The 112271-nt window shown below is 68.8% G+C and carries 104 protein-coding genes and 3 rRNA genes (1 of these 107 only partly in view); 40 read left to right on the top strand and 67 right to left on the bottom strand.

All coding sequences use genetic code 11. The annotated features are described in order from the left end of the window. The 5 genes from AC5DRG_RS30900 to AC5DRG_RS30880 form a co-directional block, all read right to left on the bottom strand. A protein-coding gene (locus AC5DRG_RS30900) for a GNAT family N-acetyltransferase (RefSeq protein WP_491802744.1) crosses the window boundary here: on the bottom strand, positions 1 to 476 show its 5' portion. 223 nt of this gene lie to the left of the window's left edge; only the first 476 of its 699 coding nucleotides appear in the window; its start codon is at positions 474 to 476; its stop codon lies off the left edge, out of view. Then, on the bottom strand, positions 463 to 1884 hold the full coding sequence (locus AC5DRG_RS30895) for a HAMP domain-containing sensor histidine kinase (RefSeq protein WP_491813209.1): 1422 nt from the start codon (positions 1882 to 1884) through the stop codon (positions 463 to 465). The genes AC5DRG_RS30900 and AC5DRG_RS30895 overlap by 14 nt, the downstream gene beginning before the upstream one ends. Positions 1885 to 1908: 24 nt before the next feature. Next, positions 1909 to 2622, bottom strand: a complete 714-nt coding sequence (locus AC5DRG_RS30890; protein ID WP_491813208.1) for a response regulator transcription factor — start codon at positions 2620 to 2622, stop codon at positions 1909 to 1911. Positions 2623 to 2784: 162 nt separating this feature from the next. Further along, positions 2785 to 3393 (bottom strand): FMN reductase, encoded by a 609-nt coding sequence (locus AC5DRG_RS30885; RefSeq protein WP_491813207.1) that lies wholly within the window; start codon positions 3391 to 3393, stop codon positions 2785 to 2787. Positions 3394 to 3398: 5 nt separating this feature from the next. Then, positions 3399 to 4481: an LLM class flavin-dependent oxidoreductase gene (locus tag AC5DRG_RS30880; protein WP_491802743.1), complete on the bottom strand. Its 1083-nt coding sequence runs from the start codon at positions 4479 to 4481 to the stop codon at positions 3399 to 3401. A gap of 104 nt (positions 4482 to 4585) precedes the next feature. On the opposite strand from AC5DRG_RS30880, the gene AC5DRG_RS30875 reads away from it, so the two are divergent. Beyond that, positions 4586 to 5398 carry a DUF6597 domain-containing transcriptional factor gene (locus AC5DRG_RS30875; RefSeq protein WP_491802742.1) on the top strand — a complete coding sequence of 271 codons (813 nt, stop codon included), beginning with the start codon at positions 4586 to 4588 and terminating at the stop codon, positions 5396 to 5398. A 42-nt stretch (positions 5399 to 5440) separates the two neighbouring features. Here the strand turns inward: AC5DRG_RS30875 and AC5DRG_RS30870 are convergent, their stop codons facing one another. Next, positions 5441 to 6349: an NADP-dependent oxidoreductase gene (locus tag AC5DRG_RS30870; RefSeq protein WP_491802741.1), complete on the bottom strand. Its 909-nt coding sequence runs from the start codon at positions 6347 to 6349 to the stop codon at positions 5441 to 5443. 133 nt (positions 6350 to 6482) lie between these two features. On the opposite strand from AC5DRG_RS30870, the gene AC5DRG_RS30865 reads away from it, so the two are divergent. Beyond that, positions 6483 to 6881: a winged helix-turn-helix transcriptional regulator gene (locus AC5DRG_RS30865; protein ID WP_491802740.1), complete on the top strand. Its 399-nt coding sequence runs from the start codon at positions 6483 to 6485 to the stop codon at positions 6879 to 6881. Then, positions 6847 to 8169 carry an MFS transporter gene (locus AC5DRG_RS30860; RefSeq protein WP_491802739.1) on the top strand — a complete coding sequence of 441 codons (1323 nt, stop codon included), beginning with the start codon at positions 6847 to 6849 and terminating at the stop codon, positions 8167 to 8169. The genes AC5DRG_RS30865 and AC5DRG_RS30860 overlap by 35 nt, the downstream gene beginning before the upstream one ends. Here AC5DRG_RS30860 and AC5DRG_RS30855 read toward each other — a convergent pair. Then, a complete protein-coding gene (locus tag AC5DRG_RS30855; RefSeq protein ID WP_491813206.1) occupies positions 8160 to 8630 on the bottom strand; it encodes a hypothetical protein in 471 nt (156 codons plus the stop codon). The two genes, AC5DRG_RS30860 and AC5DRG_RS30855, sit on opposite strands and share 10 nt — an antisense overlap. Before the next feature lie 113 nt (positions 8631 to 8743). On the opposite strand from AC5DRG_RS30855, the gene AC5DRG_RS30850 reads away from it, so the two are divergent. Next, complete coding sequence (locus AC5DRG_RS30850) at positions 8744 to 9079, top strand: YnfA family protein (RefSeq protein ID WP_491802738.1); 336 nt, start codon at positions 8744 to 8746, stop codon at positions 9077 to 9079. 26 nt (positions 9080 to 9105) lie between these two features. On the opposite strand, the gene AC5DRG_RS30845 is transcribed toward AC5DRG_RS30850, so the two are convergent. Continuing rightward, positions 9106 to 9543: an ester cyclase gene (locus tag AC5DRG_RS30845; protein WP_491802737.1), complete on the bottom strand. Its 438-nt coding sequence runs from the start codon at positions 9541 to 9543 to the stop codon at positions 9106 to 9108. Positions 9544 to 9646: 103 nt separating this feature from the next. Here AC5DRG_RS30845 and AC5DRG_RS30840 point away from each other — a divergent pair, with 103 nt between their 5' ends. The 4 genes from AC5DRG_RS30840 (at position 9647) to AC5DRG_RS30825 (ending at position 13676) form a co-directional block, all read left to right on the top strand. Beyond that, positions 9647 to 10423 (top strand): SDR family NAD(P)-dependent oxidoreductase, encoded by a 777-nt coding sequence (locus AC5DRG_RS30840; RefSeq protein WP_491802736.1) that lies wholly within the window; start codon positions 9647 to 9649, stop codon positions 10421 to 10423. Continuing rightward, positions 10423 to 10596, top strand: a complete 174-nt coding sequence (locus tag AC5DRG_RS30835; RefSeq protein WP_491802735.1) for a hypothetical protein — start codon at positions 10423 to 10425, stop codon at positions 10594 to 10596. The genes AC5DRG_RS30840 and AC5DRG_RS30835 overlap by 1 nt, the downstream gene beginning before the upstream one ends. 29 nt (positions 10597 to 10625) lie before the next feature. Further along, positions 10626 to 11891, top strand: coding sequence for a GNAT family N-acetyltransferase (locus AC5DRG_RS30830; RefSeq protein ID WP_491802734.1), 1266 nt, complete (start codon positions 10626 to 10628; stop codon positions 11889 to 11891). 222 nt (positions 11892 to 12113) lie between these two features. Then, a complete protein-coding gene (locus tag AC5DRG_RS30825) occupies positions 12114 to 13676 on the top strand; it encodes a recombinase family protein (RefSeq protein WP_491802732.1) in 1563 nt (520 codons plus the stop codon). Between the two features lie 61 nt (positions 13677 to 13737). Here AC5DRG_RS30825 and AC5DRG_RS30820 read toward each other — a convergent pair whose 3' ends face one another. Next, positions 13738 to 14931, bottom strand: coding sequence for an RtcB family protein (locus AC5DRG_RS30820; protein WP_491802731.1), 1194 nt, complete (start codon positions 14929 to 14931; stop codon positions 13738 to 13740). A 215-nt stretch (positions 14932 to 15146) separates the two neighbouring features. Here AC5DRG_RS30820 and AC5DRG_RS30815 point away from each other — a divergent pair, with 215 nt between their 5' ends. The 3 genes from AC5DRG_RS30815 (at position 15147) to AC5DRG_RS30805 (ending at position 18549) form a co-directional block, all read left to right on the top strand. Then, entirely contained in the window at positions 15147 to 15980 is an 834-nt protein-coding gene (locus AC5DRG_RS30815; protein WP_491813205.1) for a DUF3558 domain-containing protein, read from the top strand. Positions 15981 to 16136: 156 nt separating this feature from the next. After that, entirely contained in the window at positions 16137 to 17003 is an 867-nt protein-coding gene (locus tag AC5DRG_RS30810) for a DUF3558 family protein (RefSeq protein WP_491802730.1), read from the top strand. A 166-nt stretch (positions 17004 to 17169) separates the two neighbouring features. Continuing rightward, complete coding sequence (locus AC5DRG_RS30805; RefSeq protein ID WP_491802729.1) at positions 17170 to 18549, top strand: DUF2637 domain-containing protein; 1380 nt, start codon at positions 17170 to 17172, stop codon at positions 18547 to 18549. Positions 18550 to 18620: 71 nt separating this feature from the next. Here AC5DRG_RS30805 and lysS read toward each other — a convergent pair whose 3' ends face one another. Beyond that, positions 18621 to 20357, bottom strand: a complete 1737-nt coding sequence (lysS, locus tag AC5DRG_RS30800; protein ID WP_491802728.1) for a lysine--tRNA ligase — start codon at positions 20355 to 20357, stop codon at positions 18621 to 18623. A gap of 242 nt (positions 20358 to 20599) precedes the next feature. On the opposite strand from lysS, the gene argS reads away from it, so the two are divergent. Continuing rightward, entirely contained in the window at positions 20600 to 22363 is a 1764-nt protein-coding gene (gene argS / locus AC5DRG_RS30795) for an arginine--tRNA ligase (protein ID WP_491802727.1), read from the top strand. A 28-nt stretch (positions 22364 to 22391) separates the two neighbouring features. Here the strand turns inward: argS and AC5DRG_RS30790 are convergent, their stop codons facing one another. From AC5DRG_RS30790 to AC5DRG_RS30780, 3 genes are all read right to left on the bottom strand, one after another. Then, entirely contained in the window at positions 22392 to 23951 is a 1560-nt protein-coding gene (locus AC5DRG_RS30790) for a serine/threonine-protein kinase (RefSeq protein WP_491802726.1), read from the bottom strand. 53 nt (positions 23952 to 24004) lie between these two features. After that, on the bottom strand, positions 24005 to 25930 hold the full coding sequence (locus AC5DRG_RS30785) for a P-loop ATPase, Sll1717 family (RefSeq protein WP_491802725.1): 1926 nt from the start codon (positions 25928 to 25930) through the stop codon (positions 24005 to 24007). A 95-nt stretch (positions 25931 to 26025) separates the two neighbouring features. Then, a complete protein-coding gene (locus AC5DRG_RS30780) occupies positions 26026 to 26583 on the bottom strand; it encodes a TetR/AcrR family transcriptional regulator (RefSeq protein WP_491802724.1) in 558 nt (185 codons plus the stop codon). Positions 26584 to 26716: 133 nt separating this feature from the next. Between AC5DRG_RS30780 and AC5DRG_RS30775 the strand changes: the two genes are divergently transcribed. Then, positions 26717 to 27553, top strand: a complete 837-nt coding sequence (locus AC5DRG_RS30775; RefSeq protein WP_491802723.1) for an SDR family NAD(P)-dependent oxidoreductase — start codon at positions 26717 to 26719, stop codon at positions 27551 to 27553. A gap of 104 nt (positions 27554 to 27657) precedes the next feature. Here AC5DRG_RS30775 and AC5DRG_RS30770 read toward each other — a convergent pair whose 3' ends face one another. Further along, positions 27658 to 28236 (bottom strand): TetR/AcrR family transcriptional regulator, encoded by a 579-nt coding sequence (locus AC5DRG_RS30770; protein ID WP_491802722.1) that lies wholly within the window; start codon positions 28234 to 28236, stop codon positions 27658 to 27660. Positions 28237 to 28320: 84 nt separating this feature from the next. Between AC5DRG_RS30770 and AC5DRG_RS30765 the strand changes: the two genes are divergently transcribed. Beyond that, on the top strand, positions 28321 to 29202 hold the full coding sequence (locus AC5DRG_RS30765) for an SDR family oxidoreductase (RefSeq protein ID WP_491802721.1): 882 nt from the start codon (positions 28321 to 28323) through the stop codon (positions 29200 to 29202). A 22-nt stretch (positions 29203 to 29224) separates the two neighbouring features. Here AC5DRG_RS30765 and AC5DRG_RS30760 read toward each other — a convergent pair whose 3' ends face one another. Next, the gene (locus AC5DRG_RS30760) at positions 29225 to 29620 is read right to left on the bottom strand and encodes an ATP-binding protein (protein WP_491802720.1); all 396 of its coding nucleotides are present in this window, start codon (positions 29618 to 29620) and stop codon (positions 29225 to 29227) included. A gap of 113 nt (positions 29621 to 29733) precedes the next feature. Between AC5DRG_RS30760 and AC5DRG_RS30755 the strand changes: the two genes are divergently transcribed. Together AC5DRG_RS30755 and AC5DRG_RS30750 are read left to right on the top strand one after the other, a co-directional pair. Then, positions 29734 to 30561 (top strand): helix-turn-helix domain-containing protein, encoded by an 828-nt coding sequence (locus tag AC5DRG_RS30755; RefSeq protein WP_491802718.1) that lies wholly within the window; start codon positions 29734 to 29736, stop codon positions 30559 to 30561. Beyond that, positions 30558 to 30803 carry a DUF397 domain-containing protein gene (locus tag AC5DRG_RS30750; RefSeq protein WP_491802717.1) on the top strand — a complete coding sequence of 82 codons (246 nt, stop codon included), beginning with the start codon at positions 30558 to 30560 and terminating at the stop codon, positions 30801 to 30803. Before AC5DRG_RS30755 ends, AC5DRG_RS30750 begins: the two co-directional genes overlap by 4 nt. 56 nt (positions 30804 to 30859) lie before the next feature. Here AC5DRG_RS30750 and AC5DRG_RS30745 read toward each other — a convergent pair whose 3' ends face one another. After that, a complete protein-coding gene (locus tag AC5DRG_RS30745; protein WP_491802716.1) occupies positions 30860 to 31216 on the bottom strand; it encodes a DUF805 domain-containing protein in 357 nt (118 codons plus the stop codon). Positions 31217 to 31565: 349 nt separating this feature from the next. Here AC5DRG_RS30745 and AC5DRG_RS30740 point away from each other — a divergent pair, with 349 nt between their 5' ends. Further along, entirely contained in the window at positions 31566 to 32360 is a 795-nt protein-coding gene (locus AC5DRG_RS30740; RefSeq protein ID WP_491802715.1) for a DUF4253 domain-containing protein, read from the top strand. A gap of 30 nt (positions 32361 to 32390) precedes the next feature. On the opposite strand, the gene AC5DRG_RS30735 is transcribed toward AC5DRG_RS30740, so the two are convergent. Next, positions 32391 to 33602: an aminotransferase-like domain-containing protein gene (locus tag AC5DRG_RS30735; protein WP_491802714.1), complete on the bottom strand. Its 1212-nt coding sequence runs from the start codon at positions 33600 to 33602 to the stop codon at positions 32391 to 32393. Positions 33603 to 33737: 135 nt separating this feature from the next. On the opposite strand from AC5DRG_RS30735, the gene AC5DRG_RS30730 reads away from it, so the two are divergent. Further along, complete coding sequence (locus AC5DRG_RS30730; RefSeq protein WP_491802713.1) at positions 33738 to 34166, top strand: hypothetical protein; 429 nt, start codon at positions 33738 to 33740, stop codon at positions 34164 to 34166. Between the two features lie 58 nt (positions 34167 to 34224). Here AC5DRG_RS30730 and hemB read toward each other — a convergent pair whose 3' ends face one another. After that, entirely contained in the window at positions 34225 to 35217 is a 993-nt protein-coding gene (gene hemB / locus AC5DRG_RS30725) for a porphobilinogen synthase (RefSeq protein ID WP_491802712.1), read from the bottom strand. A gap of 157 nt (positions 35218 to 35374) precedes the next feature. Here hemB and AC5DRG_RS30720 point away from each other — a divergent pair, with 157 nt between their 5' ends. Then, positions 35375 to 36802: an FAD-binding oxidoreductase gene (locus tag AC5DRG_RS30720; RefSeq protein ID WP_491802711.1), complete on the top strand. Its 1428-nt coding sequence runs from the start codon at positions 35375 to 35377 to the stop codon at positions 36800 to 36802. A 72-nt stretch (positions 36803 to 36874) separates the two neighbouring features. Here the strand turns inward: AC5DRG_RS30720 and AC5DRG_RS30715 are convergent, their stop codons facing one another. The 5 genes from AC5DRG_RS30715 to AC5DRG_RS30695 all read right to left on the bottom strand — a co-directional run bounded on the left by AC5DRG_RS30715 (position 36875) and on the right by AC5DRG_RS30695 (position 42669). Further along, entirely contained in the window at positions 36875 to 38578 is a 1704-nt protein-coding gene (locus tag AC5DRG_RS30715; RefSeq protein WP_491802710.1) for a bifunctional uroporphyrinogen-III C-methyltransferase/uroporphyrinogen-III synthase, read from the bottom strand. Beyond that, a complete protein-coding gene (gene hemC / locus AC5DRG_RS30710; protein ID WP_491802709.1) occupies positions 38575 to 39519 on the bottom strand; it encodes a hydroxymethylbilane synthase in 945 nt (314 codons plus the stop codon). The genes AC5DRG_RS30715 and hemC overlap by 4 nt, the downstream gene beginning before the upstream one ends. Before the next feature lie 131 nt (positions 39520 to 39650). Continuing rightward, positions 39651 to 41384, bottom strand: coding sequence for a glutamyl-tRNA reductase (locus AC5DRG_RS30705; protein ID WP_491802707.1), 1734 nt, complete (start codon positions 41382 to 41384; stop codon positions 39651 to 39653). Beyond that, positions 41381 to 42145: a redox-sensing transcriptional repressor Rex gene (locus AC5DRG_RS30700; RefSeq protein ID WP_491802706.1), complete on the bottom strand. Its 765-nt coding sequence runs from the start codon at positions 42143 to 42145 to the stop codon at positions 41381 to 41383. The genes AC5DRG_RS30705 and AC5DRG_RS30700 overlap by 4 nt, the downstream gene beginning before the upstream one ends. A gap of 236 nt (positions 42146 to 42381) precedes the next feature. Beyond that, a complete protein-coding gene (locus AC5DRG_RS30695) occupies positions 42382 to 42669 on the bottom strand; it encodes a glutaredoxin family protein (RefSeq protein ID WP_491802705.1) in 288 nt (95 codons plus the stop codon). 140 nt (positions 42670 to 42809) lie between these two features. Between AC5DRG_RS30695 and AC5DRG_RS30690 the strand changes: the two genes are divergently transcribed. The 3 genes from AC5DRG_RS30690 (at position 42810) to AC5DRG_RS30680 (ending at position 46332) form a co-directional block, all read left to right on the top strand. Next, positions 42810 to 43772 carry an HAD family hydrolase gene (locus AC5DRG_RS30690; RefSeq protein WP_491802704.1) on the top strand — a complete coding sequence of 321 codons (963 nt, stop codon included), beginning with the start codon at positions 42810 to 42812 and terminating at the stop codon, positions 43770 to 43772. A 315-nt stretch (positions 43773 to 44087) separates the two neighbouring features. After that, positions 44088 to 44864, top strand: coding sequence for an ECF subfamily RNA polymerase sigma factor, BldN family (locus AC5DRG_RS30685; protein WP_491802703.1), 777 nt, complete (start codon positions 44088 to 44090; stop codon positions 44862 to 44864). Between the two features lie 232 nt (positions 44865 to 45096). Beyond that, positions 45097 to 46332 (top strand): DUF5667 domain-containing protein, encoded by a 1236-nt coding sequence (locus AC5DRG_RS30680; RefSeq protein ID WP_491802702.1) that lies wholly within the window; start codon positions 45097 to 45099, stop codon positions 46330 to 46332. A 106-nt stretch (positions 46333 to 46438) separates the two neighbouring features. On the opposite strand, the gene AC5DRG_RS30675 is transcribed toward AC5DRG_RS30680, so the two are convergent. From AC5DRG_RS30675 to AC5DRG_RS30620, 12 genes are all read right to left on the bottom strand, one after another. Continuing rightward, positions 46439 to 47488 (bottom strand): lysophospholipid acyltransferase family protein, encoded by a 1050-nt coding sequence (locus AC5DRG_RS30675; protein ID WP_491802700.1) that lies wholly within the window; start codon positions 47486 to 47488, stop codon positions 46439 to 46441. 14 nt (positions 47489 to 47502) lie between these two features. Continuing rightward, positions 47503 to 48564, bottom strand: coding sequence for an NAD-dependent epimerase/dehydratase family protein (locus tag AC5DRG_RS30670; RefSeq protein WP_491802699.1), 1062 nt, complete (start codon positions 48562 to 48564; stop codon positions 47503 to 47505). A 228-nt stretch (positions 48565 to 48792) separates the two neighbouring features. Further along, entirely contained in the window at positions 48793 to 48891 is a 99-nt protein-coding gene (locus AC5DRG_RS30665; protein WP_003948845.1) for a 30S ribosomal protein bS22, read from the bottom strand. A gap of 131 nt (positions 48892 to 49022) precedes the next feature. After that, positions 49023 to 49235: a helix-turn-helix domain-containing protein gene (locus AC5DRG_RS30660; RefSeq protein WP_004984898.1), complete on the bottom strand. Its 213-nt coding sequence runs from the start codon at positions 49233 to 49235 to the stop codon at positions 49023 to 49025. Positions 49236 to 49364: 129 nt separating this feature from the next. Next, entirely contained in the window at positions 49365 to 50180 is an 816-nt protein-coding gene (locus AC5DRG_RS30655) for a phosphatase (protein ID WP_491802698.1), read from the bottom strand. Between the two features lie 386 nt (positions 50181 to 50566). Beyond that, positions 50567 to 51742, bottom strand: a complete 1176-nt coding sequence (locus tag AC5DRG_RS30650; protein WP_491802697.1) for an acetoin utilization protein AcuC — start codon at positions 51740 to 51742, stop codon at positions 50567 to 50569. Continuing rightward, entirely contained in the window at positions 51693 to 52913 is a 1221-nt protein-coding gene (locus tag AC5DRG_RS30645; RefSeq protein WP_491802696.1) for an MFS transporter, read from the bottom strand. Before AC5DRG_RS30645 ends, AC5DRG_RS30650 begins: the two co-directional genes overlap by 50 nt. Positions 52914 to 52979: 66 nt before the next feature. Next, entirely contained in the window at positions 52980 to 53675 is a 696-nt protein-coding gene (locus AC5DRG_RS30640; protein ID WP_491802695.1) for a VC0807 family protein, read from the bottom strand. A gap of 69 nt (positions 53676 to 53744) precedes the next feature. Then, positions 53745 to 54389, bottom strand: a complete 645-nt coding sequence (locus tag AC5DRG_RS30635) for an HAD family hydrolase (protein WP_491802694.1) — start codon at positions 54387 to 54389, stop codon at positions 53745 to 53747. Positions 54390 to 54450: 61 nt separating this feature from the next. After that, positions 54451 to 54567 (bottom strand): 5S ribosomal RNA (gene rrf, locus AC5DRG_RS30630). A 91-nt stretch (positions 54568 to 54658) separates the two neighbouring features. After that, positions 54659 to 57781, bottom strand: a 23S ribosomal RNA gene (locus tag AC5DRG_RS30625). Positions 57782 to 58089: 308 nt separating this feature from the next. Beyond that, positions 58090 to 59617 (bottom strand): 16S ribosomal RNA (locus tag AC5DRG_RS30620). Together the 16S, 23S and 5S rRNA genes form the textbook arrangement of a ribosomal RNA operon. Positions 59618 to 60386: 769 nt before the next feature. On the opposite strand from AC5DRG_RS30620, the gene trpS reads away from it, so the two are divergent. Continuing rightward, the gene (gene trpS, locus AC5DRG_RS30615) at positions 60387 to 61436 is read left to right on the top strand and encodes a tryptophan--tRNA ligase (RefSeq protein ID WP_491802693.1); all 1050 of its coding nucleotides are present in this window, start codon (positions 60387 to 60389) and stop codon (positions 61434 to 61436) included. On the opposite strand, the gene AC5DRG_RS30610 is transcribed toward trpS, so the two are convergent. After that, positions 61352 to 62374 (bottom strand): GlxA family transcriptional regulator, encoded by a 1023-nt coding sequence (locus AC5DRG_RS30610; RefSeq protein ID WP_491802692.1) that lies wholly within the window; start codon positions 62372 to 62374, stop codon positions 61352 to 61354. The two genes, trpS and AC5DRG_RS30610, sit on opposite strands and share 85 nt — an antisense overlap. Before the next feature lie 75 nt (positions 62375 to 62449). On the opposite strand from AC5DRG_RS30610, the gene AC5DRG_RS30605 reads away from it, so the two are divergent. Beyond that, positions 62450 to 63034: a cysteine hydrolase family protein gene (locus AC5DRG_RS30605; RefSeq protein ID WP_491802691.1), complete on the top strand. Its 585-nt coding sequence runs from the start codon at positions 62450 to 62452 to the stop codon at positions 63032 to 63034. A gap of 21 nt (positions 63035 to 63055) precedes the next feature. Here AC5DRG_RS30605 and proC read toward each other — a convergent pair whose 3' ends face one another. The 3 genes from proC to AC5DRG_RS30590 all read right to left on the bottom strand — a co-directional run bounded on the left by proC (position 63056) and on the right by AC5DRG_RS30590 (position 65512). Then, positions 63056 to 63865 (bottom strand): pyrroline-5-carboxylate reductase, encoded by an 810-nt coding sequence (gene proC / locus AC5DRG_RS30600; protein ID WP_491802690.1) that lies wholly within the window; start codon positions 63863 to 63865, stop codon positions 63056 to 63058. 61 nt (positions 63866 to 63926) lie between these two features. Next, a complete protein-coding gene (locus tag AC5DRG_RS30595; RefSeq protein WP_491802689.1) occupies positions 63927 to 64724 on the bottom strand; it encodes an ABC transporter permease in 798 nt (265 codons plus the stop codon). Then, complete coding sequence (locus AC5DRG_RS30590; protein WP_491802688.1) at positions 64721 to 65512, bottom strand: ABC transporter ATP-binding protein; 792 nt, start codon at positions 65510 to 65512, stop codon at positions 64721 to 64723. Before AC5DRG_RS30590 ends, AC5DRG_RS30595 begins: the two co-directional genes overlap by 4 nt. A gap of 237 nt (positions 65513 to 65749) precedes the next feature. Here AC5DRG_RS30590 and AC5DRG_RS30585 point away from each other — a divergent pair, with 237 nt between their 5' ends. Next, positions 65750 to 67177: a SulP family inorganic anion transporter gene (locus tag AC5DRG_RS30585; RefSeq protein ID WP_491802686.1), complete on the top strand. Its 1428-nt coding sequence runs from the start codon at positions 65750 to 65752 to the stop codon at positions 67175 to 67177. Here AC5DRG_RS30585 and AC5DRG_RS30580 read toward each other — a convergent pair. From AC5DRG_RS30580 to AC5DRG_RS30565, 4 genes are all read right to left on the bottom strand, one after another. Then, positions 67141 to 67911: a class I SAM-dependent methyltransferase gene (locus AC5DRG_RS30580; protein ID WP_491802685.1), complete on the bottom strand. Its 771-nt coding sequence runs from the start codon at positions 67909 to 67911 to the stop codon at positions 67141 to 67143. The two genes, AC5DRG_RS30585 and AC5DRG_RS30580, sit on opposite strands and share 37 nt — an antisense overlap. A 112-nt stretch (positions 67912 to 68023) precedes the next feature. Next, a complete protein-coding gene (locus AC5DRG_RS30575) occupies positions 68024 to 68554 on the bottom strand; it encodes an EamA/RhaT family transporter (protein ID WP_491802683.1) in 531 nt (176 codons plus the stop codon). Between the two features lie 43 nt (positions 68555 to 68597). Continuing rightward, positions 68598 to 68936, bottom strand: coding sequence for an SH3 domain-containing protein (locus AC5DRG_RS30570; protein WP_491802682.1), 339 nt, complete (start codon positions 68934 to 68936; stop codon positions 68598 to 68600). Positions 68937 to 68960: 24 nt separating this feature from the next. Beyond that, a complete protein-coding gene (locus AC5DRG_RS30565) occupies positions 68961 to 69281 on the bottom strand; it encodes an SH3 domain-containing protein (RefSeq protein ID WP_491802681.1) in 321 nt (106 codons plus the stop codon). Positions 69282 to 69463: 182 nt separating this feature from the next. Between AC5DRG_RS30565 and AC5DRG_RS30560 the strand changes: the two genes are divergently transcribed. Then, positions 69464 to 71557 carry a serine/threonine-protein kinase gene (locus AC5DRG_RS30560; RefSeq protein WP_491802680.1) on the top strand — a complete coding sequence of 698 codons (2094 nt, stop codon included), beginning with the start codon at positions 69464 to 69466 and terminating at the stop codon, positions 71555 to 71557. A gap of 76 nt (positions 71558 to 71633) precedes the next feature. Here AC5DRG_RS30560 and ilvD read toward each other — a convergent pair whose 3' ends face one another. The 4 genes from ilvD to AC5DRG_RS30540 form a co-directional block, all read right to left on the bottom strand. Next, positions 71634 to 73487 carry a dihydroxy-acid dehydratase gene (ilvD, locus tag AC5DRG_RS30555; protein ID WP_491802679.1) on the bottom strand — a complete coding sequence of 618 codons (1854 nt, stop codon included), beginning with the start codon at positions 73485 to 73487 and terminating at the stop codon, positions 71634 to 71636. 138 nt (positions 73488 to 73625) lie between these two features. After that, positions 73626 to 74231, bottom strand: a complete 606-nt coding sequence (locus tag AC5DRG_RS30550; RefSeq protein WP_491802678.1) for a TetR/AcrR family transcriptional regulator — start codon at positions 74229 to 74231, stop codon at positions 73626 to 73628. Next, entirely contained in the window at positions 74228 to 75052 is an 825-nt protein-coding gene (locus tag AC5DRG_RS30545) for a sugar phosphate isomerase/epimerase family protein (RefSeq protein WP_491802677.1), read from the bottom strand. The genes AC5DRG_RS30550 and AC5DRG_RS30545 overlap by 4 nt, the downstream gene beginning before the upstream one ends. Positions 75053 to 75200: 148 nt before the next feature. Further along, the gene (locus AC5DRG_RS30540) at positions 75201 to 76133 is read right to left on the bottom strand and encodes a Ppx/GppA family phosphatase (protein ID WP_491802676.1); all 933 of its coding nucleotides are present in this window, start codon (positions 76131 to 76133) and stop codon (positions 75201 to 75203) included. A gap of 83 nt (positions 76134 to 76216) precedes the next feature. Between AC5DRG_RS30540 and AC5DRG_RS30535 the strand changes: the two genes are divergently transcribed. Then, a complete protein-coding gene (locus AC5DRG_RS30535) occupies positions 76217 to 77095 on the top strand; it encodes a DUF3109 family protein (RefSeq protein ID WP_491802675.1) in 879 nt (292 codons plus the stop codon). 37 nt (positions 77096 to 77132) lie between these two features. Here the strand turns inward: AC5DRG_RS30535 and AC5DRG_RS30530 are convergent, their stop codons facing one another. Next, positions 77133 to 78920 (bottom strand): BACON domain-containing protein, encoded by a 1788-nt coding sequence (locus tag AC5DRG_RS30530; RefSeq protein WP_491802674.1) that lies wholly within the window; start codon positions 78918 to 78920, stop codon positions 77133 to 77135. Between the two features lie 196 nt (positions 78921 to 79116). Here AC5DRG_RS30530 and radA point away from each other — a divergent pair, with 196 nt between their 5' ends. Beyond that, complete coding sequence (radA, locus tag AC5DRG_RS30525; RefSeq protein ID WP_491802673.1) at positions 79117 to 80526, top strand: DNA repair protein RadA; 1410 nt, start codon at positions 79117 to 79119, stop codon at positions 80524 to 80526. An 81-nt stretch (positions 80527 to 80607) separates the two neighbouring features. After that, complete coding sequence (disA, locus tag AC5DRG_RS30520) at positions 80608 to 81732, top strand: DNA integrity scanning diadenylate cyclase DisA (RefSeq protein WP_491802672.1); 1125 nt, start codon at positions 80608 to 80610, stop codon at positions 81730 to 81732. Here disA and AC5DRG_RS30515 read toward each other — a convergent pair. Further along, on the bottom strand, positions 81729 to 82538 hold the full coding sequence (locus AC5DRG_RS30515) for a hypothetical protein (RefSeq protein WP_491802671.1): 810 nt from the start codon (positions 82536 to 82538) through the stop codon (positions 81729 to 81731). The genes disA and AC5DRG_RS30515 overlap by 4 nt on opposite strands. 440 nt (positions 82539 to 82978) lie before the next feature. Between AC5DRG_RS30515 and AC5DRG_RS30510 the strand changes: the two genes are divergently transcribed. The 5 genes from AC5DRG_RS30510 to cseC all read left to right on the top strand — a co-directional run bounded on the left by AC5DRG_RS30510 (position 82979) and on the right by cseC (position 87620). Next, positions 82979 to 83890 (top strand): HhH-GPD family protein, encoded by a 912-nt coding sequence (locus tag AC5DRG_RS30510; RefSeq protein WP_491802670.1) that lies wholly within the window; start codon positions 82979 to 82981, stop codon positions 83888 to 83890. 325 nt (positions 83891 to 84215) lie between these two features. Further along, the gene (locus AC5DRG_RS30505; protein ID WP_491802668.1) at positions 84216 to 84764 is read left to right on the top strand and encodes a SigE family RNA polymerase sigma factor; all 549 of its coding nucleotides are present in this window, start codon (positions 84216 to 84218) and stop codon (positions 84762 to 84764) included. Further along, on the top strand, positions 84752 to 85417 hold the full coding sequence (locus tag AC5DRG_RS30500) for a hypothetical protein (RefSeq protein WP_491802667.1): 666 nt from the start codon (positions 84752 to 84754) through the stop codon (positions 85415 to 85417). Before AC5DRG_RS30505 ends, AC5DRG_RS30500 begins: the two co-directional genes overlap by 13 nt. 126 nt (positions 85418 to 85543) lie before the next feature. Beyond that, a complete protein-coding gene (gene cseB / locus AC5DRG_RS30495) occupies positions 85544 to 86248 on the top strand; it encodes a two-component system response regulator CseB (RefSeq protein WP_491802666.1) in 705 nt (234 codons plus the stop codon). Between the two features lie 19 nt (positions 86249 to 86267). Next, a complete protein-coding gene (gene cseC / locus AC5DRG_RS30490; RefSeq protein WP_491802665.1) occupies positions 86268 to 87620 on the top strand; it encodes a two-component system sensor histidine kinase CseC in 1353 nt (450 codons plus the stop codon). A gap of 22 nt (positions 87621 to 87642) precedes the next feature. Here cseC and AC5DRG_RS30485 read toward each other — a convergent pair whose 3' ends face one another. The 3 genes from AC5DRG_RS30485 to AC5DRG_RS30475 form a co-directional block, all read right to left on the bottom strand. Further along, a complete protein-coding gene (locus AC5DRG_RS30485) occupies positions 87643 to 88089 on the bottom strand; it encodes a VOC family protein (protein ID WP_491802663.1) in 447 nt (148 codons plus the stop codon). Between the two features lie 58 nt (positions 88090 to 88147). Further along, positions 88148 to 88579 (bottom strand): helix-turn-helix transcriptional regulator, encoded by a 432-nt coding sequence (locus AC5DRG_RS30480; protein ID WP_491802662.1) that lies wholly within the window; start codon positions 88577 to 88579, stop codon positions 88148 to 88150. 136 nt (positions 88580 to 88715) lie between these two features. Beyond that, positions 88716 to 90326 carry an MDR family MFS transporter gene (locus AC5DRG_RS30475; RefSeq protein ID WP_491802661.1) on the bottom strand — a complete coding sequence of 537 codons (1611 nt, stop codon included), beginning with the start codon at positions 90324 to 90326 and terminating at the stop codon, positions 88716 to 88718. A 122-nt stretch (positions 90327 to 90448) separates the two neighbouring features. On the opposite strand from AC5DRG_RS30475, the gene AC5DRG_RS30470 reads away from it, so the two are divergent. Next, the gene (locus AC5DRG_RS30470; RefSeq protein WP_491802660.1) at positions 90449 to 91060 is read left to right on the top strand and encodes a TetR/AcrR family transcriptional regulator; all 612 of its coding nucleotides are present in this window, start codon (positions 90449 to 90451) and stop codon (positions 91058 to 91060) included. Positions 91061 to 91073: 13 nt separating this feature from the next. Here the strand turns inward: AC5DRG_RS30470 and AC5DRG_RS30465 are convergent, their stop codons facing one another. Both AC5DRG_RS30465 and AC5DRG_RS30460 read right to left on the bottom strand, forming a co-directional pair. Continuing rightward, the gene (locus AC5DRG_RS30465; RefSeq protein ID WP_491802659.1) at positions 91074 to 91673 is read right to left on the bottom strand and encodes a M23 family metallopeptidase; all 600 of its coding nucleotides are present in this window, start codon (positions 91671 to 91673) and stop codon (positions 91074 to 91076) included. A gap of 296 nt (positions 91674 to 91969) precedes the next feature. Beyond that, the gene (locus AC5DRG_RS30460; RefSeq protein ID WP_491802658.1) at positions 91970 to 92455 is read right to left on the bottom strand and encodes a hypothetical protein; all 486 of its coding nucleotides are present in this window, start codon (positions 92453 to 92455) and stop codon (positions 91970 to 91972) included. A gap of 114 nt (positions 92456 to 92569) precedes the next feature. Here AC5DRG_RS30460 and AC5DRG_RS30455 point away from each other — a divergent pair, with 114 nt between their 5' ends. After that, positions 92570 to 95707: an NACHT domain-containing protein gene (locus tag AC5DRG_RS30455; RefSeq protein WP_491802657.1), complete on the top strand. Its 3138-nt coding sequence runs from the start codon at positions 92570 to 92572 to the stop codon at positions 95705 to 95707. A 120-nt stretch (positions 95708 to 95827) separates the two neighbouring features. Continuing rightward, positions 95828 to 96457 carry an HAD family acid phosphatase gene (locus tag AC5DRG_RS30450; protein ID WP_491802656.1) on the top strand — a complete coding sequence of 210 codons (630 nt, stop codon included), beginning with the start codon at positions 95828 to 95830 and terminating at the stop codon, positions 96455 to 96457. 71 nt (positions 96458 to 96528) lie between these two features. Here AC5DRG_RS30450 and AC5DRG_RS30445 read toward each other — a convergent pair whose 3' ends face one another. Then, complete coding sequence (locus AC5DRG_RS30445; RefSeq protein WP_491802655.1) at positions 96529 to 99054, bottom strand: ATP-dependent Clp protease ATP-binding subunit; 2526 nt, start codon at positions 99052 to 99054, stop codon at positions 96529 to 96531. A 432-nt stretch (positions 99055 to 99486) separates the two neighbouring features. Between AC5DRG_RS30445 and AC5DRG_RS30440 the strand changes: the two genes are divergently transcribed. After that, on the top strand, positions 99487 to 100167 hold the full coding sequence (locus AC5DRG_RS30440) for an SCO3374 family protein (protein WP_491802654.1): 681 nt from the start codon (positions 99487 to 99489) through the stop codon (positions 100165 to 100167). Here AC5DRG_RS30440 and AC5DRG_RS30435 read toward each other — a convergent pair. The 10 genes from AC5DRG_RS30435 to AC5DRG_RS30390 all read right to left on the bottom strand — a co-directional run bounded on the left by AC5DRG_RS30435 (position 100146) and on the right by AC5DRG_RS30390 (position 108787). Then, complete coding sequence (locus AC5DRG_RS30435) at positions 100146 to 100481, bottom strand: histone-like nucleoid-structuring protein Lsr2 (protein ID WP_491802653.1); 336 nt, start codon at positions 100479 to 100481, stop codon at positions 100146 to 100148. The genes AC5DRG_RS30440 and AC5DRG_RS30435 overlap by 22 nt on opposite strands. A gap of 240 nt (positions 100482 to 100721) precedes the next feature. Further along, entirely contained in the window at positions 100722 to 101255 is a 534-nt protein-coding gene (locus AC5DRG_RS30430) for an amino-acid N-acetyltransferase (protein WP_491802652.1), read from the bottom strand. A 9-nt stretch (positions 101256 to 101264) separates the two neighbouring features. After that, a complete protein-coding gene (locus tag AC5DRG_RS30425; RefSeq protein WP_491802651.1) occupies positions 101265 to 101717 on the bottom strand; it encodes a BlaI/MecI/CopY family transcriptional regulator in 453 nt (150 codons plus the stop codon). A 94-nt stretch (positions 101718 to 101811) separates the two neighbouring features. Beyond that, entirely contained in the window at positions 101812 to 101991 is a 180-nt protein-coding gene (locus AC5DRG_RS30420; RefSeq protein WP_491802650.1) for a hypothetical protein, read from the bottom strand. Positions 101992 to 102042: 51 nt separating this feature from the next. Continuing rightward, a complete protein-coding gene (locus AC5DRG_RS30415; protein ID WP_491813204.1) occupies positions 102043 to 102672 on the bottom strand; it encodes a hypothetical protein in 630 nt (209 codons plus the stop codon). A gap of 613 nt (positions 102673 to 103285) precedes the next feature. Further along, positions 103286 to 104083 (bottom strand): type III pantothenate kinase, encoded by a 798-nt coding sequence (locus AC5DRG_RS30410; RefSeq protein ID WP_491802649.1) that lies wholly within the window; start codon positions 104081 to 104083, stop codon positions 103286 to 103288. Between the two features lie 15 nt (positions 104084 to 104098). Then, positions 104099 to 105094, bottom strand: coding sequence for a carboxylating nicotinate-nucleotide diphosphorylase (gene nadC, locus AC5DRG_RS30405; RefSeq protein WP_491802648.1), 996 nt, complete (start codon positions 105092 to 105094; stop codon positions 104099 to 104101). Positions 105095 to 105099: 5 nt separating this feature from the next. Continuing rightward, positions 105100 to 106857, bottom strand: a complete 1758-nt coding sequence (locus tag AC5DRG_RS30400; RefSeq protein WP_491813203.1) for an L-aspartate oxidase — start codon at positions 106855 to 106857, stop codon at positions 105100 to 105102. Positions 106858 to 106868: 11 nt separating this feature from the next. Next, entirely contained in the window at positions 106869 to 107870 is a 1002-nt protein-coding gene (gene panC / locus AC5DRG_RS30395; protein WP_491802647.1) for a pantoate--beta-alanine ligase, read from the bottom strand. After that, positions 107867 to 108787 (bottom strand): Rossmann-like and DUF2520 domain-containing protein, encoded by a 921-nt coding sequence (locus AC5DRG_RS30390; protein ID WP_491802646.1) that lies wholly within the window; start codon positions 108785 to 108787, stop codon positions 107867 to 107869. The genes panC and AC5DRG_RS30390 overlap by 4 nt, the downstream gene beginning before the upstream one ends. 184 nt (positions 108788 to 108971) lie before the next feature. On the opposite strand from AC5DRG_RS30390, the gene AC5DRG_RS30385 reads away from it, so the two are divergent. Further along, positions 108972 to 110192 (top strand): threonine aldolase family protein, encoded by a 1221-nt coding sequence (locus tag AC5DRG_RS30385; RefSeq protein WP_491802644.1) that lies wholly within the window; start codon positions 108972 to 108974, stop codon positions 110190 to 110192. Here the strand turns inward: AC5DRG_RS30385 and AC5DRG_RS30380 are convergent. Then, entirely contained in the window at positions 110182 to 110307 is a 126-nt protein-coding gene (locus tag AC5DRG_RS30380) for a hypothetical protein (RefSeq protein ID WP_491802643.1), read from the bottom strand. The two genes, AC5DRG_RS30385 and AC5DRG_RS30380, sit on opposite strands and share 11 nt — an antisense overlap. A 167-nt stretch (positions 110308 to 110474) precedes the next feature. On the opposite strand from AC5DRG_RS30380, the gene AC5DRG_RS30375 reads away from it, so the two are divergent. Further along, positions 110475 to 111581, top strand: coding sequence for a DUF5937 family protein (locus AC5DRG_RS30375; RefSeq protein WP_491802642.1), 1107 nt, complete (start codon positions 110475 to 110477; stop codon positions 111579 to 111581). Positions 111582 to 111593: 12 nt separating this feature from the next. On the opposite strand, the gene AC5DRG_RS30370 is transcribed toward AC5DRG_RS30375, so the two are convergent. Continuing rightward, positions 111594 to 112226, bottom strand: a complete 633-nt coding sequence (locus AC5DRG_RS30370) for an AAA family ATPase (RefSeq protein WP_491802641.1) — start codon at positions 112224 to 112226, stop codon at positions 111594 to 111596. Positions 112227 to 112271: the final 45 nt, after the last annotated feature.

Below are 112271 nucleotides of genomic sequence, written 5' to 3'. Positions count from 1 at the left end.
GCGTCCGCGGCCACCGCGAGCAGCCAGCCCTCATCGTCGTACGTCCCCGCCCAGCGGCGTACTCCCGCGCGGCCGGGCTGGGCGTAGGAGTCGGGGAAGTAGCGGTCGAGCAACCCGGAGGCCTCCTTCTCACCGGCCTCGTCCAGCCACCCCACGTCCATCGTAATCCCGGGGGCGTCCGCCGTCTCCATCCACCAGAACGGCCGCCCGCCCGGCTCCAGCCCGTCGATCTCCCGCACCAGCGCGCCGACCAGTCCCGCCTCCCCGAAGGGGCGATACGTCGGTCCGACTTCCCGCAGTACATCCCGTACGAGGGGAATCGCGTCCCCTTCCTCGCCCGCCACCGCGATCCGGTCCCGGCCGGAGAGCGACGGGCTCGCCACGGCCACGGCGGTCCCGTGGCGGAAGATCCGCACGCCGGCGGCCTGGGCCGCCCAGACCAGATGGCCCTCGGCGGATGCCTCAAGCCCCGTCATGGCCGCCCACCGTGAACCCGATCACCGACCCGCCCCCGTCCCTCCGGAACGCGAACGGGGCCCCGCCGTGCGAGAGGGCCACCTCCCGCACGATGGACAGGCCGAGGCCCGAACCCGGCAGCGAGCGGGCGTCCGCCGCGCGGTAGAAGCGGTCGAAGATGCGGACGAGGTCGGCGTCGGCGATGCCGGGGCCGCGGTCGAGGACCTCGACGCGGACGGTGCCGGTGCGGTTGGAGGCGGTGACCGCGATCTCGATCGGGGTCTTGCCGTCGCGGTCGAACTTCGCGGCGTTCTCCACGAGGTTGGAGAGGGCGCGTTGGAGGAGGCCCGGGCGGCCGTCCGTCGTCGTGTCGCCGGTCGCGCGGACCACGATCTCGCGTCCGGTACGGCGTCGGGCCAGGCCCGCGACGTCCTCGGCGATGTCGGCGATGTCGACGCTCTGCGGAGGCTCGGTGTCGGACTGGCCGGCCGCCAGGTCCACCAACTCGTTGACCAGGTCGGTCAGTTCGCGTGCCTCCTGGCTCAGGTCCGCGACGAGTTCCTCGCGGGTGGCGGGCGGGAGTTCGTCTATACGGCGGAGCAGGGAGATGTTCGTACGCAGTGAGGTCAGCGGGGTGCGGAGTTCGTGGCCCGCGTCCTGGACCAGGCGGCGCTGGTCCTCCTCCGACTGAGCGAGGCGGCCCAGCATGCGGTCGAAGGAGCGGCCGAGGCGGCCCACCTCGTCGTAGCCGGCGACCGGCACCTCGATGCCGAGGCGGCGAGTGCGGGCGACGTCCTCGGCGGCAGAGGTGAGGACGACCAGGCGGCGGGTGATCCGGCGGGCCAGCCACCAGCCGAACAGGCCCGCGGCGGTCACGACGGCGGCCATCAGGATCAGCGTCCGCTGCTGCAGCGCCGTCAGGAGGTCCTCGGTGTCGCTGAACTCCTGCGCCACCTGCACCGCGCCCCGCCCGCTGCCGAGCGCGACCGTGGCGACCCGGTACACGTCCGCGCCGACGCCGACCTCCTTGTGCTCGACCGTCTGCCCGGCCTTCTTCGCGGCCGCCGTCGACCGGTCGGCGTCGGTGACCGGGAGGACGGGGCTGCCATGGTCGACGATCCCACCGTCGGCGCCGAGCACCTGGACGTCGGTACGCGCGGGCCGGACGAGTTCGTGGCCGGGGCGGGAGGAGGAGAAGTCGTCCGGCGTCATCCTGTGCTGCCGCACCTCGTCCTGCACGTCCTGCACGACCTGCGTGAACACCGACTGCTGGTCCACGCGGACGAGCCGTGCGGCGGCGCTGTACGACAGGATGCCGACGAGCACGGTGACCCCGGCCGCGACCGCCGCGAACGACACCGCGAACGTGGTCCGCAGCGACAGCAGCCGCGGCCTGCGTCTCGCCACCAGCCGCGTCACGCGGGCCAGAGGGGTCCGGTGGCCCGGGGCCACTCAGTCCTCCCGCAGCACATAACCCACGCCCCGCACGGTGTGGATCAGCTGCGGCGCGCCCGGCTCGTCGAGCTTGCGGCGCAGGTAGCCGACGTAGACGGCGAGGTTCTTGGAGCCGGGGCCGAAGTCGTAGCCCCAGATACGGTCGTAGATCGTGGAGTGGTCGAGGACGATCCCGGCGTTGCGCACCAGCAGCTCAAGCAGCTCGAACTCGGTGCGGGTCAGCTCAAGCTCGCGCTCGCCCCGCCAGGCGCGCCGCGCCTGGAGGTCCATGCGCATCCCGGCTGCCTCGATCATGCGGTCGGAGAGCTGCTGCTTCGGCGATACGTCGGCGGGGGCGGCGGCGCCCGCGGGCACCGGGCTGGTGCGGCGCAGGAGGGCACGCAGACGGGCGAAGACCTCCTCGACGTCGAACGGCTTCACCACGTAGTCGTCGGCGCCCGCGTCCAGGCCCGCGATCCGGTCCGCGGTCTCCACCAGCGCCGTCAGCATCAGGATCGGCGTGTTGTCGCCCTCGGCACGCAGCACCCGGCAGACCTGGAGGCCGTCGATGCCGGGCATCATCACATCGAGGACCAGCACGTCCGGCGGGGTGCGGTGCGCCTGCGCCAGCGCCTCGACACCGTCGGCGACCGCCGTCACCTCGTAGCCCTCCAGAGTCAGGGCCCGCTCCAGGGCGTGGCGGATGGCGCGGTCGTCTTCGGCGAGCAGCACAGTCGGGGACACGCCCCCCAGTCTGCCAATGCCTCCGGCGGTATGGCCGGGTGAGCGGCGTTTGGGGTCGCCCTTCTTACTTGGCTCACACCGTCACAGGTGCCGCAACGACCTGGGGGCTGCCGCCCCCAGACCCCCGCTTCGGCCTGAACGGCCTCGTCCTCAAACGCCGGACGGGCTGATTGCCGCCAACCGCTCCTCGAACGGCACCACCCGCACCTCGGCGGACACAGGCTTCACCCCCGCCAACCCCGTCATCAGCCCTACCAGCTCCCCCGCCGCCCGCTCGATCCGCTCAGGCAGCCCGTCCGTGCCGCCCCAGTCCTCCGAGGCCGCGTACACAGCCGTAGGGACGATCACGGCCCGCAGATAGGCGAAGAGCGGGCGCAGGGCGTGCTCCAGTACCAGCGAGTGACGCGCGCTGCCGCCAGTCGCGGCGATCAGCACCGGCTTGCCCGCCAGCGCGTCCTTGTCGAGCACATCGAAGAAGGACTTGAACAGCCCGCTGTACGACGCCGAGAACACCGGCGTCACGACGATCAGCCCGTCCGCCTCCGTGACGGAGTCGATCGCGGCGGCGAGGGCCCGCCCCGGAAACCCGCTGGTGAAGTTGTGCGCGATCTCCACGGCGAGCTCGCGCAGCTCCACGACCTGGATGTCGACCGGGACGTCGACCTGGGTCTGCCGTTCCACGGCGGCGGCCAGCCGGTCGGCCAGCAGCCGTGTGGAGGACGGGACACTCAGCCCGGCCGAGACGACCACGAGTTTCATACGGCTCATACGGCGACCTCCCGGGCCTTGAGCAGCGACGCGTGCGTAGGCGCCTCCGGCACGTCCGCCGGGCGCCCCTTCGCGAATTCCTCGCGCAGCACCGGCACGACCTCCTCGCCGAGCATGTCGAGCTGCTCAAGGACGGTCTTCAGCGGCAGCCCGGCGTGGTCGAGGAGGAACAGCTGGCGCTGGTAGTCACCGGCGTAGTCGCGGAAGGCGAGGGTCTTCTCTATGACCTCCTGCGGGGAGCCGACGGTCAGCGGGGTCTGGTCGGTGAAGTCCTCCAGGGAGGGCCCGTGCCCGTAGACCGGCGCGTTGTCGAAGTAGGGGCGGAACTCACGCACCGCGTCCTGCGAGTTCTTCCTCATGAAGACCTGACCGCCAAGGCCGACGATCGCCTGCTCGGCCGTGCCGTGCCCGTAGTGCGCGTACCGCTCCCGGTACAGCTCGACCATCTTCTTGGTGTGGTCGGCCGGCCAGAAGATGTTGTTGTGGAAGAAGCCGTCGCCGTAGTAGGCCGCCTGCTCGGCGATCTCGGGCGAGCGGATGGAGCCGTGCCAGACGAAGGGCGGTACGTCGTCCAGCGGGCGCGGGGTGGAGGTGAACCCCTGCAAGGGCGTCCGGAACTTCCCCTCCCAGTTCACGACGTCCTCGCGCCACAGGCGGTGCAGCAGGGCGTAGTTCTCGATGGCGAGGTTGATGCCCTGCCGGATGTCCTGGCCGAACCAGGGGTACACCGGGCCGGTGTTGCCGCGCCCCATCATCAGGTCGACGCGCCCGTCCGCGAGCTGCTGGAGCATCGCGAAGTCCTCGGCGATCTTCACCGGGTCGTTGGTGGTGATGAGGGTCGTGGAGGTGGAGAGGATCAGCCTCTCCGTCCGCGCCGCGATGTAGCCGAGCATCGTGGTCGGCGACGAGGGCACGAAGGGCGGATTGTGGTGCTCGCCGGTGGCGAACACGTCGAGCCCGACTTCCTCGGCCTTCAGCGCGATGGCGACCATGGCCTTGATGCGCTCACGCTCGGTCGGCGTCCGGCCCGTGGTCGGGTCGGGGGTCACATCGCCGACGCTGAAGATCCCGAACTGCATGGTCGCTCACCCTCCAGGTTGTTGACTGTTCAACTATACCCACAAACGACCTCGCCCTCGACGGTATTCCGCCCACTGTCAGTACCCCGCCCTACGATCCCCACATGGCCGCCCCCAGCCGTGACCCAGGCGACACCCGAGGCATCGTCGGCGCCGCGGAGTTCCTCACCCAGGTGGACTTCCGCCGCCCGCTGCCCGCCGAGCCCCTGCGCCCCTACGTCGAGCACTACTGGCTGATCGACTGGGACCTCACACAGCCCTACGTCTCCCACGTGGTCCCGCACCCGTCGGTCCACATCGTCTTCCAGCGGTTCCAGGGCGAGGAACCCTTCGTCGAGGTCGCCGGCATCCCGCACGCCCTCTTCACCCAGAAACTGGAGGGACGGGGACGGGTCTGCGGCATCAAGTTCCGGCCGGGCGGCTTCCGCGCCTTCGCCCCGGAGACACCGGTGACCGAGTGGACGGGCCGCCGGGTGCGCCGGCCCGAGGTCTACCCGGACACCGACCCCACGACGATCCTCGCCCCGGCCGACGAGAGCGCCCGCCTGGCCGCCATGGACGCCTTCCTCCTGGCCCACGACCCCCGCCCCGACCCCCAGGCGGAACTGGCGGCCACCCTCGTCGACCGCATCCGCACCGACCGCACGATCCGCCGGGTCACCGACTTCGCACGCGCCGAGGGCATGTCCGTACGACTGCTGCAGCGCCTCTTCGCCGGATACGTCGGCGTCGGCCCCAAGTGGGTCATCCTCCGCCACCGCATCCACGAGGCCCTGGAGGCCGCCGAGACCTCGGACGCGGTCGGCTGGGCCGACCTGGCCGCCCGCCTCGGCTACGCCGACCAGGCCCACCTGGTGCGGGACTTCACGGCGACGGTGGGAGTACCGCCCACGGTGTATGCCCATGGCGTGCGCTGAGCCACCGCCGCCGCCACCGTCGCCGCCCCACGGCCACGCAGGTCAGGGGACCAGGACCAGCCGGCCCCGCACCCCGCCCTCCGCGAGCCGGGCGTGCGCCTTGGCCGCGTCGTCCAGGGCGTACGTCCCCGCCACCCGGAGCGTCAGCACACCCTCGTCCACGAGACCGGCCAGCTCCGCCAGGCGGGCGCCATCCGCCGTAACCCCGACCGCCACCGTCCGGATCCCGCGCACCGGCGCCGGTGCCGCCCCCGGGATGACGCCGACGAAGACGCCGCCGTCCCGCACCCACTCCAGGGCCGTCTCGCCGAGGATCGCGGCGTCCAGCACGGCGTCGACGCTGCCCGGCTCGACGGCGCCGGTCACCGCGGGGGTCGCCCCCAGGGAACGTACGAGATCCGTGTCCGCCTCACGGGCGAGTGCGGTCACCGATATCCCCCGGTGGGCGGCGAGTTGGACGGCGTACCCGCCGAGCGCGCCCGCCGCGCCGGTGACCAGGAGGGACTGGCCCGGCGTCAACTCCAGGAGATCCAGGGCCTGTACGGCGGTCAGGGCGTTCAGCGGCAGCGTGGCCGCGTGCACGGCGTCGACGCTCGCCGGCGTCCTGGCCACCGCGTCCGCGTCCACGACGACGTACTCGGCGTGCGTCCCCAGCGGCCGCACCAAGCCGGGGAACAGGGCCACCACCTGGTCGCCGACGCTCCACGGTCCCCCAGAGGGGGCACCCCCACCCTCGCCGTTCGCGTCGACCGTCCCGGCGACGTCCCAGCCGAGCCCGATCCGCTCGCCCGCGCCGCCGAAGACACCGGACCGCACCCCGGCGTCCACCGGGTTCAGCGCGGCCGCCGCCACCTTGATCCGCACCTGCCGCGCACCCGGCTCGGGCACCTCGGTCTCCACGATCTGGACGACCTCGGGCCCGCCGAACTCCGTCACCACAACAGCACGCATGTCAACTCTCCTGATTTCCAAGGCATTTGAGATGCCTGGGGTGTTTCCTCACTTACTCCAACAACCCTAGGAAGAGTTACTATCCGCTGGTAAGTAGTTACCTGAAAGTGCCTAACCCACCCGGAGGAGAGCCATGGCCACCAAGACCGCGGCCCAGCAGCGCGACCATGCGCGCGTCAAGTACGACGCGTTCCTCCGCGGCTGCCCCACCAACGAGCTCCTCGACCGCCTGAGCGACAAGTGGGTCAGCCTCGTCGTCGCCGCCCTCTCCACCGGCCCGATGCGCTACAGCGACCTCGGCCGCAGGATCGCCGGCGTCAGCCCCAAGATGCTCACGCAGACCCTGCGCACCCTCGAACGCGACGGCATCCTCTCCCGTACAGTCACCCCGTCCGTCCCGGTCCGCGTCGACTACGAGCTGACCCTCCTCGGCCAGAGCCTCGCCGTGCTGCTGACCGCCGTGAAGGACTGGGCGGAGCACCACATCGAGGAGGTCCATGCCGCGCGGGAGCACTACGACGCCGACAGCTGAACGCCGAGAACGCCGAGGACTGGGGCGGCCGTTCGGCTGGCTGTGGGCGGCGTACAGCGTCAGTCTGCTCGGCACCTGGCTCGCCTTCGACGCGTTCCCGCTGATCGCGGTCCTCGTCCTGCACTCCGGACCGGCCCAGGTGTCGGCGCTGGCCGCCGCCGGACTCGCGGTGGGAGCGCTGGTGGCGGTGCCACTCGGACCATGGGTGGAGTTCCGCCGCAAACGGCCCGTGATGATCACCATGGACCTCGTCCGCTTCACCGCCCTGCTGACCGTCCCCGCCGCCTACGCCCTCGGCGGCCTCACCTTCACCCAACTCCTGCTGGTGTCGATCGTCGTGGCGGCCGCGGACATCACCTTCAACGCGGCCAGCGGCGCCTACCTGAAATCCCTCGTACCGCCCTCCGACCTGCTCACCGCCAACGGCCGCTTCGAATCCACGATGTGGACCGCGACCATGCTCGGCCCACCCCTCGGCGGCGCCGCCATCGGCATCCTCGGCCCCGTCACGACAGTCCTCGCCAACGCGGCCAGCTTCCTGCTGTCGGCAGCGGGCATCCGCGCGATCGGCGGCGCAAGCGCAGACGCCAAGGAAGCACGTCCCGCACGACGGGACACGCCCCGCCTGCGCCCCGGCGACCTCCTCGACGGCTGGCGCACCATCCTCGCCCACCCCACCCTGCGCCCCCTGTTCCTCAACACCATCCTGGTCAACGGCCTGATCATGGCCACCGCACCCCCGCTCGCCGTCCTCATGCTCGGCCCGCTCGGCTTCGCCCCCTGGCAGTACGGCCTCGCCTTCGCCGTGCCCTGCGCCGGCGGCCTGCTCGGCGCCCGGCTGGCCCGCCCGCTCGTCGCCCGATACGGACAGCACCGGGTCCTGCTCACCGCCGGAAAACTGCGCGCGTGCTGGTCAGTCGGCCTGACCTTCGTCGGCCCCGGCGCCGCCGGACTCGTACTCGTCATGGCCGTGGAATTCGGGCTGATCGCCTGCTCGGGCCTCTTCAGCCCGGTCTCCGCCACCTACCGCCTCGAACACACCCCGCCCGACCGGATCGCCCGCACCCTCTCCGCCTGGTCGGTCACCAGCAAGGCCACCACCGCCGCGCTGACCGCACTGTGGGGCCTGCTGGCCGCCGCCACCGGCCCCCGCACCGCGATCGCCACGGCGGGCGTCCTGCTCCTGGCGACTCCGCTGCTGCTCCCGAGGAACAGAGGCCCCAGAGCGTACGACGTAGAAGGCACCGCCATCGGCCCCGGCGGCAAAACGGACACGGCTCAGAAGTAGTACGCGTCCCCCGTGTCCAGCACCAGCACCCGCTGCCGGTCATTGGCCCGGTTCCGGTCCACCGCGCCGCCGCCCCACACCGTGTCGATCTCCAGCAGCACCTCCGACGGCTCGCCCCGCAGCCGTACCCGCAGCCCGATCCGCTCGCCCAGCCCGTCCGCGGCCAGCGCCCCCGTCCGGCACACCACAACCTGCTTCCCCGAGCGCGCACACCCGCCCGGCAGCTCCTGCCGGTCCGCCAGCGGCACCGACCAGCGCAGCCGGACCGTCGCGTCCGGCACGGCCGACGGCCCGTGATTGCGCGGCGTCATCCGCACGTCGACCTGCCCGCCCGCCATGGCCGCCGACCCGTGATAGGCCAGATCGGCCTCGGGCCCGTCCGCCGCCCGAGCCGCCGAAACGGCACCACCGACCGCCCCCAGCACACCGGCCCACACCGCAAGAACCCGCCACACCCGCATCCGCATGCCACCCACTCCTCGCTCCACCGGCGTCGCAGGGATGTATCCCACGCACGGCGAACGACAGGCGCCCTCCAACAGGTGACAGACCCGCCCGTGAAAAACTTCCCCCCATGCTGATCGCCCGCTCCGCCGTCCTCTTCGTCGTCGCCGCCCTCTTCGAGATCGGCGGCGCCTGGCTGGTCTGGCAGGGCATACGGGAACACCGCGGCTGGCTCTGGATCGCCGGCGGCATCCTCTCCCTCGGCGCCTACGGCTTCGTCGCCACCTTCCAGCCGGACGCCCACTTCGGCCGCATCCTCGCCGCGTACGGCGGCATCTTCGTCGCCGGCTCCATCGCCTGGGGCATGGTCGCCGACGGCTACCGCCCCGACCGCTGGGACGTGACGGGCGCACTGATCTGCCTCGCGGGCATGACCGTGATCATGTACGCGCCGCGAGGAAACTGACGTAGAACACTCAGGCCGTCACGCGCTCAACCGGGCATGTCGTCGGGCAGCAGACCGAGCTGCTCCAGGAAGTCCATCTGGTCGAAGTACAGCCGATAGCTGACGATCCGCCCGTCCCGCGCCGTCGCGAAGTCGACCCCGCGGATCCGGACATCCTTCCCCGTCGCGGGCAACGACTCCCCGGAGGGCAGCAGGATCGGCCCGGTGTTCTTTCCGTTGTAGAACCCCTCGTCGATCGCGGTGTCACCGATCTCGTACGAGAAGACGGGCTCGTACCGGGATTCGGTGATCGCGTCCGTCATCTGCTGCCAGTAGCCGACGATGTTGTCGCGCCCGTGGATCTCTCCGGCGTCCGGCGTGACCGCGACCGCGTCCGCCGCGTACAGCTCGCCGACGACCTTGACGTCCAGCTTCGTGGTCAGCGCCTCGGTGAGCCGGTCCATGACCTCACGCGCCTGTCCCATGATCCACCTCCACTTCGGAGGATCACCCACCTCATTTTCCCACGACTATCCTGGCCGCACACGGTTTCGACCGTCAGCCCCTGCCACGTCCAAGGAGCAGCCCATGGCCACCGCCGCCCCGTCCGCAGCCTCCCGCATCGCCGTCGTCACCGGTGCGAGCAGCGGAATCGGCGCCGCCACGGCCCGGCAGCTCGCCGCGGCCGGCTACCGCGTCGTCCTCACCGCCCGCCGCAAGGACCGCATCGAGACCCTCGCCGAGGAGATCAACGCGGCCGGCCACCAGGCGACGGCGTACCCCCTCGACGTCACCGACCGCGCGGCCGTGGACGAGTTCGCTTCCGCGTTCAAGACGATCGGCGTCCTGGTCAACAACGCCGGCGGCGCCCTGGGCGCCGACCCGGTCGCGACCGGCGACCCGGCCGACTGGCGCCAGATGTACGAGACGAACGTCATCGGCACCCTGAACCTCACCCAGGCCCTCCTCCCCGCCCTGACGGCAAGCGGCGACGGCACGATCGTGGTCGTGTCATCGACGGCCGGCCACGCCACCTACGAGGGCGGCGCGGGCTACGTCGCCGCCAAGCACGGCGCCCACGTCCTCGCCGAGACCCTCCGCCTGGAGATCGTCGGCACCCCCGTCCGCGTCATCGAGATCGCCCCCGGCATGGTGAAGACGGACGAGTTCGCGGTCACCCGCTTCGGCGGCGACGAGGAGAAGGCGGCGAAGGTCTACCAGGGCGTCGCCGAGCCCCTGACGGCCGACGATGTGGCCGACACGATCACCTGGACGGTCACCCGCCCCAGCCACGTCAACATCGACCTGCTGGTAGTCCGCCCCCGCGCACAGGCGTCCAACACCAAGGTCCACAGGGAGCTGTGATGCCGGAACAGCAGCCGGACGACTCCCCGGCCGAGTCTCTCGAAAAGCGCCGCCTGGCCCAGGAGACGAAGAACGAACGCCAAGTCTGGTACTTCCTCGCCTACTTCCTCTTCGGCATCCACATCGTCGCCTTCGTGATGATCTACGCGGTGACACACGCGCCGAAGAAGTAGGCAGAAGCGGGAAGAAGTAAAAAGGGCCAGTGAACAGACACATACCGTTCGAAGGCCTGCACAACTTCCGCGACCTGGGCGGCTACCCAACCCCGGACGGCCACCGCATCCGCCCGGCCCGCCTGTACCGAGCGGACTCCCTGGGCAAGCTGACGGTGAACACGGACGACTGGACCCGCTTCCTGTCCCTGGGCATCGGCACGGTGATCGACCTCCGCCACCCGTGGGAGATCGAGGACAGGGGCCGCGTACCGGAGCACGGTTCCTTCAGCTACCACAACCTGAGCATCGAGCACCGCCCGTACAACCAACCGGCGTTGCCCCCCGACATCGACCCGGGCCCGTACCTGGCCGAGCGCTACATGGAGGTGGCGGAGGACGGCACAAAGGAAATCGGCCAGGCCCTGGAGCTGGTGGCGAAGGCAGCCGAGCGCGACTCCCCCCTGGTCTTCCACTGCGCGTCGGGCAAGGACCGCACGGGCGAACTGGCGGCCCTGATCCTGGGCCTGCTCGGAATCCCGGACACGACGATCATCGAGGACTACAGCCTCACGGAACTGGCCGCACCGGCCTTGCGGTCCGACTGGAGCCGACGAAACGAAGGCCGCCAGCCAACCTGGCTCGGCTTCGCCCGAGCCCCGGAATCGGTGATGCGCCTGTTCCTGTCATCGCTGAGGAAGCGCTACGGCTCGATAGAGGGCTACGTGACAAGGGCCCTGTCGATGGATGCAACGGCCCTCTCAAACACCCTGCGGGACAAGCTACTTGAGCCCCGGCCAACCAATTGGCCGCCGCTGAGTTACCGCAAGGCGGAGAAGGCGGACGCGGAATCACTGGTCCGCCTCCGAGACACGGCAGCGCTGTGGCAACTGGCCCGAGGAATCGACCAATGGAAGCCGGGAGAAAAGGACGAGTCCCACTTCCACAAGCGCATGAAGGAGGGCGAGGTCTGGCTGGCGCACACGGGCGACACACTGTCCGGCGCCTACGAACTCTGGTGGACCGACCCGGCAGCCTGGGGCCCCCGCCCACCCGACGCGGGCTACATCCACCGCCTAATGACAACCCCACACACGTCCCCACCGGGCACGGGCGCCAACCTCCTGACCCACGCGGAGTCCCGCATCGCGAACTCCGGCCGCCCATACGCCCGCCTGGACTGCCTCTCCTCCAACCCCCGCCTCCGCGAGTACTACGAGGCAGCGGGCTACACGGTGGTAGGCGAACAGCGGGCAAAGGACGGCGGGTTGGGCAGCCCGTACGCGGTGACACTGCTGGAGAAGCGGCTCGATTAACTCACACGAGTGAACATCATCGATCACCCGAACGGCCGCTGAACTGGCGATCTAGGCTCACGGCACAACATCAAATCGACGGCCCTCGACCGGGACTGGCATCCCGACCGAGGGCCTGACCAGCAAGGAAGGATCAGCTTCCTCATGGCCGATTGCGAGCCTAGCGCGCATCCGAAAGCACCGATCAAGCGACGCTCAGGGATGCCATCTCCAGCCTCCGACGTGGAACTCCTGCTCAACGGACTTCGCGGCATTCCCGGCAGCACTCCCACGCTGCCGGAGGCGCTGGCACTCCGTGATGCCGGCTGGCGCCTGGTCGTCGCCTACTGCCGAATCTCGACCGACAGGCACAAGAAGGACGGTCATGGCGTCGCAGATCAGGCGAAGCACTGCGCCCGCATTGCAGCTCACAACCGCATGATCGTCGTACACCGGTACGTCGACAACGACAAGTCGGCTTCCAAAGTGCGCGTCGAACGGCCTGAATTCAACGCGATGCTCAGCGCTCTCACGAGCGGGTCCACGGAAGCCGGATACCCGATCGACGGGGTGGTGTGCGTCTCTGACGACCGGCTCTACCGAGACATCCACACCTACCAGCGCTTCCTGGGGTGTTTCACCACACATCCCGCAGGTACGTACGCCGACGGACTCGGGTCGTACGACCTCTACGGCGAGGACGCAACGCAGCGCGGTCTTCTGTGGGCGGCTGCCGCACGCGCTGAGAGCACGAAACAACAGCACCGGGCGAAACTGAACCATCGTGCTCGCGCGGAGCGGGGCGAGCCAGTGGGGACTCGCAGGCCATTGGGCTGGAACGCCGACAAAGTCACGCTGCACCCTGGCGAGTCGGAGATCGTGCGACACGGAGTCAGGAGCCTGCTCGAAGGAAAGACACTGACTGCCGTCACTCAGGACTTCGTCGCCTCCGGCTACACGAGCAGCCTGGGAAACGCCTGGCAGCGCCAGACGGTCAAGCACCTCCTGCGCAATCCCCGCATCTGCGGATACCGGAAACTCGACGGAGCTCTCGTTCTCGATGCCGACGGGACGCCGGTGCTCGGCCAGTGGGAGCCCATCGTGTCGCCCGAGGAGTGGCACGGGGTCACGGAAACCTTGAACAGGCAGCGCCACCCCGGGGGCTGGAAGAGGACCGGTGTCCAGCCTCGCGAAGAGGCAGCGTATCTGCTCACTGGTCTGGTGCGCTGCGGACGACCACTTGCCGACGACGGACAGCGCTGTGGTGCGCCTATGCACGGACACCCCACCACCACGTCGTACGTGTACCGCTGCCGCCCCGCGTTGGACGGAGGCTGTGGTCGAGTGAGCCGCCAGGGCCCCGCAGTCGACGAGTTGGTCAGTCAATGCGCCCTCACGGCGCTGGCCCAGCACGTCACACGCGGCGCTTGGCCCGCCATCGCCTGGCCCGGCACTCGCGAGCTGGAGATCGCCCAGCAAAGCAAGGCTGTCCTGCAAGAGCGGTGGTACGCCGGCGAGATCGACGACTCCGAATACTTCGCACAGCTCAAACACGAGGAGACCGAGATCAAGCGGCTTTTCAATGATCAGCAGAGCTGGCTGGTCAGACACGATCCCGATGCGCATGGGCACGTCGACGCTCAGGCCCGCTGGAAGAGTCTGAGCATCAGCGCAAAGCGCGGAGCTCTCTTCGACTTGCTGGACTCCGTGATCATCCTCCCCGGCACCAAGGGATCCCACCGCTTCGAACCCACGACGGTCATTCCCGTGTGGCGCACGGCAGCCCCGGAGATCGCTGTCGCATAGCCGCAGCAAGGACAGAGGGCCTGGTCACCCCTGACCAGGCCCTCTCCTTCAATCCCGCAGATCACCCCTTCACGCAAATGACCTGCTTGAGCTTCGCCACGACCTCAACCAGATCGCGCTGCTGATCGATGACCTGCTCGATCGGCTTGTACGCACCCGGGATCTCGTCCACGACACCGGAGTCCTTGCGGCACTCCACGCCCCGCGTCTGCTCCTCCAGGTCCTTCGTCGAGAAGCGGCGCCTGGCCGCTGTACGGCTCATACGCCGACCGGCGCCGTGCGAGGCCGAGTTGAAGGACTTCTCGTTGCCGAGGCCCTTCACGATGTACGAACCGGTGCCCATCGAGCCCGGAATGATGCCGTACTCCCCGGACTTGGCGCTGATCGCACCCTTGCGCGTGACGAGCAGGTCCATACCCTCGTAGCGCTCGCGGCTCACGTAGTTGTGATGGCAGCTCACCTCATCTTCGAAGATGACCCTGGCCTTCTTGAACTCCTTGCGGATGACGTCCTTGAAGAGAGCCATCATGATCGCCCGGTTGTACTTCGCATACTCTTGCGCCCAGTACAAGTCGTTCTCGTACGCCGCCATCTGCGGGGTGTCCGCGACGAAGACGGCGAGATCACGGTCGATCAGACCCTGGTTCTGCGGAAGTTTCTGGGCCACACCGATGTGATACTCGGCCAGTTCCTTGCCGATGTTCCGGGAACCGGAGTGGAGCATCAGCCACACCGAATTCTGCATATCTATACAGATTTCCGCAAAATGATTCCCCGAGCCAAGTGTCCCCATCTGCAAACCGGCCCGCCCCCGCCGGAACTTCACCGCCTCCGCAACCCCATCGAACCGCCCCCAGAAGTCATCCCACCCTGCAGTCGCCAATCCATGGAACCGCCCAGGCTCAACGGCAGTGTCATGCATCCCCCGCCCCACCGGAATCGCCTGCTCGATCTTCGACCTCAGCCGAGACAGATCGCCGGGCAGATCGTTCGCCGTCAGTGACGTCTTCACCGCTGACATCCCGCACCCGATGTCCACCCCCACCGCCGCAGGGCAGACAGCCCCCTGCATGGCGATGACGGACCCGACCGTCGCGCCCTTGCCGTAGTGCACGTCCGGCATGACCGCCAGGCCCTTGATCCACGGCAGGGTCGCGACGTTGCGCAGCTGCTGCAGTGCGACCTCCTCGACCGACGTCGGGTCGGTCCACATGCGGATCGGTATCTTCGCGCCCGGCATCTCCACGTACGACATATTGTCCTCATTCCCCCGGAAACCAACAGAAGTCATAAATCGCAAAACCGGCGCCAAGGTCAACGAATGGGACAACGGACCGGCGTCCACGGCAGTGCGTGCGATACACATTGTCTCCAGGGGACGCCCCCGCGCGGCAAGCGAATAACCAGCGGGGACACTGGATGAACGACCGTATGAACGACCAACGGAACACCGTCGAGAGGAACCTGACCGTGCAGCGGAAGGCGTATGTACCCGGCGTCGCCGCACTCCTCGCGGTGCTGCTGGCCGGCTGCACCGGCAGCTCGTCGGACGAGGGGTCGGCGGACAACTCGAACTCGGGTGACGCCGGTACGGCGACGGCGGCGGCCCAGCCGGGCAAGTACCGCACGCTCCCGGAGCCCTGCGGCGTGGTCGGCCAGGACACCCTGGACTCGCTCCTGCCCGGCATCAAGGAGATCACCGACCAGGACCAGCGAGAGAAGGCGTACGAGGGCGAGGCGACGCTGACGTACGACACGGACCGGAAGGTCGGCTGCCGTTGGAAGGTGGAGTCCACGGACGCCACGGACCACCTGTTGGTCGATTTCGAGCGGGTGGTGTCGTACGAGAACTCCGTGAGCGACGACAGTCAGGCGCAGACCCTCTTCGCGACGAAGGAGACGGCGGCCGATCTCCCGGAGCCGACGGTATCGAACTCGGCGTCGAGCACGGCGTCGAGCAGTTCGTCCGCCTCCCCCTCGTCGTCCTCGTCGCCCTCCGCCTCACCCTCCGCTTCCGACTCCTCCTCCCCTTCCTCTTCCTCCTCGTCCTCCGCCACCCCCTCCGGCCTTGAGCCCCGCACGCTCGCGGATCTCGGTGACGAGGCGTTCCTGGATGACGCGCTGACCAACTCCGGCTCGACGGCGCAGCAGCGCACGGTGACTGTGGCGTTCCGCACGTCCAATGTGATCGTGACGATCGAGTACGAGGAGCAGCCGGCGACGGTCGGTGTGGTTCCGGACAGCAAGGAAATGCAGGACAGGGCGCGGAATCTGGCGGCGAAGCTGGCTGACGCGCTGGCTTAGTGGGGGCTGTCGGTGGGGGTTCCGTGACTGTTCTCAAAGCGTGCGAAGCGGGACCGCACAGCTTCTTCACCGCGTACCGTGGCCCCTCGGACCTGATCCGGCCGCAGGAACCTCAGCGTCCTCGGAACCGATCCGACGGCAGGAAGCACGAGCGTCATGAGTGAAGGAACCATGCAGCGACCAGCACAGCGAGAGCACAGTCACCAGCGAGCCAGGCGCCTCAGCCGCGTTCTTGTCTGCGCGGCGGTGGTGCCTGTGACGCTGGTCGTGGCCGGATGTTCCTCGGACTCCGGCTCCGGTGACGACGCGGCCAATGCTGCTCAGAGCAGCGCGAAGGCTTCGGTGAGCGCGTCGCCGACGGTGCAGGTGGCTGCGTACGGGAGTTTGCCGGAGCCGTGTGCGGTGTTGTCGAAGAAGACCTTGACGTCGTTGGTCCCGAAGGGGGTCAAGTCGGGCAAGGAGGGTTCTTCGGACGACACGGCGTCGCGGGGCAGCTGTTCCTGGAACAGTCTCGACAACAACGGTGTGAAGGGTTCGCAGTTCCGCTGGCTGAACGTGTCGTTGCTGCGCTTCGAGTCGGATGTGACGCGTGGCGAGGGCGAGAAGCTGGCGCAGAAGTACTACGACGAGCAGGTTCAGGACGTCCAGGCCGTGGACGGTGCGAAGAACACGCGGTCGGAGCCGGTCACCGGGGTGGGTGACGCGGCGACGGTGGTGCGTTACGACCTGAAGAAGAAGGAAGGCACCTTCAAGCAGCAGTCGGTTGTGGTGCGGGTGGAGAACGTGGTGGTCACCCTCGACTACAACGGTGCGGGTCTGGCGGGCGACAAGACGCCGAGCGCCGACACGTTGCAGAAGCTGGCGGTGAAGGCGGCCAAGGAGGCAGTGGCCTCGGTGGCTACGGAGAACGGCGACGGTTCGAGTACGACGTCCCCGTCCCCGTCGGCTTCGAAGTCCGCCTCCAAGTCGGCGTCGAAGTCGGCGAGCCCGTCTCCTTCCAAGTCGGCTTCGAAGAAGAGCTGACGGTCTCGACTGGACGCCGACTGGGTCTCAACTCGCAGCTCAGCCCAGCATTTTGACGGAGCCCGGTCCCCCTCAGGGACCGGGCTCTCACGTACCGGCAACGCAGAGGCCGCACACATGTGCCACCCTGTTGCGCGCAACAACAGGCAAGGGGAGGGGAGTACGGGTGGCAGCGCCAGTTCAGCTGACACGGACGCACCGCATTCTCATCGGAGTGGTCGTCGCCGGAGCGGTGGTCATCGCCGGTATCGGCTTCGCCGGTTCGTACGCGGCCGTCCGTGAGCTGGCCATCAAGAAGGGCTTCGGGAACTTCTCGTATGTGTTCCCGATCGGCATCGACGCGGGTATCTGTGTCCTGCTGGCCCTGGATCTGCTCCTCACCTGGATCAGGATCCCGTTCCCGCTGCTGCGTCAGACGGCGTGGCTGCTGACGATCGCGACGATCGCGTTCAACGGCGCGGCGGCCTGGCCGGATCCGCTGGGTGTGGGGATGCACGCGGTGATCCCGATCCTGTTCGTGGTGTCGGTGGAGGCGGCCCGGCATGCGATCGGCCGGATCGCGGACATCACGGCGGACAAGCACATGGAGGGTGTCCGGCTGACGCGTTGGATGCTCTCGCCGATCCCGACGTTCCTGCTGTGGCGGCGGATGAAGCTGTGGGAGCTGCGTTCCTACGAGCAGGTCATCAAGCTGGAGCAGGAGCGCCTGGTCTACCAGGCCCGTCTGCACGCCCGCTTCGGCCGGGCTTGGCGCCGCAAGGCCCCGGTGGAGTCCCTGATGCCGCTGCGTCTGGCTCGTTATGGCGTCCCCCTCGCCGAGACGGCCCCGTCGGGTCTGGCGGCGGCGGGGATAGAGCCGGCGCTGCTTCCGCCGGCGCCGCAGCCGGTCCTGGAGGCGGCCACCTCGGAGGCCGCGCCCGCCGTACAGGGCGAGGTGGCACCTGCTCGCCGTGAGCAGCGCCCCGCTCCGGAGGGCAACGAGCCCCCCGAGCAGCCGGACTACGCCGAGGCCGAGGCCGAAGCCCAGAATCCCTGGCTCCATGCGAGGGACCCGCAGACCATCGCGTATCAGGGCGGCTACGACCCGACGTACGACCCGGAGAACGCGTACGCCCAGTGGTACTCGGAGCAGCAGCAGGCCGAGCAGTTCCAGGCTCAGCAGCAGTTCGAGGAGCAGCAGCGCTTCGAGCAGGAGCGGTTCGACCGGCAGCGGTTCGAGCAGCAGGCGTTCCCGCAGCAATACGAGGAGCCGCCGGCGCCCGCCCCGGAGCCCTCCATGGAGGACACGGGTACCTTCCCGATCCCGTCCGGCCCGGGCCGCACCCGTGAGCTGGGTGCGGGCGGAGGTCCTCCGGAGCCGACCGAGGAGGACTACTACCTGGTCTTCAAGAAGTCGATAGACGGCAGCTATCCGACCTCGGGCCAGTTCAGGGGTGACGTGGAGGCGACGTACGGCACGACGCTCCCGCAGCGCGAGGCGGACCGCATGGTGAACCGCTTCACCAACCGCCACACGGCGGAGCTGCAGGAGGACCACATCGCGTAGGCGGATTGGTTACGACGATGGGGGCGCCCGGTGATGATCACCGGGCGCCCCCATCGTCGTAGAAGAGCTGCTTACTCCCCGAGCAGGGTCCGCACCCGGTCCTGGCCGACGGCGAGGAGCAGGGTGGGGAGGCGGGGGCCGGTGTCGCGGCCGACGAGCAGGTGGTAGAGCAGGGCGAAGAAGGTGCGCTGGGCGGTCTTGATCTCCGGCGGGAGTTCCTTGGGGGTGGCGTCGGCGGAGAAGCCGGCCTGGACCTTGGGGACGCCGTAGACGAGGTGGCTGAGGCCGTCCAGGGACCAGTTCACCTCCAGTCCGTCGAGGAGCAGGCGCAGCGACTGCTGGGAGGCCTCGTCGAGGGACTTCAGGAGGTCGGTGTCGGGTTCGTCGCGGACGATGGTGCGTTGGTCGGCGGGGACCTGGGTGTTGATCCAGGCCTCGGCCTTGTCGAACCGGGGGCGTACCTCGTCGAGGGAGCCGACGGGGTTGGCCGGGTCGAGTTCGGTGAGGATGCGCAGGGTCTGGTCCTCGTGCCCGGCGGTGATGTCGGCGACGGACGCGAGGGTCCGGTACGGCATCGGGCGCGGGGTACGCGGCAGTTCACCGCCGGCCGTGCCCACCGCACGGGCGTGTGCGGCGATGTCCGCCGGGAGGGCGGAGCCGTCGGCGACCTTGGCGTCGAGCTTGTCCCACTCGTCGTAGAGGCGCTGGATCTCCTGGTCGAAGGCGATCTTGAAGGACTGGTTGGGCCGGCGGCGGGCGTAGAGCCAGCGCAGGATCTGCGGCTCCATGATCTTCAGCGCGTCGCCCGGAGTGGGGACCCCGCCCTTGCTGCTGGACATCTTGGCCATGCCGCTGATGCCGACGAAGGCGTACATGGGCCCGATGGGCTGCTTGCCGCCGAAGATCCCGACGATCTGCCCCCCGACCTGGAAGGAGGAGCCGGGAGAGGAGTGGTCGACACCGCTCGGCTCGAACACGACCCCTTCGTAGGCCCAGCGCATGGGCCAGTCGACCTTCCAGACCAGCTTGCCGCGGTTGAACTCGCTGAGCCGGACGTCCTCCGAGAAGCCGCACGCGTCGCACGTGTAGGACAGCTCGGTGGTGTCGTCGTCGTAGGAGGTGACGGTGGTCAGGTCCTTCTCGCAGTTGCCGCAGTAGGGCTTGTACGGGAAGTAGCCGGCGGAGCCGGAGGAGCCGTCGTCCTCCTCGGCGGCGCCGGAGCCCTCGGCGGCCTCCAGCTCGGCCTCGTCGACCGGCTTCTGCGACTGCTGCTTCCTGGCGGGGGCCTTCTTGGTGCGGTACTGGTCGAGGATCGCGTCGATGTCGCCCCGGTGCTTCATGGCGTGCAGGATCTGCTCGCGGTAGACGCCGGAGGTGTACTGGGCGGTCTGGCTGATGCCGTCGAACTCCACACCGAGCTCGGCGAGCGCCTCGGTCATCGCGGCCTTGAAGTGCTCGGCCCAGTTCGGGTAGGCCGAGCCCTTGGGGGCGGGGACGGAGGTGAGGGGCTTGCCGATGTGCTCGCCCCAGGACGTGTCGGTGCCGGCGACGCCGTTCGGGACCTTGCGGTACCGGTCGTAGTCGTCCCAGGAGATGAGGTGCCGGACCTGGTATCCACGGCGGCGGATCTCGTCGGCGACGAGATGCGGGGTCATGACCTCGCGCAGGTTCCCGAGGTGAATGGGCCCGGACGGGGACAGCCCGGACGCGACGACAACGGGTTTGCCCGGGGCCCGACGCTCCGACTCCTCGATGACCTCATCCGCGAAACGGGAGACCCAGTCGGTGGTCTCGGTGCTCTGAGCCACGTCGGCACGTCCTTCTTTCTGGCAAGGGGCAGCCAGCCGTACGGTCAACGACTGACGGCTCCATTGTCACAGACCCGATAGGCGGCACAGCCGCCTTTTTGGGGGCGCGGGGCTGTATCGATTTGCGGCTCCGCCGCGGGGCGCGACAAGCCCCCACCGGCCCGCGGCCAAAAAAACCGCTACACCCCCCATGGGATACTGACCGTGTCTATCAATCCCACGAGGAGAACGGCTCCCACCCCATGGCCCCGGTCACGTCCCTCACCGACCTCGTCAACCAGCGCCTCACCGACGCCCTCACTTCCGCCCACCCGGAAGCCGACGGAGTCGACCCGCTGCTGCGACGCAGTGACCGCGCGGACTTCCAGGCGAACGGGATCCTGGCCCTCGCGAAGAAGGCGAAGGCGAACCCGAGGGAGCTGGCTACGCAGGTCGTCGGCAACATCGTCACCGGCGACGTGATCAAGGACATCGAGGTCTCCGGCCCCGGCTTCCTGAACATCACGATCGCGGACAAGGCGATCACCGAGAACCTCGCCGCGCGCTACGCAGACACGGCCCGCCTCGGCGTCCCGCAGAAGGAGACCCCGGGCGTCACGGTCATCGACTACGCCCAGCCGAACGTGGCGAAGGAGATGCACGTAGGCCACCTGAGGTCCGCGGTGATCGGCGATGCCCTCCGCGGCATGCTCGACTTCACCGGCGAGAAGACGATCGGCCGGCACCACATCGGCGACTGGGGCACCCAGTTCGGCATGCTCATCCAGCACCTGATCGAGCACCCCGGCGAGCTGGCCCCGGCGGCGGATGTCGACGGCGAGCAGGCCATGTCGAACCTGAACCGGGTGTACAAGGCGTCGCGGGCGGTCTTCGACTCCGACGAGGAGTTCAAGGAGCGGGCGCGGAAGAGGGTCGTAGCCCTGCAGTCCGGCGACAAGGAGACCCTCGACCTGTGGCAGCGGTTCGTGGACGAGTCGAAGGTCTACTTCTACTCGGTCTTCGAGAAGCTGGACATGGAGGTCAGGGACGACGAGATCGTCGGCGAGTCCGCGTACAACGACCTGATGCCGGAGACGGCGCGGCTGCTTGAGGAGTCCGGTGTCGCGGTGCGCTCCGAGGGCGCGCTGGTGGTCTTCTTCGACGAGATCCGCGGCAAGGACGACCAGCCGGTGCCGCTGATCGTGCAGAAGGCGGACGGCGGCTTCGGTTACGCGGCCTCCGACCTCTCCGCGATCCGCAACCGCGTCTTCGACCTGCACGCGACGACGCTGCTCTACGTCGTGGACGTACGCCAGTCCCTGCACTTCAAGATGGTCTTCGAGACGGCTCGCAGGGCGGGCTGGCTGGGTGATCACGTCACCGCGCACAACATGGGCTACGGCACGGTGCTCGGCGCGGACGGCAAGCCGTTCAAGACGCGTGAGGGCGAGACGGTGAAGCTGGAGGACCTCCTCGACGAGGCGGCCGAGCGGGCTACGGCGGTCGTACGCGAGAAGGCCGAGAAGGTGGGCCTGAGCGAGGAGGAGATCGTCGAGAACGGTCGGTACGTCGGGATCGGCGCCGTGAAGTACGCGGACCTGTCGACGTCGGCGAACCGGGACTACAAGTTCGACCTGGACCAGATGGTGTCGCTGAACGGCGACACGTCGGTCTACCTCCAGTACGCGTACGCCCGCATCAAGTCGATCCTCCGCAAGGCCGAGGTCGCGGGCCCGGTCGCCCACCCGGAGCTGGAACTCGCCCCGGCGGAGCGGGCGTTGGGCCTGCACCTGGACGCGTTCGGCGAGCTGCTGGCGGAGGCGACGGCGGAGTACGCCCCGCACAAGCTGGCGGCGTACCTGTACCAACTGGCGTCGCTGTACACGACGTTCTACGACCAGTGCCCGGTGCTGAAGGCCGACACGGCGGAGCAGACGGAGAACCGCCTGTTCCTGTGCGACCTGACGGCCCGCACCCTGCACAAGGGGATGGCGCTGCTGGGCATCAGGACGCCTGAGCGGCTCTGATGGGTACGTGCGACATGCCCGGCTCGGGTCATTCCTGGGCGGGCATGTCCAGGTCGGCGTGTACCTCCTTCAGCGCGGCCACGAGCGCCCGAGCCCGGTGACGTTCGGAAACGAGCTGGGCAATGTGCTCGTCCACCTGCCCCCGGTCGTAGCCGCGCCGCACCAGCTGGAAGGCGAACGGCGAGGTGTCGGAGGCCTGCGGGGCGGGAATTTGGCGCTCCAGGAGCTCGCGCTCGACCGAAGCGTGGGTGCGGTCGATGAGGCGATCCGCACCGAAGGACATGTTCGCGATCTCCCTTTCCAGCAAGTCGGCATGGGCCAGCGCGGCGTCACGGTCGGAAACGAGCTTCGCGATGTCGTCGTCCACCTGCCCCGGGTCATAGCCCCGCCGCACCAGCTGGAAGACGCTCAGTACCCGCGGCTGCCCCTCGTCGTGGTCCTCGAAGGCGCGGACCTGTTGCTGGGCTTCCGCGCCGACTCCCACTTCGGCCCGGATCGCGGCAGCCTCCGTACGGGCGCCGTCGAGGAGACTCTCCGCTTCGGCCCTCTCCTTGGCCGCGACCTCCCGTAGTCGCTCGGCCTCCGCGTGGGCCTCGTCAAGTATCCGATAGGCCTCCGCTTCCGATATCCCCAAGTGCACCTTGGCCCGCTGCCAGGTCTCCCGGAGCATCCGCCCGGCGAGGCCGCCGGCGAGGCCCGGTACGGCGACGTCGAGGAAATTCCCGTCGGCGGACGTGAGGGCGTGGTCGACCAGCACCGTGCACAGGGCGTTGTACACAGCGGTGGCTTGCTGTGGACGGTGCTCGGGGCTCTTGGCGAGCAGGCTCATGATGAGGTCGTTGAGCAGGCTGGGGAGTTCCTTGACGTGGGTCCCCGGCTCCACCGGCAGGTCATCCATCTGCATGCGCAGGACGGCGAGTTGGTTCTCACCGATGAAGGGCGGCCGACCCGTCACCGCGTGGTAAAGGAGGCAGCCCAGGGAGTAGAGATCGCTACGGTGGTCGATCTCCCGCTGGCCCCCGGCCTGTTCGGGAGACATGTACGGCGGTGAGCCCAACACCGCACCGGTAGCCGTGAGTTCGTAGGCGTTCAGGGTGTCACCGATGATCTTCGCGACCCCGAAGTCGAGGACTTTCGCCGTTCCGTCGGGTGTGATCAGAACGTTCGCGGGCTTGATGTCCCGGTGGACGACGCCCTCAAGGCTCGCGGCGTGCAGCGCGTGCGCGATCTGGGCGGCCCAGCCGACGGCGCGCGGCCAGGGCGGGGTCGATTCCTTGAGCCGTTCGCGGAGCGAGACCCCGGGGACGAGTTCCATCACGAAGTAGAGGGTCCGGCGCCCGCCGACCTCCACGTCACCCCAGTCGTGCACGGTGACGATGTTCGGGTGGGAGAGCCGTCCCGCCAGCTGTACCTCCCGCTCGAACCTGGCCTGCGTCTCCGCCTCGCTCATGAAGGGGAGGGCGTGGACGAGCTTGACGGCCACCTCGCGCCGCATCCGCTCGTCCTGTGCGGCCCAGACCTCTCCCATGCCACCCACGCCGACCCGTTCCCTGATCCGGAACCGTCCGGCGAGCAGTTCGCCCTGCACCCGTGCCCTCCCTCCCAAGCCGTTGTCCTCTTACTCACGCCCCCGCGCCACGCTCAGGTTCCCGACGAGTTGCTCGAACTCCCGTAGGATCCCCCGGCGATACGCCGCAGCCGCCGCGCCTCCTCCTCGATGCGCCCGGCGACGCCTCCGGTTCCCGCGGTGTTGTCCAGGCCGCTGGCGAGGAGTTGATGGGAGAGGGTGGTGAAGTAGTGGGCGGTGGAGAGGAGATGGCTGTCGACGTCGTGGGGCACGGTGCCGTACCCGCCGACGGTGATGTCGTCGAGTACGTGGTTGATCTGCTGTCTGATCTCGTCCCCGGCCTCCGGCGCCAGCGTCACCGCCCGGCTGACCTGGGCGAGGATGGAGTGGCAGGAGCGGCTCAGCTCCTCAAGGAGCAGGTAGTCACGGTTGAGGGGGGTCGTCGAGGAGGCCTGCGGGCTGAAGTTGCCGGAGGCGATGCGTGCCCCCGCCACCATCGGCTCGTACCGGCGGATGTCGATCGCCGCGGTCGCCCCGAGCGCCTCCCGGAAGCACCGGTGGACGTGGAACTCCCTCTCGTGCGGTTGCACCGGCAGGTCGTCGTCACCGGCGAACACGATGTCGTTGCCGCGCCGCACGCCGAGGAAGCCCACTCCGTGCAGGATGTCGACGACTCCGGAGGGTGTGAGCGCGTCGGCGTACGCGGGGAACAGGCGGTGGAGGGTCTCGGCGGCCGCGTCGAAGCGCGCACCGAGTGCCGACCGGGTGACGACGTATCCCGTGTTCTGGAAGAGCGGGAAGAGGTGCTTGAGGAAGGGGTGGGCGACCAGGTACTCCAGCGTCAGGTCCTTGAGTTTCCAGGCGGAGAACTGTCGGCTCGCCTGGAGGACGTCCGCCTCGGTGATCCGCTCCCGCCCGTTGCTCAACCAGGCGGTCTCCTGGCACAGGTTGAGGAACTGGATGGCGTCGCGAGGCCGTGGCAGACAGCGGCTGAAGAGATAGGTGGCGGTGTCCTCACCCGCCACCCGCGGCGGAAAGACCTCACGCCACAGCACCTCCTCCGTCAGCTCGGCCCCGGCGGACGCCCGCGCGCGGGCCAGGGCGAGGTCGCGCAGGGCGTGTTCCGTCCATACGATCCGCAGCTCGTCGCCGTGGAACTTGTCGCCCTCGCCGAAGGACAGCGAGTCGTAGATGTCGGCGCGCAGGAAGAGCAGGATCCGCACGGACCGCCCGTACAGACGCGGGCTCGCGGCGTGCTTGGCCGCCAGCAGCAGCCCGATCACCATGGAGTTGCTGTCGGGCTCGGCCGACCACACCTGCTCCAGCTGGTCGACCATGAGCAGCAGCGGCCCGTGCGCCCCGTTGTCGCAGCCCAGCTCGGCCAGCGCCCTGGCCACGCCCTGCTCGACGACGTCCAACTGCCGTGCCGCCCGCGCCCCTTCGGACGGCGTCTGCCCCAGATCGACGCTCGCCTTGACGCCGAACGCCTCCAGGGACAGTGAGCTCTGTAACCCCCGTACCCCCTGTGCCAGCCGGTCCCCCAGCCGCTCGCCGTCCCCGGACTCCACCGACTCCCCGTTCTGCTTGAGGAACCGGCTCAGCACCTTCACCGAGTCGGGCCTGCGCCCGTGTGCCTCCTTGGCGTGGGTCACCAGATGCCGGGCCGCGTGTACGGCAAACACGTGCCGCCAGATCAGCGCCTTCGCCGAGTCCCCGGGCAGCCCCTGCAACTCGAAGCGCCGGATCTCCTCCCCGGCGGCCTCGTCGGGACTGACAAGCGCCTTCCCGCCGTCATGCCCACCGTCCGCCATCAACTGCATGCAGATGGCGCTCTTGCCGGACCCCTTGCGGCCGATGATCAGCATCTTCCGTCCGGCCACCGATGCCCGGTACGCGGCCGTGGCCAGAAATCCGCCCCGCAGCAACAGCCCGTCCGTCACGTCCCGTTCGGCATCCTCGCGCCCGAAATGCAGGTCAGCGAGCACCGGCCCGTCGGCCATCCCGTCCCCCTAGTGTCACCCGTCACCGTCATCAGGCGATCCTTCACACAGAGTAGCCGCGCGCACTGACATCGGGGCCGAGAACGCCTGCCCATTTACCCAGTGCTCAGGCTTGGCGCGTCGATCAGCTGCTGCACCGCCCGCCCATACAACTCCACGACCCGCCCCAGGTCCGCTTCCACCAGATACTCGTCCCCGGTGGTGGTCCACGCCTGGATGATCCCCCCGAGCTGGGCCGCGACCAACCGTGCTCTCAACTCGGCGTCGGGCCCCTCCAGTCGGGCCGCCAGCTTCTCGACGAAGAGGCGGCCGTTGGTCTCCCGGAGTGTGGTGCGCACCCGGACGTGGTCCGCCGCCCGCAGCAGAGTGGTGAGGTTACGGCGCAGTGCGGCGCCCTCGGGCCCCAGGATCTCGGCGATGAGCCGTTGCCCGAGGGTGGCCGTCGGCCCGTCGAGCATGGGGCCGATCTCGTCGCCGAGCCCCATGACGCGGAGAAACAACTCCTCCTTGGACCCGAAGTAGCGGATGACGAGGGCCGGGTCGCAGCCGACGGCACCCGCGACGGCCCGGACCGACGTGGCCGCGTAACCCCGCTGGTCGAACATCTCGCGCGCGTGCCGGGCGATGGCTTCCCGGGTGTCTGAAAGGGGCATCGGGCCAGTATGCCTGGGGGGTCAACACCGTTGACACCGCCAAGTGACAGCTGTTGACTGCGAGTTGGGGGTCAACGGTGTTGACCCCCAGCCGCCTCAGCCATAGACCCCCCACCCCGCCCGGGAGGCTCCCGTGAACGCACCCCCTGCTGCCGACTTCGCCGACCGCTACGGCCCGTGGGCCCTGATCCTCGGCGCCTCGGAAGGGGTCGGCGCCGCCTACGCCCACGCGATGGCCGAGCGCGGCCTCAACGTCGTACTCCTGGCCCGTCGCCAGGAGAAGCTCGACAAGGTGGCCGCGGCCATCCACGCCGACACCGGCGTCGGCGTCCGCACCGTCGCGGTAGACCTGTCCGAGCATGACGCCATGCAGAGGATCGTCACGGCCACGGCCGACCTCGACGTCGGAATGGTCATGTACTGCGCCGGAGCAGACCCCAACTTCCAGCCGTTCCTGGCCAACCCGGTCGAGGTCCCCCTGAGCCTGGTCCACCGCAACTGCGTAGTGCCCCTCCAGGTCTGCCACCACTTCGCCGCCCCGATGGCGGCTCGCGGCAAGGGCGCCCTCGTCCTCGTCTCCTCGGCCGCCGGCCTGTTCGGCGCCCCCAACATGGTCGGCTACGCCGCCTCGAAGGCCTTCGACATGGTGATGGCCGAGGCCCTGTGGGCGGAGCTGCAAGGCCAGGGCGTGGACGTCCTGGGCCTGGTACTGGGCGCCACCGACACCCCGGCCCTACGCCGCCTGCTGGCCGCCCGCGGCACCCTCAAGTCCGAGGACGACCCGGCCCCGATCCCGGGCGCCGCCACCCCGGCCGAGGTAGTGACCGAGGCCCTCACCAACCTGACGAACGGCCCGACCTGGTTCGTGGGCGAACAACTCCGCGCGAGCGTCGGCCACTTGGGGGCGATGCCACGCAACGAGGCGGTCAGGCTGATGTCGCGGCAGTCCGGGGGCCTGATGGGGGACTGAGGAGGATGGGCAGCCCCGAGAGGGGCATGTGAACTGCACCGGCCGCCCAACGCACCGCCGAGCGCATGAGGTCGCTCCGGTCATCCGGTCTTCCGGCCGTCAGGTCAGCCCAGCGACGCGCTAGCCGCACGCAGCTCGTCCAGCGCCGCCAGGGCGTACCCGGCGAGCTCGTCCTTGCCGTCACGGTCACCCTCGGACCACTCGGCGAACCCGCGCTTGAAGGCGAGGACGCCCAGCTCGCCCGCGAGAGCCGCGGTCGGGCCGGGCACACCGCGGGCGACCAGGGCGGTTGTCATCGCGGCCGCGAGGCTGACGCTCTTGAGGGCGTCACGCTCCTGGAGTTCGGCGCTGGCGGCGACGGCCGCCTTCACGCGAGGGGCGAACTCGCGATTCATGGGGCCCATCGCGCCCGAGGCGCGCTCAAGACCGGCGGCGACCGCCTCCAGCGGGCTGGCGTCACCGGGCGCCTCGGCGATCCCCTCACTCAGCAGCCGGCTCAACGTCTCCTGCCCGGCCACCAGCAGCTCGCGCTTGTCGGGGAAGTGCCGGAAGAAGGTGCTTTTGGTGACCCCGGCGCGCTCGGCGATCTGCGCGACCGTCGTGGCGTCGTACCCCTGCTCGGTGAAGAGGTCGACGGCAGCCATGACGAGGCGTTCGCGCGCTCCCGGTTCCCATCGACCCATGGGCCCATCATAGCGATGGGACCTTTGTCCCATCACCCTGCTAGAGTCATGAGACAAAGGTCCCATCACTTGAGGGAGAGTTCCATGCGCGTCTTCGTCACCGGCGGCACCGGCCTCATCGGTTCCGCGGTCGTCGCCGAACTCCTCGGCAACGGCCACACCGTCCTCGCACTCGCCCGCTCCGACGCGTCCGCGCTGGCCGCCCAGGCGGCCTGGGCCGAGCCGCTCCGGGGATCTCTCGCCGACCTGGACGTCCTGCGCGCCGGCGTCGCCCAGGCCGACGGGGTGATCCACCTGGCGTTCGCCAACGACTTCAGCAGCCCCGAGGCCCTCGCGAAGGCGGTCGCCGAGGAAACCGCCGCCCTCACGACCCTCGGCGCGGAACTCGCCGGCAGCGACCGCCCCCTCGTCACCGTCTCGGGCACCCCCTGGACACGGGGCCGCGCCTCCACCGAGACCGACCCGCTGCCGACCGACGGCCCGGTCGGCGGTCGCGGCCGCACGGTCACGGAGATCCTGGGCCTGGCCTCGCGCGGCGCCCGAAGCACGGCCATACGCCTGCCGCGCACCGTGCACAACCAGGGCACGGGCGGATTCGCCGGCCTACTGACCGACATCGCACGCCGGACCGGAGTGTCCGGCTACCCGGGCGACGGCACACAGCGCTGGCCGGCCGTACACGCGCTCGACGCGGCAGTCCTCTTCCGGCTCGCCCTGGAACAGGCGGAATCCGGCACCTCCTGGCACGCCGTGGCCGACGAAGGAGACCCGGTGCGTGACATAGCGACGGTCATCGGCCGCCGACTGAACCTGCCGGTCAAGCCGGTCCCGGAGGAGACCTACGGCCCCCTCGGCCCGATCTTCGCAACCGACCAGCCCGCATCCAGCACCCACACCCGCCAGACACTCGGCTGGGAACCGAAGCACCCGAGCCTCCTGGAGGACCTGGAGAACATCCAGCCCTGACAGCGGGTACGGCAATCCAGTCTCAGCCCCATTCGCACCACACCACCTTGCCCAACTCCCGCTCCCCCACCCCCCACTTGTCACTGAGCGCCGCCACAAGCAGCAGCCCACGCCCACCTTCGTCGGCGTGATCGGCGATACGCGGGGTGCCGCCACCACTGTCATGCACTTCCACCCGCAGTACGCGCCCGTCGTACCGCAGATGCACAAGGAACTGCCGCCCGGCCGGCACGCCGTGCACGAGCGCGTTGGTCGCCAGCTCGCTCACACAGAGCAGTACGTCGGGGGCGAGTTCGGTGTCGGCCAGTCCCCGGCCGGCCAGGAACTCGTGGACGAACTGCCGGGCGGCGGGGATGGACCGGCGTTCGCGGCGGAAGAACTTCTCGCGCAGGGGCGGTAGTTGGGTTGTCTCATTCACGGTACGAGAGTTGCGCACAGTTACTACCGTGGATCACCCAGTGAACCCGTACTCGGATTTTGTACGGGTTCACACGGGGTCCGGTACGGGTGGGTGCGGGGAGTTAGACGAACATGAACGCAAAGAAGCTGCCGCGCAGGAAGAACCTCTCCACCATGCGCATGATCGGCGCGCAGTTGCAGGTGGCCCGCAAGGCGGCGGGCTACACGCAACGCGCCCTCAGCGTCGTGGCTCTCGTGGACGAGGAGACGATCGCCTCGATCGAACAGGGCAGGCGACCACTCCTGCCACCACTCGCCGTGACGCTGGACCAAATCCTGGACACCAAGGACATGTTGGCGGTGGGCGTCGAGAACATGCCGGAGTTCGACCAGTTCCCGCTGTTCGCCGAGCAGTACATGGCGCACGAGCGCGAGGCCGTCGCCCTGTCCTGGTACGACAACGCGGTCATCCCCGGCCTGCTCCAGACCGAGCCGTACGCCCGCGCGGTGCTGTCCGAGCGCGTTCCGGCGTTCGACGAGGACGAGATCGCGACGATGACAGCGGCCCGCATCGAGCGCCAGGAGATCCTGCACCGCAAGTGTCCGCCGACGATGAGTTTCATCGTGTGGGAGCCGGTGCTCCACCTCGGCATCGGAGGCCCGAAGGTACGACGCGACCAGCTCCGCCACCTGCGGGAGTGCGCCGAACTCCCGGGCCTGGCACTCCAGTTCCTGCCGATGAACACGCCCTCGCACGCCGGTCTGGCCGGCCCCTTCATCATCCTGGAGACGCCAGACCACCTGCACCTGGCCTACACCGAGAGCCAGCGCGGCAGCCAGTGGGTTTCCGACCCCGACGAGGTGTCCATCCTGGCGCGCAAATATGCGATGCTGCGGTCACAGGCCCTGTCTCCGCAGGAGTCCAAGGGCTTGCTCGACCGCCTGCTAGGAGATAAATGAGCACCGCACTTGAGTGGTTCAAGTCGAGCTACAGCAGCGACGAGGGCGGGGCGTGCCTCGAAGTGGCCTACGCCTGGCGGAAGTCCAGCTACAGCAGCGACGAGGGCGGCCAGTGCGTGGAAGTCGCCGCCTGCCCTCACACCATCCACATACGCGACTCCAAGAACACCCCCGAAGACGGCCCCACCCTCACCGCCTCCCGCCAGGCCTGGGCCGCGTTCACGGCGTACGCCACCCGCTAGTTGCGGCAACGCAAAAGCCGCCCGGAGGAAACCGGGCGGCCAGGCGTGGGCGAACGTCAGACGGTCGCCGGAACGAGCTTCGGGTTCTCGCCGTACTGGTTGGCCTGCTCGCCGTCCAGGCAAAGGAAGACAAGCAGCACGATCCCGCCGACGAACGGGACGAACGAGATCAGTACCCACCAGCCCGTGCGGCCAGTGTCGTGCAGGCGGCGCACGGTGACACCCAGGCTCGGCAGGAAGAGCCCGAGGCCGAGGGCGTAGGTGAGGATCTGCGAGTCCAGGACCGCCAGGTCGATGACCATCAGCACGACGGCGACGATCATGTAGAACAGCACGTACATCCAGTATTCCTTGCGGCGCGCCCGCCCGCTGAACACGGCGTACTTCTTGACGACATCGAGAAAGTAGTTCATTGCGTCCCCCAGGGATCGACGGCGAGCCTCACCGTTCGGATCAGGCCAGAGGCAGAAGGTACGGAGCCTGACGAGACCTCGTCAACGCGGAAAGTGACCACCCCTCAACAGGCCATCCGTGCCCGCTTTACAGATCATTGACAATGGACAGCCCTCGTTTTCAGGACAGATCAACACAAGGTCACCGACGCTGCGGCCGCGCCCACCCGGCGTTCACGGCACCGAGACTCCACCGCCGCCGAACCGTATGCGATCCGTGTCCCGCCGTACGCAGTTTCGACGCCGGACCGAGTTCGAACTGTTGCTCTGGGCAGGCCCGTTGTCAGTGGGTGCCCCTACAGTCACTGGCATGGCGACACTTCCCAACCCGCTGCCCGTAATGGCGGCCGACCCGAGCGGAGGCGCGCTCGGACTGCGACTCCCCGCCGGGAGACTGATCGACGCGACCGACGACGGGCCGTGGCACGAACCCCTGCTCTGGTACGCGGACGCGCCCGCGTCACCCGGAGACTGGGCAGCGCACCATGACGCCTGCCGGGCGGCCGGACTCCTCCCGGTCGTCATAGACGTCGGGGGCGGTCAAGGCGGGCCGGAGGAGTGGGAGTTGATGCCGGGCGAGACGTCGTATCCCGGGGACCACGACCCCGAGGAGGTCCTCGCCGAGTTCTGGGAGGAGTACGCGGCGGAGGACGAAGACTGGCCCGGCCTCGCCACTCCCACCGCCGCCGGCGGTGCGGGGGACGCCGACGCTCTGCTCGCCTCGCTCGCCGACGCCCTCCTGGGCCCGGGCTCCTGGCTGAAGGAGCCCCGCCTCGCCCTCGTCCCCGCCCGCCGCTCCGCCGACCTCCCCGCCGCCATCGGCTGGTCGGGCCCGGCGAACTACGAGGGTGACGTCGCCCGCCTCTGCGCGGTCCTACGCTCCTGGGAGGACCGCTTCGGCATACGCGTCCTCGCCCTCACCTTCAACCAACTGGTGCTGTCCGTGGCGGCCCCGCCCACCACACCCGCCGAGGCAGAGGCGATAGCCGCCGAACACTTCGCCTTCTGCCCGGACAACATCACCCAGGGCCACCACGAGACGCTCCGCGCGTACGCCGAGCACGAACTCTTGGGCAAGCAGACGTGGTCCTTCTGGTGGGACTGAGGGTGAGGGACTGACCGCCCAACCCCGACCTCAGCCTCGCCCCAGCCCCAGCCCCGCCCCCAACCTCCGCAACCCCTCCCCGATCTCCCCCGGCGTCTGCGTCACAAAGCACAGCCGCATCGTCGACGTGTCCGGCGTACCCGCGTAGAAGGGCGCGCCCGGCACGTAGGCCACGTCGTGCCGCACGACCCGCGACAGCAGCTCCGTCGTGTCGTACGACTCCGGAAGCCGGGCCCAGAGGAACATGCCGCCCTCGGGACGGCCCCAGGTGGAACCGGCCGGGAGGGCGTGGGCCAGCCCGGCGAGCATGGCGTCGCGGCGCTCCCCGTACACGGCCGCGACACGCGCCACGTGGGCGTCGAGGTCGTTGTCGGCCAAGTACCGGGCCGCGGCGAGCTGGTTGACGGTCGGGGTGTGCAGGTCGGCTGCCTGCTTGGCGACGACGCAGGCGCGGCGCAGTGCGGCCGGGGCGCGCAGCCAGCCGAGGCGCAGGCCGGGTGCCATCACCTTGGAGAAGGAGCCGAGCAGGACGGTCCGGTCGCCGGCACCGTCGTAGGAGGCGATCCAGGGCACCCTCTCGCCCTCGAAGCGGAGTTCGCCGTAGGGGTCGTCCTCGACGATCCACAGGCCGAGGCGGGCTGCGACGGAGGCGATGGCCGCGCGGCGCTCGCCGGGCAGGGTCCGTCCGGTCGGGTTCTGGAAGGTGGGGACGGTGTAGAGCAGCTTGGGCCGCTCCCGCACCACGAGCTCCGCCAGGGCATCGGGGTCGAGCCCGTCCGCGTCCCCGGGCACGGCGACGACCCGCGCGCCCGCGAGGCCGAAGACCTGAAGTGCCGCCAGATAACAGGGGTCTTCGACGAGGACGACGTCCCCGGGTTCGAGCAGCGCGGTGGCGAGCAGGGACAGCGCCTGCTGCGAACCGGTGGTGACGAGGAGGTCGTCGGCATCGGTGGCGAGCCCGCGCACGGTGTTACGGCCGGCGAGCGCGGCCCGCAACGCCGGCTCGCCCTCCGTCGTGGCGTACTGGAGCGCCCGCCCCGGCACCTCGGTGAGAACAGCCTGATAGGCGGCGGCAATCCCCTCCACGTCGAAGAACTCCGGCGCCGGCAGCCCACCCGCGAAGTTGATCACCTCAGGCCGGGCCGTGACGGCGAGAATGTCCCGTACGGGAGAACCCCCGATCGCCGACGCCCGCGCGGCGAGGGCCGGAACGGCGGCGGTCGATGTGGCTATGGCGACCATGGGACGACTCCTTCGACGCTACGGGCACGACTCGTGCCCGTACCCTAGAAGTTGGATGCCGTCTACACACGCAATTCCACAATCCGGACGCTCCGTACCGCCGAGGAAGACCTCAAGGAAGCAAAAGGCCCCCTGATGGCATCCACTGCTGATGAACAGCTCCCGCATACGGACGTGAAGATCTTCCTGGGCGCCTGCTGGGAAGCCGCGAGACGGATCGGGGGCCGCGTCGACGAGTTGACCTTCGTCGGGGTGTCCAGCTTCCGCGCGGTCACCGTCACCGGACGGACGGGCGCACACGTCGTCCTGTGCCACACCCGCCTGCCGATGGTCGCCTTCACCGACACCCCGCCCGTGTCGGGCCAGGACCTGTCGGGCTTCGTCGACCCGCCACCGTGGGCCGACAGCTTCACCGCGATCGGTCTACGTCCCCTGCCCGTCCAGGAGTTGAGCACGCCGATGTCCGAGGTGGACATCAGCGAACTGTCGGAAGGCGAACTCGCCGACATCCGTTACTGGCGCCCCGACGTACTGAGCGACCTGCTCTTCAACTGGTGGGACTGAAGACCCCCGGGCCAGACCACGAGGCAAGACCACCGAAGCCCAGCCCTCCCCCAGCCCCCTACCGCAACTTCAGCGCCGCCTCAACCGCCCAGTACGTAAGGATGTTCCGCGCCCCCGCCCGCTTGATCCCGGTCAGCGTTTCGAAGATCGCCCGGTCCCGGTCGACCCAGCCCTTCTCCGCGGCGGCCTCGATCATCGAGTACTCGCCGGAGATCTGGTAGGCGGCCACGGGCACGTCCACGGCGTCGGCGACGCGGGCGAGGATGTCGAGGTAGGGCCCGGCCGGCTTGACCATGACCATGTCGGCGCCCTCCTCCAGGTCGAGCGCCAACTCCCGCATGGACTCACGCATGTTGGCCGGGTCCTGCTGGTAGGTCTTGCGATCCCCCTGCAACGAGGAACCGACGGCCTCCCGGAAGGGCCCGTAGAAGGCGGACGAGTACTTGACGGTGTAGGCGAGGACGGCGACGTCCTCCCGCCCGATCTGGTCCAGCGCGTCCCGGACGACGCCGATCTGCCCGTCCATCATCCCGCTGGGCCCCACGACATGCGCCCCGGCGTCGGCCTGCACCTGGGCCATCTCGGCGTACCGCTCAAGGGTGGCGTCGTTGTCGACGCGCCCCTCGGCGTCCAGCACCCCGCAGTGCCCGTGATCGGTCGTCTCGTCGAGGCACAGGTCGGACATGACGAGCAGCTCGTCACCCACCTCGGCCCGCACATCACGCAGCGCGACCTGAAGAATCCCGTCCGGATCCGTCCCCGGCGTTCCGACCGCGTCCTTCTTCGACTCCTCCGGCACCCCGAAGAGCATGATCCCGGAGATCCCGGCGGCCACGGCCTCAGCGGCGGCCTTCTTCAGACTGTCCCGCGTGTGCTGCACAACCCCGGGCATCGCGGAGATCGGCACCGGCTCACTCACGCCCTCCCGCACGAACGCGGGAAGGATGAAGTCGGCCGGATGCAGCCGGGTCTCGGCGACCATGCGCCGCATGACGGGGGTGGTCCGCAGCCGCCGTGGACGCGAACCGGGAAAGGATCCGTACTTCGACATACACCTACGCTACGCCCGACTCAGTAGCACCTTTACCGACGCCCCGTCGGACGGAAACGGCCCCACCGGGACCCCACCCTTCCCCTCCCCCGCCCCTTCTCCCCCACATGCAACCCCCACCCCACGGGTCCATCCTGGTGAGAGGAGGGAGAACGTGATGACCGCCACCCACCACAACACCCCGGACCTGTTCGCCCTGTCCGACATCCGCGGCCCGGTCCTACGCCCCACCGACGAGGGCTACGCCGCCGAGGTCACCGGCTTCAACCTGGCCGCGAGACACACCCCGGACGTGGTCGTGGGCGCGACCGGCGTGGACGACGTGGTGGCCGCCCTCCGCTGGGCAACGGCGACGGACACCCCGGTCACGGTCCAGGCGACCGGCCACGGAGCGAACTTCCCGATAACCAACGGCCTGTTGCTCAACACGGCCCGTATGACGGACGTACAGATCGACCCCGTCGAACGACACGCGACGGTCGCCGCCGGCGCGAAGTGGAGCCACGTCCTGGCGGCATCGACCCCGCACGGCCTGTCCGCCCTCAACGGCACCTCCACGGACGTCGGCGTCGTCGGCTACACCCTGGGCGGCGGCCTCCCGGTCCTCGGCCGGGCCTACGGCTATGCGGCCGACCTCGTACGTTCCTTCCAGGTCGTCACCCCCGACGGCACCCTGCGCGAGACGGACCCCACCCACGAGCCAGACCTCTTCTGGGCGCTGCGCGGCGGCAAGGGCAACGTAGGCGTGGTGACATCCCTGGTCTGCGACCTGCTGCCGTTCCACCGCATCCTGGGCGGCGCGATCTACTTCGCGGGCACGGACGCCGAGCCGGTTCTCCGCGCCTGGCGGGACTGGACCACCACGGTCCCACCCGAGATGTGCACGGCGTACAGCCTGCTCCGCCTCCCCCCACTCCCCATGATCCCGGAACCCCTGCGAGGCGGCTTCTGGTCCCGCATAGCGGTCGCCTGGACCGGCAACCCGACCGAGGGAAACCGCCTCCTGGCGCCACTCCGAGAGGCCGCACCCCCGGTCATCGACACCGTGGCGGACATGCCCTACACGGACGTCGACCAGATCTACGCGGAACCCCAGGACCCCTTCCCCGCAAGAGAATCCTGCGCCCTGCTCAGGGACCTCTCCCCAGAGGCGATAGCAACATTCCTTGCCCAGGCAGGCCCGGCAGCACCCCCCGACTACCCGCTCCTCCTGGTCGAACTCCGCCACCTGGGCGCCGAACTCTCCCGCCCCGCCCCCACGGAGGACGCCATCTGCGCCCGAGACGCGGACTACTTCCTGGAAACGGTGGCCATCCTGGCAAGCCCGGAAGCAGCGGAGTCGGTGGAGGCCGCAACGACAGCCCTGAACACGGCAATGTCTCCGTACGGCACAGGCAGAACCATGGTCAACATCCACGGCACCCCCGGCGACGAGAGGGACAGGGCCCGAGCCTGGACCCCGGAGGTCTACACCCGCCTACGCCGCACAAAGGGGACGTACGACCCGGCAAACCTGCTGCGCTACGGCCATACGGTGACGCCAACCCCCAGCCCGTCTGGGGGTCCCCCCTCTGGGGGAGTTTGAGGACGAGGCCCTTCGGGCCGAAGCGGGGGTCTGGGGGCGGCAGCCCCCAGGGACAGCCACCCCCACCGAACCTCAGGTCGTACGACGCCGCCGAGCCCCCGGCCTCCGCTCACTGGGCCGAGTCACCGGATCCCCAGCCTCAAGCGCCGAAGCCCTCCGCCGAAGCCCGAACTCGGCCAACGCCTCAGCCAACTTGTGCACAGACGGCTCCGGAGCCATCACATCCACCCGAAGCCCATGCTCCTCGGCAGTCTTCGCGGTAGCCGGCCCAATACACGCGATCACGGTCACGTTGTGCGGCTTCCCAGCAATCCCCACGAGGTTCCGCACAGTGGACGAAGACGTAAAGAGAACGGCATCGAAGCCACCCCCCTTGATCGCCTCCCGCGTATCCGCAGGCGGCGGCGAGGCCCGCACGGTCCGATAGGCCGTGACGTCGTCGACCTCCCAGCCCAGCTCGATAAGCCCGGCGACCAGGGTCTCCGTAGCAATATCCGCCCGAGGCAGGAACACCCGATCAATCGGATCGAAGACGGGATCGTAAGGAGGCCAGTCCTCCAACAACCCAGCAGCGGACTGCTCCCCGCTAGGCACCAGATCCGGCTTCACGCCAAAGGCAACAAGCGCCTTGGCCGTCTGCTCCCCCACTGCGGCGACCTTGATACCGGCGAACGCCCGCGCATCAAGCCCGTACTCCTCGAACTTCTCCCGAACAGCCTTCACCGCGTTGACCGACGTGAAGGCGATCCACTCGTACCGCCCGGTGACGAGCCCCTTGACGGCCCGCTCCATCTGCTGAGGCGTCCGCGGCGGCTCGACGGCGATCGTCGGAACCTCGTGCGGTACAGCCCCGTAGGACTGCAACTGGTCGGAGAGCGAAGCCGCCTGCTCCTTGGTACGCGGCACAAGAACGCGCCACCCGAAGAGCGGCTTGTTCTCGAACCACGACAACTGCTCACGCTGAGCCGCGGCGGAACGCTCACCGACCACGGCTATCACCGACCGCCCTCCGTCCGGAGACGGGAGGACCTTGGCCTGCTTGAGCGTCTGGGCGATCGTGCCCAGGGTCGCCGTCCACGTCCGCTGACGAGTGGTCGTACCACCGACAGTGACGGTCATGGGCGTATCGGGCTTACGCCCGGAAGAGACCAGCTCACCAGCAGCCGCCCCGACGGAATCGAGCGTCGTCGACACGACAACCGTGCCGTCGGACGCCCCGACCTCGGTCCAGCACCGATCGGAAGCCGTCCGCGCATCCACGAACCGCACATCGGCACCCTGAGCGTCCCGCAGCGGCACACCCGCATAGGCGGGCACGCCCACCGCGGCGGCCACACCGGGCACGACCTCGAACGGAACACCCGCGGCGACGCAGGCGAGCATTTCCTCGGCGGCGTACGTATCAAGTCCCGGGTCCCCGGACACCGCACGTACGACCCGCCTGCCGCCCCGCGCGGCCTCCATGACAAGATGTGCGGCATCCCGCACGGCGGGGACCCCAACGGTTGTTGACGCGCCGTCAACAACCGTTAGCTGGGGCGTGCCTGTGCCCGGAATCGGGTCGGAAGACGGACCGCTGTCCGTGTTCACGACGGCGACGCCGGACCTGGCATGAGCGCGTACGACGTCGAGCACCTCGTGCTCGGCGACGAGAACGTCCGCGTTCGCCAGCGCCTCGACGGCGCGCAGAGTCAGTAGTCCCGGATCCCCGGGTCCGGCACCAAGGAAGGTGACGTGCCCGTGTTCCGGACCGGCGGGAAGGTTGGTGGGGCTCAATGTGCTCGCTCCCCCATCAGACCGGCCGCGCCCTGGGCAAGCATCTCGGCAGCGAGTTCACGGCCGAGCGCCATTGCTTGGTCGTACGTCTCGGGCACGGGACCGGTGGTGGACAACTGCACCATCCGCGAGCCGTCGGTCGTGCCGACGACGCCGCGCAGGCGCATTTCCTTGACAATCTGCCCGTCGGCCAGCAGGTCGGCGAGCGCACCCACAGGTGCGCTGCAACCGGCCTCCAGGGCGGCGAGCAGTGACCGCTCGGCGGTTACGGCGACCCGCGTGAACGGGTCGTCGAGCTCGCCGAGCGCCGCGACGAGGTCCGCGTTGTCCGCGGCACACTCGATCGCAAGGGCCCCCTGGCCGGGGGCGGGCAAAACCGTGTCGACCGACAGGAAGTCGGTCACTTCGTCGCTACGGCCGATGCGGTTGAGGCCGGCCGCGGCCAGCACGACCGCGTCCAGTTCACCATCCCGCACGAACCCGATCCGAGTATCCACGTTCCCCCGGATCGGAACCGTTTCGATGTCCAGCCCGTGGCCGCGCGCGTACGCGTTCAGCTGCGCCATGCGGCGCGGCGAGCCGGTGCCGATGCGCGCCCCGCGGGGCAGGTCGGTGAATTTGAGGGCGTCGCGGGCGATGAGCACATCGCGCGGGTCCTCGCGCTCGGGGACGGCGGCCAGCGCCAGGTCCTCGGGCTGCGTCGTGGGCAGGTCCTTCAGCGAATGAACCGCGAAGTCGACCTCACCGCGCAGCAAGGCGTCCCGCAGGGCGGTCACGAAAACGCCCGTGCCGCCGATCTGCGCGAGCTGCTCGCGGGAGGTGTCCCCGTACGTGGTGATCTCGACGAGCTCGACGGGCCGTCCGGTCACCTGGCTCACGGCTTCCGCCACCTGCCCGGACTGGGCCAGGGCGAGTTTGCTTCGCCTAGTACCCAGCCTCAAAGGCCCCTCTTCATTTGCCCGCCTCCGGGGCGCTCCAGCCGGTGTCGAGTGCCCGACCGTGCTCAGCCCTTCGGGCCTCCGCGCGCTCGGTCCCTCAACACCGGCGCGCCCCTGCGGCTCACGCGGCTCGTTCATGCCGGCCCTCGGTTCTTGGCGTTCTCTTCGGTGCTGTTCTCGGCCCTGGACACGGCGGCCACCGTCTCCTGGTCGAGGTCGAACAGGGTGCGCAGCGCGTCCGCGTACCCGGCGCCGCCGGGTTCGGCCGCGAGCTGCTTGACCCGTACCGTCGGTGCGTGCAGGAGCTTGTCGACCACGCGTCGCACGGTCTGCGTGATCTCTGCCCGGTGCTTCTCGTCGAGCCCGGGCAGCCGTCCGTCGAGCCGGGCGATCTCGCTCGCGACGACGTCGGCGGCCATGGTGCGCAGGGCGACCACGGTCGGCGTGATGTGCGCGGCCCGCAGGGCCGCCCCGAAGGCCTCGACCTCGTCGGAGACGATACGCCGTACCTGGTCCACATCGGCCGCCATCGGAGCGTCCGCCGAGGCCTCGGCGAGCGACTCGATGTCGACCAGCCGCACCCCGGGCAGCCGGTGCACGGCGGCGTCGATGTCACGCGGCATGGCGAGGTCGAGGAGCGAGAGCACCGGGGTCGGGCGCGGAATCACGGCGACCGGCTCGGGCCTGCGCCGCTCGGGAATCCGCCCGACGGTGGCCACGGTCGCGGCGAGCGCGCTGATCAGCTCGGCATCGGCCTCGGGACCGCGCCGGGCGGCATCCCGCCGGTCCACGGCACTCCCGCCGGCCCACGCGGCATGCTGCTCCAGCGTCGCCGCGTCCATCCCGGCGACCGCGGCCTCCCCCATCACGGAGAAGCGGGCCGCACCCTGCACGGCGGTCAGATCGAGCGGACAGTTCTCGTCGGTCCCGACGCTGGTGGGCGGCAGCTCCCCCCGCAGGTCTTCCCGTACGTCATCTCGTACGACGTCCTCGGCGGCCCTGCGACCGGCCCAGGCGCCCTCGGGCACCCGGCCCTCGACCGCCGTGACGACCAGGTCGGCCGTGAGGACCAGGCCGGTCGCGCCGGTACAGGAGATCGCGACATCGGCACGTGTCAGTTCCACCGGCAGCGCGTCCATCGGTACCGCGCGGGCCAGTACGTCCGTGTCGTCGCCCTCGGTGAGGATCTGTACGAGGCGCTCGGCGCGGTCGTCGGTGCGGTTGGCGATCACGATCTCGGCGACCCCGGCACGCGCGAGCGTCGCGGCGGCCAGCGAGGACATCGAGCCGGCGCCGATGACGAGGGCCTTCTTGCCCTTGGCCCAGGCGTTGACGTCCGTACCGTCGGACAGCTGCTGGAGGCCGAAGGTGACCAGGGACTGTCCGGCGCGGTCGATTCCGGTCTCGGAGTGAGCGCGCTTGCCGACCCGGAGCGCCTGCTGGAACAGGTCGTTGAGGAGGCGCCCGGCGGTGTGCAGCTCCTGCGTCTTGGCCAGGGAGTCCTTGATCTGACCGAGGATCTGGCCCTCGCCGACGACCATGGAGTCCAGGCCGCAGGCCACGGAGAACAGATGGTGGACGGCGCGGTCCTCGTAGTGCACGTACAGATAAGGGGTGAGCTCGTCGAGTCCGACCCCGCTGTGCTGGGTGAGCAGCGTGGACAACTCGGCGACTCCGGCGTGGAACTTGTCGACGTCGGCGTAGAGCTCGATGCGGTTGCAGGTCGCGAGGACGGCGGCCTCGGTGGCCGGTTCGGCGGCGACCGTGTCCTGGAGCAGCTTGATCTGGGCGTCCGCGGCCAGCGCGGCCCGCTCCAGGACGCTGACCGGAGCGCTGCGATGGCTCAGCCCCACGACGAGAAGACTCATGCCGGCATCACGGCGGGGACATCCCCGTCAGGCCCTTTGTCGGCGGACTCGGCGCGCACGGCGGCAACCGGGCCGGTGCCGTCGGTAGACGCGGCCTCCTCGCCGGCCTTGCGCTGCTCGTGGAAGGCGAGGATCTGCAGCTCGATGGAGAGGTCGACCTTGCGCACGTCGACGCCGTCCGGGACGGTCAGCACGGTCGGCGCGAAGTTCAGGATGGACGTGACCCCGGCGGCCACGAGCCGGTCGCAGACCGGCTGGGCGGCACCGGCGGGCGTCGCGATGACGCCGATGGAGACGCCGTTGTCCGTGATGATCTTTTCGAGGTCGTCGGAGTGCTGCACCGGGATCCCGGCGACGGGCTTCCCGGCCATCGCGGGATCGGCGTCGATGAGCGCGGCGACCCGGAACCCGCGGGAGGCGAACCCGCCGTAATTGGCGAGCGCTGCGCCGAGGTTGCCGATGCCGACGATCACAACCGGCCAGTCCTGGGTCAGGCCCAGTTCGCGCGAGATCTGATAGACGAGATACTCGACGTCGTACCCCACACCACGCGTCCCATAGGAGCCGAGGTACGAGAAATCCTTGCGCAGCTTCGCGGAGTTGACCCCCGCAGCGGCCGCGAGCTCCTCCGAGGAGACCGTGGGTACCGAGCGCTCCGACAGTGCGGTGAGGGCTCGGAGGTACAGCGGAAGCCGGGCGACGGTGGCCTCGGGAATCCCTCGGCTGCGGGTCGCCGGTCGGTGAGTTCGGCCAGTTGCCACGGTGCTCCTGCGGGTAGAGCGGGGCTGCAGGCGGTCACACGTACCTAGACCGCCCCGTCGAATGCAGGCTATGTCTTTGTGAACGCGTGCACAAAGATGGTGTCCGATTTGCCCGGCCAACGTGACCGGGGTCACGCACGTCTCTCTCGGGGGCAAAACAGCACACGCTCCTCATAAATCCCGCCCCCCAAGGCCTGGTCACCATCGATCCTAAGCGACCGATCGGACCAGTTGGACTAGTCAGTCAGGGCCTTGCGCAACCGTTCCTCGTTCACGCGCCAGAACGTGTGCTGTTCACCGTCGACCAGTACGACGGGGATCTGTTCCCAGTATCGGTCGTGGAGTTCGGCGTCCTGGGTGATGTCCTTCTGCTCCCAGGGGACACCGAGATCGGCACACACCTTCTCGACCACGAGTTGTGCGTCATCACACAGATGACAGCCGGGCTTACGGACAAGCGTGACGAGCCGGTCCCCGGGTGCCTTCGGGGGCTTGCGGCGGAAGATGGGACTCATGTCGGCCATTCTCCCGCGCCCGCTCCACGAGCGGCCCGTTTCGCGACGCGCCGGTCGGATCAGTTCTTTAACGGCGCGGTCGCGGAGAGTTCACAGCCACCAAACCTCCCGACTCCGGAACCACCGAACAGACTGGCTATGCTCACGACATGGCCGCTCTCGGATGGCTCACTCCCCGTAGGCGCTCCGCCACTGCGCGGAGCGTGTTGGCAGGCGAGGCCTCGGCGGAGGCAGCCCGCAAGACCTCGCAGGAACTGCAGGAAGCGCAGGAGGCTCACGATGTCTCGGCGGACGCCGGCGCTGATGTCACCGACCAGGAACCGCAGTTCCCGGTCCTCGGCGACGACAAGGCCGCCGCGTTCTTCGACCTGGACAACACGGTGATGCAGGGCGCCGCCCTCTTCCACTTCGGCCGGGGCCTGTACAAGCGGAAGTTCTTCGAGACCCGCGACCTCGCCAAGTTCGCCTGGCAGCAGGCGTGGTTCAGGCTTGCCGGGGTCGAGGACCCCGAGCACATGCAGGACGCGCGCGACTCGGCGCTCTCCATCGTCAAGGGCCACCGCGTGGCCGAGCTGATGACGATCGGCGAGGAGATCTACGACGAGTACCTGGCCGACCGCATCTGGCCCGGCACCCGCGCACTCGCCCAGGCCCACCTCGACGCCGGCCAGAAGGTGTGGCTCGTCACCGCTGCCCCCGTCGAGATCGCCACGGTGATCGCACGGCGGCTCGGTTTCACGGGCGCGCTGGGCACCGTGTCCGAATCGGTCGACGGCGTGTACACGGGCCAGTTGGTCGGCGAGCCCCTGCACGGCCCCGCGAAGGCGGAGGCGGTCCGCGCGCTGGCGGCGGCGGAGGGCCTGGACCTGACCCGCTGCGCGGCCTACAGCGACTCGCACAACGACATCCCGATGCTGTCGCTGGTCGGCCACCCCTACGCCATCAACCCGGACACCAAGCTCCGCAAGCACGCCCGGAACCTGGACTGGCGGCTGCGCGACTACCGCACGGGCCGCAAGGCGGCGAAGGTCGGCATCCCTGCGGCGGCCGGCGTCGGCGCGGTGGCAGGCGGCACGGCGGCGGCGATCGCGCTGCACCGACGTCGGCGATAACGGGGCTCAACACGCCAATCCACTGGTCGTACCCGCGCAGGGCCCCGGCCAGTCCTGTTGTCCGCACACACTCACAACACGCCCCGCACCCAGACGGAACGTGACCTTCTTCGATCAACAACCGGTCACTCTGCGGTACTTGATTGCGCGTCAATAGGTTACAGAAGCGACGTAATCGATGATTTGAGCAACTGGGTGTAGCAGGGCCTGCACGAAGCGTTATTCTCCTCAGACGCAATCCGGTGCCCGTCCGTCGCTACGACGGGTGAACGTTCCGGTACTGCACGTGATGGAAGCTCTGCCTCTGGGAGTCCCGTGTACCCACACGTCGGGGTTGACGCCTCGGGCCTGGCTACGCTGCGCGCAACGGTCCTCGACCTGTTGCGCGGCTTCGTCCCCACCGCGTACGCCGGCCCCGCATTCGCCACCGCCGCACCGCTCGGTCCTTGCTACGCACTGGCCGACGGCAGCGCCGCGGTCGGCAGACGAGGGCGCGCGCCCGGAACTGCCGCCACCACCGCGCGCCGACCGGCCGCGGACAGCGACAGCGCCCGGATGATGGACCTCGTCGAACGTGCCCAGGCCGGCGAGGCCGACGCCTTCGGCCGCCTCTACGACCAGTACAGCGACACCGTGTACCGGTACATCTACTACCGCGTGGGAGGGAAGGCGACCGCCGAGGACCTCACCAGCGAGACGTTCCTGCGGGCACTGCGCCGCATCGGCACCTTCACCTGGCAGGGCCGCGACTTCGGCGCCTGGCTGGTGACCATCGCCCGCAACCTGGTCGCCGACCACTTCAAGTCCAGCCGGTTCCGCCTGGAGATCACGACCGGCGAGATGCTCGACGCCAACGAGGTCGAGCGCTCCCCCGAGGACTCCGTCCTGGAGTCCCTCTCCAACGCCGCCCTCCTCGACGCCGTGAAGCGGCTCAACCCCCAGCAGCAGGAGTGCGTGACACTCCGCTTCCTCCAGGGCCTCTCCGTCGCCGAGACCGCCCGGGTCATGGGCAAGAACGAGGGCGCCATCAAGACCCTGCAGTACCGGGCCGTACGCACCCTGGCCCGGCTCCTGCCCGAAGACGCCCGCTGACGGACACCCTCGGCGATGGTCAACTCACCGACAGTGAAAGTCCGTTGACTTCCCGGTCCGATCATCCGTCGTCCGTAACCCAAGTGCCGAGCCGCTCGTTGTGCGGGATACAGGCTCCCTGTGGTCACACCCTGGCCGTCTTCGATCACTCGATCGTGTGCATGTGGTCAGGGTGTGCAACCCTCAGGACCCCCTGGGGAGTCGACCGTCATGACGAGAGGAGGTGCCGCCAGTGATCGCGAACGTATCGGCGCACCGGCGGGCGAACGCCTTCGCCCAGGCCCTGGAGGAGCTGTCCGACCGGGGCCCGGCGGCCGAGCAGTCCGAAGGACCGGCACCGGCCCCGGCTGCTGCGGAACAGACCGAGCGGGGCCGTCTGTTGGCCCTCGCCTCCGGTCTCGGCGAGCTGCCCAAGCCAGAGCTCGACCCGGAGGTCAAGGTCGTCCATCGCGCCCAGCTGGTGGCCGCGATGGAGGCCATGCTCCGGGACGGCACTGTTCCGGGCGGCGAGGCGAGCGACCCTTCGGTACCCGAGCAGCGCTCACACCGGGCGCGAGGCTCCCACCGGGCGAGCCCGCTGGGCAAACTGCGACCCCGTTCCCGGCTGACGAAGGGCCTCGCCGCGGGCGGGCTCAGCGTCGGTGTCGCGGCGAGCGCCTTCGGCGGAGTCGCCGCCGCCAGCTCGGACGCACTGCCCGGTGACTCGCTCTACGGCCTCAAGCGCGGCATCGAGGACTTCCGGCTCAACTATCTGTCCGACGGGGACAGCGAGCGCGGGGAGGGCTATCTCGACCAGGCCTCCACCCGCCTCAGCGAAGCCCGCCGGCTACTGGAGCGCGACCGCGGCGGACAGCTCGACCATGAGTCCCTGGGCGAGATCCGTCGCGCCCTGTCCGGCATGCACTACGACGCGGCCGAGGGCCACCGCCTCCTCCACGAGGCGTACGAGCGCGACCCGGACTCCCTCGGCCCCATCCAGGCCCTCTCCGCCTTCTCGCAGTCCCACCGCGAGGTCTGGGGCGCACTGCGCGAGCGGCTGCCCGTCCAGCTCGGGGACGTGAGCGACCAGGTGTCGTCGGTGTTCGACGCCATAGACGAAGAGGTCGCCCCGCTCCAGTCCCTGCTGCCGGTGCCCCCACCCCAGGGCGGCGGCGCGGGCCAAGGCCAGGGTTCCGGCTCGGCGTCGACGGGCTCGACATCCGACTCCAACCGCTCGACGGCCCCCAGCACCGGCAGCGGCTCCTCGACCGGCAGCGGCTCCAGCACCCCCAGCGGTTCGACGGGCTCCAGCACGGACGGCGAGGGCCTCCTGGGCGGCAACACAGGCGGCCTCCTGGACCCACCCAAGTCCACCGGCACGGCATCCCCGTCCACCAGCCCGTCGACAACGGACCCGGACGTCACGATCCCGCCGCTACTCCCAGGCCTGCTCCCGGGCTTGGGCATCGACAGCGAGGACGCGGGTTAAGGCTCAGGGGCGCCCCTCCAACGAGGGGCGCCCCTGACGCCCTAAGGGGCGCGGGGAACTGCGCGACCAGCCACGACGGCGCAGCACCCACCCGACGGCGAAGCGCCTAGAAAAACACCGACCGCCGCTGTACAAGCAACTTGTACAGCGTGTGCTGAATCTGTTCCCGCACCTGATCAGTCAGGTTGAACATCAGCATCGGATCCTCGGCCGCCTCCGGCGGATACCCATCCGTCGGGATCGGCTCCCCGAACTGGATCGTCCACTTCGTGGGCAACGGAACCGCACCAAGCGGCCCAAGCCAAGGGAAAGTCGGCGTGATCGGGAAGTACGGGAACCCGAGCAGCCGGGCAAGGGTCTTGGAGTTGCCGATCATCGGATAGATCTCCTCGGCCCCGACGATCGAGCACGGAATGATCGGCGTGCCCTGCCGCAGAGCCGTGGAGACGAACCCGCCACGGCCGAACCGCTGAAGCTTGTAGCGCTCACTGAACGGCTTGCCGATGCCCTTGAAACCCTCCGGCATCACACCGACCAGCTCACCGCGCCCCAGCAGCCGTTCGGCGTCCTCGGCGCAGGCGAGGGTGTGGCCGGCCTTGCGGGCCAGCTCGTTGACGACAGGCAGCATGAACACCAGGTCCGCCGCCAGCAGGCGCAGGTGGCGGCTCGCGGGGTGGTTGTCGTGGACGGCGATCTGCATCATCACGCCGTCCAACGGAAGCGTCCCGGAGTGGTTGGCGACGATCAGGGCGCCGCCCTCCGCCGGGATGTTCTCAATGCCCTTCACCTCGACCCGGAAGTACTTCTCGTACATCGGGCGCAGCGCCGGCATCAGAACCTGGTCGGTGAGCTCCTCGTCGTACCCGAAGTCGTCGATCTCGTAGTCACCGGTGAGACGGCGCCGCAGAAAGGCCAGGCCGCCGGCGATACGCCGCTCCAGGCCGCCGTCGTCCTCCGGCCCCTCGACCGGCTGTTCCTCACGCGTCACAGGAACATCATCCTGCGCGAGTGCCCTGCTGGGCAGGGGCTGGACCTCACGTACCACCACGGGTTCGCCCTTGCGCCGGCTCCCCGCGCTCCGGCGCCGCGGCGGCCGCTGTACGGCGCTCCCACGGGACCGGTCGTCATCGAACGGAATGACCTTGGCATCCGCCATCGTTGATGCGCTCCTCAGTTGGCGCTCTGCGTCGGGGGGTGGCCGCCGCCCAGGTAGGGCAGCGCGGCGATCCGGTCGACGGCCCCCGCAAGGGCCTCAGGGGGCAGGAGTCCGGGCCCTCGGCTGCGCGCGAAGTCCGCGAAGGTCTCCGCGGTCGTGTACTTCGGCTTGAATCCCAGCGTCTCGCGCATCTGGACCGTCGCCACGACCCGGCCGTGCGTCAACAGCCGGATCTGCTCGGGCGAGAAGTCCGTCATGCCCAGCGTACGCACCGCCGAGCCCGCCCAGGTGACCGCGGGCAGCAGCAACGGCACGGTGGGTCGCCCGAGCCTCCGCGAACACTGGGAGAGCAGCAGGACGCCGTCGCCGGCGATGTTGAACGTGCCGCTGTTGAGCGTGCCCCGCTCCGGCTCGTGCGAGGCGATCCGCAGTACGTCGATCACGTCGTCCTCGTGGACGAACTGGAGCCGGGGGTCGTACCCGAAAACGGTAGGCAGGACGGGCAGCGAGAAATATGAAGCGAGCGGCGAATCGGCGGTCGGCCCAAGAATATTGGCGAACCGCAGCACACAGACGGCAACGTCAGGCCGCCGCCGGGCGAACCCCCGCACATACCCCTCAACCTCAACCGTGTCCTTGGCGAAGCCGCCGCTGGGCAGGGACTTGGGCGGCGTCGTCTCGGTGAAGACGGCGGGATCACGCGGCGCGGACCCGTACACGTTCGTACTGGACTTCACCACGAGCCGCTTCACGGTCGGCGACTTCTGGCAGGCGCCGAGCAGCTGCATGGTCCCGATGACGTTGGTCTCTTTCACCGTGGTCCGGCTGCCGCTGCCCAGCGCGGTCCCCGTCACATCCAGGTGGACGACCGTGTCGGCGGCCGTCTCCGCGAGCACACGCGCGATGGTGGGCTGCCGGATGTCCGCCTGGATGAAGTCGGCTCCGCCCAGATGATGCTCGGGCGGGATCGCGTCCACGGCGACCACCCGGTCGACCTGTGGGTCACGCTGGATCCGTCGTACGAACCGGCCCCCCAGCTGACGGGCCACTCCGGTCACGAGCACGACCTTCCCCAAGATCAGCGCCTTTCTTCCAGTTACCCGTGTGCGGCCAACTTAGCGGGTCGGTGTTGCTGTGTGATGACCGCCTGATGCACGAAGTCACGAGTCCCCGTGGTCGTACGACCAGACCCAGCCACCTGCGGGGCACGCGTACGCGCGCCTCACATGACCCGAACATAACTGTGGCCCCCCACCAAATGCGGTGAGGGGCCACAGGAAGACGCTCTCGCTGTGTCGCGTCGCCTACTTCTTGTTGCGACGCTGCACGCGCGTGCGCTTCAGCAGCTTGCGGTGCTTCTTCTTAGCCATCCGCTTGCGCCGCTTCTTGATAACAGAGCCCACGACTACCCTCGCTCACTTCTCATCACTCGGCGTTGGGCGCCATGGGCCCATACGACCTACAAGGGGCCAGCCTACCCGTCCGAGCGCTGAGGTTGTAATCGAGGTGCTCCGGGTGGTCCCGGATATAGCCCTCAGGCTGTCTCCACCCCCACATAACTCTCGCGGAGGTACTCGTGTACCGCTTGCTCGGGGACGCGGAAGGACCGCCCCACCCGGATAGCGGGCAGATGACCACTGTGCACCAGTCGGTACACGGTCATCTTCGACACTCGCATCACCGAGGCGACCTCCGCCACGGTAAGGAACTGAACCTCGTTCAGAGGCCTCTCGCCAGCTGCAGCCATGACACACCTGAACCTTCCGCACTCGACGGCCACCGGCTTCCCCTTCCGGTGACTCTTCGTCGTTGCGTGCTCACTCCCCAATGTAGGGGCGGGTGATGCGAGTGGGGAAGAGGTGCACCCATCGGCGGCCTACTGTGACAGACACGCTCGATTGAGTACGTAGCGGGTAAGCGGCCGGTAGTAATCAGACCGCACAGCGTCATCAAGTGGAACGACGACGGACACCCGCCCCTCGGCCTCGCCGACGAAGAGGGCGGGGTCGTCCGTATCGGCCAGACCAATGGCCTCAAACCCCAGCTGACCTGCCCCGCAGACCCACCCGTGATCCCCGATGACCAACTCGGGAAGCGGCCCGCCGGCCTCGGCGGCCGCGGCCAGCACGGTACGAACCGGGAGCGGCGAGTGCGTGTGTGCGCCGGTCGCACAACCGGGGCGGGAAGCGGCGGGATCCCGGACGAGCGCGACTCCTTGTACGTAGTCAAGGTTGTACGTGCGTAGACCGAACCGGGTCGTTATGTCGACACAGCGACCATGCGCAGGGGTGAGGACGGTACACCCCGCCGCCGACAATGCGTCCGCCAGAGCGGCGTAGAACCCGAGCAGCCGATGCGGATGCCCAGTCCCGATCAACACAGATCCACCACTCCGAGCGACGAAAGCGAGCCTCTCGGCGAAGGCGTCAAGGGCGGCCAAAGTCCGCTCAGGATCGATCACATCATGGCCGGAGACACACTGAGGATCGGCCGAAACCCCACATTTGTCGGCCATCAACGCGATCAAATCCCGCTGCTGCCAACTCCACTCAGGATCCAGCCCGATCAACACCCGAGGATCCCGAGCCGCGAACAACCGATAACTCCGCAGACTCTCTTCCCGAGAGGTAGCCACCACCCCAGCAAGCCGGGCAGCCAGGAGATGAGCGCGCAGCGCGCCGATGCTCAACACGAAAGCGATGCTGACGGACGGTACAGACCCCCGCGCCGGGAACGGGAGAAACTAGGCACGGTTGGAGTAACTGATCTGCAGCCTCGCAGCACAGGCCCGGGGACTGACCCTCATGTCCCGCAGCCCACCCACCTGCAGCGACCTGCGCCTCTCAGCGCCGGCCCGCATGCCTTCCAGCCCGTCCGACGCGTGACGACGAGGGAAGCCATCCCAATCCCCCGCCCACCCGCAGAGGCCTGCGCCTCTCAGCTCTGGCCGGCAAAAATCCAGCCCCTCCGGCGTTTGAGGAGCGGGGGTCCAGGGGGCAGAGCCCCCTGGGGGCGGGGTCGAAGGGGCTACAGCCCCTGGTGATGGGACGGGTAGGGGCGGCGGGGGCGAGGAAACCCCTACGCCAACAACCCCCGCAACGGAAACACAGCCCGCCGAGCCGCCAGCACCGCCTGATCCAGCCGATCCGCAGGGTCGTACCCCGCATCCCACGCGGCCCAGGAAACAGGCCACCGCCCATCAGTCATCCGCACCGGCGCCAACTGCCGCGTACGAGCGAACACTTCCGCCCGCCACCCCTCCGGAATCACCGCCTCCGGAGCAATCTCCCGCCCCGCGGCAATCCCCACCAGATGAGTCCAGGACCGCGGCACCACATCCACCACCGCGTACCCACCCCCACCCAACGCGACCCACTTCCCCCCGGCGTACTCATGCGCCAACTCATGACACGCCACCTGCACAGCCCGCTGCGCATCCAACGAAACGGCAAGATGCGCCAACGGATCCTCGAAATGCGTATCGGCCCCATGCTGAGTAACCAGCACATCAGGCCGAAAGTCCGCGATCAGCTCAGGCACGACGGCATGAAACGCCCGCACCCACCCCGCATCCCCGGTCCCCGCAGGCAGAGCGACATTCACAGCCGACCCCGCCGCGTCCCCCTCCGCCCCGGTCTCCTCCGGCCACCCGGTCTGCGGAAACAACGTACGAGGATGCTCATGCAAGGAGATCGTCAGAACCCGAGGATCCTCCCAGAACGCCGCCTGCACCCCGTCCCCGTGATGCACATCGACATCCACATACGCGACCCGCTCGGCCCCAAGCTCCAGCAACCGCGCAATGGCCAGCGAGGCATCGTTGTAGATACAGAACCCGGACGCGCCCCCCGGCATCGCATGATGCAACCCACCCGCGAAGTTCACCGCATGCAGCACATCCCCGTGCCACACCGCCTCCGCCGCCCCCACGGACTGCCCGGCGATGAGCGCCGACACCTCATGCATCCCGGCGAAGGCAGGATCGTCCAACGTCCCCAGCCCGTACGCCGAGTCAGCCGCCCCGGGATCCAACGAGGCGGCCTTTACGGCCTCGACGTAGTCCTCCCGATGAACGAGCCGCAAGGTCGACTCCCCGGCAGGCTTGGCCGCCACGACGTCAACGTCACGGTCGAGCCCAAAAGCCTCCACCAGTCGTCGCGTCAGGGCGAGCCGAACCGGATCCATCGGATGGTCCGGACCGAAGTCATAGCCCGTTACTGCCTCGTCCCACATCAGCTGTGCGCGGCCGCTCATGCCCGTCACCGTATCGGTCCGGTTGAGCGGCGAACGACCTGGCGTACACCAACGTCACCAGCACCAACACCATCGGCACGACCATGGCCCCGCGATAGCTCCACGCGTCCCCCAACGCCCCCACCAACGGCGAACCGATCAGAAACCCGACATAGTTGAAGATATTCAGCCGCGCAATGGCCGTATCAGAAGCCCCGGGGAACAACCGCCCGGCCGCTGCGAAGGTCTGCGGCACCAGCACACACAACCCCAGCCCCAGCAAGGTGAACCCGAGCATCCCGACCCAGGCCCCCGGCGCCACCGCCACCACACCGAACCCGCCCGCCGCCACAACGGCCCCCACCCGCACAACCGCCACGGCCCCGAACCGCCGCACCCCGAAGTCCCCGATGGCCCGCCCGAGCAGCGTGGTGACCATGTAGACGTTGTACGGAACGGTGGCCAGCTGCTCAGAACTCCCGAGCACGTCCTGCAAATACTTGGCGCTCCAGTTGGAAACGGTCGAATCGCCGATATAGGCGAAGGTCATCACCAGGCACAGCGGCAACAACAACTTGAAGACGACGGGCCCACCCTCGACGCCATCCTTGCCGGCGCCATCGCTCTCAGCGGCACCCCCGTCGACGTACCACCGACTCCCGACCAGAGCGAGCGGCAGCAGCACCGCCACAACCGGCAGATACGACACCCACAACGCGAGATGCCAGTGCGCCCCCACCCAGGCGAGCGAGGCCCCCACGATCCCACCCAGGCTGAACACGGCATGGAAGCTGAGCATGATGCTTCGCCCATACGTCCGCTGCAGACTGACCCCGAGCATGTTCATCGAGGCGTCGAGCGCACCGACGGCCAGCCCGAAGGCACCGAGCGCGACTCCCAGCTCGGCCGTCCGATCCCCGAGCCCCACCCCGAGCAGCGCCAGGAGCACGACGGGCTGGGACCAGCGCAGCACCCGGCTGGGCGGTATTCGCTTCACCAACTGCTCGGTCGAGACGCTCCCGACGCCGGCGAGGATCGGCACGGCGGCGAGGAAGACGGGCAGCAACGCGTCGGAGACGCCGTACCGGTCCTGGATGGCGGGGATACGCGTCACGAGCAGCGCGAAAGCCACACCCTGTGCGAAGAAGCCGAACGCCAGCGAGGCCCTACCGCGCCGCAGCACATCTGTCATGGCGGCGAGCGTAGGGCCCCAACGTACTGGTGGGTAGATCCAGCCAAAGATGAATTTCCCTCAGCTTTACCCGGCGACGACGGCCGCCGGCTCTGCGGACGACGCTCGGGAGTCGCAAGAGGCCAGCTCAGCGGCGATCATGTGCGCCACAGGCGCGGCGGCAAGAGCCCCACTCACGACAAACGCGAGCCCCATCGCGACGGCCAGAATCACGGACCCGAGCCACACCATGGTCTCCACGGGCAGCGTGTAAGCGCCGACAACCCGCACCACACACTCCCCGAGCAGCACCACACCCCACACCACGGAGAAGACGCGCTCGGCCCTCCGAAACTCCGCGGACCCACCCTGCAACCGCCCCCACGCGGCCTCCCGCGCCGCGTCCCCCTTCACGAGCCACGGCTTCATCCCAGCCGTCATCATCGGCTTCCCGACCACCACGGACACCAACACCCCAACCCCGATGACACTGCTGACCGCACTGTCCTTGGCAAGCATCAGCCGCGGATCCCCGGCGACAAAGCTGAGCAGCACGCCGGCGAGGTTCACAAAGAGGATGAGCGCGGCCAGCCCATTGAGCGTCCGCTCCCTGACCAGCCCCCACCCGGTCCGCACGGCCGGCGCGACGCTACTGAGCCCGAGCGCCAGGAGCGTGCTCATCCCGAACCCGTCCTTGAACAGGTAATACGACCCGACCGGCACCGCCACATCGACAACCAGCGGCATGAGGTTCTTACGTGCGTTCGTCTTCGTCGTCGTCATGCACCAAGCGTCGCGGCAGCCCCCCACCCGCCAGTAGAAACGATCGTCCGGAGCTCGGCATGACAAATGTCAGACGAGCAGGTCCGCCAACTCCCCCATGTCGGAGAAGAGTTGAGTGGCATCAGCGAGCCTGGCCGCAGGTGTCATGGCAGTGAACCCATAGACATCCATCCCCGCCGCCACGGCAGCCTGCACCCCGAGCGGACTGTCCTCGACGACCGCACACTTCTCCGGCGGTACGCCCATCCGCTCGGCGGCGTACAGGAACAGATCCGGCGCCGGCTTCCCCCGCCCCACATCCTCCGAACTGAAGATCCGCCCCTCCTCGAACCACCGATCCAGCCCGGTCGTCCGATGCCCCACCCGAATCCGCTCATGACTCCCGGAAGACGCCACACAGTAGGGCACCCCGTCCGCCACAAGCTTCTCCAGCACCCCGACAGCCCCGTCCACCGGCTCAAGCTCGCGCTCAAAGGCAGCAAAAACCCGCGCATGAAATACGTCATCGAAGTCCCCCGGCAACCGCTCCCCGGTCCGCTCCTCGACCAGATCGTGCACGCGGTGCATGGCGGCGCCCATGTAGTCGCGAAGGGAGTCCTCGTACGAGGTCGGATACCCGAGCTCGGTGAGATAGGCCGCCAGGAGCTTGTTGGAGATCGGCTCACTGTCGACGAGGACACCGTCATTGTCGAAAATCACGAGGTCATAGCGCATGACCAAGAGCCTAAACGCAAAAAGGCCCACACCATAAAGGTGTGGGCCTTTCGCAATATTTGTTCGGCGGTGTCCTACTCTCCCACAGGGTCCCCCCTGCAGTACCATCGGCGCTGTAAGGCTTAGCTTCCGGGTTCGGAATGTAACCGGGCGTTTCCCTCACGCTATGACCACCGAAACACTATGAAACAGACAACCGCACCGCTGCCGTGACCGTGACAACGGGGTTGTTCGTGGTTTCAGAACCAACACAGTGGACGCGAGCAACTGAGGACAAGCCCTCGGCCTATTAGTACCAGTCACCTCCACCCGTTACCGGGCTTCCAGATCTGGCCTATCAACCCAGTCGTCTACTGGGAGCCTTAACCCCTCATGGGGGTGGGAATACTCATCTCGAAGCAGGCTTCCCGCTTAGATGCTTTCAGCGGTTATCCCTCCCGAACGTAGCCAACCAGCCATGCCCTTGGCAGAACAACTGGCACACCAGAGGTTCGTCCGTCCCGGTCCTCTCGTACTAGGGACAGCCCTTCTCAATATTCCTGCGCGCGCAGCGGATAGGGACCGAACTGTCTCACGACGTTCTAAACCCAGCTCGCGTACCGCTTTAATGGGCGAACAGCCCAACCCTTGGGACCGACTCCAGCCCCAGGATGCGACGAGCCGACATCGAGGTGCCAAACCATCCCGTCGATATGGACTCTTGGGGAAGATCAGCCTGTTATCCCCGGGGTACCTTTTATCCGTTGAGCGACGGCGCTTCCACAAGCCACCGCCGGATCACTAGTCCCGACTTTCGTCCCTGCTCGACCCGTCGGTCTCACAGTCAAGCTCCCTTGTGCACTTACACTCAACACCTGATTGCCAACCAGGCTGAGGGAACCTTTGGGCGCCTCCGTTACTCTTTAGGAGGCAACCGCCCCAGTTAAACTACCCATCAGACACTGTCCCTGATCCGGATCACGGACCCAGGTTAGACATCCAGCACGACCAGACTGGTATTTCAACGACGACTCCCCCTGAACTGGCGTCCAGAGCTCAAAGTCTCCCAGCTATCCTACACAAGCCGAACCGAACACCAATATCAAACTGTAGTAAAGGTCCCGGGGTCTTTCCGTCCTGCTGCGCGAAACGAGCATCTTTACTCGTAGTGCAATTTCACCGGGCCTATGGTTGAGACAGTCGAGAAGTCGTTACGCCATTCGTGCAGGTCGGAACTTACCCGACAAGGAATTTCGCTACCTTAGGATGGTTATAGTTACCACCGCCGTTTACTGGCGCTTAAGTTCTCAGCTTCGCCAAGACGAATCTTGACTAACCGGTCCCCTTAACGTTCCAGCACCGGGCAGGCGTCAGTCCGTATACATCGCCTTACGGCTTCGCACGGACCTGTGTTTTTAGTAAACAGTCGCTTCTCGCTGGTCTCTGCGGCCACCCCCAGCTCGGAGAGCAAGTCCCCTCACCAGTGATGGCCCCCCTTCTCCCGAAGTTACGGGGGCATTTTGCCGAGTTCCTTAACCATAGTTCACCCGAACGCCTCGGTATTCTCTACCTGACCACCTGAGTCGGTTTAGGGTACGGGCCGCCATGAAACTCGCTAGAGGCTTTTCTCGACAGCATAGGATCATCCACTTCACCACAATCGGCTCGGCATCAGGTCTCACCCTTATACGAGTGGCGGATTTGCCTACCACTCGGGCTACACCCTTACCCCGGGACAACCACCGCCCGGGCTGGACTACCTTCCTGCGTCACCCCATCACTCACCTACTACCACCTTGGGCCGGCGGCTCCACCACTCCCCTCAACTCCGAAGAGATCAGGGCGGCTTCACGGCCTTAGCATTAATGGGCTCGATGTTTGACGCTTCACAGCGGGTACCGGAATATCAACCGGTTATCCATCGACTACGCCTGTCGGCCTCGCCTTAGGTCCCGACTTACCCTGGGCAGATCAGCTTGACCCAGGAACCCTTAGTCAATCGGCGCACACGTTTCCCACGTGTGTATCGCTACTCATGCCTGCATTCTCACTCGTGAACCGTCCACCACTAGCTTCCGCTGCGGCTTCACCCGGCACACGACGCTCCCCTACCCATCCCAGCCGCCGTTGGGCGTATTGCTGGAATGACACGACTTCGGCGGTACGCTTGAGCCCCGCTACATTGTCGGCGCGGAATCACTAGACCAGTGAGCTATTACGCACTCTTTCAAGGGTGGCTGCTTCTAAGCCAACCTCCTGGTTGTCTCTGCGACTCCACATCCTTTCCCACTTAGCGTACGCTTAGGGGCCTTAGTCGATGCTCTGGGCTGTTTCCCTCTCGACCATGGAGCTTATCCCCCACAGTCTCACTGCCGCGCTCTCACTTACCGGCATTCGGAGTTTGGCTAAGGTCAGTAACCCGGTAGGGCCCATCGCCTATCCAGTGCTCTACCTCCGGCAAGAAACACACGACGCTGCACCTAAATGCATTTCGGGGAGAACCAGCTATCACGGAGTTTGATTGGCCTTTCACCCCTAACCACAGGTCATCCCCCAGGTTTTCAACCCTGGTGGGTTCGGTCCTCCACGAAGTCTTACCTCCGCTTCAACCTGCCCATGGCTAGATCACTCCGCTTCGGGTCTTGAGCGCGCTACTGTACCGCCCTGTTCGGACTCGCTTTCGCTACGGCTTCCCCACACGGGTTAACCTCGCAACACACCGCAAACTCGCAGGCTCATTCTTCAAAAGGCACGCAGTCACGAGGATGGAGCAAGCTCCATCCCGACGCTCCCACGGCTTGTAGGCACACGGTTTCAGGTACTATTTCACTCCGCTCCCGCGGTACTTTTCACCATTCCCTCACGGTACTATCCGCTATCGGTCACCAGGGAATATTTAGGCTTAACGGGTGGTCCCGCCAGATTCACACGGGATTTCTCGGGCCCCGTGCTACTTGGGTGTCTCTCAAACGAGCCGCTGACGTTTCGACTACGGGGGTCTTACCCTCTACGCCGGACCTTTCGCATGTCCTTCGCCTACATCAACGGTTTCTGACTCGTCTCACAGCCGGCAGACTGTGAAAGAGAGATCCCACAACCCCGCACACGCAACCCCTGCCGGGTCTCACACGTATACGGTTTGGCCTCATCCGGTTTCGCTCGCCACTACTCCCGGAATCACGGTTGTTTTCTCTTCCTGCGGGTACTGAGATGTTTCACTTCCCCGCGTTCCCTCCACATACCCTATGTGTTCAGGTATGGGTGACAGCCCATGACGACTGCCGGGTTTCCCCATTCGGAAACCCCCGGATCAAAGCCTGGTTGACGACTCCCCGGGGACTATCGTGGCCTCCCACGTCCTTCATCGGTTCCTGGTGCCAAGGCATCCACCGTGCGCCCTTAAAAACTTGGCCACAGATGCTCGCGTCCACTGTGCAGTTCTCAAACAACGACCAACCACCCATCACCCCGCCCTACTCGGCGAGTTCACTGGGGCCGGCACTGAAGGCAGCCTCATCGGCCGTACCCTCAGACACCCAACAGCGTGCCCGACACCCCCGCCACTCGTGATCAGCTTTCCACGCCCCGAAGGACAGTACTCACAGCCCGAGATGACTGACGGTGCCGAATAATCAACGTTCCACCCATGAGCAACCAGCATCGGACGTACGCCGATGTACTGGCCTCTGACCAACCGGAGTCGGTGAGAAGTGCTCCTTAGAAAGGAGGTGATCCAGCCGCACCTTCCGGTACGGCTACCTTGTTACGACTTCGTCCCAATCGCCAGTCCCACCTTCGACAGCTCCCTCCCCGCAAGGGGGTTGGGCCACCGGCTTCGGGTGTTACCGACTTTCGTGACGTGACGGGCGGTGTGTACAAGGCCCGGGAACGTATTCACCGCAGCAATGCTGATCTGCGATTACTAGCAACTCCGACTTCATGGGGTCGAGTTGCAGACCCCAATCCGAACTGAGACAGGCTTTTTGAGATTCGCTCCGCCTCACGGCATCGCAGCTCATTGTACCTGCCATTGTAGCACGTGTGCAGCCCAAGACATAAGGGGCATGATGACTTGACGTCGTCCCCACCTTCCTCCGAGTTGACCCCGGCGGTCTCCTGTGAGTCCCCATCACCCCGAAGGGCATGCTGGCAACACAGAACAAGGGTTGCGCTCGTTGCGGGACTTAACCCAACATCTCACGACACGAGCTGACGACAGCCATGCACCACCTGTACACCGACCACAAGGGGGGCACCATCTCTGATGCTTTCCGGTGTATGTCAAGCCTTGGTAAGGTTCTTCGCGTTGCGTCGAATTAAGCCACATGCTCCGCTGCTTGTGCGGGCCCCCGTCAATTCCTTTGAGTTTTAGCCTTGCGGCCGTACTCCCCAGGCGGGGAACTTAATGCGTTAGCTGCGGCACCGACGACGTGGAATGTCGCCAACACCTAGTTCCCACCGTTTACGGCGTGGACTACCAGGGTATCTAATCCTGTTCGCTCCCCACGCTTTCGCTCCTCAGCGTCAGTAATGGCCCAGAGATCCGCCTTCGCCACCGGTGTTCCTCCTGATATCTGCGCATTTCACCGCTACACCAGGAATTCCGATCTCCCCTACCACACTCTAGTCTGCCCGTATCGAATGCAGACCCGGGGTTAAGCCCCGGGCTTTCACATCCGACGCGACAGACCGCCTACGAGCTCTTTACGCCCAATAATTCCGGACAACGCTTGCGCCCTACGTATTACCGCGGCTGCTGGCACGTAGTTAGCCGGCGCTTCTTCTGCAGGTACCGTCACTTGCGCTTCTTCCCTGCTGAAAGAGGTTTACAACCCGAAGGCCGTCATCCCTCACGCGGCGTCGCTGCATCAGGCTTTCGCCCATTGTGCAATATTCCCCACTGCTGCCTCCCGTAGGAGTCTGGGCCGTGTCTCAGTCCCAGTGTGGCCGGTCGCCCTCTCAGGCCGGCTACCCGTCGTCGCCTTGGTGAGCCACTACCTCACCAACAAGCTGATAGGCCGCGGGCTCATCCTGCACCGCCGGAGCTTTCAACCATCCCAGATGCCCGAGACGGTGTTATCCGGTATTAGACCCCGTTTCCAGGGCTTGTCCCAGAGTGCAGGGCAGATTGCCCACGTGTTACTCACCCGTTCGCCACTAATCCCCACCGAAGCGGTTCATCGTTCGACTTGCATGTGTTAAGCACGCCGCCAGCGTTCGTCCTGAGCCAGGATCAAACTCTCCGTGAATGTTTACCGGTAATCCGGTGCACACATCACGAGAGCGGAACAGCCAGGCGGAATAAGCCCGGCCGTTCACAGCGTCCTCGCTGTGTTTTCTTCAAAGGAACCTCGCCACCGGAAGAATCCGATGGACGGGGCATCAACATATCTGGCGTTGATTTTTGGCACGCTGTTGAGTTCTCAAGGAACGGACGCTTCCTTTGTACTCACCCGAGAGAATCTCTCGTGGCTTTCCTCCGGGCGCTTCCCTTCGGTCTTGCGTTTCCGACTCTATCAGATCCTTTCGGGCCTGATTCCCAGTCAGCGGGGCTTGACTTCCCGGCCGTTGGGCCGTTCCGACGAGTGAGACTTTAGCGGATTCCTCGCTCCCGAGCTAATCGGGGGCTGCGTCCTTTCGAACGCGGATTCCTCATTTCGCGAATACGCACGGCAATGACACGACGACAGATCGAATGACCGACTGGTCGTCGAGTGTTGGCTGGTACTTGCGGAATGGCTGTCCGGGGACCGACCGGGGTCGGCGCTCACGTCGGACAACTCGGAGAACAGTACGGACCGGGTAGAGGCGTGTCAACTCCGCTCCGGACGGCCCCCTGGAGGCGTAACCTGGTCCACATGACTTCGCGTACGTGCACCCATCAGTGGTGGGCCGCCTGACGGCGGCCGTACACACGTATGTACTCAACGGCCGCCGCTTCGGCGGCCGTTCTTGTTTCTCTCTCCAGGGGGTCGGCCGGCCGGTGTGGCGGTCCTGACCAGGAGAGTGGAGAAAGAGATGACGCGGGTCTTCAGTGGGATCAAGCCGACCGGGCACCTGACGCTGGGGAACTACCTGGGGGCCATGCGGCAGTGGGCGGCCGTGGACCAGCACCAGGCCGACTCCCTGTTCTGCATCGTCGATCTGCATGCCCTGACCGTGGACCATGATCCGGCGCGGGTGCGGCGACTCAGTCGGCAGGCGGCGACGCTGTTGCTGGCGGCCGGGCTGGATCCGGAGCTGTGCACCGTGTTCGTACAGAGTCATGTGGACGAGCACGCGCGGCTGTCGTACGTGCTGGAGTGCGTGGCCGGCGACGGCGAGATGCGGCGGATGATCCAGTACAAGGAGAAGGCCGAGCGGGAGCGGGCGCGGGGCGGGAGTGTGCGGCTGTCGCTGTTGACGTATCCCGTGCTGATGGCGGCGGACATTCTGGCCTACGGGACCGATGAGGTGCCTGTCGGTGACGACCAGACCCAGCATGTGGAACTGACCCGGGATCTGGCGATGCGGTTCAACCAGCGGTACGGGCACACGTTTGTGGTGCCTCGGGCCACGCATCCGAAGGTGGGCGCGCGGGTCATGAACCTTCAGGAGCCCAGGTCGAAGATGGGGAAGAGCGATGACGCCGGGCCCGGGATCGTCTATTTGCTGGATGAGCCGGGTGTGGTGCGGAAGAAGGTCATGCGGGCGGTGACCGACAGCGGGCAGGACGTCGTGTACGACCGGGAGGGGCGGCCCGGGGTGGCGAATCTGCTGGAGATCCTCGCGGCGTGCACGGATGGGAACCCATCGGATCTGAGCGGTGTATATGAGTCGTACGGATCTTTGAAGAGGGACACCGCAGAGGCCGTGGTCGAGCTCCTCAGGCCCGTACAGGAAAGGCACAAGGCGTTGTGCGCGGATCCTGGCTATGTGGAGGGGGTGCTTCGGGATGGTGCGGAGCGGGCTCGGGCGATGGCGCGGCCGACCGTGGATACCGCCTATCGCGCGATCGGGCTGCTGCCGTCGACCGGATCGGATACCGCCGCTCGCGGTGCCGGTGTCGTGGTGAACGCGGTGCGGTAGGCGCGTGGGCTGGTGGCGAGGCGCGATGCGAAGTGCTGGCGCATGGTGACCTCGCTGCCGAAGCCTGCGCGGCGGGCGACCTCGGGCATAGGGAGGTCGGTGCGTTCCAGGAGCTTCTGTGCGGCGGCGATGCGCTGGTCGAGGAGCCAGCGGAGCGGGGTCGTGCCGGTCTCCGCGGTGAAGTGGCGGGCGAAGGAGCGCGCGGACATGCCGGCGTGGGCGGCCAGATCGGCGACGGTGAGTGGTTCGTGGAGGTGGCGCAGAGCGTGTTCGCGTACGGCGGCGAGGGTGTCGGCGTCGCGGTCCGCACGTGGGGTGGCGTGCTCGATGAACTGTGCCTGGGTTCCGGTGCGGAAGGGGGCCGTGACCATGGAGCGGGCGATGGTGGCGGCGGACTCGGCTCCGTGGGCGGTGCGTACCAGGTGGAGGCAGAGGTCGATGCCGGCGGCTGTGCCGGCAGCGGTCCAGATGTTGTCGTCCTCGATGAACAGGGCGTCGGGGACGACGGTGACGTGGGGGTGATGGGTGCGGAGGAGGTCGACGAGGCTCCAGTGGGTGATCGCGCGGCGTCCGTCGAGGAGGCCGGCCTGGGCGAGGGTGAAGGCGCCGCCGCAGAGGGCGGCGATGGTGGTGCCGCGGGTGTGGGCGCGATGTAGGGCGTCGAGGACGGGGGTGGGTGCGGGTGTGAGGTGGTCGTCGAGGCCGGGGATCACGATGAGGTCGGCGCGGGACAGCCAGGTGAGGGTGCGGTCGGGAAGGAGGGTGAGGCCGCCGCGCATCGGGATCGGTGTGGTGGTGTCGACGGCGACTCGGCGCAGGTCGAAGGCGGGGGCGCCGCGGTCGGTGCGGTCGTTGCCCCAGACCTCGGTGATGACGGAGACGTCGAAGGCACGGATGCCGGGGAAGGCGACGAGGGCCACGCGGTACGCACTGTCCACGTCTGGCAGTAAACCATCGATCGATGACTTCGGTAGTGCTGGGAGCGGCCGGGCCGGGGCGGCACGATCGAGGTCATGGACATCGCAGAGAACGCAGCGTTGGTGGTCGTGGACGTGCAGAAGGGCTTCGAGGAGCTCGGCTTCTGGGGGCCGCGGAACAATCCGGCGGCGGACGACAACATCGGGTCGCTGATCGACGTATGGCAGGCGACCGAGCGGCCGGTCGTGTTCGTACGGCACGACTCGTCGCAGCCGGGGTCGCCGTTGCGGCCGGGGTATGAGGGCAACGGGTTCAAGGAGTACGTGGAACAGCGGAGGGGGAAGGGAGGCGGTGCCGAGCTGCTGGTGACCAAGACGGTGAACTCGGCGTTTCTCGGGACGCCGGATCTGGGCGACTGGCTGCGGGCAGCCGGGATCTCCCAGATCGTGGTGGCCGGAATCCAGACGAACATGTGCGCCGAGACGACGGCTCGGATGGGCGGGAATCTCGGGTACGACGTGCTTTTCGCGTACGACGCGACGTACACCTTCGACCTGGAGGGGCCGTTCGGCTGGCGGCGGAGTGCCGAGGAGATCGCTCAGGCGAGTGCGGTGAGCCTGCACGGGGGCGGCTTCGCGCGCGTGGTGACCACGAAGGAGATCGTGGACGCGGCGGCGTGACCTGCCGCCGCGCCCCGGGTGTCAGCTGTTGCCGGAGGCCAGTTGGCGGCTGCGGTCGCGGGCGGCTTCGAGGGCGGCGATGAGGGCTGCTCGTACGCCGTGGTTCTCGAGTTCGCGGATGGCGTTGATGGTGGTGCCGGCTGGGGAGGTGACGTTCTCGCGGAGCTTGACCGGGTGTTCGCCGCTGTCGCGGAGCATGACGGCCGCGCCGATCGCGGACTGGACGATCAGGTCGTGGGCCTTGTCGCGGGGCAGGCCGAGGAGGATGCCGGCGTCGGTCATGGCTTCGACCAGGTAGAAGAAGTACGCCGGGCCCGAGCCGGAGAGGGCGGTGCAGGCGTCCTGCTGGGACTCGGGGACGCGGAGCGTCTTGCCGACTGCGCCGAAGATCTCCTCGGCGTGGGCGAGGTGGGCCTCGGTGGCGTGGCTGCCGGCGGAGATGACGGACATGGCCTCGTCGACGAGGGCGGGGGTGTTCGTCATTACACGGACGACCGGAGTGCCGGCGGCGAGGCGCTCCTCGAAGAAGGAGGTGGGGATGCCCGCGGCGCCGCTGATGATCAGGCGGTCGGCGGGGACGTGGGGGGCGAGTTCGTCGAGGAGGGTGCCCATGTCCTGCGGTTTGACCGTGAGGATCAGGGTGTCGGCGGTCTTGGCGGCTTCCGGGTTGGTGACCGGGGTGACTCCGTAGCGGGCGCGGAGTTCATTGGCCCGCTCCTGGCGGCGGGCGGTGACCAGGAGGTCGGCCGGCGCCCAGCCGCCCCGGATCATTCCGCTGAGCAGGGCTTCGCCGATCTTGCCGGTGCCGAGGACTGCGACTTTCTGGGTCATGGGTTCATCCTCGCACTGGCGGTGCGGGGCCGGAGGTGGCTGTCCGGCTGGCGGAACGCGGCTACGCCGTGCGCCTCCTGAGGGTGGCCGCGCCCAGTCCCAGTACGAGCAGCGCGCAGCCCGCCACGATCAGGGCGTCGCGTACGAAGTTGGCGGTCATGTCGGTGTGCTTGAGGACCTCGTTCATGCCGTCGACTGCGTAGGACATGGGGAGGACGTTGGAGATGGCCTCCAGGACGGGGTGCATGTTGGAGCGGGGGGTGAACAGGCCGCAGAGGAGGAGTTGGGGGAAGATCACGGCCGGCATGAACTGGACCGCCTGGAACTCCGAGGACGCGAAGGCGGAGACGAAGAGACCGAGGGCGGTGCCGAGAAGGGCGTCGAGGAGGGCGACCAGCAGCAGGAGCCAGGGGGAGCCGGTGACGTCCAGGCCGAGGAACCACACCGCCAGGCCGGTCGCCAGGGCCGACTGGATGATGGCGAGCGTGCCGAACGCGAGTGCGTAGCCGGCGATGAGGTCGCCTTTGCCGAGGGGCATGGCGAGGAGGCGTTCGAGGGTGCCGGAGGTTCGTTCGCGCAGGGTGGCGATGGACGTGACCAGGAACATCGTGATCAGCGGGAAGATCCCGAGGAGTGAGGCGCCGATGCTGTCGAACGTGTGTGGGCTGCCGTCGAAGACGTAGCGCAGCAGGAGCAGCATCACGCAGGGGATCAGGATCATCATCGCGATCGTGCGCGGGTCGTGGCGGAGCTGGCCGAGGACCCGGGCCGCGGTGGCGGTGGTGCGAGAGGCGTTGAGGGCGGTGCTGGGGGCCGGCGCCGGCGTCATCGTCGTAGTCGATGTGCTCGTCGTACTCATCGGGCCGTCTCCTTGTCGTGGGCGGCCGCGATCGCTTCGTCGACCAGGTGCAGGAATGCCGCTTCGACGGTCTCCGAGCCGGTACGGGTGCGGAGGGCGTCCGGGGTGTCGTCGGCGAGGATCTCGCCCTCGCGCATCAGGAGGAGGCGGTGGCAGCGCTCGGCCTCGTCCATGACGTGGGAGGAGATGAGGAGGGTCGCGCCGCGGGTGGCGGCGATGTCGTGGAAGAGGTTCCACAGGTCGCGGCGCAGGACCGGGTCGAGGCCGACGGTGGGTTCGTCGAGGACCAGGAGTTCGGGGGTGCCGAGCAGGGCGACCGCGAGGGAGACGCGGCTGCGTTGGCCGCCGGAGAGGTTGCCGGCGAGGGAGTCGGCGTGGGAGGTGAGGTCGACTTCGGTGATGACTCGGGTGACGTCGGCGCGGCGGCGGTCGGCGGCGGCGCGGCCGGGGTCGAGGATCGCGGCGAAGTAGGCGAGGTTCTGGCGGACGGTCAGGTCGTCGTAGACGGAGGGGGCTTGGGTGACGTAGCCGATGCGGGTGCGGAGGGTGGGGTGGCCGGCGGATTGGCCTAGGACGTTCAGGGTGCCGGTGACCTTGGCCTGGGTGCCGACGATCGCGCGCATGAGGGTCGACTTGCCGCATCCGGAGGGGCCGAGCAGGCCGGTGATCTGGCCGCGCGGGACAGTGAAGTCGAGGCCGCGCAGGACGGTGCGGGGGCCGCGGACGACGGTGAGGCCGGCGGCGCGGACGGCCGGTGGGGAGGTGGCAGGAGACTTGTAATTCACCATGCGATGAATAATCCTCTCGGACCGGTGTGCCGTCAAGCAGGGTGCATTCGGCGGCGCAGGCGTGTGGCGGGGTGATCGGAAGCGGGGGATCCGGTCCGGACGCCTCCGGATGCCCCGAGCAGCGGCGCGAATCCGCTGCGCGACCAACCCCCTTTCCTGACAATGGATTTCAGTTGCCGTGCCCTCCCCCGGCCCGGCGCCCACGCATCTCCCCTGATCTCTGGAGGTGCTTTTGTCATGAGCTGTGCCGTACGGAAAGCAGATCTGTCCGCTTCCCTGGTCGTGTTCCTCGTCGCGCTGCCGCTATGTGTGGGCGTCGCCATAGCCTCCGGAGTGCCGGCCGAACTGGGGCTGGTCACCGGGATCGTCGGCGGGCTGGTCGCCGGGGTGCTGCCCGGCAGCAGCCTCCAGGTGAGCGGGCCGGCGGCGGGGCTGACCGTGCTCGTGTACGAGGCCGTGCGGGCGTACGGCGTCGAGGCGCTCGGGGTGCTGGTGTTCGCGGCCGGGCTGGTGCAGCTCGGGCTGGGGGCACTGCGGCTCGGGCGGTGGTTCCGGGCCGTGTCCGCGGCCGTCGTGCAGGGGATGCTCGCCGGGATCGGGCTCGTACTGGTCGCCGGTCAGGTGTACGCGCTGGGCGACGTGGCCGCGCCGGCGAGCGGGCTCGGGAAGCTCGCCGGGCTGGTGTCGCTGCCCGGGCGGGTGGATCCGGTGGCGTTGTCAGTGGGGGGTGCCACCATCGTCGTACTGCTGCTGTGGCCGCTGTCGCGGCGGGGGGCTCGGCTGGTGCCCGGGCCGCTCGTCGCGGTGGGGCTGGCGGCGGCGGTGACCGGGGTGTTCGACCTGGATGTGCGACGGGTGGAGGTGCGGGGGCTACTGGAGGCCGTGCGGGTGCCTTCGGTGGGCGATTTCGGGCGACTGACGGAAGTGGGGGTGATCGGGACGGTCGTGGCGTTCGCGCTGATCGCCTCGGCGGACTACGACCGGGAGTTGATGGCGCAGGGCGCTGGGAACTCGGTGTGTGGGCTGCTGGGCGCGTTGCCGATGACCGCGGTGATCGTGTGGAGTGCGGCTGGGGGTCCCCCCGCTGGGGGAGTGCACGCCAGGGCGCGGACCAAGGTTCCGCGGGTGCTGCACGGGGTGTGGCTGCTGCTCTTCGCAGCCGTGGTGCCCGGTGCCCTCGGGGTGATTCCGGTGGCCGCGCTGGCCGGGCTGCTCGTGCACGCCGGGTGCAAAGTCGTGCCGGTGCGGGAGGTGCGGGGGCTGTGGCGTGGGCATCGGGGAGAGGTGGTCGTGCTGGGGGTGACGGCCGTCGCGACCATGGTCGGGAATCTGTTCGAGGGGGTGTTGGTCGGGCTGGCGCTGGCCGTGGCGAAGACCGCGTGGGACATCAGCCATGTGCACGTGGAGACCGAGGACCGGGGCGAGGCGGGGATCGTCGTACGGGTGCTGGGGCACGCGACGTTTCTGCGGCTGCCGAAACTGTTGGACGCGTTGGAGGCGTTGCCGCACGACCGGGAGGTGCGGCTGGAGTTGGGCGGGCTGCGGCATGTGGACCATGCGTGTGCGGCGGCGTTGGAGGGGTGGGCCGCGGGGCGGGGGCAGGAGTTGGGGGGTGTTGGGCCGGGTGGTCACGCGTTGGTGGCGACCAGCAGGTCCACGTCGTAGGTCTCCTCCACGACTCCGTCCGGGAAGACCGTGCGCAGGTGGTCGCGCTCCTCGGCGAGGAAAGCCGCGCCGGCCTCCTTGTCGTGGACCAGGAACATCGAGTGGCTGCCCATGTTCGCCAGGTGCGTGTCGACGGGGACGCGGCGGCTCCAGCGGACCAGGCGGCGGGTGAAGTCGAGGCGGCCGGAGGGGTCGGCGGCGCGGGTGATGGCCCCGTTCGTCGCGACCAGGGAGTCGGAGTCGGTGCCGAAGAAGCGCTCGACGCGGTGGATCTGTTCGTTGATCCACGGGACGTCCCGGGCATACGTGTTCCACCACAGGGCGAGCGCCCCGCCCGGGCGCAGGACGCGCTGCGCCTCCGGCACCGCGTGGTCCGGGTCGGTCCAGTGCCAGGCCTGGGCGTAGGTGAGGAAGTCGACGGAAGCGTCGGCCAGCGGGAGGGCGTTGCCGCTGCCGCGGACGATCGGCACGTCGGGGAGGGTGCGGCGGAACTGGGCCGCCATGCCGTCTCCGGGTTCGACGGCGATGACCTCGGCGCCGCGGGCGTGCAGGAGGGCGGTCGCTATGCCGGTACCGGCGCCGACGTCCGCGACGCGGGAGGCGGCGAGGGGGCGGCCGGCCAGGTCTTCGACGGCGTCGAGGAGGGCGGGAGGGTAGGAGGGGCGGTTCGCCGCGTACTGGGCCGCGGCGGCGTTGAAGGAGTGGGCCCGGGTGGCGTGGGACGAGACCGTCATACGGCCATGGTGGTGGGAGTGGAGTAAGAGGGGCAGGCGGTTTTCGGTAAGAAGCGACGGGATGGACCGACGGGATGGCGGGATTCCGGGATTACGTGCCCGCCGGTCGCGGTCAGGAGCGGCGGCGCTTCTTCGACGGGTTGCCGGTGCGGCGTTTGCTGCGCTTGTCGTACTGGGCCTTGGCCGTCTCGTACTCCTCGCGGCGCAGCTTCTCGCCGGGGGCCTCCGTGAGGGAGCGGAAGAAGTACGCGAGGAGGGAGCCGACGAAGCCGATGGCCAGGAGGCCGCGGAGAGAGGCCTGGCCCTGGCGGTCGGGGTCGGGGCGCTTGCCGAAGCTGTCCCAGGTGTGGCGGAAGGCCAGCGCGCTGCACACGGCGAACATGACGACGACCAGGAGCGTCACGAGGCTGCCGACGTCCGCGATCTGGAGGTCGTCGTAGGCGAAACGGAGGACGAGGCAGGAGGCGGCTGCGGCGGCGAGAGAGCCGACGGCTGCGGCGATGCGGCGGGGGGTGTAGCCGTTGTAGCCGTTGTCGTGGTTCAGCCAGGTGGTGCCGAAGAAGCGGAGGGGTTCGGGGCGGGGGCCGGTGGGGGTGCCGGTGGAGCCCGCGGGGGTTGCCGGGGTGCCGATTTCGTCGCTCACGGGACGATTATGGCTCCGGGTGGGCCGCGGGCTCCCTCTGGGCTCAGGAGCAGCGGGCGGCTACGTAGCCGTCGCTGCCGGTGTTCACATAGGCGTCCGAGACGTACTCGCCGTTGTCGATGTTGTCCCAGATGTTCGACGTGCCGTACGGACCCGTCACCGTCTCACCCGGCCGCTGGCAGTAGATCGTGACTTTGGCGCCCTCCGGCAGGACGCGGACGATGGTGTAGGTGGTGCCGGGGCCGCTGCGGACGTTCAACCGGTAGCCCGGTGCGACCGAGTAGGTGTTGGCCGCGGTGGCGGTCGGTGACACGCCGAGCACCAGGAGAAAGGCGCCGGTGGCGGCCACGAGCAGGATGGACAAGCGTCTGCGGAGTGTCATGTGGTCTCCCCGTTGTCGGTCTGATCAGGCGCAGCGGTCGGTGACGTAACCGTCGCTTCCCGTGTTCACGTAGGCGTCCGAGACGTACTCGCCGTCGTCGATGTTGTCCCAGATCTTGCTCGTGCCGTACGGGCCCGTGACCGTCGTGCCGGGTGTCTGGCAGAAGATCGGGACGCGCGCGCCCTCGGGCAGGACGCGGACGACGGTGTAGTTGGTGCCGGGCCCCCGGCGGACGTTGAGACGGACGCCCGGTGCGACCGGGTAGGTGCGCACGGCCGCGGCCGCCAGTGTCGTGACGGCCTCTTCCTCGCCGCCCGCTGTGGCCTCAGTTCGGTCAACAGACATGAAAAGCCTCCCCCGTTGGACCCCATGACTGCCATGGGGTCCCGTTGATTCCCCTAAAACACGCCATGAAACACATATGCGTAACTCGCACAGGGAGGCTAGCAAGCCGCCTCCGTCTCGTACGTGTCATCGACTAGGCTCCGTGCGTCGCGCGCGCGGACGAACAGCACGGGGGTGGTTCCATGGCGCCACAGCGCAACACCGGAGCGGGCGCGGAAGCGGAACTTCCCGAGTACGCCGGTCACTACCGCCTGGAGTCCTGCCTGGGCTCCGGCGGCATGGGCGTGGTCCATCTGGCGCGCAGTACCTCGGGGATGAAGCTCGCGGTGAAGGTCGTACATGCCGAGTTCGCGAGGGATCCCGAGTTCAGGGGGCGTTTTCGGCAGGAGGTGGCTGCGGCCCGGAGGGTCAGCGGTGCCTTCACCGCGTCCGTCGTCGATGCCGATCCGGAGGCCGAACGGCCCTGGATGGCCACGCTGTTCATCCCGGGTCCGACCCTGTCCGAACAGGTGAAGCGGAATGGGCCCATGGCCCCGGCCCAGTTGCGCCGACTGATGGCCGGGCTCGCCGAGGCGCTGCGCGACATCCATCGGGTCGGCGTCGTGCACCGGGATCTGAAGCCGAGCAACGTGCTACTCGCCGAGGACGGGCCGAAGGTCATCGACTTCGGCATTTCCCGGCCAAAGGACAGCGAACTGCGCACCGAGACCGGGAAGTTGATCGGTACGCCGCCGTTCATGGCACCCGAACAGTTCCGGCGGCCCCGGGAGGTCGGACCTGCCGCCGACATCTTCGCGCTCGGGTCCGTGCTGGTGCATGCGGCGACCGGGCGCGGGCCGTTCGACTCCGACAGCCCATACGTCGTCGCCTACCAGGTGGTGCATGACGAGCCGGATCTGACCGGCGTACCGGAGGATCTCGTACCGCTGGTGGTGCGTTGTCTCGCCAAGGAGCCGGACGACCGACCCACACCGGACGAACTCATGCGGGAACTGAGGTCCGTGGCGGCCTCGTACGACACGCAGGTGTTCGTGCCTGCGCAGCGCACGGGGGATGGGGCGAGGCCCGAGCCGCTCGTCGGGCAGCGGGAACGACGCCCCGGGAAACGCCTCCGCAAGCAGGCGGCAATGGCGGCCGGGGCGCTGGGCCTTGTCGTGGGCGGCACGGTCGCGTCGGTTCAGTTGCTCGGCGACGGTGACCCTCCGGCGAAGGGCGCGACGTCCCAGAGTACGGCGGCCAAGTTCAGCGCGTGGGAGGCGAGCCCCGGGGGCGATGGCGCGGGGCTGGCCCAATGCGCCGACGGGGCAGGGAAGTTGATCTGCTCGCAGCCGGGGCTGCTCTTCGCCCTCGACCCGTCCGACGGAACCCTGCTCTGGAAGCAGCCCATCGCCAAGACGCACACGAGCGGACCACCGTTCGTGTCCGGCGGCCTCGTCCAGCCGGGGATGGACGAAGGCCGAAGTCTGCTGGCGCTCGACCCCGCCTCGGGCGGGACGCGTTGGCAGCGGAACGTTCCGGCGTACACCGGGATACAGCAGGCCGGCGGCATGCTCCTGCTCACCGGCGCCAGTGGGACGGTCACCGGTGTGGACAGCGCTTCGGGAGAGGTGAAGTGGAGCCACCGGATACCCGGTCAGAAAGTGCCGTATTTCGACACGTTCACCGGGGACTCGTTGGCGTACGCGACGAGGTCGTCCGACGACGGGTCGAGTACGCGTGTCACAGCCGTGGATCCCGTCACGGGTGACGTGCGGTGGGACGCACGGCTTGATGGGCTGCTGAAGCCTTTCGGCGCCACGGACGGATCCGTCTTCTTCCTCAACACCGACCAGGACTACAGCGCCACGAACGCCGTGGTCCGCTACACCCCGGAGTCCAAGGCATCGCGCCGCGTGGCCCTGTCCGTCCCGCGAACCGGGGCCCACGCCACCGTGCGCGGGAACCGTGTCTACGTCCTGGCCTCAGGGGGTTCCCTGGAGGCCATCGACATGAACGCGCGAAAGCAGCTGTGGCATATCCAGACCTCGGTGAGCCGGAGTTCCGCGCCCGTCACCGACGACGGTCATGTGTACTTCACCGCTGCCGACGGGCGGCTGCTCGCGGTGGACGCCCGTGCGGGGACACTCGTCGGGCAGACATCGCCGCGGCTCGGTACCGACTCGGACGGAATCCTCGGTTCGCTGAACGAGCCCGTCATCATCAACGGCCACATCTACACCACCGCCCCCGACGGCACCGTCTTCGCCGTAGACGCCGACAACCCATCAGCCTGGTAACCCGCACGCAAAAGGGCCGCCCCCAAACCGAAGGAGGCGGCCCTCAAAGGCTCGAAGCCGAAGCCGAGGAAAACCCTCAGCCCAGCTTGCTCACATCCCGCACCGCGCCCTTGTCCGCGCTGGTCGCCATCGCCGCGTAGGCGCGCAGCGCGGCCGACACCTTGCGCTCGCGGTTCTTCGGGGCGTACGCCCCGTTCAACGCCTGCTCGCGGCGCGAGAGTTCCGCGTCGTCGACGAGCAACTCGATCGAGCGATTGGGGATGTCGATGCGGATGCGGTCGCCGTCCTCGACGAGGGCGATCGTGCCGCCTGACGCCGCCTCGGGGGACGCGTGGCCGATCGACAGACCCGACGTGCCGCCCGAGAAGCGGCCGTCGGTGATCAGGGCGCAGGTCTTGCCCAGGCCGCGGCCCTTCAGGAACGACGTCGGGTAGAGCATCTCCTGCATACCCGGGCCGCCCTTGGGACCCTCGTAGCGGATGACGACCACGTCGCCGTCCGTGACCTGTTTGTTGAGGATCTTCTCGACGGCTTCCTCCTGCGACTCGCAGACGACCGCGGGGCCCTCGAAGGTCCAGATCGACTCGTCGACGCCGGCCGTCTTCACGACGCAGCCGTCCACGGCGAGGTTGCCGCGCAGGACCGCGAGGCCGCCGTCCTTGGAGTACGCGTGCTCGGCCGAGCGGATGCAGCCGCCCTCGGCGTCCTCGTCCAGCGCCTCCCAGCGCTCGGACTGGGAGAAGGCCTCGGCGGAGCGGACGCAGCCCGGGGCCGCGTGCCACAGTTCGATCGCCTCGGCGGAAGGGGAGCCGCCGCGGACGTCCCACGTCTTCAGCCAGTCCGCGAGCGAGGGGCTGTGGACCGAGTGGACGTCCTCGTTCAGCAGGCCGGCGCGGTGCAGCTCGCCCAGCAGGGCCGGGATGCCGCCCGCGCGGTGCACGTCCTCCATGTAGTACGTGCGGTTCTTCGCGACGTTGGGCGCAACCTTCGCGAGGCACGGCACGCGGCGCGAGACCTCGTTGATCTGCTCCAGGCCGAAGGGGATCTCCGCCTCCTGGGCCGCCGCCAGCAGGTGCAGGATCGTGTTGGTGGAGCCGCCCATCGCGATGTCGAGGGCCATGGCGTTCTCGAAGGCCGCGATGGTGGCGATGTTGCGGGGCAGGACCGTCTCGTCGTCCTGCTCGTAGTAGCGCCGGGTGATGTCCATCACAGCGCGGGCGGCATCGACGTACAGCCCCTTGCGGGCCGTGTGCGTGGCCAGGACCGAGCCGTTGCCGGGGAGGGAGAGGCCGATGGCCTCGGTCAGGCAGTTCATCGAGTTGGCGGTGAACATTCCGGAGCAGCTGCCGCAGGTCGGACAGGCGTTCTCCTCGATACGGAGGATGTCCTCGTCCGAGATCTTGTCGTTCACGGCGTCGGAGATCGCGTCGACCAGGTCGAGCGTGCGGACCGTGCCGTCCACGAGGGTGGCGCGGCCGGACTCCATCGGGCCGCCGGAGACGAAGACCGTGGGGATGTTCAGGCGCAGGGCCGCGTTCAGCATGCCCGGGGTGATCTTGTCGCAGTTGGAGATGCAGATCAGGGCGTCGGCGCAGTGGGCCTCGACCATGTACTCCACGCTGTCCGCGATCAGGTCGCGGGAGGGCAGGGAGTACAGCATGCCGCCGTGGCCCATCGCGATGCCGTCGTCCACCGCGATGGTGTTGAACTCGCGCGGGATGCCGCCGGCCTCGGTGATCGCCTCGCTGACGATACGGCCCACCGGCTGGAGGTGGGTGTGGCCGGGCACGAACTCGGTGAAGCTGTTGGCGACCGCGATGATCGGCTTGCGGCCGATGTCCGCGCCCGGTACACCGGAGGCGCGCATAAGGGCGCGTGCGCCCGCCATGTTGCGGCCGTGGGTGACTGTGCGGGACCTCAGCTCGGGCATCGTCGCTCGCTCCTTCAGAGACTGCGATCAGAGAATTCTGGCTGCTAACGAGCGTACGCCGGTCATCCAGAGGGCGGACGGAGTGTCCGAAATGCGGGATGCGCGTCTCACCTTAGATCGGCTGAGCGCTGCTGAGCCCTACGGCCCCGTCAGATGCCCCTGCACCACCGGCGCCACCCGCGCGATGATCTGCTCCACGTCCGCCGACGCCAGCGGCTCCACCTTGATGACGTACCGGAGCATGGCCGAACCCACCAGCTGTGCCAACGCCAGCTCGACGCGCAGCTCCGCGTCCGGCAGGTCGACCTGGTCGGCGATGCGGCGCAGCAGCTGGGAGGCGACGAGGCGGCGGAAGACGGCGGCCGCGGTCTCGTTGTTCACCGCCGAGCGGGCGATCGCCAGCAGGGGCATACGGGTGGCCGGGTTCTCCCAGACGCCGTAGAAAAAACGCGTGAGGCGCTCGCCGACGTCCTCCAAGGGACCCTCGGCGACCGCGTCCGGCGCGCTCAGCGCAGGGGCCGCGGCGACCGCGACGGCCGCCTCGAAGACCTGCTCCTTGGTGCCGAAGTAGTGGTGGACCAGGGCGGAGTCGACCCCGGCGGCCTTCGCGATCCCGCGCACCGACGTCTTCTCGTAGCCGCGCTCGGAGAACTCCTCGCGGGCCGCGGTCAGGATGCGGTCGCGGGTGTCGGCCGATTCCGTACGAGGGGGTCGGCCCCGTTTCCGCGCGGTCGCGTCGGTCATCGCCTGGGCACCTTCACCGCGGACGCCAGATGGAGGCGGGTGTAGGCCAGGGCCTCCGCGAGGTCGGCCTCGCGTTCGGCGCTGGACATCGCGCGCCGGGTGTTGACCTCGATGACGACATGGCCGTCGAAACCGGTCAGGGCGAGACGCTCCAGGAGCTCGGCGCAGGGCTGGGTGCCGCGGCCGGGGACGAGGTGCTCGTCCTTGTTGGAGCCGCCGCCGTCGGCGAGGTGGACGTGGCCGAGGCGGTCGCCCATGCGGTCGATCATGTGGATCGCGTCCGTGCGGGCCGTCGCGGTGTGACTGAGGTCGATCGTGAAGTGCCGGTAGTCGTCCTTCGTCACGTCCCAGTCGGGGGCGTAGGCGAGCATCTCGCGGTCGCGGTAGCGCCAGGGGTACATGTTCTCGACGGCGAACCGCACATCCGTCTCGTTCGCCATCCGCCAGATCCCGGTCACGAAGTCACGCGCGTACTGGCGCTGCCAGCGGAACGGGGGGTGTACGACGACCGTGGTCGCGCCCAGCTTCTCGGCGGCCGCCTGGGCGCGCTGGAGCTTGATCCAGGGGTCGGTGGACCAGACGCGCTGGGTGATGAGCAGGCAGGGGGCGTGGACGGCGAGGATCGGGACCTGGTGGTAGTCGGAGAGGCGGCGCAGGGCCTCGATGTCCTGGCTGACCGGGTCCGTCCACACCATGACCTCGACGCCGTCGTAGCCGAGGCGCGCGGCGATCTCGAAGGCCGTCGCCGTCGACTCCGGGTACACGGACGCCGTGGAGAGGGCGACCTTCGCATCCGGGATCCGTACGACTGGGTTTGCCACGGGGACAGGTTACGCGGCTTGGGAAGTGGGCCGGAGTCGGTGTTCGCCTATTCGCCATCGGGCTGTCTCGTCATGGGCGGGTGCGGGTTGGCTGTGGCTGGTCGCGCAGTTCCCCGCGCCCCCCGCGACACTGCCCCTAATGTCCGCTTTATGCGGAACCCATGTGATCCAAGCGTCGCAAGATCACGCCCTCCCTCAACGCCCACGGGCAGATTTCCAGCTTGTCCACGCCGAACAGGTCCATCGCGCCCTCTGCCACCAGGGCGCCGGCGAGGAGCTGGGCCGCTCGGCCCTCCGAGACTCCCGGGAGTATCGCGCGTTCGGCGGTGGGCATGGCGGCTAGGCGGGGGACCCAGGCTTCCAGGGATTCGCGCTTGAGTTCGCGCTGGACGTAGAGGCCGTCCGTGGAGCGGGCGGCGCCGGCGAGGCGGGCCAGTTGCTTGAAGGTCTTGGAGGTGGCGACCACGTGGTCGGGGGCGCCGAAGCGGCTGAACTCGCCGACCGTGCGGGCGATCTGGGCGCGGACATGGCGGCGCAGCGTCCGTATGGCCTCCGGGTCGGGCGGGTCACCGGGCAGCCAGCCCGCGGTCAGCCGACCCGCGCCGAGCGGCAGGGAGACGGCCGCGTCGGGCTCCTCGTCGATGCCGTAGGCGATCTCCAGGGAGCCGCCGCCGATGTCGAGGACGAGGAGCTTGCCTGCGGACCAGCCGAACCAGCGGCGGGCGGCGAGGAAGGTGAGTCGGGCCTCTTCTGCGCCCGTGAGGACCTGGAGCTCGGCGCCGGTATCGGCCTGCACGCGCGCGAGGACATCGTCGGCGTTGCTGGCCTCGCGCACGGCGGAGGTCGCGAAGGGCAGCAGTTCCTCTACGCCCTTGTCCTCGGCGGCCTGGAGCGCCTCCTGGATGACGCCGACGAGTTTGTCGACGCCCTCGGGGCCGATGGCCCCGTCCCCGTCCAGGAGTTGGGCAAGGCGCAGCTCCGCCTTGTGCGAATGCGCGGGCAAGGGGCGCGCGCCCGGGTGTGCGTCCACCACCAGCAGATGCACCGTGTTCGATCCCACGTCGAGGACACCGAGTCTCATGTAAGAAACGCTACTGCCAGCGGAGACGTGGACAGACACCCGTGCGGTCCCTGAAGAGCCTTTCGGCGACTTACCCTGGGTGCGTGCCAAAGACGAAAAAGGCGAAGGACAACAAGTCGGCCAAGTCGACCAAACCCGCTGAGACAGCCACGGGTTCGGCCGCGGCTTCTTCGCAGGTGAAGTCACCGAAGAAGTCGAAGAAGGCCCTGGCAGGCGACGAGAAGGGGCTCGACTTCGCACGCGCGTGGGTGGAATTCCCTGATCCGGCGGACGACGAGCAGGTCTTCCGGTGCGATCTGACATGGCTGACCTCTCGCTGGAACTGCATCTTCGGAAGCGGCTGCCAGGGCATCCAGGCGGGCCGCGCGGACGACGGGTGCTGCACGCTGGGTGCCCACTTCTCCGACGAGGACGACGAGAAGCGGGTCGCGGAACATGTGGCGAGGCTCACGCCGGACATGTGGCAGCACCATGACGTGGGCACCAAGACCGGCTGGGTCTCGCAGGACGAGGACGGCGACCGGCAGACCCGCCCGTACCAGGGCTCGTGCATCTTCCAGAACCGGCCCGGTTTCGCGGGCGGCGCGGGCTGCTCGCTGCACATCCTGGCCGTGAAGGAGGGCCGGGAGCCGCTGGAGACCAAGCCGGACGTCTGCTGGCAGCTGCCGGTGCGGCGGACCTACGACTGGATCGACCGGCCCGACGACACGCGCGTGCTGCAGGTGTCGATCGGTGAGTACGACCGCCGGGGCTGGGGTCCGGGCGGCCACGACCTGCACTGGTGGTGCACGTCGGCGACCTCGGCGCACGGCGCGGGCGACCCGGTGTACGTGTCCTACAGGCCCGAGCTGACCGAGCTGATGGGCAAAGCCGGCTACGACCGTCTGGTCGAGCTGTGCGAGGAGCGACTGGCCTCGCAGCTGCCGCTGCTGGCACCGCATCCGGCGGATCCGGTGAGCTGAGGCCACGGATCCACGACGACTTCGGCGTCTGCTACGTCTACGACACTGACGGGCTCGGGTCGCCGCTCTCGCTGGGCGGTGGCGACGAGTCCGCCGGTTCGGATGGGGGCGGGTCGGCGGGCGGGGGTTCCGGCTCGGGCGACGAGGGCGGGTTGCTCGGCGTCGGGTCGGTCGGGTCGGAGGGCGTGGAGTCCGAGGGCGTCGGCTCGGTGGGCGCCGTGGGCGTGGGCGTCGGGTCCGGGCCGGACGAGGGGGGCGGGTCCGCGGGGGTGCCCGGGCTGCTGGGGCCGGGGTCGGAGGGGCTGGGTGCCGTGCCGTACCCCTCGATGGAGACGACGGCGCCGGCGGGTGAGATCGCCACGTGTGCGCTCCAGTACCCGGAGGGCTCGCGCAGATGGTCGACGTACACCTTGATCGTGAACGATTCGCCGGGTCTGAGCGTTCCCGAGGACTTGCTGAGATAGAGCCAGGCGGCGCCCGTGGTCGCGGACCAGTGGACCGGGGCGGATCCGGAGGCGGTCAGGGTGATGAGCGTGGTGTCGCCGCTGTTGTCGGCCGCCACGTCCAGGCGTCCGGCGCCCTTCTGGCCTGCGCCCGCGACACTGACGACCTCCACGGAGACGTCCGGCTTGTTGCCGTCGGCGAACCGGTCGGGCCTGGTGCTGGCGTTTCCGGCGTTCTCGTAGTCGTCACCCGCCGCAGCGCCGCCGAGGTCGCCGGTGCCGTGGGTCTCGCTCGCGGTGGCCGAGCCGCTCACCCGCTCGCCCTCGCCGGCCAGCGGGGCGCCCCGGTAGGCGGCCCACAGGGCCAGCACGGGCGCCGCTACTACGGTGGCGACGACGGTCGTCGTGACGGCACGCGCGCGTAGGCGGTCCCGTCGGGCGGCGCGGTCCTTGGGGTCCATCGGGAAGCCGCGCCGGTCGAAGCGCGGGGCGGCCATGCCACGCGCGCGTGGGAGGTACGCCATGGCGGCGTGCAGGGCCGCGCGCGGGGCCTCCAGGACGTGCAGCTCGGCGGGTGTGACGCCGGTGACACCGGCGCCGGGCCAGCAGCCGGGGACCGCGCGCTCGGCGGTACGACGGCAGCGCGGGCAGTCGTCGACGTGCCGGACGAGCTCGCGGCGCAGGGTGGTGCTGAGGACGAGCTGGTTGTCGCCGGTCAGCCGGGCCACGCTGGGGCAGCTGCCGGTCTCGACGACGGCGAGCGCCGCGCGCGTGCGCTCGACCTCGCAGGCCGCGGAGGCCAGCAGCTCGCGGGCGGCGGCGAGTTCCATACCGAGGACCGCGGCGACCTCGTGGGCGGCGAGATGGTGGCGCACGGCGAGTTCGAGCGCCTCGCGCTGCTCGGGGGTGGTGCCGGCGGCCTCCGGCCAGGCGAGCAGGGCCAGTTCGCGCCGGCGCTGCTCCTGGACGTCCTCGGAGACGGCGGGCCCGGTGGGCTGCGCGGCCCGCTGCCGGTCGCCGCCGTGGCGGCCCCCCGGGTGGGCGGCGTGCGTGCCCTGACGTTTCTGCTTGGCCTCGGCCAGCTTGCGCAGACAGGCCCAGCGGGCCAGCGCGTACAGCCAGGCCCTGCGGTCGCCGGCCGCCTCGGGGCCACGCTGACCGCGCCGCTCGGCGAGCGCGAGGACGTCACCGAGGGCGGCGGTCGCCGCGTCGTGGTCGCACAGCACGGACAGGCAGTACGTGAACACGCCGTCCAGATAGGGCTCGTAGCGCGCGGGTGGCCGCTGCGCCAGAGTGCGCGCGGCAGCACGATCACGCGCCTCCCGGTGCGCCCGATGTGCGCCGGTGGTGCGGGTCGATGTCTCCGGACTGCTGCTCATCATCCGTGGACCGTAGGCGGCGTGAGATGGCCCCTTCCTCCACCTTGAACACTTTTAATCCGTACGGGTGAAACGATCCCTCAATAGGGGACAGGAACCCGCGATTTCGTGGCTCGTTCCTGACGGGGCGTGGCTGGTTCACGAGGGGTGTGACTGCCGGCGGTCAGCGTTGTCAGTGGCGGCGACTACGGTCTTCCCCATGGCTGCCCGTACGAAGACCACGAAGGACCGGCCGTCCTACCGCTGCACCGAGTGCGGCTGGCAGACGGCCAAGTGGCTCGGTCGCTGCCCCGAGTGCCAGGCCTGGGGGACGATCGAGGAGTACGGCGCGCCCGCTGTCCGTACGACGACGCCGGGGCGGGTCACCACCTCCGCCGTGCCCATCGGCCAGGTGGACGGCCGCCAGGCGACGGCCCGCTCGACCGGTGTGCCCGAGCTGGACCGTGTCCTGGGCGGCGGGCTGGTCCCCGGTGCGGTGGTCCTCCTCGCGGGCGAACCCGGCGTCGGCAAGTCGACGCTCCTGCTCGACGTGGCGGCCAAGTCGGCGAGTGACGAACATCGCACGCTCTATGTCACGGGCGAGGAGTCGGCCAGCCAGGTCCGCATGCGCGCCGACCGCATCAAGGCGATCGACGACCACCTCTACCTCGCAGCGGAAACCGATCTGTCCGCCGTGCTCGGCCACTTGGACGCGGTGAAGCCGTCCCTCCTGATCCTCGACTCGGTCCAGACCGTCGCCTCCCCCGAGATCGACGGCGCGCCCGGCGGCATGGCCCAGGTCCGCGAGGTCGCCGGCGCCCTGATCCGCGCCTCCAAGGAGCGCGGCATGTCCACCCTCCTGGTGGGCCATGTCACCAAGGACGGCGCCATCGCGGGCCCCCGCCTCCTGGAACACCTGGTGGACGTCGTCCTGTCCTTCGAAGGCGACCGCCACGCGCGCCTGCGTCTCGTACGGGGCGTCAAGAACCGCTACGGCGCGACGGACGAGGTCGGCTGCTTCGAGCTGCACGACGAGGGCATCACGGGCCTCGCCGATCCGAGCGGCCTGTTCCTGACCCGCCGCGCCGAGCCGGTCCCCGGCACGTGCCTGACCGTGACTCTGGAGGGCCGCCGGCCGCTGGTGGCCGAGGTCCAGGCCCTCACCGTCGACTCCCAGATCCCCTCCCCCCGCCGCACCACCTCCGGCCTGGAGACCTCCCGCGTCTCGATGATGCTCGCGGTCCTGGAGCAGCGGGGCCGGATCAGCGCCCTGGGCAAGCGGGACATCTACTCGGCGACGGTCGGCGGAGTAAAACTCTCGGAACCGGCGGCAGATCTGGCCATCGCCCTCGCGCTGGCCTCCGCGGCCAGCGACACCCCCCTCCCCAAGAACCTGGTCGCGATCGGCGAGGTCGGCCTCGCGGGCGAGGTCAGACGGGTCACGGGCGTCCAGCGCAGGCTCTCGGAAGCACACCGTCTGGGCTTCACACACGCCCTGGTTCCGGGCGACCCGGGCAAGATCCCCGACGGTATGAAGGTCCTGGAAGTCGCGGACATAGGGGACGCCCTGAGGGTCCTTCCACGCTCGCGTCGCCGAGAGGCCCCACGGGACGACGAGGACCGCCGGTAGACTTTGCCCTGGTCTCGCCCGTCCGTACGAACCGAGTGTGCGAAACGGGAGCGTCCCAGAACCCGCGACCGGAGGAGTGCAGTGGCAGCCAACGACCGGGCGTCAGCTCCCGGAAAGTCCGGCGGGAGCTCCGGTGCCGATGGCCTGATGCGCGCCTCATTGAGCGCCGTGGCACCCGGCACGGCCCTGCGCGACGGCCTGGAGAGGATTCTCCGCGGCAACACGGGCGGGCTCATCGTGCTCGGCTCCGACAAGACCGTAGAGGCGATGTGCACGGGCGGTTTCGTCCTGGACGTCGAGTTCACAGCGACGCGCCTGCGCGAGCTGTGCAAGCTCGACGGCGGCATCGTCGTCTCCTCGGACCTCTCAAAGATCCTCCGCGCGGGCGTCCAACTGGTCCCCGACCCGATGATCCCCACAGAGGAGACAGGCACCCGCCACCGCACCGCGGACCGCGTCAGCAAACAGGTCGGCTTCCCGGTCGTCTCGGTCTCCCAGTCGATGCGCCTGATCGCGCTCTACGTCGACGGCCAGCGCCGCGTCCTGGAGGACTCGGCGGCGATCCTCTCCCGCGCCAACCAGGCCCTGGCGACCCTGGAGCGCTACAAGCTCCGCCTGGACGAGGTCGCGGGAACGTTGTCAGCGCTGGAGATCGAGGACCTGGTGACGGTCCGCGATGTCTCCGCAGTGGTCCAACGCCTCGAAATGGTCCGCCTCATCGCCACCGAAATCGCCGAATACGTGGTCGAACTGGGCACCGACGGCCGTCTCCTGGCCCTCCAGCTGGACGAGTTGATCGCAGGCGTGGAACCAGAGCGCGAACTCGTGGTCCGCGACTACGTCCCCGAGCCCACCGCCAAACGCTCCCGCACTGTGGACGAGGCCCTAGCCGAGCTCGACGCCCTCTCCCACGCGGAACTCCTCGAACTGCCCACAGTGGCCCGAGCCTTGGGCTACACCGGCTCCCCCGAGGCCCTCGACTCGGCGGTCTCCCCCCGCGGATTCCGCCTCCTGGCCAAGGTCCCCCGCCTCCCCGGCGCGATCATCGACCGCCTGGTCGAACACTTCGGCGGCCTCCAAAAACTGCTGGCCGCGAGCGTCGACGACCTCCAGACGGTGGACGGCGTAGGCGAGGCCCGCGCCCGAAGCGTCCGGGAAGGCCTCTCCCGCCTGGCGGAATCGTCAATCCTGGAGCGTTACGTCTAGTCGTTCTCCAACACGAACGACGTCTGCACCTTGCCAAACCCGGCTGTCTTCACCTCAACCAGATAAGTCCCCGCCCCGGCCACCCCCGCCGGAGGCGTGGCACACTCCGGCGCACTCGGCTTGCGGTCCCACTCCACGGCGTACGTAACACCGGCACCCGCGGACACCCGGTACAGAAGACTGCCGGCTCCCTTGGGGCAGTCGTCGGAAGCCCAGAAGTCATCACTGCTCCCGGCCTGAGTGATCGTCACCACCGCACTCTTGGGCCCGAGATCAACCTTGCAGTCACTCCCGGACGAGTTCTTGGCCGTCAACTCAAGAGTGGGCGTCTCACCAGGCGCATACGTGTTACGAGCACTCCGCACACTCAAAGTGACAACGCCGGCCGTGCAGTTGGGCAGGGTCGAATTCGCCGGCAGCGTGTCCCCCGTACCCCCACCGTCCCCGTTGACCCCATCACCGGAGCCAGAGGTCCCACCGGATTCCCCGGCCCCACTCGACTCCCCACCGCTACTGCTACCACCACCACTACCGCTACCACTGCTGCCGCCATCGCTCGACTCGTCACGCCCGCCCGGGGCTTGACTGATGGCGGGCCCGGAATCGGACGGCCCGGGCGTGATGGTGGAGGGGACGGGATTCTTCCCGTTGGAGCCGTCCGCGTCGTTGCTACCGCCTCCGCCACCGGAGTTGACGACCCAGGTGACCAGCAGCGCCAACACCGCGACCACAGACAGCATTACAACCCTCCGTCGCCAGTAGATGGAGGAGGGAAGCGGCCCGACCGGATTGCGCAGAGATCCCACGGCGCAAACTGTACGAGAGATCGGCACACGAACTTGCCCCACCCGCCGCCCCGATCTCAACTTTTCCGGATCATCATTCCGGCACCGGGGCAGACCAGGACGCCCATCCGCGCCCCCGGGACGGCCCGAAAGCCGCGTACGGCGGGAAGGGGACGTGCCGGGGGGGGTGTCCGCCCGCAGCGGATGGCGTGTCAACACCGGCATGTTGGTGAGCAGCCGATTCCGCGCCAGACCGAGGACGGATACCCCGGCGCGGCCCCGACCCACGACGAACCGCAAGGCGCTACGCGCACCCCCACAGGGCGGAGGCCGCGCGGCGACGCAGCGTCAGCCAGCCGCCCCGCACCGGACCACGCCTGCCCCTACAAGGAACCGCACAACCAGGACGCGCACGGCACATCGCACACACCCCCGCCCCCGCATGGCAGGATCGGAACGCCATGACTGCGCCCACACACACCCCCTCCGACCGCGCCCTCGGCGACCCCCTCCACACCCCCGTGATCGCCTGGTTCGACGCACACGCCCGCGACCTCCCCTGGCGACGCCCGGAGGCCGGCCCCTGGGGCGTGATGGTCAGCGAGTTCATGCTCCAGCAGACCCCGGTCAACCGCGTCCTCCCGGTCTACGAACAGTGGCTGGCCCGCTGGCCCCGCCCCGCCGACCTCGCCAAGGAGGCCCCGGGCGAGGCCGTACGGGCCTGGGGCCGCCTCGGCTACCCCCGCCGCGCCCTACGTCTGCACGGCGCCGCGGTCGCCATAACGGAACGGCACGGCGGCGACGTACCCACCGACCACGCCCAGCTCCTCGCCCTCCCCGGCATCGGCGAGTACACGGCCGCGGCCGTAGCCTCCTTCGCCTACGGCCAGCGGCACCCCGTCCTGGACACGAACGTCCGCCGCGTCTTCGCCCGAGCGGTCACCGGCGTCCAGTACCCCCCGAACGCCACGACCGCCGCCGAACGCAAACTCGCCCGCGCCCTGCTCCCGGAGGACGAGGGCACCGCCGCCCGCTGGGCCGCCGCCTCGATGGAACTGGGCGCGCTCGTCTGCACGGCCAAGAACGAGACGTGCCAGCGCTGCCCGATCGCCGCCCAGTGCGCCTGGCAGCTCGCGGGCAAGCCGGAGCACGAGGGCCCGCCCCGCCGCGGCCAGACCTACGCGGGCACCGACCGCCAGGTCCGCGGCAAGCTGCTGGCCGTACTCCGCGAGGCACACACCCCCGTACCGCAGGCGGCTCTGGACCGCGTGTGGCACGAACCGGTCCAGCGGGCCCGCGCATTGGACGGCCTGGTGGCCGACGGCTTGGTCGAACCTCTGCCGGACGGCCGATACCGGCTTCCGCTGACCTGATGCAAAGCGTCCCGCCGACCAGCCACACGACCTCCCGCTGACCCGACGTACAGGAAAGTCACAGCCGTACGGGCTTCCTCACAGCCACCACCGCCCACCCAAACCGCCCCATTCCCACCCCATCCACCCAGTCTCTTTAGCCCGCTCCTACTTCCGTTACACAACCGACGGACAGCCGAGCGTTTCTCGCAGGCTGCTCCGCACAGGCCCGTGACAACCCCTCCGTAGCTTCGGTTCTGTGCCCGACGGGGGCGCGACAGCTACAGACCACGGGCAGTGGCGCCGGCAGCGGGCGGGTCGGAAACGGGGATGGAGGCGGTTGATCATGGCGCAGGGCGAGGTGGCCGAGGTGCTTGAGTTCGAGGAGTACGTCCGCACCCGGCAGGACGCGCTGCTGCGCAGCGCCCGCCGCCTGGTCCCGGACCCGGTGGACGCCCAGGACCTGCTCCAGACGGCGCTGGTACGGACGTACGGCCGCTGGGACGGTATAGCCGACAAGCGGCTCGCCGACGCCTACCTGCGCCGCGTGATGATCAACACCCGGACCGAGTGGTGGCGGGCGCGCAAGCTGGAGGAAGTGCCCACCGAGCAGCTCCCGGACGCGTGCGTCGACGACTCCACCGACCAGCACGCGGACCGCGAACTCCTGATGGACATCATGAAGGTGCTCGCCCCCAAGCAGCGCAGCGTCGTCGTACTGCGACACTGGGAGCAGATGTCCACGGAGGAGACGGCCGCCGCACTCGGCATGTCGGCCGGAACGGTCAAGAGCACGCTGCACCGGGCGCTCGCCCGGCTCCGCGAGGAGCTGGAGAGCCGCGATCTGGACGCACGCGCGCTGGAGCGTGAGGAGCGGGAGCGTTGCGCGGCCTAACCGGCGCTGGGCCCAACCGGGCCCGGGTGACCTTTCAGGCGGTGATCACGGCAGGGGCCGTGTTCGCCGCCGTCGCCCTTTTCGTCAGCGCCTGCTCCACCGGCGGCACCGGCACCCGCGACGAGGGCGCGGCACACGCGTCGGCATCGACGGTGGAGGGCGCCGCGGCGACGCCGTCCCCCACCCCTTCCCCCTCCGCCACCCTGGACCGCGTGAACGCGGTCAAGCTCGTCATGGCCGACCCGCAGGTCTCCGCGGCGGTCAAGCGCGAGCTGAAGCCGTGCGGCAAGGACTACCCGGTCGACGTGTTCTACGGCAATCTCACCGGCGGGGTCGCGAGCGACGTGGTCGTCAACGTCCTGAGCTGCGGCGAAGCGATCGGTATCGGCTCGTATGTGTACCGCGAGCAGAACGGCACGTACAAGAACGTGTTCCGGGCCGAGGAGCCGCCGGTCTACTCCGACATAGACCGCGGCGACCTGGTGGTGACCAAGCAGGTGTACGAGAAGGGCGACCCGGTGTCGAGCCCGTCGAGCGAGGACGTGATCACGTACCGCTGGGTCGCGGGCCGCTTCGCCGAGGAGTACCGGACGCATCACGACTACAGCAACGCGGTCGGCGGCGACGCGTCGGCGGTGCCGGACACCAACTGAACGCGTCACGTGAACCGAACGCCCCACGAGAACCGATGTACAACCGACGTACATACGCACCACGCACAGACGCACCACCCGACGAGACCCCCACAACGACCAAAGACAAAGACTGAGAGCAGCGGGATGGCAGACCAGACCCATGTCCTGTTCGTCGAGGACGACGACGTCATCCGTGAGGCCACCCAACTCGCCCTGGAGCGGGACGGCTTCGCGGTGACCGCGATGCCCGACGGGCTGTCGGGCCTGGAGGCGTTCCGGGCGGACCGCCCCGACATCGCGCTCCTGGACGTCATGGTTCCCGGCCTGGACGGCGTGAGCCTGTGCCGGCGCATCCGGGACGAGTCGACCGTGCCGGTGATCATGCTGTCGGCGCGCGCCGACTCGATCGACGTCGTACTGGGCCTGGAGGCGGGCGCGGACGACTACGTGACGAAGCCGTTCGACGGCGCGGTCCTGGTCGCGCGCATCCGCGCTGTGCTGCGCCGCTTCGGCCACGCGAGCGGCGGCGACCGCGCGGACGAGACGGCCGCCCCGGTGGCCGGCGGTGTGCTGACCTTCGGCGACCTGGAGATCGACACCGAGGGCATGGAGGTACGCAAGGCGGGTCGGCCGGTGGCGCTGACGCCGACCGAGATGCGGCTGCTCCTGGAGTTCTCCTCGGCGCCCGGCACCGTGCTCTCCCGCGACAAGCTCCTGGAGCGCGTGTGGGACTACGGCTGGGGCGGTGACACGCGCGTCGTCGACGTCCATGTGCAGCGACTGCGTACGAAGATCGGCCAGGACCGCATCGAGACGGTCCGCGGCTTCGGCTACAAGTTGAAGGCCTGAGCGGGGGATACGGCGGGGTATGCGGGAGAACTCTCGGCGCGTACGGCGCCTGATGCCGACCCGGATGGAGCTCACGGGCATCCGCACCGGACTCAGATGGAAGCTCAGCGCGGCCATCGCGCTGGTCGGCGCGCTGGTGGCGATCGCGCTCAGCCTGGTCGTGCACAACGCCGCCCGGGTCTCGATGCTGGACAACGCACGTGAACTCGCGGACGAACGCGTCCGGATCGCCCAGCGCAACTACGAGCTGTCCACCCGGCCCAACTTCCCCGACGTCAAGATCGACGACCCGCGGCTGCCGGCGGCGCTGCGGGCGAAGGTCGAACAGGGGCGGCGGGCGACCTATGTCACCGACAACGGGGGCAGCTCGCCCGACATATGGGCGGCCGTGCCGGCCAAGGACGGCAGGATCCTCTCCGTCCACACCGGATTCACCTACCGCAGCGCGGACATCCTCAAGGACCTCGACCAGGCCCTGATCATCGGCTCGATCGCGGTCGTCCTCGGCGGCAGCGCGCTCGGCGTGCTCATCGGCGGGCAGTTCTCGCGGCGACTGCGGAAGGCGGCGGCCGCGGCGAACCAGGTCGCCAGGGGCGAGACGGACGTACGGGTGCGGGACGCCATCGGCGGGGTCGTACGGGACGAGACCGACGACCTCGCACGGGCGGTGGACGCGATGGCGGACACGCTGCAGCAGCGCCTTGAGGCGGAACGCAGGGTCACGGCCGACATCGCGCACGAACTGCGCACACCGGTGACCGGCCTGCTCACCGCCGCCGAACTCCTGCCGCCGGGTCGCCCGACGGAGCTGGTCCTGGACCGGGCGAAGGCCATGCGCACGCTCGTGGAGGACGTCCTGGAGGTCGCGCGGCTGGACAGCGCCTCGGAGCGGGCGGAGTTGCAGGACATACTGCTGGGCGAGTTCGTCACCCGCCGGGTCACGGCGAAGGACCCGGCCGCCCGGATACAGGTGGTCCACGAGTCGATGGTCACGACCGACCCGCGGCGCCTGGAACGCGTCCTGTTCAACCTGCTGGCCAACGCCGCACGGCACGGCAAGCCGCCGATAGAGGTCTCCGTCGAGGGCCGGGTCATCCGCGTCCGCGACCACGGCCCCGGCTTCCCCGAAGAACTCCTCGCGGACGGCCCGAGCCGCTTCCGCACCGGCAGCAGCGACCGCTCCGGCCACGGCCACGGCCTCGGCCTGACCATCGCGGCAGGCCAGGCCCGGGTCCTGGGCGCCCGCCTGACCTTCCGCAACGTACGCCCGGCGGGCGCACCGGAACACATACCGGCGGAGGGCGCGGTGGCGGTCCTGTGGCTACCGGAACACGCGCCGACGAACACGGGAAGCTACCCGATGCTGCCGTAGAGGCACGCGAGAGCCGGAGCTGTCAGCAAGCCCAGTCCTGCGCCGGGTCGAGGCCGCCCTCGCGCGGCTGGGTGAAGGAGAACCAGTTCCCGGAGTCGTCGCGGAACAGCGCCTCCGTACCGTACGGACGCTCATGCGGCTCCTGCAGGAACTCCACGCCGCGGTCCTTGAGCTTCTTGTAGTCGCCGTGGATGTCGTCGGTGGTCAGCACGCCCGCGCCGAGTGCCCCCTTGGACACCAGCTTCCTGATCATCTCGGCGGACTCGGGGTCCATCCCGGGCCCGTTCGGCAGCATCAGCGTGAGCTCGACGTCGGGCTGGTTCGGGGAACCGACGGTGAGCCAGCGCATGCCGCCCTCACCCATCGTCATGTCCGTACGGACCTCAAGGCCCAGCTTCTCGGTGTAGAACTCCTTGGCCCGGTCCTGGTCAAGGACCCAGACGGTAGAGATGGCGAGACCCTTGATCATGGCGTGCTCCTGTCGACTGCCGTTCGCGCTTGCCATGTCACCGTAGGCGGCGGCACTGTCAGTCCGCTTCTCCAGAATTGCGCTCTGTTCCACCGGAGGCGGACCTGAAGCCGCCGGCCCAGTGCATGACGTAGCACCCAGGTATGAGAGCGGTCCCACGCCCCACATGCTTAGCCCGGTACTCGGTCGGCGTCAGCCCGGTCAACGCCTTGAACCGCGCCGAAAACGTCCCCAGGCTGCTGAACCCGACGAGATGACAGATCTCCGTCACGGACAGATTCGCGGTACGCAGCAGATCCTCGGCCCGCTCGATCCGCCGATGCGACAGATACTGCCCGGGCGTCTCGCCGTACGCCGCCTTGAAGGCCCGTACAAAGTGATACCGGGAGTACCCGGCGTACGCGGCAACGGCATCCAGATCGAGCGCCGGATCGGCCCAGTCCCGATCCATGGCGTCTTTGGCCAGCCGCAACTGCCGCACCTTCTCCATGCGACCGATGGTGACACGCACCTCGCGATACCGACCCAGGTTGAGATCGCCCCCGCCGGGCGAAGAACCCAAAAGCGAAGACCCCCGGGGCGGACACCAGCCGGGGGCCTTCAGCTCACTACGGAATCCCGCACAATCAGACGGTCTCCGCCACACTCCCCTTCGAGGGAACCTCACTCACCGCGTCCCCGTCAGGCGTAGGCGCAGCCGACCCCGCCCCCTTCAGCGGAACCTCCTTCACGAACACCGCCGCCACCAACGCGATCGCAGCCACCGCAGCCCCCAGCAGAAACGCCGTATGCGTCCCTGCGGACACCGCATGCTGATAAGCCTCCCGAGCCACCGCCGGCAGCTTCGCCAGACTCGCCGCATCCAGTTGCGCGGACTGCTCGGTGATCTTCGACCCCACCGCCCCGGCCCGCTCGGCCATGACGTCCTGCACCCGGTGATTGAACAGCGCACCCATGATCGCGACACCGAAGGAGGAGCCGAGCGTACGGGAGAGGGTCGAGGTCGACGACGCGACGCCCATGTCCTTCATCTGCACGCTGTTCTGCGCGACCAGCATGGTGATCTGCATGAGGCAGCCCATACCGAGCCCGACGACAGCCATGTACACACCGGACGTGAACCGGCTCGTGTCGGTGTCCATCAGCGACAGCAGATACAGCCCGACGACCATCAGCAGCCCACCGGCGACCGGGAAGATCTTGTACCGCCCGGTGTTCGTGGTCACCCGCCCCGCGATCATCGACGTCACGAGCATCGCACCGAGCATCGGCAGCAGCAGCAACCCGGAGTTGGTCGCGGACGCGCCCTGCACGGACTGCTGGTACAGCGGCAGGAAGAGGGTCGCACCGAACATCACGAACCCGGTGATGAAGCCGATGATCGCCATCAGCGTGAAGTTCCGGCTGCGGAAGATGTGCAGCGGCACGACCGGCTCGGCGGCCTTGGTCTGCCAGAACACGAACCCGACGAGCGAGGCGACACCGATCGCGATGAGCTCCATGATGCGGGCGGAGCTCCACGCGTACTCCGAACCGCCCCACGTGGTGACCAGCACGATGGAGGTGATGCCGACGGTCAGCAGCCCGGCACCGAGGTAGTCGATCCGCGCCTGCGCCCGCTTCTTCGGCAGATGCAGCACCGCACTGATCGCGGCGAGCGCCACGACACCCAGCGGCAGGTTGATGTAGAAGGACCAGCGCCAGCCCCAGTTGTCGGTGATGGTGCCGCCGACCAGCGGTCCGCCGATCATCGCGAGCGCCATGACGCCGGCCATCATGCCCTGGTACTTACCGCGCTCCCGCGGCGGAATGAGGTCACCGATGATCGCCATGACGCCGACCATCAGACCACCGGCGCCGAGGCCCTGGATCGCCCGGAACCCGATCAGCTGCCCCATGTCCTGGGCCATACCGCTGAGCGCCGACCCGATCAGGAAGATCACGATCGAGGTCATGAAGGCGCCCTTGCGCCCGTACATGTCACCGAGCTTGCCCCACAGCGGAGTGGAGGCCGCGGTGGCGAGCGTGTACGCGGTCACGACCCACGACAGGTGCTCAAGCCCGCCCAGTTCACCCACGATCGTCGGCATCGCCGTGCCCACGATCATGTTGTCGAGCATCGCGAGCATCATCGTGATCATCAGCGCGAGCAGAACGACCCGCACGCTCTTCGGCTGCTTCTCTTCTACGTCCGCCGCCCCCGCCGCATCCGGCGTGACGGTCTCTGTGTCCGCCATCTTTCCCACTCCCCCAGCTCCGCTACTTACTTGACGCCCGGCTAGTTGTCTACACTGAGGAAGGTAGAGGCGTAACTAGCCGGGCGTCAAGTAAGTTTCTTGGAAAGCCGAGGAGTACGAGGATGGGCGGCACCATGGACGGCACCAAGCAGCGACGCCGCGGGGACACCCGCCAGCGCATCCAGGACGTGGCCCTCGAACTCTTCGCCGAGCAGGGCTACGAGAAGACGTCCCTGCGCGAGATCGCCGAGCGCCTGGACGTCACCAAGGCGGCGCTCTACTACCACTTCAAGACCAAGGAAGAGATCATCGTCAGCCTCTTCGAGGACCTGACGAAGCCGATCGAGGACCTGATCGAGTGGGGCAAGCAGCAGCCGCACACCCTGGCGACCAAGCAGGACATCGTACGGCGCTACAGCGAGGCCCTGACCGAGGCGGCTCCCCTGTTCCGCTTCATGCAGGAGAACCAGGCGACCGTACGGGACCTGAGCATCGGCCATATGTTCAAGAACCGCATGATGGGCATGCGCGACATCATCATCGACCCGGACGCCGACCTGGTCGACCAGGTCCGCTGCATCAGCGCCCTGTTCACGATGCACGCCGGCATGTTCGTGCTCCAGGACCTGGAGGGCGACGCCGAGCAGAAGCGCAAGGCGGTCCTGGAGGTCGCGACCGACCTGATCACCAGGGCGCACGGCGGCTCGAAGACGCCCGACGATCAGGCGTCTTGACCGACCACGCCTCTTAGACGGTCACACCCTTGGCCCGCAGAAACGCGACGGGGTCGATCGCGGAGCCGTAGTTCGCGGTCGTACGGATCTCGAAGTGCAGGTGCGGCCCGCTGGAGTTGCCGGTGTTGCCGGACAGGGCGATGTTCTGCCCGGTGGCGACGACCTGGCCGACCTTCACCTTGATCTTCGAGAGGTGGGCGTACTGGGAGTACGTACCGCTGCTGTGCTTGATGACGATGGCATTGCCGTACGCGGACCCGTCACCGGCGCCGTTGCCGCCGGCCTTGACGACCGTGCCGCCGTGCGCGGCCACGACCTTGGTGCCGCTCGGCACGGCGAAGTCCTGACCGGAGTGGGTGGACTGCCACATGCTGCCGGCCTGATTGAAGGCAGCGGAGAGCGTGTACTTCTTCACCGGGTCGACCCAGGAGGCGGCCGTCTTCGCCGCGGCGGTCTTGGCGGTGACGGGCGTGGCGGTGACGGCGGTGGTGCCGGCGGCGTTCGCGACCCCGGCCCCCAGTACGACCGACGCCCCCAGGCCAACGGCCAGGACGGCGGCACGCATGCGGAGCGGGGACGTGCGGAAGGAGCGGGACGTGAAGCGCTGGGACATCGAAACCTCATTGGGACGGGGACAGAGAAACCACCCGGCGGACGGACACCCACCGGATGGCGCATCCCTTGGTAACCCCGACTCCCCCAGACACCAAAAGCCGCGTTCTACGACGGAACCTAGTACTTGACCCCAAAACTTCCCGCTTCTTGACAGAAGCCCCATCCAGCTCATCCCGCATGAATCCACCCAGGATGCAGAAACAGGGCCAGGGATTCTAGGACATAAGTCCTTTTTGCCCGAAACGCCCTCTCCACTACCCGCCCTAGTAACGGACAAATCGCCTGTGCGGCATGTCACCGGCCGCCAAGATCCGGGGCTCCGCGAATGTGACGGGGACTACGCCAAAACCGCCACCACACCACCCAGGCCGGCAATCCGACCCCGGCGAGCACGAACAGGGCCAGGAACACATACCCGATCCACATGGACGCACCCCGCGAGGCCACGACCTGGTGCGTACCCCAGGGCAGCTCTACGACGGACACGACGTCCCCGTTCCAGTCGGACCGGTCGGCCTTCACGGCGTAGGACGCGTGGGACTCCTGGGACGCGTTGGACTCGTAGGGGATCCCGACGCATTCGACCTTCTCGCCGCCCCGCCCGTTGTCCCGCCGGCACTCGGTGAGCGTGACGCTCTCCTGCCGCCCCGCAAGGCCCAGCCCGTACACACCCCCGACCACGAAGAAGGCGGCCAGCGCCAACAGCACCAGGGCGATCACCAGCCACGCCACGTCAGCGACGTACTCCGCACGCGCCCGCGTCCCCTCGACCCCCGCCATCTCTCAAGCGTAGCCCCGGGTCATCTCCGTCAACTGCTCTGAGGGCGACGCGAGTTTGCGTGCGCCGCTGCGTACGCTGGTCGGGAAAGCCGTCATGCCCACGGGGGAGCATCTATGGAACCGGCTGCCGCAGGCGTCAAGTTGGCGTCGAGCGTGGTCACGCCGCTTGTCAGGAAGCTGTTCGTCGCCGAGGGATCCGGCGCCGGGCTGGTGGACAAGCCGGTCCGCATCTCGGGCTATGTCTCCTTCAAGGGTGAGAAAAGCACCCTCACCTACGCCGACCTGGAGAAACTCTCCGCCGAGCTGGTCCGCCGCGCGCTGAAGGGCGGCGAGCGGGCCATCTCCACCGACGCGGAGGAAGCCGTCTGTTTCGCCCTGGCCGACAGTCTGTTCGCGCTCGGCAACCTCACCATGACGGACGTACAGGCGGTGGAGCTCGGTCCCGAGTACCTGGCCGACGCCCTCCGCCACGCGAGCGGCAACATGGACCGGGCCCTCTCCTTCGACGAGAGTCTCTTCTTCGGCAGCCTGCTCACCACGGCCTGCCTGCACATCCTGCACTTCTTCACCCAGCGCTCCACCTTCGTGGCCCGCACCCTCGTCGAGCAGACCCGCCGCCAGCGCGAACTCATAGCGAAGATCGACGAGTTGATCGCCCGCACCCCGCCCACCGGCGGCACCGACCCCGTCTTCGAACAGCGCTACCTCGCCTACGTCGCCACCAAGCACAGCCAACTGACCATCTACGGCATCGACCTGGCCAACACCCCCGACCGCTGGCCCCTCGACGCCGCCTACCTCAGCCTCCAGGCGCTGGGCCCCGCCGAGGACGACGACACGACCGGCCCCGGCGGTCTGCGCATCGCCTCCGCCGCGGCCACGCTGCCCGCCGAACAGGCCCTCGCCGAGCACGACTTGGTGCTGCTGCGCGGGGTCGCCGGCTCCGGCAAGACCACGCTCGTCCAGTGGCTCGCGGTGACCGCGTCCCGCGGCGAGCGCGGCGACCGCATCCCCTTCGTCCTCCCCCTGCGCACCCTCGTCCGCCGCCCCGACGGCCTCCCCGCGCCGGACGCCTTCCTGGCCGCCGTACGCGTCCCCTTCCACGCCACCCAACCCGCCGGCTGGGCGGACCGGGTGCTCGGCGCCCGCCGCGGCCTGCTCCTCGTCGACGGCATCGACGAGATCCCCGAGCGCGAACGGGAGCGCACCCGCCGCTGGCTGCGCGACCTGCTCGACGTCTACCCCGGCAACCAGTGGCTGGTCACCTCCCGCCCCTCCGCCGTACGTGAGGACTGGCTCGCCCCCGACGGCTTCACCGAACTCGCGCTCACCCCCATGAGCCGGGACGACGTGACCGCGTTCGTCGCCCGCTGGCACACCGCGGCCCGCACGGACGCACCGGAGGCGGAGCTGGAACGCCTCGACGGCTACGAGCGCACCCTCCTCGACGCCGTCCAGACCAAGCCCGACCTCGGCCGCCTCGCCACCAACCCCCTGATGTGCGGCCTGATCTGCGCCCTGCACCGCGACCGGCGCGGCTATCTCCCGCACGGCCGCCAGGAGTTGTACGACGCCGCCCTGTCGATGCTGCTGTCCCGCCGCGACGAGGAACGGGACATGTACACCCGTGGCGGCCTCGACGACGACGGCGTCCACCTCAGCGAACTCCCCCAGATCCAGCTGCTCCAGCGCCTCGCGTACTGGCTGATCCGCAACAACCAGTCCGAAATGGACCGCGACCGCGCCGAACGCATCATCGCCGACGTCCTCCCGTCCCTCCCGGCGGCCTCCTCCCAGGGCGACGCCACCGCGATCCTGCGCCACCTCCTCATCCGCAGCGGCCTGCTCCGCGAACCCACCGCCGGGACAGTGGAGTTCGTCCACCGCACCTTCCAGGACTACCTCGGCGCCAAGGCCGCGGTGGAGGACGGCGACTTCGGCCTACTGGTGCGGGGTGCCGCGGACGAACAGTGGGCGGACGTCTTCCGGATGGCGGTGGCGCATGCGCGGCCGCGTGAACGGGCCGAGCTGCTGCGGGACTTGAGCGAGTCGGCCGAGCATCTGGAGGGGGCCCAAGGGACGCGCGTACGACTCCTCGCCCTCGCGTCCCTGGAGCACGCGACGCAGCTCGACCCGACGGTGCGAGCAGCCGTCGAGCGGAACGCGGCCGCGCTGATCCCGCCACGGACGACCGAGGAGGCCCGCGCCCTGGCCTCTGTAGGCCCGCTCGCCCTGGAGCTGCTGCCCGGCCCGGAGGGGCTGACCGACGCGGAGGCCCGGGCGGTGGTCATCACGGCGTCGCTGATCGGGACGGAGGCCGCGCTGCCGGTGCTGGCCCGGTTCAGCTCCCATCCAAGCGTGGACGTACGCGCCCAACTCATCTGGACCTGGAAGCGGTTCGCGACACGGAAGTACGGTCAGGAGGTCGTCGCCCATCTACAAGAGGATGGGCTCTACTTCACCGCGCACTCGCGGGAACACCTACGTTTTCTGCACGAGCTGGGTGGCAGGAAGGCTCTTCAGCTCGCCGGGGACATCGACCCCGCCGAAATGAGAACCGCTCTGCCGTCCGACAAGGTGAACAAACTCGTCATCGGCGACAACAACAAGCTCCGCGACCTGAGCTGCCTGTCATCGCTGCACAGGCTGACTTTTCTGGAGTTCACCAATTGCCATGGTGTGTATGACCTCACGCCGCTGGCCCGACTGCCCCTGTCCACACTGTCCTTGGACTACATGCACGGTCTGGAGCGACCGGGCGCCCTGGCCGTGCTCGCCGGCTCGGCGACCCTGGAGCAGCTCCACCTCGGCATGGCGCTGGGGGCCGAGTCCCTAGACGCCGCTCTCCCGGAACTGCCACTGCGCGGTCTGCGCCTCACCAAGAACGCCATCACGTACACGGGCCTGCGCGGCCTGCACCGAATGCGCTCGCTGAACCACCTGGGCCTGTTCAGCCCGCTCACGAAACTCTCCTCCGAGGACTGGGAGGAGATCGCCCGCCTTCCCAAGCTCGAGGATCTGCGCGTCAACTGGCAGGCTCCCGGCCTGGGCTACCCTCCGCTGCCCGGCATCACCACGCTGTGGCTGGCCAACTTCCGGGGCACCGAGGACATCTCACGCATCCCGGATCTCTTCCCCAATCTGCGCACGGTCGGTATCACCCTCGCCCGGGACGTGACCTCCGTACCGGAAGACGTCCTCGCACCCCTCCCCGTAACCCCCACCATCACCACGGCGTACGGAGTGGTGTGACGCACCTCTCTAGCTGAACTACCCTCCAGTAACCCTAGAGTTTCCTCTCACGCAACCCTCGCCAAGGAACATCCCCCCGACACCCGGCAGCGCACGGATCCCGCGAGAGGACCCCCACACATGACGACAGGCACCTGGACGCGCCGCATAGGCATGACCGCCGTCGCCGCGGTCGCCGTCACAGCGATGGCCGTCCCCACCGGCGCCCAGGCCGCGACGGCCACCAGCTCCGCCACCGCCGCAGCCGCCGCCGAAGACGTCGACTACGCCACCTGGCAGGCGGACTGCCAGACGGTGATGAACGACGCGCTCCCGTACCTGAAGCAGCGCATCGCCGCCACCAAGCCGGGCGAGAAGCAGGCGATCGTCTTCGACATCGACAACACCACCCTGGAGACCGACTTCGGCTTCAGCTACCCGCAGCCGGCCAACAAGCCGGTCCTGGAGGTCGCCAAGTACGCCCAGGAGCACGGCGTAGACCTCTTCTTCGTGACCGCCCGCCCGGGCATCATCTACCTGCCCACCGAGTACAACCTGGAGCACGTCGGCTACGAAGTCGACGGCCTCTACGTCCGCAACCTGATCGACCTCTTCAAGGACGTCGCCGCCTACAAGACCGCCCAGCGCGTCGACATCGAGTCCAAGGGCTACACGATCATCGCGAACATCGGGAACAGCGCCACCGACCTCTCGGGCGGCCACGCCGAGAAGACGTACAAGCTCCCGGACTACGACGGCCAGCTGTCGTAAGTCGTCAGGGCATGCGACAGGGGCCGGTGCTGAAAAGCACCGGCCCCTTTCATCGGCTCAACCCCGGAGGGTCACGCCTCCTTGCTCAGGTTCGGTCCGGCTCCGCCGGCCGCCTGCTCGATCGGCGGGACGTCGGGCAGTGCCGACTTCTCCTCACCGCGGAAGGTGAAGGTCGCGGCGTCGCCCTCGCCCTCCGTGTCGACGACCACGATGTGACCGGGGCGCAGCTCGCCGAAGAGGATCTTCTCCGAGAGCGTGTCCTCGATCTCGCGCTGGATCGTGCGACGCAGCGGACGGGCGCCCATGACGGGGTCGTAACCCTTCTTGGACAGCAGCTCCTTGGCGGCATGGGAGAGCTCGATGCCCATGTCCCGGTCCTTGAGGCGCTCGTCGACCTTGCCGACCATCAGGTCGACGATCTTGAGGATGTCGTCCTGCGTCAGCTGCGGGAAGACGACCACGTCGTCGACGCGGTTGAGGAACTCGGGGCGGAAGTGCTGCTTGAGCTCGTCCGAGACCTTGTTCTTCATGCGCTCGTAGTTGGACTTCGTGTCACCCGTGGCCGCGAAGCCCAGGTTGAAGCCCTTGGAGATGTCCCGGGTGCCGAGGTTGGTCGTCATGATGATGACCGTGTTCTTGAAGTCCACGACCCGGCCCTGGGAGTCGGTCAGGCGACCGTCCTCCAGGATCTGGAGCAGCGAGTTGAAGATGTCCGGGTGCGCCTTTTCGACCTCGTCGAAGAGGACCACCGAGAACGGCTTGCGCCGCACCTTCTCCGTCAGCTGGCCGCCCTCTTCGTAGCCCACGTATCCGGGGGGCGAACCGAAGAGACGCGAGACCGTGTGCTTCTCGCTGAACTCCGACATGTCGAGGGAGATCAGCGCGTCCTCGTCACCGAAGAGGAACTCGGCGAGGGCCTTGGAGAGTTCGGTCTTACCGACACCGGACGGACCGGCGAAGATGAACGAACCACCTGGACGCTTCGGGTCCTTGAGGCCGGCACGCGTACGGCGGATCGCCTTCGAGAGCGCCTTGACGGCGTCCTTCTGGCCGATGACCCGCTTGTGGAGCTCGTCCTCCATACGCAGCAGGCGGCTCGACTCCTCCTCGGTCAGCTTGAAGACCGGGATGCCGGTGGCGGTCGCGAGGACCTCGGCGATCAGCTCGCCGTCGACCTCGGCGACGACGTCCATGTCGCCGGCCTTCCACTCCTTCTCCCGCTTGGCCTTCGCGGCGAGGAGCTGCTTCTCCTTGTCACGGAGAGAGGCGGCCTTCTCGAAGTCCTGCGAGTCGATCGCGGACTCCTTGTCCCTGCGGACACCGGCGATCTTCTCGTCGAACTCGCGCAGGTCCGGCGGCGCGGTCATCCGGCGGATGCGCATCCGCGAGCCCGCCTCGTCGATCAGGTCGATCGCCTTGTCGGGCAGGAAGCGGTCCGAGATGTAGCGGTCGGCGAGCGTCGCCGCCTGCACCAGGGCCTCGTCCGTGATGGAGACGCGGTGGTGGGCCTCGTAGCGGTCGCGCAGGCCCTTGAGGATCTCGATCGTGTGGGGGAGGGAAGGCTCCGCCACCTGGATCGGCTGGAAGCGGCGCTCGAGGGCCGCGTCCTTCTCAAGGTGCTTGCGGTACTCGTCCAGCGTGGTCGCACCGATGGTCTGCAGCTCACCACGGGCCAGCATCGGCTTGAGGATGCTCGCGGCGTCGATGGCGCCCTCGGCGGCACCGGCACCGACCAGCGTGTGCAGCTCGTCGATGAACAGGATGATGTCGCCGCGGGTGCGGATCTCCTTGAGGACCTTCTTCAGGCGCTCCTCGAAGTCACCGCGGTAGCGGGAGCCGGCGACCAGCGCGCCGAGGTCAAGCGTGTAGAGGTGCTTGTCCTTCAGCGTCTCAGGCACCTCGCCCTTGACGATCGCCTGAGCCAGTCCCTCGACAACCGCCGTCTTACCGACGCCGGGCTCACCGATGAGGACCGGGTTGTTCTTGGTACGGCGGGACAGCACCTGCATGACCCGCTCGATCTCCTTCTCGCGCCCGATGACCGGGTCGAGCTTGGACTCACGAGCGGCCTGGGTGAGGTTCCGGCCGAACTGGTCGAGAACCAGGGACGTCGAGGGGGTGCCCTCGGCAGGGCCGCCGGCGGTGGCGGTCTCCTTGCCCTGGTAACCGGAGAGCAGCTGGATGACCTGCTGCCGCACCCGGTTGAGATCTGCGCCCAGCTTGACCAGGACCTGGGCGGCGACGCCCTCGCCCTCACGGATCAGGCCGAGCAGGATGTGCTCCGTGCCGATGTAGTTGTGGCCCAGCTGAAGGGCCTCGCGGAGCGACAGCTCCAGGACCTTCTTGGCACGGGGGGTGAAGGGGATGTGCCCGGACGGGGCCTGCTGCCCCTGCCCGATGATCTCCTCCACCTGCTGGCGGACCGCCTCGAGCGAAATCCCGAGGCTCTCCAGGGCCTTAGCGGCGACACCCTCACCCTCGTGGATGAGACCCAGGAGGATGTGCTCGGTGCCGATGTAGTTGTGGTTGAGCATCCGGGCTTCTTCCTGAGCCAGGACGACAACCCGCCGCGCGCGGTCGGTGAACCTCTCGAACATCGTTAATCGCTCCTCAGAGCGGTCAGGCAGTAAGGGGACGCTCCCCTCCCTGTCCTTCCGCAGCTTAGTCCCGCAAGCGGGGACCGCTCATTCCAACTGCCGACACCATGTCCTTGGCCTCCTGACCCCGAACGCCGACATCTGCTCCAACCCGATGGTGCGAGACGATGTTCCCGCAGGCCAGGCAGTTACCCCCACCATCAGTACGCCGATGGCGAACGTGAGACGGCCATTTCTGCGTGTCGCCCCCTCCCACTAGGGATGTCTTACCCGTACGGACTGACACTCCATGCCGCTCAGCCCGGTTCCCTCCGCTATGGGCGAACAACCTTGCGCCACCCGACTCCACCGAGCGCCCCCACTTTCGACACTCTGCGCATTCACCGGACCACCCAGCGTAACTCGCACGCCTCTTGGACGGTTGCGCTTGGCATGGTTGGCACAGGCCCGACAAGTCCCACGCTCCCCTCTCCCCGCCGGCCGCTCGATCAGGTAGATCCGAGCGATCAGGTCCGTCGGTGGTACGAGAACGAACTGGGGTGGCAGACAGTGCCCGGGACACCCCCAACACCGGGAACACCTGGCACAGCAGCCACAACAGGCACTCCACTACGACTTTCCGTGGGCCTGCGCTTCGACGTCCTGGACGTGCCGGTCGAGGCGGGCTTCGCGGCGCTGCGGCGGCTGGGGCCGGGCTCTCCGGTGGCGGTGCAGGGCGAGAGGATGCGGCTGCTGGTGGCGGCGGGCAGCGCGGAGGAATTGCCGGGGCTGCTGGACTGGCTGGAGTGGGGCGCGCTGGCGCTGGATCTGGTGGCGCTAGGCGCGGGCGCTCTCATGGACGCGCCGTCGCCTCCGGAATTCGGGGCGACAGGGCCGCAAGGGCCGGCGGGGGCCGCGGGAAGAACACCGCTGCCCGGTCCCTTGCAGGGGGCCGCCGTATGGCTGCGGCCCCCCGAGCCGGGGTGCGAGGTCGAGGCCTCGCTGCCGAAATTGTCGGCCGTGGGGGGCGTTGGGGGCGCCCCTGATCTCGTACGACTCGTCGACACGATGGCAGCGCAATGCCACCGAGTAAGGCTGTCACGCGCGTGCGCTCAGCCGTTGGCCTTCTCGTAGGCCTCGCGAATGGCCGCGGGAACACGACCTCGGTCGTTGACCTCGTGACCGTTCTCCTTGGCCCAGGCACGGATCAGCGCGGTGTCCTGGCTGCCACCGGATGCGGCGCGCGCCTTTCCACGGCCACCCGCGGCACGGCCACCGGTACGCCGGCCGCCCTTCACGTAAGGCTCGAGAAGGCCACGGAGCTTGTCCGCATTCGCGGTGGTGAGATCGATCTCGTACGTCTTGCCGTCCAGCGCGAACGTCACGGTCTCGTCCGCCTCGCCGCCGTCGAGGTCGTCGACAAGAAGGACCTGAACCTTCTGTGCCACCGGATTTCCTTTCATCGATAACTTGAGGGCCTGGGGTCTGCGGCGTCTGCCGTTTCACCGTCCCCTGTTATATGCAGTACTGCAGTACGTCGGAAAGCAAACCGCTTTTGCCGGAAAAACACAAACCCCCGGGAGAGACTGAGGGAGACCCCTCGGTCCGGAAACATGCGCGTTTCGGACATAGGGAACCTGGGCAGGCCCGCTCGCCGAAATATGTCTGCTCGGCAGTCTCCTCGGCGATCACAGATGCAGAAGCATCCGCCTGTTGCCCAAGGTGTTCGGTTTCACTCGTTCGAGTCCGAGGAACTCTGCGACGCCCTCGTCATAGGAACGCAGCAACTCTGCGTAGACATCGGTGTCAACAGGTGTCTCACCGATCTCCACGAACCCGTGCTTCGAGAAGAAGTCCACTTCGAAGGTCAGACAGAAAACGCGACGAACGCCCAGCCAACGCGCGGTGTGCAGCAACTTCTCCAGCAACTGATGCCCGACACCGGCACCCTTCAGGCCCGGCTTGACGGCGAGAGTGCGTACTTCCGCGAGGTCTTCCCACATCACATGCAGAGCGCCACAGCCGACCACCTCTGCGTTGTCGTCGCGTTCGGCGACCCAGAACTCCTGGATGTCCTCGTAAAGCGTCACCGTCGCTTTGTCGAGCAGGATGCGGTCACGGACGTAGGCGTCAAGGAGACGGCGTACCACCGGGACATCGCCGGTGCGGGCCCGCCGGACGGTGATGGCTTTAGCGGTGACTTCGGGGCGCTCTGCTGACATGAGCGGACGCTATCGCCCGCTGTCGCCCCGCGCGGAGCCGGGGTTCTCCTCGCCGCTATCGCCGCCGGCGGCTTCCGCGGGTAGCGGGGGTGCGGGCGTTTCCGGGCCTTGCACCATCCGTACGGCATCCGTGAGCGCCTGTCGCTGTTCCTCGCTCATCATGCCGAAGAAGGCGACGAGAGCGGCGGCCGGGTTGTCGCTCTGGGACCAGGCGTCGTTCATCAGGGCGGCGGCGTAGGCGGCGCGTGTGGAGACCGCCTCATATCGATAGGCCCGGCCTTCCGCCTCTCGGCGCACCCAGCCCTTCTGATGGAGATTGTCCAAAACGGTCATCACAGTGGTGTACGCGATGGACCGTTCCTGCTGAAGGTCTTCCAGGACTTCTCGAACGGTCACCGGGCGGTTCCACTTCCACACCCGCGTCATGACCGAGTCTTCGAGTTCTCCCAATGGGCGAGGCACACTCAGCACAATAGTGGGAGATCTCGCCAACGACGTACCGAACGTGCGCTTTCACTGACAAACAGCGACAAAAAGGGGCGTACGACTCGGAAAGTTAGACGTCGGTACCACCGGAGGCCTGCCGCGCACTCTCCGCGCGCGCGATGGCGGCGTCGACGGCGGCGTCCTCCTTGGCCTTGTTGGCCCCGCCCTGGGTCTTCACGATCACCCGGATCACACCGATGAAGAACACGGCCATGACGACCGGGGGCACGAGCGCGGAGACGTAGTCCATGGACCCAGGGTAGCCACGGCGGGATGACGGAAGGGGGCGGGGCCCCTTCCCCTACCCGGCAGCGAGGTGTTGGGACGGACTCCCCGCCGGGGGCCGGTCGGGCTTGCGGCGGGGAAAGACCTCGCCCGGGGTCGGAATGGGCCGGGACGGCTTGGGTTCGGCGGGACGCTCGGCCGGCTTCTCGGCGGGCTTTTCGGCGGGCTTCTTCACCGGCTCCCCCTCCCCACCGGAAAGACCACCAGGAAGGGCCAGGAGGCGCGTACGGGACGCGGGAACGGTCGGCTCGACCTCAACGGCCGGTCGACCCCTACCGCAGGCCAGACGGGCGCGTACGTCCCGTTCGGCGACCGTCTGACAACGATCCAGCAGCACGGCCGCGACGGGATTGCCGCGCAGCGCTCGAAGTGCGGCGAGGTCGTCGGGGTTCGGCAGGCACCCGGTCCCCAGCGCCTCCTCCAGGAGCGTGAGATAGCCGGCCGCGGCGCCGGGCAGGGCGGCACGGTAGCGGGCGAGGTCGGCCACCAGGAAGGCGCGCAGCCGAGCGCCCTCGCGCACGGCCTCGTCGACGGATTCGGCGAGCCTGAGACAGTCCTGGACGTCTTCGGCCGAGGCGGGGCTTGAGTGAAGGGCGAGGGCGAGAGCGCGACGGAGCACACGCAGCTCCTCCACGCCGAACGCCATGCCGCCGCGGGATCCGTATGGCGTGGGCATGCGGCGACGATACGCGCTAATCAGACAAACTCCGCTATACCGAACGGGTGTGGCGCGCCAAGCCACCCAGGCGGACGCGCGGCCTGAGGTGCAAGGACGCCGCCGCCGACCCCTGGGGGCTGCGCCCCCAGACCCCCCTACGGCCCTGAACGGGCCTTGTCCTCAAACGCCGGACGGGCTGGGATTGCCTGGACCGGCGCTGAAATGCCCCGACGCTCTCCAGCCCGTCGACGAAACCAGCCCGGCCGACAAGATCCAGTCCCGCCGCAAGACTCGAGCCCGGTCGGCAGAACCCAGCCTGGTCGGCAGAATCCAGTCCGGCCTCAAAACTCCAGCCCGCCCGCACAACCCGGCCTCGTCACGAAAATCCAGGCCGGTCTGCACAATTCGACGCCTCCGCACAATCCCTGGTCCGCAAATCCAGCCCCTCCGCGCAATCAACCCCGGCCCGCAATTTCAGCCCCTCCGGCGTTTGAGGAGCGGGGGTCCAGGGGGCAGAGCCCCCTGGGGGCGGGGTCGAAGGGGCGGCAGCCCCTGGGGATGGGACGGGTAGGGGCGGCGGGGCGAGGAAACCCGGCGCGAGTCACATACGCGAGACGTTCCGCTCGTAGACCAGCCGCAACCCGATCAACGTCAGCCACGGCTCGTGCTCGTCGATCACCGAGGACTCCCCCAGCACCATCGGCGCCAATCCCCCCGTAGCGATGACGGTCACGTCCTCCGGATCCTCCGCAAGCTCCCGAGTCATCCGGTTCACCACACCGTCCACCTGCCCGGCGAACCCGTACACGATCCCCGACTGCATCGCCTCGACCGTGTTCTTCCCGATCACACTCCGCGGCCGAGCCACCTCGATCTTCCGAAGCTGCGCCCCCTTCACCCCGAGCGCCTCGACGGAGATCTCGATCCCGGGCGCGATGACCCCGCCGACATACTCCCCGCGCGCACTCACCGCGTCGAACGTCGTCGCCGTACCGAAGTCGACGACGATCGCCGGCCCGCCGTAGAGCTCGACGGCCGCCACCGCGTTGATGATGCGGTCCGCGCCGACCTCCTTCGGGTTGTCCGTCAGGATCGGCACGCCCGTCTTCACGCCCGGTTCGACGAGCACCGCGGGCACGTCGCCGTAGTACCGCCGCGTCACCTCACGCAGCTCGTGCAGCACGGACGGCACGGTCGCGCAGATCGCGATCCCGTCGATGCCGTCGCCCAGCTCCTCTCCGAGGAGCGGATGCATGCCCATGAGGCCCTGCAACAGCACCGCGAGTTCGTCCGCCGTGCGCCGCGCGTCCGTGGAGATGCGCCAGTGCTCGACGATGTCCTCCCCGTCGAACAGCCCCAGGACGGTGTGCGTGTTCCCTACGTCGATCGTCAGCAGCATGGCCGGTCCTGCTCCCTACTCCGCCGCTCGCAGATCCAGGCCGATGTCCAGGATCGGCGAGGAGTGGGTCAGGGCTCCGACGGCGAGGTAGTCCACGCCCGTGTCGGCGTACGCCTTCGCGTTGTCCAGGGTGAGCCGGCCGGACGCCTCAAGGGCCGCGCGGCCCTGCACGATGGCCACCGCCTCCGCGCACTCGCCGGGCGTGAAGTTGTCCAGAAGGATCAGGTCGGCCCCGGCGTCCACGGCCTCGCGCAGCTGGTGCAGGGTGTCGACCTCGACCTCGATCGGCACCTCCGGGAAGGTCGCCCGTACGGCCTCGAAGGCCTGCGCCACACCGCCCGCGGCGACCACGTGGTTGTCCTTGACCAGGGCGGCGTCGGAGAGCGACATGCGGTGGTTGACGCCACCGCCGCAGCGGACCGCGAACTTCTCCAGGGAGCGCAGCCCCGGCGTGGTCTTGCGGGTGTCACGCACGCGTGCCTTCGAGTCCTCCAGAACGTCCGCCCACGCGCGCGTGGCGGTCGCGATGCCCGACAGCCGGCACAGCAGGTTGAGCGCGCTGCGCTCGGCGGTCAGCAGGTCACGCGTGCGTGTGGTGACCGACAGCAGCTGCTGGCCCGCCTCCACGCGGTCGCCGTCCTCGACGTGCCGCTCGACCTCGAACTCGTCGGAGCAGACCACGGAGATGACCGCCTCGGCGACCCTGAGGCCGGCCACGACGCCCGCCTCGCGCGCGGTGAAGTCGGCCGTGGCCACGGCCTCCTCGGAGATGGTCGCGACGGTCGTCACGTCCACGCCGTGGTCGAGGTCCTCCTGGATGGCGATGTTGGCGACGTCCTCGACCTCCAGGGGGTCGAGTCCGGCGTCGGTGAGGAGCTCGGCGAGCGCGGGGTCGAGCCCGCACTCCGCGTACTCGGCGTACTCGGGGTAGCCCTCCTCGCCGTCGGCGCCGCACGCGCAGCCGTCGCCGCAGCCGTCGCTCTGGGCGAGGGGAAGGTCGGGGGTGCTCACTGCTGTCACTGCTCCTGAAGGGGCTGCTGCTGGGTCGGGGGGAAGTCTGCGGTGTCCGTGGTGTGTACGGCCAGCGTCCGGTCCGGATTCAGCCGTACGACGATGTGGCGGCGCCAGTCGCTGTCGTCGCGCTCGGCGTGGTCCTCGCGCCAGTGGCAGCCGCGGGTCTCCTCGCGCTGCCGGGCGGCGGCGACCAGGACGCGGGCCACGCACAGGAGGTTGGTGGCCTCCCAGGTGTCGACGCCGGGTTCGGCGGTCTTGCCGTTCTCGTCGAGCGCGTCGCGGGCGTCGCTGTGCAGTCGCTGGAGGGCCTCGGCCGCGGTCGCCAGGGACACGGCCGAGCGCAGTACGCCCGCGCCGTCGGTCATGATCCGCTGGATGGCGAAGCGGGCCTCGGGCGCGAGCAGCGGGTGCGCGGGCTTCTCGGGGTGCGGGACCGGTGCAGGCACGCGCGCGTGGAGGGCGTTGTCGGCGTGGCTCGCCGCTATGTCGGCGACGATGCGCTCGGCGTAGACGAGGCCTTCCAGGAGGGAGTTGGAGGCGAGCCGGTTGGCGCCGTGCACACCGGTGCAGGCGACCTCGCCGCACGCGTACAGGCCGGGGACGGTCGTACGGCCCCGGGAGTCCGTGCGGACGCCGCCTGAGGCGTAGTGGGCGGCCGGGGCGACCGGGACGGGCTCGTGGATGGGGTCGATGCCGTTGGCGCGGCAGGCGGCGAGGATGGTCGGGAAGCGGTGCTCCCACATGTCGGCGCCGAAGTGCCTGGCGTCGAGGAACATGTGCTCGGCGTCCTGCTCCTGCATGCGCCGCATGATGCCCTTGGCGACGATGTCCCGGGGCGCCAGTTCGGCGAGTTCGTGCTGCCCGACCATGAAGCGGACGCCGTCGGCGTCGACCAGGTGGGCGCCCTCGCCGCGGACCGCCTCGGAGACCAGGGGCTGCTGGCCCTCGGCGTCCGGGCCGAGGAACAGCACGGTGGGGTGGAACTGCACGAACTCCAGGTCGGAGATCTCCGCGCCGGCGCGGAGGGCGAGCGCCACGCCGTCGCCCGTCGACACGGACGGGTTGGTGGTCGCGGAGAACACCTGGCCCATGCCGCCGGTCGCGAGGATCACGGTGGGGGCGTGCACGGCGCCCACGCCGTCGTGCTGGCCCTCTCCCATGACGTGCAGGGTTACGCCCGCGGTGCGGCCGTCGGCGTCCGTCAGCAGGTCCAGGACGAGCGCGTTCTCGACCGTGCGCAGGCCACGCGCGCGTACCGCCTCGACGAGCGCGCGGGAGATCTCGGCGCCGGTCGCGTCGCCACCGGCGTGCGCGATACGGCGGCGGTGGTGGCCGCCCTCGCGGGTGAGCTCAAGGCGGCCTTCGGAGGACTCGTCGAAGTGCGCGCCGGTCTCGATCAGGCGGCGTACGGCGTCGGGGCCCTCGGTGACGAGGATCCGTACCGCCTCCTCGTCGCAGAGGCCCGCGCCCGCCACCAGCGTGTCGTCCAGGTGCTGTTCGGGGGTGTCGCCGTCGCCGAGGGCCGCGGCGATGCCGCCCTGCGCCCAGCGGGTGGAGCCGTCGTCGAGGCGGGCCTTGGTGACGACGACCGTCGCGAGGCCGGCGGCCTCGCAGCGCAGGGCCGCGGTGAGGCCGGCGACGCCGGAGCCGACGACCACCACGTCCGCGGCGATGGACCATCCTGGGGCGGGCGCATACAAGCGGGGGCGCGCGCGAAGCGCTCTCGTTTGAGGGTGGTGGTGGGCGACGGGCGGGCGTATGCCTGTGCTGGTCACGAGGCGGCTCCGAGGGTTCCGAATGTCAGGGGGATGTTGTCGATCAGCCGGGTCGTCCCGACCCGGGCGGCGACGGCGAGCACGGCTTCACCGGTGAAGTCGTCCCCGACCTCGGTGAAGTCGGAGGGGTCGATCAGGGCGAGGTAGTCCAGGGCGAGCGGGGGATCGAGGCGGGCGGCGTCGTCGAGGATCAGGCGGGCGGCCGCGCGGACGTCCGCCGGGGCACCCGGGACGGCCTTGGCGACGGCGTGGGCGTCGGCGGCCGCGCGGGACTCCCCTATGGCGCTGAGCGCTTCGGCACGCGCATGCGTGGCGGGCACTTCGAGGGCACGCGCGTGCAGCGCCTCCTGGGCGGCGTGCCGGTCGAGGCCGGCGAAGAGCGCCTGGGACAGCGCAAGCGCGGTGCGCCGCTCCTGGGGGGCCAGATAGCGGTTGCGGCTGGACAGGGCGAGCCCGTCGGGCTCCCGCACGGTCGGTACGCCGACGATCTCGACGCCGAAGTTCAGGTCGCGCACCATGCGGCGGATCAGGGCCAGCTGCTGGGCGTCCTTCTGGCCGAAGAGGGCCGCGTCGGGGCGGGTGAGGTGCAGCAGCTTGGCGACGACGGTGAGCATGCCGTCGAAGTGACCGGGGCGGGACGCGCCCTCCAGGCGTTCGCCCATGGGGCCCGCGCTGATGCGCACCTGGGGTTCGCCGCCCGGGTACACCTCGTCCGCGGACGGCGCGAACACGACGTCGGCGCCGGACTCTTCGGCGATCTTGACGTCGGCGTCGAGGGTGCGCGGGTAGCGGTCGAGGTCCTCGCCCTCGCCGAACTGGAGCGGGTTCACGAAGACCGTGACGACGACCTCGCCGTCCGGTCCGGCGATCTCGCGCGCGGTGCGGACGAGGGTGGCGTGGCCCTCGTGCAGGGCCCCCATGGTCATCACGACGGCACGGCGGCCCCCACGCGCGCGTGCGTGCAGTTCACCGGCGGTACGCAGGACAGAGGTGGTCATCGGGCGTCTCCCTCGCTCCCGTTGGCGAGTACACCCAGGAGGTCTTCGGCGAGCTCCGGCTTCAACAGCCCGTGGGCGAGGGCGCGGTCGGCGGTCGCGCGGGCCATCGCCAGATAGCCGGCGACGGTCTGCGGGGCGTGTTTGCGCAGCTCGGCGACGTGCGCGGCGACCGTGCCCGCGTCCCCGCGCGCGACGGGGCCGGTGAGGGCGGCGTCACCGGAACGCAGGGCGTTGTCGAGGGCAGCGCCGAGGAGCGGGCCGAGCATCCGGTCCGGGGCCTCGACACCGGCCGTGCGCAGCAGCTCCATGGATTGGGCGACCAGCGTCACGAGGTGGTTGGCGCCCAGCGCGAGGGCCGCGTGATAGAGCGGGCGGCTCTCCTCGGCGATCCACTCCGGCTCACCGCCCATCTCGATGACGAGGGCCTCGGCGGCCAGCCGCAGTTCGACGGGCGCGGTGACTCCGAAGGAGCACCCCGCGAGCCGCTGGACGTCCACGGGGGTGCCGGTGAAGGTCATCGCGGGGTGCAGGGCCAGCGGCAGCGCGCCGGCGCGCAGGGCGGGGTCCAGGACCTTCGCGCCGTATCGCCCGGAGGTGTGCACGAGCAGTTGTCCCGGCCGCACGGCCCCGGTCTCGGCGAGCCCCTCGACGAGACCGGGCAGGGTGTCGTCCGGGACGGTCAGCAGGACCAGGTCGGCGCGCTCCAGGACCTGGGCGGGGGTGACGACCGGCACGTCGGGGAGCAGCAGCGCGGCCCGCCGCCTGGAGGCGTCGGAGACCCCGGAGACGGCCACCGGGCGGTGCCCGGCGAGCTGGAGGGACGCGGCCAGCGCGGGACCCACACGTCCGGCGCCGACGACGCCGACGGTGAGCCGCGCGGGGCGGTCCCTGGGGTCTGGCTGTTGGAATGTACTCACGCGACGGCGGCCTTCCCGTTCCAGTCCGCTCCGGGTACCGGACGATTTCTCGTCATGTTAACGCGATCGGTTCGAGGGGCGTCCGGTTGTCCACAGGCTGTGGGTGTTCCTGACCGTCCGGATCCCGGGGGGCCTGTGGAAATCCGGGTGCCCGCCCCGACCCGCGCGCGGGATGATCCGGGGCATGAGCGATACGGCGGAACAGGGCGCGCGGGAAGCGGAGCAGACGCCGGAGCACCTGGCGGAGCCCCCCTCCGAGGACGAGCGGCGCAAACGGCGCCGAGAACGGCGCCAGGCCGCGTACCGGGGCGCGCAACGCGCACTCGCGCGCCCCGGGTTCTCCGGCACGCTCCGGGAGCGGCTGGCGCTGCTCGACGAGGCCGGGGACCTGTACGACCTGGACGAGTCGTCGGACATCTACGGCAGCGGCGTAGTCGAGGCCCTGGAGGAGAAGACCGCCGGCCTGCTCGGCAAGGAGACCGCCGCCTTCTTCCCGACGGGCACGATGGCCCAGCAGGTCGCCCTGCGCTGCTGGGCGGGCCGCACCGGCAACCCGGTCGTCGCCCTGCACGCGCTGGCCCACCCCGAGGTCCACGAGCGGAACGCGTTCAGCCAGGTCAGCGGCCTGCGCCCGGTCCGTGTGACGAGCGAGCCCCGGCTGCCGACCGCCGCCGAGGTGCGCGACTTCGAGGAGCCCTTCGGCGCGCTGATGCTCGAACTGCCCCTCAGGGACGCCGGTTTCGTCCTGCCCTCCTGGGAGGAGCTCACGGAGGTGGTGGAGGCCGCGCGCGAGCGCGACGCGGTAGTCCACTTCGACGGGGCCCGCCTGTGGGAGTCCACCGTCCACTTCGGCCGCCCCCTGGACGAGATCGCGGACCTCGCGGACAGCGTCTACGTGTCCTTCTACAAGTCCCTCGACGGCTTCGGCGGCGCGGCGCTCACCGGCCCGAAGGCACTGATCGACGAGGCGAAGACCTGGCGACACCGCTACGGCGGCATGGTGTTCCAGCAGTTCCCGACCGCGCTGTCGGCGCTCGCCGGCCTGGAGCGGGAGCTGCCCCGGCTGCCCGAGTACGTGGCCCACGCGCGCGTGGTGGCCGCCGCGCTGCGCGAGGGCTTCGCCGCGTCCGGCGTGCCGTGGATGCGCGTACACCCCGAGGAGCCGCACACCCACGAGTTCCAGGTCTGGCTGCCGTACGACGCCGACACCGTCGCGGAGGCCGCCGTCCGGCATATCGAGGAGACGGGGACCGCCCTGTTCGCCAACGGCTGGGAGCAGAAGGGCCCGGGACTGGCCTTCACCGAGGTCTACGTCCGGGCGGCCGGCCTGGAGTGGAGCGCCGACGACGTGCGGGCGGCGGTCGCGGACTTCGTCTCCCGGCTGACCGGGGAGGTCAGCGGGTAGCGCGCGGGGGCAGGTGCAGCAGGCGGCCCAGGGATCGCCGTATCCGCCCATGGCCGGGCTCGCCGAGCCGCTGGGCACGGTAGGTGTCGAGGTAGTACTGCTGGGTGATGCTCATGGCGGGTCGCCTTCTCGGGACGTAGGAGACGTGTGAGACGTGGGAATCGGGCTCCGCGGCTGCCCCGGTGATCCCAGGTTGCGCCCCTGCGGCCGTGAAGTCGCGTCGATTGACGGCGGCAGTCAATCGGCGGGAGCGTTGTCAGTGGCGGGGTGCACCATGAGGGCATGAGCGTGAGCATCGACATCGCGGGGCTGCGGCCGGAGAGGGTCGCTGTCGTCCCCTCGCCCCTGGCCGAGCTCGGCATGGCGCTGCATGCGCTGGCCGAGCCCGGGCATCATCCCGGCCTGCAGGGGTGGGTGACCGGCGTGACCGCCCGTCTCGACCCTCATCTGGCCGACCGGATGTGCGAGGCAGACTTCCTGTGGCGGACGACGTTCTCGGACCTGTTCCTGCCATACGCGGGCATCCCCGGCGGGGCCGCGCTCCCGGGCGCGACGCTCGCCGAGGAACTGGACCTGTTGGACAAGCTCACGGACGAACAGTTCGTGGACGCGGCCCTGGAGTTCACCTGCGCGCTGCCGTACGCCGTGCAGGGCCCCTCCGCCCTCGCCGATGCCGAGTTGCGTCAGCGGGCCTTGGAGCTGGCCGCCGCGCGCGGGCCGCAACAGCTGCGGTTCAGCCGACGGCTGATGGACGATCCGCCGCGGATTCGGGCCTGGTTGCGCCAGTTTCTGGAGGACTGCGACGAGGCGTTCTTCGCGGACGCCTGGTCGCGGCTGCACCACCAGCTCGCGGCCGACGCCCGCCACAAGACCGATCTGCTGCGGCACAAGGGACTGGGCCAGGCGCTGACCGCGGTGTCCTCAGCGGTGGTGCTGGACGAGGCCGCCGGACGCATCACCATCGACAAGCTGCGGCAGGGCCACAGCGTCATTCGCGACCGCAGCCTCCTGCTCGTGCCGACGAGTCTGGGTTGGCCTCATCTGATGGTGCTGCACCGGCACGACTGGCAGCCGGTCCTGCACTACCCGGTGGGCTTCCCGGAGCTCGCCGCGCCGCCCTCGGTCGAGCAGCTGGCCCTGCGGATGACCGCGCTGTCCCACCCGGTGCGCATGCAGCTGTGCCGGAACCTGGCCCGAAGCACGTACACCACAAGCGAACTCGTGCAGATCCACGGCATGACAGCCCCCGAGATATCCCGCCATCTCAGCGTGCTGAAGAAGGCGGGCCTGATCACCACACGCCGACGCGGGCGCTACGTCCTGTACCAGCTGGACGTCACGGCCGTGGCCCGGCTCGGCAGCGACTTCCTGGAAGCACTGCTCAGATAGCGGGCGGCCGCGTCAGTCGAAGCGGATGTGCTTGATCCCGACCCGCGCCTGCCTGAGCCGGGTCCGCAGCGCGCCGTCCTTGTTCGGGGCGAGGGTCAGCCCGGCCAGGACGGCGATCCGGTCCGCGGTCTTGGGCACGGTCGAGTGGTCCGTCCACAGGTGCTCGGCGAACTCGGGCTCGCTCAGCCGCTCCAGGCAGTGGTCGAGCTGTTGCACGGCCCAGCTCTCCCTGCGCAGCGGGGTTTCCTTGCGGGCGACGTACTGGAGGAGGTGTCCGAAGCCGCGCTCGCTCAGCCGCCTCAGCACGGTCTCGCGCTGGGCGAGGAGGGTGAAGTGGCGTATGTCGTGGCCGAGTTCGCGCAGCCGTCCGACCGTCTCGTCGTAGTAGCCCGTGTCGGTGACCGTCATCGGGACGATGACCACGCCCTCGTGCTTGGTGAGCGCGAGGTCGAGGACCTCGACCACTCCCTGCCGCCAGGACGTCAGATCCTGGAAGTCTCCGCGCAGTTCGGGCGGCATCATGCGGCGCAGACCGAAGCCGGCGTGCTCGGGGTCGCAGATGACGCTGCCCCGCAGCCGGCGCTGGATCTCGTGCGCGGTCTGTGTCTTGCCGCCCCCGAAAGGGCCGTTGATCCACAGGAGCATGCGCAGACCCTAGTGGGCGCCGGTTACGCGCGAGTCACATCCGCC

Source organism: Streptomyces sp. JLBG701 (assembly GCF_058544905.1).
This window is presented reverse-complemented; position numbering and strand designations above follow the sequence as displayed.

What these genes read in the sequence shown, in the direction of transcription:
- AC5DRG_RS30850 (WP_491802738.1), top strand. Translation starts at nt 8,744, where the DNA reads ATGCTGATCGCCCGCTCCGCCGTCCTCTTCGTCGTCGCCGCCCTCTTC.
- AC5DRG_RS30745 (WP_491802716.1), bottom strand. Translation starts at nt 31,216, where the DNA reads ATGAACTACTTTCTCGATGTCGTCAAGAAGTACGCCGTGTTCAGCGGG.
- AC5DRG_RS30835 (WP_491802735.1), top strand. Translation starts at nt 10,423, where the DNA reads ATGCCGGAACAGCAGCCGGACGACTCCCCGGCCGAGTCTCTCGAAAAG.
- AC5DRG_RS30570 (WP_491802682.1), bottom strand. Translation starts at nt 68,936, where the DNA reads ATGACACTCCGCAGACGCTTGTCCATCCTGCTCGTGGCCGCCACCGGC.
- hemB (WP_491802712.1), bottom strand. Translation starts at nt 35,217, where the DNA reads ATGTCGAAGTACGGATCCTTTCCCGGTTCGCGTCCACGGCGGCTGCGG.
- AC5DRG_RS30370 (WP_491802641.1), bottom strand. Translation starts at nt 112,226, where the DNA reads ATGCTCCTGTGGATCAACGGCCCTTTCGGGGGCGGCAAGACACAGACC.
- AC5DRG_RS30385 (WP_491802644.1), top strand. Translation starts at nt 108,972, where the DNA reads ATGAGCGATACGGCGGAACAGGGCGCGCGGGAAGCGGAGCAGACGCCG.
- argS (WP_491802727.1), top strand. Translation starts at nt 20,600, where the DNA reads ATGGCCCCGGTCACGTCCCTCACCGACCTCGTCAACCAGCGCCTCACC.
- AC5DRG_RS30880 (WP_491802743.1), bottom strand. Translation starts at nt 4,481, where the DNA reads ATGCAGTTCGGGATCTTCAGCGTCGGCGATGTGACCCCCGACCCGACC.
- AC5DRG_RS30770 (WP_491802722.1), bottom strand. Translation starts at nt 28,236, where the DNA reads ATGGGTCGATGGGAACCGGGAGCGCGCGAACGCCTCGTCATGGCTGCC.
- AC5DRG_RS30595 (WP_491802689.1), bottom strand. Translation starts at nt 64,724, where the DNA reads ATGAGTACGACGAGCACATCGACTACGACGATGACGCCGGCGCCGGCC.
- AC5DRG_RS30415 (WP_491813204.1), bottom strand. Translation starts at nt 102,672, where the DNA reads ATGGCGTTCGGCGTGGAGGAGCTGCGTGTGCTCCGTCGCGCTCTCGCC.
- AC5DRG_RS30645 (WP_491802696.1), bottom strand. Translation starts at nt 52,913, where the DNA reads ATGACAGATGTGCTGCGGCGCGGTAGGGCCTCGCTGGCGTTCGGCTTC.
- panC (WP_491802647.1), bottom strand. Translation starts at nt 107,870, where the DNA reads ATGACCACCTCTGTCCTGCGTACCGCCGGTGAACTGCACGCACGCGCG.
- AC5DRG_RS30820 (WP_491802731.1), bottom strand. Translation starts at nt 14,931, where the DNA reads ATGTCGTACGTGGAGATGCCGGGCGCGAAGATACCGATCCGCATGTGG.
- AC5DRG_RS30375 (WP_491802642.1), top strand. Translation starts at nt 110,475, where the DNA reads ATGAGCGTGAGCATCGACATCGCGGGGCTGCGGCCGGAGAGGGTCGCT.
- AC5DRG_RS30690 (WP_491802704.1), top strand. Translation starts at nt 42,810, where the DNA reads ATGGCCGCTCTCGGATGGCTCACTCCCCGTAGGCGCTCCGCCACTGCG.
- AC5DRG_RS30445 (WP_491802655.1), bottom strand. Translation starts at nt 99,054, where the DNA reads ATGTTCGAGAGGTTCACCGACCGCGCGCGGCGGGTTGTCGTCCTGGCT.
- AC5DRG_RS30380 (WP_491802643.1), bottom strand. Translation starts at nt 110,307, where the DNA reads ATGAGCATCACCCAGCAGTACTACCTCGACACCTACCGTGCCCAGCGG.
- AC5DRG_RS30475 (WP_491802661.1), bottom strand. Translation starts at nt 90,326, where the DNA reads ATGGCGGACACAGAGACCGTCACGCCGGATGCGGCGGGGGCGGCGGAC.
- AC5DRG_RS30580 (WP_491802685.1), bottom strand. Translation starts at nt 67,911, where the DNA reads ATGACGGTCTCGTCCCACGCCACCCGGGCCCACTCCTTCAACGCCGCC.
- AC5DRG_RS30765 (WP_491802721.1), top strand. Translation starts at nt 28,321, where the DNA reads ATGCGCGTCTTCGTCACCGGCGGCACCGGCCTCATCGGTTCCGCGGTC.
- AC5DRG_RS30650 (WP_491802697.1), bottom strand. Translation starts at nt 51,742, where the DNA reads ATGAGCGGCCGCGCACAGCTGATGTGGGACGAGGCAGTAACGGGCTAT.
- AC5DRG_RS30455 (WP_491802657.1), top strand. Translation starts at nt 92,570, where the DNA reads ATGGAACCGGCTGCCGCAGGCGTCAAGTTGGCGTCGAGCGTGGTCACG.
- AC5DRG_RS30750 (WP_491802717.1), top strand. Translation starts at nt 30,558, where the DNA reads ATGAGCACCGCACTTGAGTGGTTCAAGTCGAGCTACAGCAGCGACGAG.
- AC5DRG_RS30785 (WP_491802725.1), bottom strand. Translation starts at nt 25,930, where the DNA reads ATGGCCGACGGGCCGGTGCTCGCTGACCTGCATTTCGGGCGCGAGGAT.
- AC5DRG_RS30550 (WP_491802678.1), bottom strand. Translation starts at nt 74,231, where the DNA reads ATGACCGACGCGACCGCGCGGAAACGGGGCCGACCCCCTCGTACGGAA.
- proC (WP_491802690.1), bottom strand. Translation starts at nt 63,865, where the DNA reads ATGACCCAGAAAGTCGCAGTCCTCGGCACCGGCAAGATCGGCGAAGCC.
- AC5DRG_RS30450 (WP_491802656.1), top strand. Translation starts at nt 95,828, where the DNA reads ATGACGACAGGCACCTGGACGCGCCGCATAGGCATGACCGCCGTCGCC.
- AC5DRG_RS30605 (WP_491802691.1), top strand. Translation starts at nt 62,450, where the DNA reads ATGGACATCGCAGAGAACGCAGCGTTGGTGGTCGTGGACGTGCAGAAG.
- AC5DRG_RS30695 (WP_491802705.1), bottom strand. Translation starts at nt 42,669, where the DNA reads ATGGCCGACATGAGTCCCATCTTCCGCCGCAAGCCCCCGAAGGCACCC.
- AC5DRG_RS30840 (WP_491802736.1), top strand. Translation starts at nt 9,647, where the DNA reads ATGGCCACCGCCGCCCCGTCCGCAGCCTCCCGCATCGCCGTCGTCACC.
- AC5DRG_RS30470 (WP_491802660.1), top strand. Translation starts at nt 90,449, where the DNA reads ATGGGCGGCACCATGGACGGCACCAAGCAGCGACGCCGCGGGGACACC.
- AC5DRG_RS30560 (WP_491802680.1), top strand. Translation starts at nt 69,464, where the DNA reads ATGGCGCCACAGCGCAACACCGGAGCGGGCGCGGAAGCGGAACTTCCC.
- AC5DRG_RS30735 (WP_491802714.1), bottom strand. Translation starts at nt 33,602, where the DNA reads ATGGTCGCCATAGCCACATCGACCGCCGCCGTTCCGGCCCTCGCCGCG.
- AC5DRG_RS30460 (WP_491802658.1), bottom strand. Translation starts at nt 92,455, where the DNA reads ATGGCGGGGGTCGAGGGGACGCGGGCGCGTGCGGAGTACGTCGCTGAC.
- AC5DRG_RS30720 (WP_491802711.1), top strand. Translation starts at nt 35,375, where the DNA reads ATGACCGCCACCCACCACAACACCCCGGACCTGTTCGCCCTGTCCGAC.
- AC5DRG_RS30430 (WP_491802652.1), bottom strand. Translation starts at nt 101,255, where the DNA reads ATGTCAGCAGAGCGCCCCGAAGTCACCGCTAAAGCCATCACCGTCCGG.
- AC5DRG_RS30755 (WP_491802718.1), top strand. Translation starts at nt 29,734, where the DNA reads ATGAACGCAAAGAAGCTGCCGCGCAGGAAGAACCTCTCCACCATGCGC.
- AC5DRG_RS30485 (WP_491802663.1), bottom strand. Translation starts at nt 88,089, where the DNA reads ATGATCAAGGGTCTCGCCATCTCTACCGTCTGGGTCCTTGACCAGGAC.
- AC5DRG_RS30875 (WP_491802742.1), top strand. Translation starts at nt 4,586, where the DNA reads ATGGCCGCCCCCAGCCGTGACCCAGGCGACACCCGAGGCATCGTCGGC.
- AC5DRG_RS30870 (WP_491802741.1), bottom strand. Translation starts at nt 6,349, where the DNA reads ATGCGTGCTGTTGTGGTGACGGAGTTCGGCGGGCCCGAGGTCGTCCAG.
- AC5DRG_RS30730 (WP_491802713.1), top strand. Translation starts at nt 33,738, where the DNA reads ATGGCATCCACTGCTGATGAACAGCTCCCGCATACGGACGTGAAGATC.
- AC5DRG_RS30530 (WP_491802674.1), bottom strand. Translation starts at nt 78,920, where the DNA reads ATGATGAGCAGCAGTCCGGAGACATCGACCCGCACCACCGGCGCACAT.
- AC5DRG_RS30585 (WP_491802686.1), top strand. Translation starts at nt 65,750, where the DNA reads ATGAGCTGTGCCGTACGGAAAGCAGATCTGTCCGCTTCCCTGGTCGTG.
- AC5DRG_RS30675 (WP_491802700.1), bottom strand. Translation starts at nt 47,488, where the DNA reads ATGGCGGATGCCAAGGTCATTCCGTTCGATGACGACCGGTCCCGTGGG.
- AC5DRG_RS30740 (WP_491802715.1), top strand. Translation starts at nt 31,566, where the DNA reads ATGGCGACACTTCCCAACCCGCTGCCCGTAATGGCGGCCGACCCGAGC.
- AC5DRG_RS30860 (WP_491802739.1), top strand. Translation starts at nt 6,847, where the DNA reads ATGCCGCGCGGGAGCACTACGACGCCGACAGCTGAACGCCGAGAACGC.
- AC5DRG_RS30410 (WP_491802649.1), bottom strand. Translation starts at nt 104,083, where the DNA reads ATGCTGCTGACGATCGACGTAGGGAACACGCACACCGTCCTGGGGCTG.
- radA (WP_491802673.1), top strand. Translation starts at nt 79,117, where the DNA reads ATGGCTGCCCGTACGAAGACCACGAAGGACCGGCCGTCCTACCGCTGC.
- AC5DRG_RS30780 (WP_491802724.1), bottom strand. Translation starts at nt 26,583, where the DNA reads ATGCCCCTTTCAGACACCCGGGAAGCCATCGCCCGGCACGCGCGCGAG.
- cseB (WP_491802666.1), top strand. Translation starts at nt 85,544, where the DNA reads ATGGCAGACCAGACCCATGTCCTGTTCGTCGAGGACGACGACGTCATC.
- AC5DRG_RS30480 (WP_491802662.1), bottom strand. Translation starts at nt 88,579, where the DNA reads ATGGAGAAGGTGCGGCAGTTGCGGCTGGCCAAAGACGCCATGGATCGG.
- ilvD (WP_491802679.1), bottom strand. Translation starts at nt 73,487, where the DNA reads ATGCCCGAGCTGAGGTCCCGCACAGTCACCCACGGCCGCAACATGGCG.
- AC5DRG_RS30885 (WP_491813207.1), bottom strand. Translation starts at nt 3,393, where the DNA reads ATGAAACTCGTGGTCGTCTCGGCCGGGCTGAGTGTCCCGTCCTCCACA.
- AC5DRG_RS30540 (WP_491802676.1), bottom strand. Translation starts at nt 76,133, where the DNA reads ATGAGACTCGGTGTCCTCGACGTGGGATCGAACACGGTGCATCTGCTG.
- AC5DRG_RS30660 (WP_004984898.1), bottom strand. Translation starts at nt 49,235, where the DNA reads ATGGCTGCAGCTGGCGAGAGGCCTCTGAACGAGGTTCAGTTCCTTACC.
- AC5DRG_RS30810 (WP_491802730.1), top strand. Translation starts at nt 16,137, where the DNA reads ATGAGTGAAGGAACCATGCAGCGACCAGCACAGCGAGAGCACAGTCAC.
- AC5DRG_RS30420 (WP_491802650.1), bottom strand. Translation starts at nt 101,991, where the DNA reads ATGGACTACGTCTCCGCGCTCGTGCCCCCGGTCGTCATGGCCGTGTTC.
- AC5DRG_RS30505 (WP_491802668.1), top strand. Translation starts at nt 84,216, where the DNA reads ATGGCGCAGGGCGAGGTGGCCGAGGTGCTTGAGTTCGAGGAGTACGTC.
- AC5DRG_RS30865 (WP_491802740.1), top strand. Translation starts at nt 6,483, where the DNA reads ATGGCCACCAAGACCGCGGCCCAGCAGCGCGACCATGCGCGCGTCAAG.
- trpS (WP_491802693.1), top strand. Translation starts at nt 60,387, where the DNA reads ATGACGCGGGTCTTCAGTGGGATCAAGCCGACCGGGCACCTGACGCTG.
- cseC (WP_491802665.1), top strand. Translation starts at nt 86,268, where the DNA reads ATGCGGGAGAACTCTCGGCGCGTACGGCGCCTGATGCCGACCCGGATG.
- AC5DRG_RS30855 (WP_491813206.1), bottom strand. Translation starts at nt 8,630, where the DNA reads ATGCGGGTGTGGCGGGTTCTTGCGGTGTGGGCCGGTGTGCTGGGGGCG.
- AC5DRG_RS30465 (WP_491802659.1), bottom strand. Translation starts at nt 91,673, where the DNA reads ATGTCCCAGCGCTTCACGTCCCGCTCCTTCCGCACGTCCCCGCTCCGC.
- AC5DRG_RS30510 (WP_491802670.1), top strand. Translation starts at nt 82,979, where the DNA reads ATGACTGCGCCCACACACACCCCCTCCGACCGCGCCCTCGGCGACCCC.
- AC5DRG_RS30640 (WP_491802695.1), bottom strand. Translation starts at nt 53,675, where the DNA reads ATGACGACGACGAAGACGAACGCACGTAAGAACCTCATGCCGCTGGTT.
- AC5DRG_RS30705 (WP_491802707.1), bottom strand. Translation starts at nt 41,384, where the DNA reads ATGAGTCTTCTCGTCGTGGGGCTGAGCCATCGCAGCGCTCCGGTCAGC.
- AC5DRG_RS30845 (WP_491802737.1), bottom strand. Translation starts at nt 9,543, where the DNA reads ATGGGACAGGCGCGTGAGGTCATGGACCGGCTCACCGAGGCGCTGACC.
- AC5DRG_RS30565 (WP_491802681.1), bottom strand. Translation starts at nt 69,281, where the DNA reads ATGTCTGTTGACCGAACTGAGGCCACAGCGGGCGGCGAGGAAGAGGCC.
- AC5DRG_RS30635 (WP_491802694.1), bottom strand. Translation starts at nt 54,389, where the DNA reads ATGCGCTATGACCTCGTGATTTTCGACAATGACGGTGTCCTCGTCGAC.
- AC5DRG_RS30590 (WP_491802688.1), bottom strand. Translation starts at nt 65,512, where the DNA reads ATGGTGAATTACAAGTCTCCTGCCACCTCCCCACCGGCCGTCCGCGCC.
- AC5DRG_RS30440 (WP_491802654.1), top strand. Translation starts at nt 99,487, where the DNA reads ATGGTTGGCACAGGCCCGACAAGTCCCACGCTCCCCTCTCCCCGCCGG.